Consider the following 100,302-nt stretch of genomic DNA (forward strand, 5'->3'; position numbering starts at 1 on the left):
TGTGACAGCTATAAATTCACCTTCATTTACATTTAAGTTAAAGTCCCTCAATGCGTGAGTTTGAACCATTTCAGTTTGGTATACTTTACTTATATTTTTCATTTGTAACATGATTTTTTCCTTAACTTGGCGCTGGTTGGGAGCGTTTTTAATTTAGTAAAAGCGTATCTGCTTGATTAAATTGGTTGTAGCTAGAAATTATTATTTCGTCATTTTCATTTAAGCCGGTTAAAACCTCTACAGCATTAATGCTGGTGGCACCTACGGTTATAGGTACACGCCTTGCAACGTTGTCGTCTATTTTATAAGCAACAATGCCACCTTGTTGCATAAAGGCTCCTCGCTGCACTTGCAGCACATTTTGGCGATTGTCGAGCAAAATGCGAGCAGTCAAACGTTGATTTTGACGAATATTATTGCTGTTGCCTGCAAAACGAACCCGTGTGGTTACTTCACGATTATTAACTTCAGGCGATATAGCTGATAGCACGCCCATTATTGTTTCGTTTCCTAATTTAAGCTCTACGTCCATCCCTAACCCTAGTTCGTTTGCATAACTTTCTGGCACCTGTAATTGCGCTTCAAAATGACTTAAATCAACCAGTGTCATTAAAGGCTGACTTTGTGTAACCGCTGCTTTTTGTTGCACAAGCAAATTACCAACAATACCTGTAACTGTTGCTCTAATTGACAGCTCACTTACTTTTCTATGTAAATCATCAACAATAAGCTGCTGGCGTTCTACATCACTTTTAGCGGCTTGCAATTCAAATGCGAGTGTATCTTTAGCAAGCGCTACTTCTTGTTGTGCGTGTTTATAAGTAAGTTGTGCTCGTGATAAGTCATCTATTGCTTTTTCAAGGTCTATTTGACTAATTAAATGCTTTTTAATTGATAGCTTTGCGCGGCGATTTTCTCTTTGTGCTGCGTTTAATTCTACACTGGCCATATCGAGTGTTTTTGTAAGAGTTAAAGTATCTCTTCTTGATTGTAAGTGTTGCCTCTTAAGTTCACCTTCTAATCGTTGCAGAACAGATTGTTGTTGTTTTAATTCATTAGTAAGTTCAGGGCTATGAAGTAAAGCGAGCTCGTCGCCTTTGGTAACGGTATCGCCGGCTTTAACGTGCAAGCTAACAAAGCCTCGCTCTGGGCTGTAAATACTTGGCGCGTTGGCGGCAACGATTTTTCCACTTGCGGCTACGTCACGGACAAGCGTTTTAATTTCTACTTTTGCTATTTGCACCCTTTCTCTACTAAATGAGCTGGTTGCATCAGAGCCTGACATAACGCCATAAACAGCAGAAATAATAAGTAATAACGCAGCGATAATTAAAAGAAGACGTTTTTTATAGTTTGCAGGTTTATTAACTTGTATGTCTTGAGCACTGGTGTCTTTAATCATTATTGAACCTTAGCTAAATGAATTTATATTTTTTTCAAACATGACATAAAGTGATGCTGCAAAAATAGCGGCCATAGGCGAGAGTAAAAACAAGCTTAAAGTGAACATAATTCTTCCAAATAATAATGACTAAATTACACTATACGATTAGCATGCCAAAAGTTAAGTTATTGATATTAAATAGCTTGATAATTTATTTTTTAAAATGATACGTCCGCGGACACTTTATGTGTCCGCTGCGGACACCTTAAAAGCAATATATAAAGAGTAAGTAATTTGTTACGGGTACTTGGTAACCAATAACGTAGGCGCTTCAGTGAAATCAAAAATGTAAGCGTGTTTAAAGGTAAGCTTCTCAGGCGATTAAATAGAAGGATGAGATTCAAGTCTTGCCTGATAAAGTTTTCTTCTGTTTGCGAATAATTAATCAAGGTATTTAGTCATTAAATGATAATTATTAAGCTGAATGAGTAATAAAGAACATAATTCTGCCTTTATTTACCCCTTTTATAATACGTTAATGAAAGGGGATAATATTATTTGCATAATCCGAGCACTTTATTAAAACCCTTTACTTGAATATTTATTCACTAATGCTGAGGTTTACGTTTACGTAAACTGTGTTTTTATTTATGGCTATTTTTACAAAATGTTAAACTTGACACCAGTGTCATGAAAAAATAACGGTGAAAACACCGCTAAATGTTAATAAAAATGATAAAAAAGAAATCTTGCTATGAAGTGAGAAATATTCAAGAATGTGAATATGTATTCAAATTACTGTTGACTCTATTTAATATAGAGGCTAGTTTTGACCGGCTGTTAGCAAATCGTCGAGCAGTTCATTAACGCTAACAGTGCAGCAAGGGGAGGGGTCTATGTTATACGACTCGAAATTAGAGAAAGAAAATTGTGGCTTTGGCTTAATTGCCCAAGTTAATGGTCAGGCTAGTCACCGGCTTATTCGTACTGCTATTACAGGGTTGGATCGTATGCAACACCGCGGCGGTATATCTGCTGATGGTAAAACAGGCGATGGCTGTGGTTTACTTTTGCAAAAGCCAGATAGTTTTTTCCGTGCTATTGCAAGTGAGCATAATTGGCACCTTGGTAAAAACTATGCAGTTGGCATGATCTTTTTAAATTCAGATCCTGTTTTAGCACAAACTGCAAAGCAAGTTCTTAGCGAAGAATTAGAAAAAGAAACGCTAAATATTCTAGGTTGGCGCGAAGTGCCTACCGATCCATCAATGCTAGGTCCAATTGCGGTGCAACAGCTACCTGGTTTTGAACAAATTTTTGTAAGCGCGCCCGAAGGTTGGCGTTCAAAAGACTTAGAGCGTCGCTTATACGTAGCGCGCCGTCGTGCTGAAAAACGTTTAGCAGACGATGAATCATTTTATATTGCAAGTTTATCCGGGTTAGTGACTATCTATAAAGGCCTTATGATGCCTGCTGATTTGCCTAATTTTTATTTAGACTTAGCTGACATCCGTATGACCAGCGCAATCTGTGTTTTTCATCAGCGCTTTTCAACAAACACACAGCCTCGTTGGCCACTAGCTCAACCTTTTCGCTATTTAGCGCATAATGGTGAAATTAACACCATCGAAGGTAATCGTCAGTGGGCTCGTGCTCGTTCGTACAAATTTTCGTCGCCACTTATTCCAGATTTACAAAGCGCGGCGCCATTTGTTAATGAAACTGGCTCAGATTCGTCAAGCCTCGATAACATGTTAGAGCTATTTTTAGCGGGTGGCATGGATTTATTCCGTGCAATGCGCATGCTTGTGCCACCGGCATGGCAAAAAAACCGTGCCATGGACGACGATTTACGTGCTTTTTATGATTTTAACTCCATGCATATGGAACCCTGGGATGGCCCAGCGGGTATTGTTATGTCAGATGGTCGTTTTGCAGCCTGTAACTTAGACCGAAATGGTCTGCGTCCTGCGCGTTATGTAATCACACAAGATGGTTTTATTACCCTGGCTTCTGAAGTAGGTATTTGGGATTACACAGCCGATGAAGTGGTTGAAAAAGGCCGGGTTGGTCCAGGTGAATTACTCGTCATAGATACCAAGTTGGGTAAAATTTGGCATTCAGATGAAATAGATCAAGATTTAAAGTCTCGCCATCCTTATAAGTCGTGGCTTGAAGAAAATGTTAAGCGTTTAACCCCTTTTGAAGAGTTAAAAGAGCAAGATGCAGGCAACCGTTCATTTGACGACGAAACGTTAGCTAAATATCAAAAAATGTTTGGTTACACCAACGAAGAGTTGGATAGCGTTATTCGTGTAATGGGTGAAAACGGGCAAGAAGCAACCGGTTCTATGGGTGATGACACGCCTTTTGCAGTATTGAGCGAAGGGCATCGTTCACTTTATGATTATTTTCGTCAAAAATTTGCACAAGTCACTAATCCGCCAATTGATCCCCTGCGCGAAAATCATGTGATGTCTTTGGCTACGTGTATTGGTAGCGAGCAAAATGTGTTTAACGAAACAACAGGCCACGCTAAGCGCTTACAGTTTGATACTCCAATTTTGATGTATGCAGACATGCAGCAGCTACTTAACGCAGATGAAGCGCACTACAGCTATTGTAAAATTGATATTACTTACACTGTTGAGGAAGGCTTAGAAAACGCAGTTAAACGCATTTGCGATAAAGCAAAAGAAAAAGCAGCTGCCGGCTCAATCATGCTTATTTTAACTGACCGTAATTTTGATGATGTAAACCTACCTATCCCTGCTGCTATGGCCGTAGGTGCTGTACAAAAGTGTTTAGTTGATAACAACTTACGTTGTGAATCAAACATCATAATTGAAACAGGAAGTGTAAGAGACCCGCATCAGTTCGCTGTGCTGCTTGGTTTTGGGGCAACCGCTATTTACCCATACCTAGCGTATGAGTCGTTAGTTGCGATGAGCGACAGCAAAGTCATTGATAAATCTTATTGCGAGGTAACCCTTGCTTATCGTAAAGCGGTAAACAAAGGTTTATACAAAATAATGTCTAAAATGGGTATTAGTACAGTCGCTTCTTACCGTTGCTCAATGTTATTTGAGGCAGTGGGTTTATCTGATGCGGTTGTTGATATGTGTTTTAAAGGTGTGGCTAGCCGCATCAAAGGTGCATGTTTTACAGACTTTGATGACGACCAACAAAGCCTACATAAGCTAGCACTAAGCAAGCGTAAGTTACTTAGTCACGGCGGTTTATTTAAATATGTACATGGTGGTGAATACCATGCCTATAACCCAGATGTAATTCAAACGCTGCAAGTAGCAGTTCGCTCTGGTGAATATAAAGATTACAACGAGTATGCAAAGCTTGTTAACAATCGCCCGATTTCAACTTTGCGCGACATGCTGGCACTTAAATTACCAGAAAATGGGATTAGCATTGATGATGTAGAGCCTGCAGAAGCACTTTACAAACGCTTTGATTCAGCTGCAATGAGTATTGGTGCGTTATCGCCTGAGGCTCATGAAGCGCTAGCAATTGCAATGAATCGCTTAGGTGGCTGTTCAAATTCAGGTGAAGGTGGTGAAGATAAACTTCGTTACGGAACAGAGAAAAATTCACGTATTAAGCAAGTGGCTTCAGGTCGATTTGGTGTTACACCGCATTATTTACGTAGCGCAGATGTAATACAAATAAAAGTCGCGCAAGGTGCAAAACCTGGTGAAGGTGGACAACTTCCAGGTGAAAAAGTAACACCTTACATTGCTAAACTTCGCTATTCGGTACCTGGCGTGACGTTAATATCACCGCCACCACATCACGATATTTACTCAATTGAAGATTTAGCTCAGCTAATTTTTGATTTAAAACAAGTTAATCCAAAAGCACTTGTATCAGTAAAACTCGTTTCGGAACCTGGTGTTGGCACTATCGCAACGGGTGTAGCTAAAGCGTATGCCGATTTAATTACTATATCGGGCTATGACGGTGGCACAGGCGCAAGCCCGCTTACATCTGTAAAATATGCAGGCAGCCCATGGGAATTAGGCCTAGCTGAAACCCAGCAAGCTCTTGTTGAAAATGGTCTTCGCCATCGCATTCGTTTACAAACTGATGGTGGTTTAAAAACAGGTTTAGATATTATTAAAGCCGCTATTTTGGGTGCTGAAAGCTTTGGTTTTGGTACAGGGCCAATGGTGGCGTTAGGGTGTAAATACTTACGTATTTGTCATTTAAATAACTGCGCGACCGGTGTTGCAACGCAAGACGAAACACTTCGTCAAAAGCATTACCACGGCTTACCTGAAATGGCGATGAACTACTTTAAGTTTATTGCACAAGAAGCGCGTGAAATCATGGCAAGCTTAGGGGTTGCAAACTTAACTGATTTAATTGGTCGTCTTGACTTACTTGAAGCAATTGAAGGCAAAACAGCTAAACAGAAAAAGATAGATTTATCTGCTGTTATTGCACAGCCAAATAATCCAACAGGCGAAACACTGTTTTGTAGCGCACCCAATAGTTCACACTATCTAGGTGAGCTGAACGAGAGCCTATTAGGAAAGGCGCAAGAAGCGATAGATGCTTCAAGTGGGATTTCATTAGTAAGCCGAATTTGTAATACAGACAGATCAGTTGGCGCAATGTTATCAGGCTATATTGCTGATAAACACGGTAACCAAGGTATGGCCGCCGATCCTGTTGCCATTGAGCTACATGGAACGGCGGGTCAATCGTTTGGTGTTTGGAATGCAGGTGGCCTTGAAATAACCCTCGTTGGTGACGCTAATGACTACGTTGGTAAAGGCATGGCTGGTGGTAAGCTGATAGTACGTCCACCTGTGGGCTCATCATTTGAAAGTCATAAAGCAACGATCATTGGTAACACGTGTCTATACGGTGCAACGGGTGGTAAATTGTTTGCTGCAGGGTGCGCAGGCGAGCGCTTCGCGGTACGCAACTCAGGCGTTCAAGCCGTTGTTGAAGGCGTTGGAGATAACGGCTGTGAATACATGACCGGTGGTGTAGTGTGTGTGCTTGGTAATGTTGGCGTTAACTTTGGGGCAGGGATGACGGGTGGTTTTGCATATGTGTTAGATGAGCGTAACGACTTTGAAAAACGCATAAACCCAGAGCTTGTCGAAGTTGTGACATTAGAAGCATTAACGTCACATCAAGAGCATTTACGTGGCTTAATCGCTGAGCATTTAGAGCTAACTGGCTCATGCCGAGCGGAAAGTATCTTAGCTAATTTTGAGCTCTACTTACCTATGTTTAAATTAGTAAAACCTAAATCAAGTGACGTAAAAAGTTTACTCGGGCACCGCGCTCGCAGTAGTGCCGAACTACGTGTTCAGGCGCAATAAGGGGGCAGTATGAGCGAAAATGTATATCAATTTATAGACGTGCAGCGTGTAGACCCACGCAAAAAACCAATTTCGTCACGCAAAAAATCATTTGTAGAAATTTACGAACCCTTTTCAGAAAATCAGGTTAACTCTCAAGCGGATCGTTGCTTGGATTGTGGTAACCCATACTGTGAATGGAAGTGTCCGGTACATAACTACATCCCACAGTGGCTAAAATTAATACGCACAGGGCGTATATTAGAAGCCGCAGAGCTTTCTCATCGAACAAATAGCTTACCTGAAGTGTGTGGGCGAGTTTGTCCGCAAGACCGTTTGTGTGAAGGCTCATGTACGCTTGATGAAGAGTTTGGTGCCGTAACGATAGGTAATATTGAAAAATATATTACCGATACGGCGTTTAAAATGGGTTGGAAGCCAGACATGTCTTACGTGACATGGACGGATAAAAAAGTGGCTATTATTGGTGCAGGCCCAGCGGGTTTAGGTTGTGCAGATATTTTAGTTCGAAATGGTGTTAAACCTGTCGTGTTCGATCGTCACCCAGAAATTGGTGGGCTACTCACATTTGGTATTCCATCTTTCAAACTTGAAAAAGAAGTAATGCAAAAACGCCGTGAGATTTTCACTGAAATGGGCGTAGAGTTTAAGCTGAATGTTGAAGTAGGTGTTGATATCACTATGGATGATATTTTAGCTGACTATGATGCAGTATTTTTGGGCGTGGGTACATATCAAAGCATGCGCGCAGGGCTTGAAAATGAAGATGCGCCGGGTGTTCACGATGCGTTGCCGTTTTTAATCGGTAATACTAATCGTGTTATGGGCTACGATGAAACGAATCAAGCCTATATTGATATGGCAAACCAGAAGGTAGTTGTATTAGGTGGTGGCGATACTGCCATGGACTGTGTGAGAACCTCTATACGACAGGGTGCCGCAAAGGTAACGTGTGCGTACCGCCGTGATGAAGAAAATATGCCGGGCTCTAAGCGTGAAGTTAAAAATGCCAAAGAGGAAGGGGTTATATTTACATATAATGTCCAACCGAAAGGTATTGTTCTAGACGATAATGGCCATGTTGCAGGCGTAAAAATGGTTAAAACTAAACTGGGTGAGCCTGATGGGAATGGTCGTAGCCGCGCAGAAGAGGTAGCCGGTTCAGAGCATATAATTGACGCAACGCAAGTGATCATGGCGTTTGGTTTTAAGCCACACAAAATGGACTGGTTAGAAAAGTATGATGTAGAAATAAATCACTGGGGCGGTATTAATGCACCAGAGCAAGGCGAATTCACACATCAAACAACTAACCCTAAAATATTTGCCGGAGGCGATATAGTGCGTGGTACGGATTTAGTAGTAACTGCTATTTTTGAAGGCCGCAATGCAGCTGAAGGCATTATGGATTATTTAAAAGTTTAACTTAATTAGCCCAGTAATCCATCATCCAAAAGCAAGCCATGTGGCTTGCTTTTTTGTGCCTTTAACTAATTAATATCAATCCGCAATAATACTTAATCATTTTGCGGGGCTAAAGGTGTTGCTAATTGCGTTAAAAAATCTTATTTACGACTGCATGGATGCAGAAGGTAGAGCTATGCAGGAACAAGCGCTGAGAACAGATAAATAGCGAATTTATTGCCAAGTATCAACACTTTTCCCTAGCCTCTAAATAGATCACTTAATTAAGCAAATTGGTATAAGTATCACTTATTTTTAACTTTAACTATTTTAGTTATCGATAATAATTTGGTCGTGTGAACAAAATATACTAATGCGTAGTTTTAAAATTCATAAAGTTATAATTCGCTTAAAAGGTACCAGTATTAATTTTTCATGAGTAATACTTTAATCTTGATTTAACTGCTGAAAAAGGAGAGTATTGAATGTTACTAAGAAAAATTAGTAGCAGCCTTGCTGAAAATTAATTCAATAATAAAAGAAAAATCGCGCTTGCTATGCATGAATATTCAAACAACCCAGAAAGAAAACTGATAGTTAGGTTTTTTTCATCAATAGGCTTTATTGCTACTTTAGTGATGGCTTGCATAGCCTATACCAACAGCGATTATTTCTTATTTTTTACCTTACTGTGTTCCTCATTTATTTATGCGTGGGCATTGAGTATTTATAAATCGGTAGAAAAATCAGCCAGTGCAATACTTTATAACTTATATGCATTGATGATTTACCTGGTTTTAACTGGAGGCGCGCAGGGAACTGGCCCTATTTGGATTTTTATCGTTTCGCCAGTTACGTTTTCAATTAGAGGTTTAAGACGCGGTATTTTTGATATTTTATTATTTTTACTCGCTGTAGTTTTGGCCTTTTATTGCGCTCATACTTTCAGCTTTTATGACTACCAACCGAGTCAGTTCCCTTATCGAATTTTGTTCTCATTTATTATTGTTGCAATGTTGAGTGGTTTTTATGAAAACTCAAGGGAAAAATATAATCAAAAAATATTAGCACTAAGTAAAAAAAATGAATTGTTAGCGACGATTGATCCTCTAACGGGTTTACCTAACCGGCGCTACACCATGAATAAGTTAAAAGAATTTAAATTAGCTCTCACCAAAGAGCAAACACCGTTTGTACTTATTTTGTGCGATGTAGACAACTTTAAAAAAGTTAACGATGAATACGGGCATAGCTTTGGTGATGAAGCCCTTATTCACCTAGCAAATATTTTAAACCAACATATTCCAAATAATGCCGTAGCATCTCGCTGGGGCGGGGAAGAATTTTTGATTGCCATTCCGCATGTATTTAATGCAAAGGGTGAAGAAATCGCAAATAAAATTCATGCTGCGTTAAAACAATTTCCGGTTGATACATCTTCTCAGAGCTTGAGCTTGACGATAAGTATGGGGGTTGTTCAATCCCGTGAAAGTGATTCTATAGATATCGATATCAAGCGCGCAGATGAATTGCTTTATAAAGCAAAAGAGCAAGGTAAAAACAGAACTTGCTCCGAGTAGCTTTATTGCTATTCCATTGAGAATGAATCAAGCGTTGGCTTTACCTTAGCAATTCGCCTTTTTAAACTCATATAACAAAATACATTACACAGTATTTGAGCCAGCAAAACACATGTACAACTAACAATGAAATTATTTAAGTTATCATTTTGGTTACTAGTTAAATTGTAAATGCTTAAAGTTATTTGAGTAAGCAAGGTAATATTTAAAAAAACCATCAAGTGTTGTTTAAATTGTGTGTGTTTATAGCGGCTAAATAGGGTTAGCACTATACTAATTAAAACTAGCAGCCAGCTTATAATCATAAAAGTTAAAGCAGAATCACTTAACATAAAACGCCTTATTTAAAATTGAAATCATGTTATGCAGTTAATTAGCTTTAATTTAAACATGCGCTTTTATTAACTCTTTTGCGTTCGCTTTTGCTGTTTTACTTATATTGTCACCGCCAAGTAATCTTGCTATTTCGTCGACCCTACCGTCTTTTGTTAGTGCCAACATGTTGGTAAATGTTTCACCTTTAGCAATTTCTTTTGCTACAAAAAATTGCTGATGTGCACTACTTGCAACCTGCGGTAAATGGGTTACACAAATCACCTGAGTCGACTTACCAAGTTGCCTTAATAGTTTGCCAACTGCAGAGGCAGTAGGCCCAGAAATGCCTACGTCTACCTCATCAAATATTAATGTTGGTGTTGTTACTTTTTGGGCAATAATCACCTGAATAGCTAGGCTAATACGTGAAAGCTCACCACCAGATGCTACCTTAGCTAGAGGTTGAAGGGGCTGTCCAGGGTTGGTCGACACTAAAAACGAAACACTATCATGGCCCAAAATGTTGGGTGCTCGTTCTGGCTCTTCAATAAGTGAAATCTCAAATACACCATTTTCCATGGATAGATTTGCCATGCTTTCACTTATTAAGGTGTTTAAGGTGTTAGCATACCCTCTGCGACTAATACTTAGCGCTTCACTTGCTTGCTTGTAGTTAAGTAATGCATCGTTTATTTCAGAGTCAAGTTGCTCCAACCGCGAACTATTATTACTAATAGACTCTAGCTCTTGTGAAATTGACTGATGAAATTCAACTAATACCTGCGGTTTTATATGGTGCTTGCGGGCTAAATCCATTGCGCCACTTAACCTGTTTTCTATTTCAGTTAAACGCGCAGGGTCTAAATCAACCTGTTCTGTATAGTTACGGATTTCTCTGCTAGCTTCTTCAACCTGAACAGCCGCTTCTTCTAACATTGTAGCGACACTGGCTAAGCTTTCATCATATTGCGCTAAATCTGCAAATTGCTGTGCACTGTGCTGTAATACAGAACACGCACTTTGCTCTTCGCCTTCATACAGGTATTGGAGCTCTTTTTGACATGACTCTAAAATTGTTTGGCTGTTACTTAACTTGTAATGCTCAGCCTCAACTTGTTCAAACTCACCTGCTTGTAAGTTAAAGTCGTCAAGCTCTGCCACTTGGTATTCTAGCAGTTGCTTTTGTGCTGCTTGTTGCTGTTGTTGCTGTTCTAAATGTTTAAATTCTTTTTGAAGGCTAGCAAATTGTTTATAACTTTCACTAACTTTGGTAACCAGCGCTTGGTGGCCAGCATATGCATCAAGAAGATGTAATTGATGTTCTGCTTTTAAAAGGTGTTGATGGGCGTGTTGTCCATGTATAGAGATTAAGTACTGACCAAGTTCTTTAAGCTGAGATGCAGTCACTGAGCTTCCGTTAATATAACTTTTGCTCCTGCCGTTCTTGCATACCACACGTCTGAGTAAGCAATCGTTATCAGTACTAGTTAGAAAGTGTTGTTCCAAAAATGCTTGAGCTAGCGGGAGTGCGCTTATATCAAATTGAGCGCATACCTCGGCTTTGTCTGCAGAAGGTCTTACCGCAGAGGCTTCAGCGCGCTCTCCAAGACATAATGAAAGTGCATCAATAGCAATAGATTTACCAGCGCCTGTTTCACCGGTAATGGCAGTCATGCCATTTTGCCACTCAGTGCTTAAGTTACTAACTATCGCAAAATTTTTAATTTCTAAACCAACTAACATACTGTTTATCCATCCAGTTAATTAACTGGTAATTTATACAGTGTTTAGCTTTTTTGCAAATTAATTTTTGATTATTTAGGCCATATTAGCAAGTTGATTGAGCTGGTTGTTCGAGTCTTGACTTTCTGGGGTGTATTCATTTTCTGTATTATCAAGGGGTTGTGGTGTGTCATTCGTTTTTATTAATTCGATAAGGTTTGGTAATGCCTCTGAGTAAAACGTTTTGTTATACGAAATACCTTGCTGCGGAAGTTCAGACACAAAGTACTGGATGTTTTCCTCCAAACTTTGGCCATTGCCAATTTGGTTAGCTTTGGTTAATTCGTTAGATAGTGTATTGATTAATAGGTCAGATACATCTTCAAGGGTTTGTAAATTCTCGTCCGTGTGTTTTTGAACGACAAAAAAGTTAGACACTATTGCTTGAATTCGCGGTGCGTATTTAGGACGAAGAATTTTCACCTCTACTAATTCATTTAATTTTGACTTTAGGCGTCCGCCAACTTGCGACACTCGTTCATTAAATTGTTTTTTTTGAGCTTCGATTGCTTTGCGTCGATTGCTTTCTATTTTTAAGTAGGTTGCTAAAAGGGTAATTAACAGTAGCAAAGCAAAAAATACGACATATGTCATTGCTATTTGTTCCTAAAAATTGGTGTATTGTTGTTATAAGCTGCATTTTGCGCTAAAGATAAACCTTTAGCAATAAAATTAGTATAAACGGCTGCCCCAATTTAATTTTGTACGTAAAACGTTGTAGTAAGAGTAGTTTTTTGGATGAATTAACCGCAATTTTTTATCCGCTTTTTTTATTACCACTTCGTCACCGGGTAAAACGGCGAGCACAACGTGGCTGTCGCAACTGACTTGCAAACTGTCTGTATTGTCTAAGCTAAGTTTTAGCCTTACTTCGTTATCGGCGTCGACAACTAAAGGTCGACTTGATAGCGTGTGTGGAAACATAGGCACTAAAGATATTGCATTTAATTCAGGCGTTAATATTGGACCGCCACCAGAAAGCGAGTAAGCAGTTGAGCCCGTTGGTGTAGATACAATTAATCCATCAGAGCGCTGAGAGAATACAAAGTCGCTATTAATAAATGCCTCAAACTCAATCATGTGGGCCACTTTATCGGCATGCAATACAGCTTCGTTTACCGCTAAATTTGCACTTTTCAATTCATTGTGGCGATAGACTTCTACTTCCAATAAAAAGCGGTTTTCTTCTATAAACTGGCCACTCAGAACATGTTCGAGGCTAGCTTCAAAGCCTTCAGGATCTAAGTCGGTTAAAAAGCCGAGGTTTCCTCGGTTAACGCCAATTACAGCAATGTTGAAACGAGCAAGTACACGCGCTGCTCCCAACATATTACCATCACCACCCACAACGATTGCAAGGTCAGCGTGTTCGCCCAAATCGACTAGTTTAACAAGGTTTTCTTTGGGCACATCGACTAATTGCCCACCAGTTCGCTTTTCAACAATAACTTCAAAACCAAGTGCCAGTAAAAATGTATGCAAGCGCTGCAGCGTTGCAGCAGCTTTCGGATGATTTGGTTTGCCAATAAGGCCAATAGTTTTGAAAGGAGAATCCATAGTCTGCACACAATAAGTTTTAATAATTGTAGAGTAACTCAAAAGCAAAGTGTTTGAAAATACAGATTTTAACTAAATGAGTTTGATTCAATTTAGTTTAATTTTTTTTGTTTTATATTGCTTAACAAAAGCACGTATGACTTGAAATAACATTAAATGCCCCGATATTAGTTTCATGCAACAAGATGTAGATAACATGAAACTAAACCCGCGCGATCAGCAAATATTCTCAGCTGTAATGAACATGTACTGTAATGGTGAGGGGTTGCCCGTTCCATCAACAAAAATTGCTAAGCTAAAAAGCATGGCTGTGTGTTCAGCAACCGTTCGTAATGCAATGGCCCGTCTTGAAAAAGTGGGTTTATTGTATTCACCTCATACTTCTGCAGGACGTGTCCCTACAGATGAAGGGTTTAATTATTGGTTTGATGAGTTTTTTCCGTTATCAGATATTGCTAACTACTGGCAGCCAGAACAAGCCCAGCTAGTTGAATTAGCACATGGCTTGAGTCAAAAATACCAAGTGTGTTGTTGTGTTGGTTTACCGCAAGTGAGCTCACAGCATGTATTTAGAGTCGAGGTACTTGATTTTGATTCTACTGATTGGCTTATTTTACTGATCGATCGAGCAGGGCAAAGTCATAATATTTGTATTGATAAGCCACATGATGCCTCAGATACGGTTCGGTACCAATTTGCAACATGGTTAAATACAGTGTTTAGCCAACAAACATTGATGGAAGGCTTGTACAGAATGCAAGCAATGGCAAACACCGCGCCTAAAAACTGTCACGACTCGCTCACTCAGTGGACACGACAGCTAAGTCAAAAATTAGGCTCAGACAACAGTATCGTTGTAGGTGAAAACTACCTCTATAAAAAAATAAATTGTGAAAAGAGTTTAAATATTGGGGTGTCGTTTTTGAACTTTGTTGAAGACGCGCTGGCATTTAAAAATGGTGTATCGGTGATCAGCGGTAAGAAGCTTCCGTTTAGTGAGTGTAATGATTTAATAACCATCAGCGTCCCGTACTTTCAAAATCAAGAATACCAAAGCCGCTTTTGTATCATTTGCCCAAAATCAGCGCAAATAGAACAAATAATCCAAGAATTTAAATTAATTGAGACATCAAACTCTTGAATCTTTTTATTCAATCCCCATAATTACCGCAGTTGAAAAGAATTGGAGCACGTATTTTATGTCTGAGCAGACACAAAACCCTGAGCAAGAAGTAGAACTAAACGAAGAAGTAGCTCAAATGGAAGCTGACGTTGAAGCAGCGGTAGAAGCTGCAGAGCAACACGAAGCAGATCAAGAGCAAAGCCCTGAAGCTGAAATTGCGATGCTTTACGCAGAGCTAGAAGCTGCTAAGCAAACTATTGCAGATCAAAAAGACGGTGTTATACGTGCCGCTGCCGACGTTGATAACATTCGACGTCGTGCTGCACAAGATGTAGAAAAAGCACACAAATTTGCATTAGAAAAGTTTGCAAACGAATTACTACCTGTAATTGATAACCTTGAGCGCGCTATTGAGTTTTCTGATAAAGAAAACGAAACGTTAAAGCCGCTGCTTGAAGGTATTGATATGACGGTTAAAAGCTTTAACGATGCTGTTGCTAAATTTGGCGTTGAAATTGTTAACCCACAAGGCGAGCAATTTAACCCAGAGTTCCATCAAGCAATGTCAATTCAGCCAAGCAACGATGTAACACCTAATACTGTATTGGCAGTAATGCAAAAAGGCTACACATTAAATGGACGTTTATTACGCCCAGCTATGGTAATGGTTTCAAAAGCAGCTGATGCTTAATTTAGCTCTTTATAAAATTTAAAAAATGCCTCAAATAGAGGCATTTTTTTTGTCTTTTTTATAATGAATTATCTGCACTAATATAGTCAGTAGCACTGCGCTAAACATGAGGCTCGAAAATGGCACCGAGCTTTGAGCATGCATAACAGCAAGAATAGGACCCACCAAGGCACCGCTGCCAAACCTAAGCGTACCAATCACGGCAGTCGCTGTGCCGGTGTTTTTTTCAAATTTCATGAGTATTAACGAATCGGCATTACTGGCAGTTACGCCTAAACTCATCATTAATGGTGCGATTGCAGCGACTATATAATAAAGCGATAAATGCAAAATACTAAAAGTTAAAAGGCATAGCCCTGATATAAAACCGCACACCAAGCCAATATATAACATTTTGCGTGAACCGATACGGGGCACAATGCGTGTATTTAAAAAGTTACCAAACATCAATGCCATTACGTTAAAGGCAAATAGTACCCCAAACACTTGCTCCGACACTTTGTATAAGTCTAAATAAATAAAAGGCACTGAGGTTAAAAAGCAAAAAAAGCCAAACGAGACAAACATTGAGCTTAAAATATCTGCGCGTGCATCGGTATTACTCAAAACAGTTTTATAACTGTCAAAAAACAGTGCTAAGCCTTTCTTTTCGCTGGTATGAATAGGTATATCAATTAAATATATTTGCACAGACACAAGGATTATAAAGCTATAAGCCGCTAATACTAAAAATATGGTAGACCAAACCGAAAATCCTAAAATAAATGAGCCCACAGATGGTGCTATTAATGGTGCAACCATCATGATCATCGATACATACGACATGCCTTTTGCCGTGTTTTGCTGATAAATATGCCTTATTATCCCTGGCACAACCACCGTAGCTGCAGCGCCAGTAAAGGCTTGTACTGCTCTTAGTGCCCAAAAAGTATGGATCTCTGTTGTAAATGCTAACGCGGTAGAGGTTAACCCAAATAACGTTAAACCAATTTTAGCCAGTTTTCGACGGCCAATTTGATCCGCTATTGGGCCAAAAAACAACATGCCTAACGAGTAACCCGCTAAATAAATGCTGAGCGATATTTGTACGTTTGGCATACTTGTTTGTAAATTATTCGCAATGACTAACATTGCGGGTAAGTACATATCAATTGCAAGGGGGGTAATAGCAACAATACTGGCTAATAAAGGCAATAAAATACGGGTATTAAAAGACGTAGACGAGGCGCCCATACATAAACTCAAGGTAACTAAAACAAGGGCTATAGTTTAGCAGGGCATTGTATATGTATAAACTTAGTTTAGCTGGTAGGTTACTTACTTCATCGCAAAGCACTTCACTTAAACCAATGATTTTAAACTGGCACTGTGTTTGCTATCCTAATTGCAGTATAAATGACTTAAGGTAATACAATGAAAAAATTGGTATTGGCACTAATAGCAACGGCTGTTTTAGCTGGGTGTAAAACATCGCCAACAGGGCGTACTCAAATAGCGCTTTATTCAGATCAGCAAATGAGTGAAATGGGTACGGCGAGTTTTGCTGACATGAAAAAAAATCAGCCAATTAATAAAGATCCAAAAACCAATACATATGTAAATTGTATTGCTAATAAAGTAATTGCCGTTCTACCTAATGAGTATGCGTCTCAAAACTGGGAAGTGGTCGTGTTTGAAGATGACTCAGCAAATGCCTTTGCTTTGCCTGGCGGTTATATTGGTGTCCACACTGGGTTGCTTAAAATAGCGACTAATCAAGATCAAGTAGCTACCGTTTTAGGGCATGAAGTAGGGCACGTAATTGCAGAACACTCTAATGAACGTGTGTCACAAAGTTCATTGTTAAGCACGGGAATGCAATTGGGGAGTGTTGCGCTAGAAATGGGTAACGTGCAATACCGCAATGAAATTATGCAAGGGCTGGGCTTGGGCGCTCAATATGGTGTGGTTTTACCGTTTAGCCGCTCACATGAATCAGAGGCCGACACCATAGGTTTAGAACTTATGGCGCAAGCAGGGTTTAATCCTAAAGAGTCTGTAACGCTTTGGCAAAATATGAGCCAAGCGGGAAGTGGTGCAACGCCGGAATTTTTGTCTACTCACCCAGCACCAACGAGCCGTATTGCAAATTTGCAGTCGCAAATGACAAAAGCATTAAGTAAGCAAAATAGTGCAAACTCTCAAGGGAAAAGGCCACAGTGTACACTTTAGTTAAGTTAATAACTGTATGAAGTAGTGGATTATAGTGTTGATGCGCTAATAAAATAAAACCCCTGAAAGTATGTTACTTTCAGGGGTTTTATTTTATCGGTTATATGCAGTTATTCAGCGGCGAGTGCTTCTTTAAATACAGTTTTAAAGCGCTCAAAATCTTCTATCTGCGGCAAGTGCCCTAAATTATCAAGCTCATATAATTTAGCATTAGGAATAAGCGATGCGGCGTTCTTGCCTAACTCATCGTAACGGCCAAGCTCATAGGTCACACCGTCTTTCTTCCAATTACGGCCAGGTCCTGTTCTATCGCGGGTGCCAATAATCAACTTAACTGGCATAGTAAGGTCTTTAAATTCTGTAATTACCGGTTGGGTGAAAATCATATCGTACGTTTTAGCGTTAACCCACGCTATTTGCTCTTTATCGGGTCCTTGTATTTGCCCTGTAATAAAGTGTGTTAATGCTGAATATGTGGCGTTCCACTTACCATTATAATAATTTTTTGCTGATATTTTTTTACACCTTCGGGTGTTTTGTTAAGCTCATTTTTATAGAAAAAGTTGGTATCTTTATATTCAACATAGTGCAAGTAGTTTTCAAGCCCTATTGGATTAAGCAAAATCAGCTTGGTTGTTGTGTTGGGATACATTAATGCAAAGCGACTTGCCAACATACCGCCCATAGAGTGCCCAAGAACTATCGAACTTTGTATGTTTAGTGAGCTCATTAATGCTTGCGTATGGTGTGCAAGTGCTGCAAAAGAGTACTGATAATCAGTGGGTTTAGATGATTTACCAAAGCCAATTTGATCAGGGATTAACACGCCAAAGCCTAGTGATTGTAAGTACTGCGCTGTAGTCGTCCAATAATCGGCATTAAAGTTTTTACCGTGCATAAGCGTTACTATAGGCATATTTTCTTTGGCAGGCTTTAGGTAAATATACGCCATTTTAAGAGACTGCTTTTGTGATTCAATATTAAAGTAATTAACCTCAAAGTCATACTGATAACTGCTTAAAAGTGCATCGTAAGAAAGAGACTCTGTATTTACTTCATTACTTGCAAACGTATTATTCGTTAATGCTAATAAGGCTGCAAAACCCATAACTTTAATTGGCGACATTTTGTTACTCCGTTAAAGGACAAGCGCTAGGTTTAAAAGAAGTACGACATTAGCTAAGTATTGAAAGGAGTACAATTAAATAGTTTTATAGTATAGAAAAAGGAGCGCTTAATAGAGCTCCTTTTTATGCAATTTTAACGCAGTGTGATTGCTTAAAATGTCCACTCTACATGAATTTGCGGAACGGTTTCTGTCACTTCAGTACCTAGCTTGTTGTGCCAGTATTGAAGCTCCATGCCTAGTAATAGTGTGTTTTCTTGCATTTTAAGGGCATGACCCATGTCCCACACTAAAATAGGTTGCGCGAGTATCCATGCTTCTACATCGTTACCAAATTCATCTTCTCGTTCAGCAATATACTCGGCGTGGCCTTTAAAGCTAAATTTTTGTGAGCCAACGGTAAAAGGGTACTCAAAAGCTACATCAAACATCCAGCTATTTGTTTCTATGGGGGCACCGCCTTTAGCGACACCTTCACTGTCGTCAATGTAAGCTGTTACAATTGTTTGAAAAAAGTTAAACCCAGGTACATCCCAGCTTAACTTAACGCCCGGTAAATATTTCATTACTTTAGCATCGCCAGCTACGTTAATTCCGCCGGTAAGGCCAACATCTAATAACGCACCAGTGTCAATTTTTTTACCGCTGATCGCCGATAAGCTGACGGTTGAATACCACTCGCCGTAAAAATCACTGTCTTGATAGCCGTCAGTTGTATTGTCTTTACTGTAATCGATAAAAAAGAAGTTATCGCCGTAATCGTAACCTGATGCATGCTGAACAGAGTAAACAGTCGTATCAGACTTTTGCTCAGTAAAAGGGTTTTTTTGCTCACCATTGTTAATGTGTAATGCTGTGCTGCTCCAATTAGCGGCAAAAGCAGAAGACGATAACGCAATAGATGTAAGGGAAACAAAGGGAAGTAATTTATTTAATTTCATAATCTGTATTTAACTATAATTTTAGTGACACGCGAAGGCGCGCATTATAGCAAACGTGATTAATATGTAGAGTAATATGTTGCAGCTTGTTTTTAAGCTGCAACAGGGGGAGACTTTTAAGCTTTATTACGACGTAAACAAATTATTGCAATAGCGGTAAATGCTAAAATGAAACAGTAATAAGACGATGTAGAGACTTCCCATGGGCTAATTTTAAACGTAGCGCCAAGTAATAGTGCTTGTGCTCCGTAAGGTAATGACCCTTGAGTTACACAGGCAAAAATATCAAGTAGGCTTGCAGAGCGTTTGCCACTAATTTGGCCATCGTCAGCTAACTTTTTAGCAATAGGTCCCGCCACAATAATTGAAACGGTATTATTGGCAATACAAACGTTACTTGTCATCACAAGGGCTGCAATACCAAGCTGGTCAGCTACTTTGCGGTGCCATTTTGCAATAACTTTGGTAATGGCTTGAATTTTTTGAGCAATAAAATCAAGTCCACCATTGATGCGAATAAACTCAGAAAGACCACCAATAAACATAGAGAGTAAAAATATCTCCTGCATGTCGGTAAAGCCTTGATAAATGTCTTTTACAAAGCTTGAACCTTCGTAGCTACCGGTAAAGCCCATTAATGCAGCAAATATAATGCCGCTAAATAACACAACAAATACATTTAACCCTGCCACAGCTAAAACCAAAATAAAGGCATAAGGGAGTACTAACCAAATGTCGTAATCTTGTGTCTCAACCACTTGTGCTGCTGGAGTAAGGTAAAATAATAAACCTATAGTAAGAACCGCAGCGGGTACCGCTATTTTGAGGTTTTCTTTAAATTTATCTTTCATTTCACAGCCTTGAGTACGCGTAGCTGCAATTGTGGTATCTGAAATAATTGACAAGTTATCGCCAAACATAGCACCAGATACAATAGTACCGGCCATAAGCGCAGGGTCTATACCTGTTTTAATCGATACCGCATAAGCAATTGGGCCAATAGCACCAATAGTACCCATTGATGTGCCCATGGCAGTCGATACAACTGCGGCTATTAAAAATAAGCCAGGGAGTAGTAAAGCGGGCGGTATTAGTGATAAACCGGCATTAACAACTGCGTCAACACCACCTGTTGCACTTGCTACCGCAGAAAATGCACCAGCAAGCAGGTAAATTAAACACATAGTAATAATGTTGTTATGCCCAGCCCCTTTTATAAAGGTTTCGACACACTGATTGACAGAGCCTTTATTAAGTATAAAGGCAAGCATGATGGCGGGTAATATTGCCACCGGTGCTGGAAGTTGATAAAAAGCATAATCAACCCCTTGAGATTGCAGGTATAAACCTGAACCTAAAAATAGGGCTACAAACGTTAATAGGGGTAGTAAAGAAAGTATTGCTTTATTTTTATTAAATGATGGCTGCATCATAATCCTCGAAACCAATTAATTACCACAGCCAAAAATTCCTCTTTTAGCTGAATTTAGCAAGTCTAACTAGGTTGTTAAAAGCTAACAAATAGTAGAGCAATGCAGCGCCCGCAAGCCAAAGACCAAATCGACGCGAAAGAGAAGTTTAAATGTATAGATGGCTAAAGTAAACTGGTATTGTTATTATTATTTTATTAAAGGCTTGACTGACTATTACATGACTTTTAGATAAAATCTACTAAGTAAGTTACTTTCAGTGATTGATGTTAATTCAGCAATATATACACTCAACATACATAAAACGATCGGTTTACGGTTTAAACAAAAATAGATTAAGGCATAGTGATGATTCGAATAGGTGTTTTTGGTGCTAACGGCAGAATGGGTTTAGCTTTATTGGAAGCCGCAACTATAAAAGAGCAAACACAACTAACAGGTGCCTATGTTCGCAGTGGGTCATCGCTAATTGGAGTTAATGTAAACCAAGTAAATAGTGCTGCCGATAAAAACGTCTGTTTTAGCGACGAAAACACACTCGAAAGTGTTGATGTTTTAATTGATTTTACCCTGCCAGAGGGTATGCGTAACCACTTAAAGCATGCAGTTGAACAATCCCTTCCATTAGTTATTGGAACTACAGGCTTAACGACCGATGACATGGCATTATTAGAAAATGCTGCTAAACATATACCTATTGTGTTTGCTCGTAACTACAGTGTTGGCGTAAATGTGTTATTAAATTTAGTTAAAACGGCAGCCACAAAGTTTGGTGACGATTTAGATATTGAAATATTTGAAGCGCATCACCGTCATAAAATCGATGCGCCATCGGGCACCGCACTGGCAATTGGTGAGTCAATTGCAGATGCAAAAGGGTGGAACCACGAAGAGGTTGCTGTGTATGATCGAAGCCAAGTTGAAACTGAAAAATCTCAAAACGAAATTGGTTATTCAGTCCTAAGAGGAGGCGACATAGTAGGTGAACATACCGCATACTTTGCCACAATGGGGGAAAGGCTTGAATTAACGCACAAAGCAAGTTCAAGAATGACCTTTGCACTAGGTGCTGTAAGAGCTGCAGGCTGGTTGCAAAATAAACCACCAGGACTTTATGACATGCAAGATGTGCTCGATTTAAAGTAGTTTAGTATCTATTTTGGGTGTTTGGGTCTGATTTTAGCTAAAAGCACTTATTTATTATGATTTACCAAATAATGTTAGACCTAAAACACAACATCATGTAGTATACAGCCAATTTGCCAAAAATTACTAAATGCGTGTTTCCAATTATACCCAAGTGGCTAGTAAAATCAGGGGTTCAGTGGGAATGATAAGAGTTTTAGGCAAGAAAAAATGTTGAAGATTTAGCGGTTATATCGGCCTCATTTAAGACTGCGTAAAACAATTTAATCTCATACAAAATCTGGTTTTTACGATCCCTCTGGGTATTGGCGGGGTGTTAGGCAATTTGCTTACTCCCGTTTTTTACTGTTAGGAGGTTTAACTTGACTAAATCCGCTCTGTTAGTCCTAGAAGACGGCACAGTGTTTCGCGGTACTGCAATCGGCGCTGACGGCATGTCAGTCGGTGAAGTGGTATTCAATACGTCTATGACTGGTTATCAAGAAATTTTGACTGACCCTTCGTACGCGGAACAAATCGTAACTTTGACGTACCCACATATCGGTAATACGGGTACCAACAGCGAAGACGAAGAAGCGAATCAAATTTGGGCTAAAGGCCTAGTGATCCGTGATTTGCCACTGCTAGCAAGTAACTTTCGTAACGAGCAATCGTTAGATGATTACTTGAAAGAACGTAATATCTTAGGTATTGCGGACATCGACACCCGAAAGCTAACACGCATTTTGCGCGATAAAGGCGCTCAAAATGGCTGTATTATTGCAGGTGACGAACTAGACGAACAAAAAGCGCTTCAAGCTGCGCAAGCCTTCCCAGGCTTAAAAGGCATGGATTTAGCAAAAGTTGTCTCAACCAAGGAAAATTTTGAGTGGCGCGAATCAAGCTGGACATTAGGCGAGGGATTTAAAACCTTAGATACCGCCGATGAAAAGTTTCATGTTGTAGCCTACGACTTCGGTGTTAAGCGTAATATATTACGTATGCTTGTTGACCGTGGTTGTAAACTTACCGTAGTACCTGCACAAACCAGTGCTGCTGATGTACTTGCATTAAACCCCGATGGTATTTTCTTATCTAATGGCCCTGGCGATCCTGAGCCGTGTACCTATGCTATTGATGCTATCAAATCATTTTTAGAAACCGACACCCCCATTTTTGGTATTTGTTTGGGTCATCAGTTATTAGCGCTTGCGTCGGGTGCTAAAACAGAAAAAATGAAATTTGGCCACCATGGTGGTAACCACCCAGTTAAAGATCTTGACCGCGATGTTGTGATGATTACAGCACAAAATCATGGTTTTGCTGCTCAAGAATCAAGCTTGCCAAGCACGCTTCGTGCAACACACAAGTCATTGTTTGACGGCACGCTGCAAGGTATTCATCGTACAGATAAGCCCGCATTTAGTTTTCAGGGTCACCCTGAGGCAAGTCCAGGTCCGCACGATGCAGCCCCATTATTTGATCACTTCATCGATTTGATGCAAGCGCGTAAACACTAATTTAACTGGAGTAATAATGCCAAAACGTACCGATATAAAAAGCATTCTTATCTTAGGCGCAGGCCCAATTGTTATTGGTCAAGCTTGTGAATTTGACTACTCTGGTGCACAAGCGTGTAAAGCACTCAGAGAAGAAGGCTATAGAGTTATACTCGTTAACTCAAACCCAGCAACGATTATGACCGACCCAGAAATGGCGGATGCAACATACATCGAACCAATTCATTGGGAAGTAGTAGAAAAAATCATCGAAAAAGAAAAGCCAGATGCAGTCCTGCCCACAATGGGTGGTCAAACAGCATTAAACTGTGCACTTGATTTAGACAAGCACGGTGTATTGGCTAAGCATGGCGTTGAGCTAATTGGTGCAACGGCTGATGCAATAGACAAAGCCGAAAACCGTGAACGCTTTGACACTGCAATGAAAAACATTGGTCTTGAATGTCCTCGCGCTGAAATTGCTCATTCAATGGAAGAAGCTAAAGATACAATGAGCCGCATAGGCTTACCGTGTATCATTCGTCCTTCTTTCACCATGGGTGGCACCGGTGGCGGTGTTGCTTACAACATGGAAGAGTTTGAAGAAATATGTGAGCGCGGTTTAGATTTATCGCCTACTAACGAATTACTAATTGATGAATCACTGATTGGTTGGAAAGAGTACGAAACAGAAGTTGTTCGTGACAAAAAAGACAACTGTATCATTGTGTGTACTATTGAAAACTTTGACCCTATGGGCGTGCATACAGGCGACTCAATCACAGTTGCGCCAGCACAAACATTAACCGACAAAGAATACCAAATTATGCGTAATGCCTCAATGGCAGTACTGCGTGAAATAGGTGTTGAAACCGGTGGTTCTAACGTACAGTTTGGTATAAATCCAAAAGACGGCCGTATGGTCATCATTGAAATGAACCCACGTGTATCTCGCTCATCTGCACTAGCCTCTAAAGCAACGGGTTTCCCAATTGCTAAAATTGCAGCAAAACTGGCTGTAGGTTACACGCTTGACGAACTTCAAAATGATATTACGGGCGGAAAAACACCAGCGTCTTTTGAACCGTCAATCGATTACGTTGTTACCAAAATACCTCGTTTTAACTTTGAAAAATTTGCCGGTGCTAACGACCGTTTAACCACGCAAATGAAATCAGTGGGCGAAGTAATGGCAATTGGTCGTAACCAGCAAGAGTCATTACATAAAGCATTACGTGGCCTTGAAGTAGGCGCAACAGGTTTTAACCCAATAGTTGCCCTTGACGACCCGAAAGCGAAAGAAAAAATCATCCGTGAATTACGTGAGCCAGGTGCTGAGCGTATTTGGTACATTGCCGATGCAATGCGCCACGGTATGAGCGTTGAAGATGTTTATGAGCTAACTAAAGTTAACCGCTGGTTCTTAGTTCAAATTGAAGACATTTTAAAAGATGAGGCAAAAATTGCTGAAGGCGGAATGGCTGGTCTTAATGCAGATTTTTTACGCAAGCTTAAACGTAAAGGGTTTGCTGATCCACGCATTGCTGAAATTGCAGGTGTATCTGAAGCCGAAATTCGTAAAAAACGTCATCAACTAAACATTGTGCCAGTGTACAAACGTGTAGATACGTGTGCAGCAGAATTTAGCTCAGACACTGCTTACATGTATTCATCGTACGATGAAGAGTGTGAAGCAAACCCAACAGACAAAGATAAAATCATGGTTATTGGTGGCGGTCCTAACCGTATCGGCCAAGGTATTGAATTTGATTACTGTTGTGTACATGCAGCGCTTGCACTTCGTGACGACGGCTACGAGACCATCATGGTTAACTGTAACCCTGAAACGGTTTCTACCGATTACGATACGTCTGATCGACTTTATTTTGAACCAATTACCCTTGAAGACGTACTTGAAATTGTACGTGTTGAAAAACCAAAGGGTGTTATTGTTCAGTACGGTGGGCAAACGCCACTTAAATTAGCGCGTGAGCTTGAGGCGAATGGTGTGCCAGTGATTGGTACTTCGCCAGATGCAATTGACCGTGCAGAAGACCGTGAGCGTTTTCAGCAACTTGTTGAGCGTTTAGATTTACTGCAGCCGGAAAACGCAACGGTTACATCAACTGAAGAAGCTATTTTAAAATCAGCTGAAATTGGTTTCCCGCTGGTTGTTCGCCCATCATACGTATTAGGTGGCCGTGCAATGGAAATTGTATACGACGAAGACGATTTACGTCGTTACATGACTGAAGCAGTTCAAGCCTCAAACGAAGCGCCTGTTCTGTTAGACCATTTCCTAGATAACGCTATAGAAGTTGACGTTGATGCAATTTGTGACGGCGAGCAAGTAATCATTGGCGGTATTATGGAGCACATTGAGCAAGCCGGTGTTCACTCTGGTGACTCTGCCTGTTCATTACCAGCACATTCTTTATCGCAAGAAGTGCAAGACGTTATGCGCAAGCAAGTAACCGATATGGCACTTGAACTAGGTGTTGTGGGCTTGATGAATACACAGTTTGCAGTAAAAGATGACAAAGTGTATTTAATTGAAGTTAACCCTCGTGCTGCACGTACGGTGCCATTTGTATCTAAAGCTACCGGCGTTGCGCTTGCAAAAGTAGCTGCACGTTGTATGGCGGGTCAATCTTTAGCAAGCCAAGGCATTACTAAAGAAATTATCCCACCTTATTACAGCGTTAAAGAAGTGGTTTTACCATTTGCTAAGTTCCAAGGTGTAGACCCTATACGTGGCCCAGAAATGCGCTCAACAGGTGAAGTAATGGGTGTTGGTGATACTTTCGCCGAAGCATTCGCAAAAGCACAATTAGGTGCAAGCAATACTTTACCACGCGGTGGTCGCGCGTTATTATCTGTTCGTAATAGCGATAAGCCACGTATTGTTGAATTAGCTAAAATCATGACTGAGTTAGGTTTTGAATTAGATGCAACAGGTGGTACAGCCAAAGCGCTTGAAGAAGCGGGTATTAACGTTCGCCGCGTAAACAAAGTTTACGAAGGTCGTCCACATATTCTTGATTACATTAAGAATAAAGAATACAGCTATATCGTTAATACCACCGAAGGTCGCCAAGCGATCGAAGATTCGAAGGTGTTACGTCGTGGTGCATTGCAAAATAAAACCAACTATACGACTACCTTGAACGCGGCATTCGCTAACTGTACTGCTAACAAAGCAGATGACCGCAGTAAAGTGGCGTCAGTTCAAGAGCTACACCTGCGATTGAACTAAGGAAATGTACCAAGGCCTAATTAGGCCTTGGTGTTAAGTGAGAAAATATGCAAACAATTCCGATGACAGTTCGTGGCGCAGATTTACTGCGTAAAGAGCTTAACGAATTAAAAACAGTTACCCGTCCTAAAATTATCGCTGATATCGCTGATGCGCGTGAACACGGTGACTTAAAAGAAAACGCTGAGTACCACGCTGCGCGTGAGCAACAGGGTTTTTGTGAAGGTCGAATTCAAGAAATTGAAGCTAAACTTTCAAATGTTCAAATAATCGACGTAACTAAAATGCCTAACACAGGTAAGGTTATTTTTGGTACCACAGTAACTATTGTTAATGTAGAAACTGATGCCGAAGTTAAATACCAAATAGTTGGCGATGATGAGGCAGATATTAAAAATAACTTAATTTCTGTTAACTCACCTATAGCCCGTGGTTTGATTGGTAAGCAAATGGATGATGCAGTTACCATTAAAACACCAAAGGGCGACGTTGAATACGAAATCATTGAAGTTGAGTACCTTTAATATATCCTCACTTTAGCGTTACATAAAAACCGATGTTAATACATCGGTTTTTTTATGCCTTTAATAATCTCGACTTTGTCTACTTTATTGGGTACGTTAGGTTGACTACATCCTAATAATTGAGAGTACTGATGTCCTTAATTAATTTTCCTGAGCCACTTAAGCCGAATGATAATATTGCAATTTGTGCGTTTTCGTCAGGAGTTGATAAACACTTTCAAACACGATTAGATACGGTGCTAAATGGTTTAAAAGCGCAAGGGTATAAAGTCATCGAAGGTGACAGTGTAAGGCAAAATATCAGCGCTAAAGAGCGAGCTTTAGAGCTAATGCAATTTCTCATTGACGATAATATTGCTGCAATAATGCCGCCATGGGGTGGAGAGCTTGCCCTAGACGTTTTGCAATATATTGACTTTAACATAGTGAAAACGGCTAAACCCAAGTGGTTAGTGGGGTTCTCTGATGTTAGTACATTAGCGTGTGTGCTCACTTCTCGTTGTGGTTGGGCAACTCTTCATACTGCTAACTTAATGCAGCTACATCCACATGAAACTGAGTACAATTGTATAAATACTTTTCACACTTTAGGGCTCACTAAAGGCGATCAATTTGAACAAGTCCCTTCAACATCATACCAAACTAAATTAATTGATTATGCAAGCGAACCGAATGCGTTGTTCGAACTTACTGAGCCTTCGCAATGGCAATGTTTAAATTACAAAGATGCACGTAAATTAGAAATAACGGGCCGACTTTTTGGTGGTTGCTTAGATACGCTCAGTTTACTGCTTGGCTCTCCATACCTTGATTTACATCGCTTTAAACAAGAGTATGCACCCGAAGGCCTTGTGCTCTTCCTTGAAAATGCAGAGTTAAGTCCAACAGCCGTAGCGCGTAGTCTCATTGCATTAAAATTAAATGGCGTACTCACTGATGTAAACGGTATTATACTTGGCCGCAGTGCCGTTATTAATAGCCCACACAAGCAGATTGATTATTACCAAGCAATACAATTAGCACTTGGTAAATGTATATTCCCAGTTCTGTTTGATGCCGATATAGGGCATATAGCACCTAACCTTAACTTAATTAATGGGGCACGCTGTACAATTAATGCAGAGATAAATGAAGGCAAAGTGATTGAGGCATCGCTAAGCACTAAGCTGTGTTAATTATAACGTCGCTCTTATGGATGGCTAATTATATAAAAAGTAATGGATAAATTAAGCTCTTTAATTTACCTTACTTAATCATTAGCTTTTATACGTATTGTGTATTTGAAAAGGAATCGTTAAGTTGAAAATTACGGACGCTCATTATAAAAATGGCTTTGCTTTTATTGCCGTTGTTATGTTTATCGCTTTTTTTATAATTTGGTATGTAAACAAAGAAATTGAAGCTGCTTTTTTGCTTTTATTTTTTGCATGCTTATCGTTTAGGTATCGATTTACCGATGAATATAAAGCTAAACATTCCCCACATAATCTTATCAAGAGAAGCGCCGACACAATAAAAATCTCAAAGCCAAAGTGGAGTCACTTTAAGTTTTTATCTGGTCAAGAGTCGATCGAAGTTAAGCGAATTTCTATTGTTAATATAAGTGATAATTGGTTATCAATAATTATTGACGGAAACGGTAAAGGTTACGATTTTCAGCTTTTAGGCTCAAAAGAAGAAATAGATCAACAATTCAACTCACTGCTAAATTCAGATGAAAAAGAGAACATTGATATCAACTATGTGTAATTTATTGAGCGATGTGTGCAGCCGAGCGGGCGAAGCAATAACCGAGCGATGCTTTCGCCTTTACTCGCGTTATTTAGTCCAAAAGGGTTAACTACCCTAGAGCAATCTAAATGGCGCCGCATGTTTGGCTATTATGCTGCATTATTACTTATTTATGATAATTAACAGCATAGATCCTGCCTTAGTTAAACCCCAAATAAATTGCTCTAACTTAAATCGCTAAAAATCTATGCGCACTAGTTTTAGTGGGCTTGAGTAACGTTTATTTGATGACGATTGCCCAGAAAAATGAGAATCTAATTAAAGTCGCTTTCAAAAATAAGTTAATAAGCCCTGCTGCACCTAAATAACAACAGGATAACAATGAAAATAGATGATATTAGAGTGTTTGTTCCGTGTAAAAACTATCAACAATCGTGTGCATTTTATCAGGCGCTAGGCTTTAATGTTGAGCCGGCGTCAGCTGATTTAAGTATTGCCACATCAGGTGAATGCTGCATCTTTTTACAGCGTTACTACAACCAAGAATTTGCTGAAAATTTAATGCTTCAAGTGTGCGTATTAAACATAAACGAAGCTTTTAACACTATTAGTAAGTTAACTCACTTTGATATTCGCTTTGAAGGAATAAAACAAGAGCCGTGGGGTAAAGTAATTTATTTATGGGGACCTTCGGGCGAGCTTTTGCACATAACTGAATTTAATTAAAAAGGAATAATAATGAAAAAAAGTACATTTTTTGTCATGTTGATGGTTTTTTTACTGGCCTCATGTAGTGCGCTTGTCAGTAATCACTCTAATAAAAATACGCGTTCTAGCAGTTTGGTTGACTTTCTATATCCAAACGAGGATAGCCGTGCTGCGTATAAACCAGAAATTCCGGTGTTAAAATTACCCGTTACAGTGGGTATTTCATTTGTGCCGTCTAAAGAGTGGCGAGCAAACGGTATTGAAAGTCAAAATGAGGTAGCGTTGCTCGAAAAAGTAAAAAAGTCGTTTTTACAATATGATTACATTGACCGCATAGAAGTGATTCCAAGTACATACCTCAAAGGTGGAGAAGGGTTTTCAGCGCTTGAACAAGTAGGCCGACTATACGATGTAGATGTAATGGCATTGGTCTCTTACGATCAAGTAACGCAAACCTATGAAAATAACGCCGCATTATTGTATTGGACCATTGTAGGTATGTATGTGATTCCAGGTAATGAAAATACTATTCAAACCTTTGTCGACACTGCTGTTTTTGATATAAAAAGTAAAAAAATGCTTTTTAGAGCACCCGGTATCAGCAAACTTGAAAAAAGAACCACCGCTATTGGTATTGACGAAACGCTCAATGAAAAGTCACTTGAGGGGTTTAATTTAGCGGTTACCGATATGAGCCTAAATTTAGATGCAGAATTAGCCCGCTTTAAAACACGGGTAAAAGAAGAAAAAATTGCAAAAATAGAAAATAAAGATGGCTCGAGCAGCGCAGGAGCGTTTAGTGTGTTTTTTCTGCTTTTAACATCGCTACTTGTTTTAAAGCGCAGGAACATAAACAGCTAAATATCTACGCAACTAAGTCGTTAAATACTTAAATTTAAAACGCCGCATTATTCAATTTTTGCGGCATTTTTTATGATACCTAGCTTAATTTTTCATTAAAAAACGCTAAGGTACGCTGCCAAGCAAGTTCTGCTTTTTGCTCATCATAGCGCCCAGTAGAGTCGTTATGAAAACCATGATTAGCACCTTCGTACATGTGCATAGTGTACTCAACATTGTTAGCTTTTAGGCTTTTTTCATAATCAGGCCATGTAGCGTTAACACGTTTATCAAGCTCACCTAATTGAATCATTAAAGGCGCTTTTATATTTTTGTGAAGAGACTCACTGGCAGGAGTGCCATAAAAAGGCACCCCAGCGCTGAGTAAATCACTGTCAACGGCTGCTAAGTAATTAACAATATAACCCCCAAAACAAAAGCCTACGGCGCCTAATTTACCGTTGCTGCTAGGGTGCGCTTTTAAAAACTGAGCGGCGGCGACAAAGTCGTTCTGAATTTTAGCTCTATCCATGGTGCGTTGCATTGCACGGCCTTCATCGTCATTGCCCGGGTAACCACCAAGCGGGAAGAGTGCATCGGGTGCAAAGGCAATAAACCCTTTTTTGGCTAAGCGCCTTGCTACATCTTTTATGTAAGGGTTTAAACCACGGTTTTCGTGAATAACTAAAACAACAGGAAGCTTACCCTCAATTTTGCTGGGAACGGCTAAGTAACCTTTGCCTTTACCATACCCATTTGGCGAATCAAATTCTTCGTAGGTGGCTTTAATATCGTCATCGTTAAACGAGACTTGCTCTGCAAGTGCGTAGTTAGGTAAAAGTGCGCTGGTGAGCACACTCATTGAAATCCCAAGTGCTGCAAGGCCACCAAGTTTTTTCATAAATGTGCGACGGTCCATTAAACCGTGGGCATATTCGTCGTACCAATCAAACGCTTCTTGAGGAATGTGTTCAGAGTGGGGTAAATTCATGGTTTCCCTTAATTGTTATGATTTTTGAATATTAAAATACATTAACGTATCTGGAACGAAAAACGTGCAATAATTTTATATATAATTACTTTTAGCACTATTTATTTGCTATTAGCAGAGAGAGCATGATCAATTCCCATCATAAAATCTAATCCTACAAAGGCGAACGCCACAACAATTGCACCCAATAGCATTAAATTACGATTGTTTTTTCTGTATCCAACAATAGTTAGTACTGTAAATATGATAAATAAAATAAGTTGAAGTGTAGCCATGGTTAATCCCTTAAAAAAGTAAACTGGGAGATAAAATACCAGTTAAAATGGAGAGTTAGTAAATAATTGAAGGTTATTTTTAAACTATAAATAAAAAGCTCGGCATTGTGCCGAGCTTTTTTGGTTGGGGGTTTACTTAATTAGCTATTGGTCGTTGTTGGTTGGCCATCGACAATAGGGTGTTTACCACGCCACTTACGAATCATTCGTTTTGTGTCCTCAAGCGCGACATACTGACACGGTATAAGAATAAGCGTAATCACGGTGGCAAATAGCACACCAAAGGCAAGCGATACTGCCATAGGTATTACAATTTGTGCCTGCAAACTCGTTTCCATAATAATCGGTAACACGCCAATAAAGGTGGTTACTGAAGTAAGCAATATAGCTCTGAAACGACGCGCACCCGCTTGCATAACAGCTTCTTTTATAGGGACGCCTTCAGCACGCGCCTTATTTACAAAATCAACCATAACAAGGGAGTCGTTTACTACAATACCGGCTACTGCAATGATGCCAAACATTGAAAGGCCGCTCATGGTCATTCCTAGTACCATGTGTCCGAACATTGCCCCGACCACGCCAAATGGGATGACCGACATAATAATCAACGGTTGTGAGTATGAGCGAAGCGGAATGGCTAATAATGCAAATATAATCATTAGTGAAATTGCAAAGTCGCGCAACTGTTCATCAGCGCTTTCCATTTCCTCTTGCACTCGACCAGCTACATTACTGGTAACACCTGGGTAATTTTGTAAAAGGGTTGGTAAATACTCGTCAGTGATTTCTTTTACAATGGCAAAAGGTTCAACTTTATCAGTATTAATGGCTGCCCATACATTGACTGTTCTGTTTGCGTTTTCACGACGAATTCTGTTTACACCATCTACAATGCTGATTTGTGCCACTTCACTTAACGGCACCTCAACACCTGTTGGCGTGATAATACGTGTGCTGTGTATATTACTGATAGAGTTCCGTTCGTTTTCAGGGTAGCGGATCATCACTCTGATCTCTTCCCCTTCGCGTAAAATACGTTGTGCCTCTAATCCGTAGTAACTAAAGCTAACTTGCGATGCCACATCTGCAAGGGTTAATCCCATGCTGTATGCAAGTGGTTTTAAATCAAGTTGTACTTCATCCGTAGCGCTTTGTAGTGAGTCGTTAACATCGCCTACACCTTCCATGCTTTGTAATTTAGTTTTTAATAACGCGGCAACTTCTTTTAGTTTGTCGGTATCTTTGCCTTGCAGTCTAAAACTTACGTCGCCGTCATCTCGTCCGCCGCCAAATAAGTTGTCTTCAATAGTTAGCGTTTTAACGCCCGGCAGTGGTGGCATTTTTTCACGCCATAATGAGCTAAGAGTGAAGGTATCAATAGGGCGTTTATCAGGTTCAATAAGAACAGCCATTAATTGTGCCGTTGTACGGCCACGAAGGCTTATCGATAGGTCACGAATCATTTTTTGACCGTATTGTGCTTCAAGTTCTTCATCTACACTAAGAAGTACGGCTTCAATTTTTTTAGCTGTTTCAAGTGTTGCTTGCTCTGACGATTCAAGATTCATTTCTACAACAACACGCGGAAAATCATGTTGTATTTTAGGGTTTGGTACAAATTTAACTAAACCGCCTGCAAACATGCCTGCGCTCATAATTAAAATACATATAAACCCAACAATGACGGTATAGCGGTAATGAATACAGTGCCCTATAAACGGCGTGTAGTAGTTTTGAACAAACGATTTAAGACCTTTATCAACAACCATACGCACCTTATGCAATGGATTTTTAGGGTTAGGTTTACGTGGGTTCATTGCAGCAATATGAGCCGGTAATATTAGCTTTGATTCAATTAACGAAAAAATCAAACACAAAATAATAACGACACCAATCGCTTTAGAAAACGCAGCACCAGGGCCTGATGCCATAGCTTGAGGTAAAAAAGCAGCAATGGTGGTGAGTACGCCAAATGTAGCAGGCATTGCAACACGTTTAACACCGCGGATTACGTTATCGAGAGAGTGGCCGTGTTTTTCTATTTCAGCACTGGCCGATTCGCCCACGACAATTGCATCGTCCACCACAATACCGAGTACAATAATAAAGGCAAACAGCGACACCATGTTGATGGTGATGTCTAAAAAGCCGATTGGCATGAACAAAAAGGCCCCCAAAAAAGACACTGGTAACCCCATCATCACCCAAAATGCTAATCTAAGCGGTAAAAACAATGCCAATACCAGCATAACTAAAACACCACCCCATACCATGTTGTCGATCATCATATCGAGACGACCTTGCAGGTAGTAGGTTAAATCAACCATAGGGGAAAGCTTTACGCCTTGTGGTAATTTAGATTCTTTTTCGGCCATGTATTTTTTAAGTACTTTGGCAACGTCGGTAATGTCTTGATCTTTAGATGCTGCAATATCAAACATTAACGAGTTTTTACCATTGTACTTTGAATATAATAATCCCTCTTCAAAACCATCGTTAATGGTGGCTACATCGCCTAAATATATTTGTGCGCCATCAGCCAGGGTAATTAGAGGTAACTGTTCAAATTCATTGCCTTTATATGCTTGTTTTTCAACACGCATAGAAATATACCCATTGTCTGAACGAATTTGACCTGCCGACATATTAGTTGAGAAGTTTCTTACTGCGTTTGATACATCTCTGAACGTGAGGCCGTATTCACGCAGCTTGTCGGGGCTAATCTCAATGCCTATTTCATAATTTAAGCCGCTAAAAAAGCTGACTAAATTCACGCCTGGTAAAGCAAGTAGTTCATCTTCTATATCTCGGCCGAGTTCTTTTAGTTGTGCATAGGTCATATCTCCATATAGCGCAATGAACATTACTTCTTGTTGAAACTTATCACGCTGAATTATTGGCCTTTCCATACCCGCAGGAAATGAGTTAATAGAATCTACTTGGGCTTTTATTTCGTCTAAGGCTTCTTGAAGGTCGTATTTTTCTTCAATTTCAATCCATGCCTGTGCATAACCACGATTAGAGTAAGTTATAAAGCGTTTAATACCCTCTAACCCCTCTAGGTTTTCTTCAATTTTTATTGTAATGCCTTCTTCAACCTCTTGCGGTGCGGCTCCAGGGTAAACGGCTTGAACACTTACCCAGTTACTTTCAAATTGCGGAAATGCTTGCTTACGAATTGTTAAGGCTGTTAATAAACCGCCAACCAGAATAAAAATCATGATTAAATTTGCTGCAACAGGGTTGCGAGCAAACCAGGCAATTAGGCCTTTTTCAGAGGTACTCATAAGGTGTCCTCTTTAAGCGCAAGCTGTGTTACTTCGCCTTGTTCGTCATCTTCATCTGTTTTAACAGCCATTCCTTCGCTTGGGTATTCTAGTGCTGAGGTAATCAACTGTTCGCCTAGTTGCAATCCTTGGTCGGCTATTACCATGCCATCTTGTTCACGTATAATATTAAGTGTTTTAAAGCTTAAGGTATTGTTCGCGTTTAAAATGGCAATTTGTTTATCTTTAACAAGGTGATGCGGGACAATAATTGCGTTATCAAGGGGGCGCCCTTCAATGGTTGCATTAATGTATGAACCAAAACGCAGTGGTTTAGTGTTATCTGCGTATGGGGTTGGCAGTTGCGCAACTAAATAACTCATACGACTAACTTGATCTATTACGCCTTCGCTACGCACAACTTCGGCTTTCCATGACGTTTGCTTGCCAGCAAATTCTGCATTAAGGGTCACGGTGGCACCAATGCCGCCATTGGCCAGGTATTGCATTTCGCTATCGGCTACAGGTAAACGCACTTCTGCAATCGATGTTGCACTTAATGCGCCAAAGCTACTGCCCGGATTTACTACAGAGCCTAAGCTTATTGTACGTGCATTAATAATGGCGTCGTACGGGGCTTTAATATAAGTGCGTTCTAGGTTGCGCTTTGCACGTTTAACACTGGCTTGTGCAGAGCGGTAACGCGCTAGCTTTTCGGCTAATTGTGGTTTACGTAAATAAAGCTCTGAAGCAGTAGAGTCACTCGAGTCTGATTTAATACGTTCCCATTCAGCTTTTGCTACATGTGCTTGGGCGCGTTCTATTTCAAGGGCTGAACTTGCTTGAGCAAGGCCTGCTTGAGCTTCAATAAAGTCGGCTTCGTAATCATTTGGATCAATTCGTGCTAATATGTCGCCTTGTTTTACAAATGCACCTTCAACAAATTCATCTGCTACGGAAATAACTTGGCCACTGACTTGTGCAATTAGCTCGGTACGGTCTTTAGGTTTTACAACCCCGTACGATTTTACGTCGAGTGTTATTGCGTCAATGTTGACTGTTTGCGCAGCAACCAGTGGGCGAGTATCTTGCTCTGGTTTTTCTTCAGGCGGCGTTTTCATATTTGAAAAGCCAATTGCCAGTGCAATTCCGGCAGCTAAAACTGCGATTGGAAGAACAATTTGTTTTTTAGTAGCCACAAGGCATTCCTTCATAAAAGTGGTGATAGGGCAATAATACGCAATAAAGTGTTTACAAGGCGTTTGAAGATGTAACAAAGCATTACATATGTGTATTACAAATAAATATTTGACTCTAAAAATGAGTCGATACTGTTAAATATGTGGTTAATTTAAACTGAGGGTGTTATGAAAACAGAGCCAATGGCGTGTCGATTAGGCTGCGGAGCATGTTGTATTGCGCCAAGTATTAGCTCGCCAATACCGGGTATGCCAAATGGCAAAAAGGCCGGAGAACGTTGTATTCAGCTAGATGAGAACAATTTATGTAAGTTATTTGGTGATGAGTCTCGACCAAAAGTATGCAGTGATTTTACTGCCACAGTGGATGTGTGTGGGTCAACTAATGCAGAGGCTCTAGCGCTTATCACCGAGCTTGAACAATTAACTTAGCTTGTGTGTTCAATACACACATAGTTACATTTATCTAAAAATATATTGCGCGATTCCGTGACTGTTAGAAGCAAAAAGTGAAATATTCACAAAGAGGGTAAGAGGCGCTTCGCTTTTAGCGCAAAGACTATTTGAATAAGTCTTAACTAACCTGTCAGATTTAATTTTTTTATTGTGATCAAATCTGACAGTCGCATACGTGCCACTTGTGGACACTAATAACCTTAGTCACTTGTTAGGTTACGATTTCTGTAACAATTTCTGTTTTCACTGAATTAGCAATGAAGCATTGTTCATGTGATTGATGGTGCATTTTTTCAAGTTGCTCCATCGATGGTTTTTTATCACCCGAAAACTGAACATGTGGTCTAAGTGTGACTTTAGTCATTGAAATTTTACCGTCGCTATCTTTCTCCATAATACCTACAGCGTCGTCTACATATGAATCTACAACATATCTTTTTTTTGCTGCTATTGATAAAAAGAACAACATGTGGCAACTAGAAAGTGAAGCAACAAATGCTTCTTCAGGGTCTACATTTTCTTCAACGGAATAAGGTAAAGGGACGACGTGAGGTGAAGAAGAAGCTTGAACGGTTATACCTCCATCAAAAATCCATTCATGTCCTCGGCTATATTTGTTATCAACATAACTTTCATTGTTATCAACATAACTTTCATTGCTATCTCTAACCCAATTGATTTTGGCAAAATACTCTGACATTTGAACTCCGTTTATGAAAGTAGCCTAACGCTTTTTGGGTCTGGTTTACACACTTGTTAAGTGCCGTTACTACTGTTTTAAGGTTATCATTTCTTTTGCTACAAGTGCAGCAGAAGGCAAAAACATTGTTGAGATAATACGTTGATCTGCGATCACTGCGTGTTTATCTTTTAGTGTTTTCTTATTTTGAGCGATAGCACCATTCTTATTAAGCTGACTTTCAATAAGAAAAGGCAACAGTGTACCTTGCTTTGCCCATGACTTAGATGTTTCAGTGGAGTTAGGAAATCCAGCTACTTTTTTCCCTTTCACCAAAAATTCCCCGTTAGATAATGTCACGTTTGCAATACCTGCAGAGCCATGGCCACCAACACCTACAATACCTCCTGACTCATACACACTACTGATAATAGAATGAATTTTTTTGTTATCTGCAACGTCAAACATTACACCGTAGCCACCACCAATGAATACGCCCCAATAGTCGTTAGGATCAATTTGAGAAGGCGTGAATGAACTGTTCGCTTTTTCTAAGAAACCTTCATGTTTAATGGTGTAACTACTTATGCCTAGTGGATCCATCATAAACTTAACTTCTCCACCCTTAGGCGATACAAAGTCAACTTCAAAGCCATGACTAAAAAAAATGTGATAAGGAGGCGCAAATTCCCATAAATTATTTCTTGCATCATGCTTTTCAGGATCTCCCATATCTACCATATTAGAAACTACGATTAGCACTTTCTTGGTAGGTTCTGCTAGAGCATTTGTGGCAAGCAAGGCAGCAGTTAGTAAAATAGTGGTTAAAAATCTCATTGTCTTCCTTTTCAAATAAGTAAAATTAATATTTAGACGATACAAGTGAACAAAGGGTTTAAATACTGAATCTGCCTAGGCACTTGTTAAGCTTATTTTTCTGCAATGTTGAACTTTTGTTTGTTTTCACACACCCAACTATTGAGAAGTAATTTTAGAGAGTCAAGATTTTCACCCAAAGCTTGATCTACCAACTCGAACTCTTCTTTTAAGTGTTCTCTTTGCTCGTGACGCCCAGACTCCAAATATTTTTCCCAATACGTTTTTCCACTTTCAATATCGTCGCAAAGAAAGTAGGAAAAAGCTAGGGCCTTACAAGTGTGCTCATTAAACCTTGGTTCACTGTTTGTTAATTTGGCCCAATACCTACTATGGGCTACTTGATAATTAATGAAATCGAAAGGTTCAGATAATGAAGAGACTTCAGGCAAGTATTTCTTAATAAGTTCTATAAAAGCTTTTGATCTCTCTTTTACACTAACGTAGTCAAAATCAATATAGCCTTCTGGATGATCAATTCGATCACCAAATGTTAAGTGAAAATTATCTATTTTTTGGTATAACGGAAAATACCATTTCCAAATATACGCTCCATTTCTAGTCTTTTCGTATACAAACCCACGAAGTATTTTATTTGTCTCCGTTAGATAAAAATATCCGTCAACAACAGACAATTGACAAATTTCTTTTATAACGTCTTTTTCAATCTTTCCTAGTTTCATGGGTATTATGATTTGCCCTTTTTGAGCTTAACATGTTTATAGCGAGCGAATCGCGCGTTCTTCTACCACAGCGTCGCTCGCTTTTCTGAATTACTCATTTGTAACAAACTTCTTAACTATTTGCCAGAACTACCAAAATATAGTATTTCTGGTTTTTACTTAAGAGCAAAAATGAACGATTAGGTCGTTTTTGTGACTATGCAAGCAATATACTTTGACGAAATTAAAAAGTAACTGTTAACGACCGCTTATCGCTGTGTGTCAGATGAAGTCTAAATCTATTCCATTAAACTCTAAGATAAGATATGAGCTAGTGCAGATTAATTAAAAGCATTGGCTGATTACGTTTATCTCATTTACTCCTCATTCGCTTCTCTTTGTGCGTTTTTTAGATTTGCGTTATATAAAACGCGCTACTTTTGTTGGTTGAAGTTCATAAAGTGAATAATTCACAAAGAGGGTAAGAGGCGCTGCGCTTTTAGAGGAAAGACTAATTAAAAGCATTGGCTGATTTCGTTTTCTCATTTACTTCTCATTCATTTCTCTTTGTGCAATTTATTTTGGCTTATTCAGAATTTAAAACGAATGCGTTTGGCTTGATGGCTGAAGCTCATAAAGTGAATAATTAATAAAGAGGTAAGAGGCGCTACGCTTTTAGAGGGAAGATTAATTTAAAGCATTGGCTGATTACGTTTATCTCATTTACTCCTCATTTGCTTCTCTTTGTGCGTTTTTTAGCTTTGCGTTATATAAAACGCGCTACTTTTATTGGTTGAGGCCCATAAAGTGAATAATTCACAAAGAGGGTAAGAGGCGCTGCGCTTTTAGAGGGAAGACTAATTAAAAGCATTGGCTGATTTCGTTTTCTCATTTACTTCACATTCATTTCTCTTTGTGCAATTTATTTTGGCTTATTCAGAATTTAAAACGAATGCGTTTGGCTTGATGGGTGAAGCCATTAAATTGATCGATTCACAAAGAGGGTAAGAGGCGCTGCGCTTTTAGAGGAAAGATTAATTTAAAGCATTGGCTGATTTACGTTTATCTCATTTACTCCTCATTTATTCCTCATTAGCTTCTCTTTGTGCAATATTGTTTGCCTAAAAGTCGTCTTTATATAAACCAATTCAGCGTTTACAAACTAAGGTAAACATTAAGTTTGTAAACGCTGAATTTAATGTCTACCAATTATACGTTGCACTTAAGGTATATTGCTCGCCGCGCCCGGGTGTGCCGGGTATTTCTTCAAACGATTCATCCCATACATTGTCTGCAGCTAACGTAATAAATAAATTATTGATTACAGTTGGCGTAATTTTTAGCGACAATTGCGTAAATAACGCGGTGTCTTTACCATTGCGTAGTGCGTTTTCGTGCTGTTTTCGCCACTCGTTATCAACCCTCATTTCTATTAGGTCGTTTGGTGTCCAAATTGCACCTAAGGTCACACGGTGATCAGGAAAGTTTAAGGCGTAAAAGCTGGCGTCGATATCTGCATCACCATAGTTTTCTGACTTATTTAAGTAGGTGTAGCTTGCAATGAGCTCGGTTGTATCAAAGTACTTAGTTGCAAAAAACTCAACGCCGGTGGCGTCTATGTCAACCGGATTAGCAAAGCGGGCAGAGCTAGAGTCAAAACTAAAAGTCCAATCGGTTAGGTTGTTATCCTCACGGTAGAAAACCGCTGAATTAAGTTGCCAGCTTTGTCCTTGCATTAAATAACCAAGCTCTATGTTTTTAGTCGTTTCGCGCTCGAGGTTGTAATTACTTCTAAATAACCCGCCTTGCTCACTGCCACCAATAGCAGTGTAACCAGCAACTTGGCTTGCTTGTGCGTAGGATACGTAAAGTGTTTGTTCAGAGCTGTCACTGTTTTGAGTGTTTAGTGAAATATCGCCAATGAGCGATAACTCAGAGTCATCTCGGTTTGTGTCGTCAAAAGCCGCACCTAGGCGAAGAGTTAATAACTGATTTTGTTTAAGGTCGATTTTATACTCAGGTAATACGCTCAGTTTGTAATAAGTGCGAGATGTGAAATTATTTTCAAGGGTTGTCGACTCTATTTCGTCTTCAATGTACTGCGCTGAATAATTTACTGCAAACGCGGTGTTTTGTGCATGGCTTCCTGATATTGCAATCGATTTTACTTTAGTTTCATGAAAGGCTTCAAAGGCGCTTGGATTCTCACGAGAAAATATATAATGGTCGTTGTGTTTTCTGTAATAGGCCGAGACCTCAAAATGGCTATTGTCTGCGTAATTTTGCTGGTGGTTAAGCATGAGTAAGCGGGTTTCTAGTTCTTCTGTTTCGTTTACGCCAAATGGTGTGTACATGTTTGGCCAGCCAAAAAACTTGTCTTGTGAGCCATACATTATATCGGTTTGCGAATCCGCACCTATTAACTGTATGCGCGCAGAGGCGCGGTTAAAATCGTGATCGCCGTTCTCTATTGAACCGTCACTTTGTGAATGAGAATATTCGCCCTCAAAGCCCAGTTGCCAATTTTTAGCATCATCAATTTCTGTGCTTATTCCTGCGTAAATACTGTGTAAGTTAAAGTTGTTTGTACCTGTACCAACAGATACATTGCCGCCAGTTGTGATAGGTTTAAAACCAAACGAAATCGATCCCACTGAGCTGTTCATACCGTTTAAGGCATTGTCGGCTCCGGTTAAAATGTAGGGACCCGTTAGCATTTGCGGTGCAATAGGAAGCTCCGCAACATAATGACCTGTTTGAGGATCTAGTAGGGTAGCACTGCCGACTCTAAACCCTGTGTTTTCGAAAATACCGCCACGAATTGTTACATCAGCTTGCGCTTCTGCCATATTACGTGACTGTAAATCAACGCGTGGGTCGTATTCTAAATTAGAAACGGGGGAGTCAAAGGTGCCAACAGGTAGTTTATTGGCCGTGGCCGATGCCTCAACGGTTATTTGTTCTATTGCTGTTTCACTGTTGGTTGAAGCTTGCGCATAAGTAAAAGGTGTAACGCTGCACAGCAGTGCAGAAAATATAAAATGCTCAGTGCGATTCATGGTGTATCTCATAATGTGTTAGGGCACTTATAAAAACTATATAAAGCGGGTGGGCTAGCTTAATTTAGTCAGTGCAATTTTGTGCGCTATTGTACAGTAATTATAAAAATCTGCATTTGATAATCATTTGTATAATTAACGCGTTACAATACACATGTATTTTAATTAACTTTATTGAGTTAGATAAAACGATGACACTTCAGCAACACAATACACTTTATTTTGCCGGCGGCTGCTTATGGGGCGTGCAAGAGTTTATGAAGCATTTACCGGGCGTTATAACAACCGAAGCAGGGCGTGCTAATGGCGCAAGTAATAGCACACAAGGGGCATACGATGGCTATACTGAGTGTGTAAAAGTAATGTTTGACTCAAGTGTTTCACTCAATCAACTGTTTGACTATTTTTTTGAAATTATTGACCCTTACAGTGTTAATAAGCAAGGGGTAGATGAAGGCCCTAAATACCGTACAGGCATTTACAGCAAAAACCAAAATCATCTAGATGCAGCAAGCAATTATATAAATAAGCGCAGCGATGCCGAAAAAATTGTAGTAGAGGTAGAGCAGTTAACTAATTACGTTCCAAGCGATCCAGAGCATCAAGACCGTTTAACTAATCACCCCGATGATTATTGCCATATACCGCTTGAGTTATTGCATAAGTATAAATTGTAAATTTAACGCGGTGTTTTTGTAGACATGCAGCTTGCTAACGTGATGAGCGCTGCTCGTAATTACTTTAGTTTGTAAGCCCAAAAATTAACACCCACAAAAAGCTCACGTAATGTGAGCTTTTTAAAAACTAACTTTAAGATTAATGCTGCTTTTGCGGCGGGAAGTTGCTTAAAATATTTGCGACTGTTTTTTTAATTGACGCTTCGCGTTGCTCTGGCGATTGTTTTTTCTTTAAACGGCCTTCTTTAGCACCGCGCCAAATTAATTGATTAGATGCGCTGTCTACAATATCGATAACCAATGTACCCACTTCGTATTCACGCGCATTTGTATCACGTTGAAAACCAGTACCCCAGTAACCCCAACGGTTACTGTAACCCGTGTTAAACGTATCTACTTCTAATTCTTTATCTACCGATGCATGGTAGTTAACTAGTACGTCAGCTTGAGCTGGGTCTACTAATGTCATACCAAGCGTGTTTGTAAGCTCATTATTTACCGCAGTACGCACACGTTTTTCCATTAAGCCATTAATTTGATAATTTGTGGTGTCTTTAGTTAAGCTCGCGTTTTCTACCCACGCAAATGTTTTAAAATTACTAAAGTTAGCTGATTTATCGTAATCCCAATCTGGGGTTTGAGTACAGGCAGTAAGTAGTGCTAGTGCTGCAACAATAAGTATATTTTTCATTACGTTTGCTCCAATAAAATGCATTACCTTAAAATAACACACCTTATATAAATGTGTATTATTAAAAGGTTCTAAAAATTAGTTTAGTGTGATGAATATGAATGACTAATTAATGTTAATTCGTTACTCAAAAAAGTTAATGTTCTACTTCTATCCAATCTTTTTCATCTACCCAGTTTTGTGCGCCATCTTTTACTGAACGAATCGGCACAATGTAGTCACAACTTATTTGTGGCTTAACCGAGGCAAATATAGGCACAAAGCCAAAGCTCAGTGCGGTTTCTATAATTGCTTTTTGGTTTTGCGGGTCAATGTCGGCCGCTTCATCAATATAAATAGGTATACGGTACAGGTTTTGTTCCTGATCGCTTAATAAGTAACGAATAAACAACATGCCACACAATAACTTAATAGTAATACGTGTGCCATTTGAGCCGGCTGAGTCTATTTTTTCAAAGTGTTCGGTTTCGCCTGCGCGGTTTACCACTTCAAAACGAATATCAAATAAATCAGTTAAGGTGAGGCCTGCTTTGTCTGAAGCAAGTTTTATTAAATGATCTTTTGCTTCGTTTACTGCGCTTTCGCTGTAAGGTTCTTGGCTTAGTAAATCAAGCGTGTCGCCTTGCTCAAACTGATGCGAGGTGCTGATAATGGTATCAATACTATCAACCAGCATTTTGCGAGGTATTACGTTAATTTTAAACGCTTGCAGGTTTGAAATGCGGTGCTGGCTAATGCCTTTATTAAAGCTATTCATCTCGCGGCGAAGGCGATCTAAATCTTCCCGCAAGCCTTTAATTGTTGCTGCCACTTCGGTAAGCGCTACGCGTCCTTGGCGCTCAACGGCATCGCGTTCGTTATCAAGGTTGTGAAATGCGCTAATTAGTTTTTGGTACTTAGTAAATTCGTCGTTTTCGTTATCGAACTTAGTAATGCCTGCGTTATATACATGCAAATAGGTATTACGCACGTTTATGTCAAAATTGCGCAGCTCTTGGCAGTCTTTATTAAAGTGATGTACTAGGTCGCTTAAGTTATCAAAGTCGACTGTTATATCAATCATGTATGGGGTTACTTTACCGCTGTATAAATCGAGAGTGTGATCAATTCGCTCGCTTTTAACTTGGCGTAGGCGCTCGGTTTGGCGATTAATTTGCTCTTGCTTTGATTTAATTAACGAGCGTCTGTCTGCAATTGAGCCACTATTTTTTTGAATGTCTTGCAGGTAGTCGTCGACTTGTTCGCGCTCTGCTAATAATTGCTCTTTTAGCATGGCTTGCGCTTCAACCGACTGCTGCATTACCTCAAATTGCTCTAAGCGTTTTAGGGCGCTCTCTGCGCTCATTAGCTCATCGTAGAGTGCGTCTTTTTCTTTTTGTTTATCTGCAACATTAGCAGCCACTTCGCGCTGTTGTTTAAACTCTTTTAAGGCGTGTTCAAGTGCACTCAACTGCGCTGTTAATTGTTCTTTGTTTTCGCCGCTTTGCATGTGTACTGGCGAGAGTTTTTTAAGTTTAATACTTGCACCTGGCAAAGTAAGCACACCGCCTTTAACGTTTTCACTTAATAGCGATAAAAAATCCCCAAAGGCGTCTTCATCGTCAATGGTTATATCGCCATTACTGGTGGTTGCAAACGAGAGAAGATCGGGGTTTAAAATGCGCGATATTTCTTCTACTTCTTTAAGTGATAGGTCTTCGCGCATACGGGTAAACAAATTAAACTCAAGGTTTTTAAGCTGCAGTTTTAAACTTTTGATTTGTTTTTGCGTTTCGCTAATGCGGTAATCAAGGGTGTGCAGGCTTTGGCCTTGAGCGCTGGTTATAGAGTGCGAAAGCGACTCGTAATCGTGCTTAAGCTGGCCAAGGCTGGTTTTAAGGGTGGCTTTATTTACCAGTTCAAACTCGCTTTTAAGGGCGCTGTAATCTAAAAACCATTGCTCAATTTGAGTTTGTTTGCGTTCTATATCGCGCGATTGCTGTACGTATAGGCTTTGCTTTTGTTCAAACTCGTGTTTTTCGTGTTCTATGTCTTCAAGTGCAACACCGAGTTCATTTAGTTGATCTTCTTGATAGGTATCAAAGTCTATCAATGCTTGATCAATTTTAGGTGCGTAGGCTGCTAACTTACCTTTAAGTACGGTTTGATTTTCAAGCATTGATTCAAGCGCACTTATTGGCTCTTGCATTGATTCAAGGGCTTTTAATTCGCGTTTAGCGCGGTTTACTTTATCAAACGAGCGACGCCATACTTCGTAAAAATCGACCTTAGAGTTAGACATATGGCGTTCAAACACACGCAGCATAAAGCGTTTAACATCGCTTGCGCCTAATTTGTGTAAGTTAAGAATACGCCTAAAAATTTCTTTATAAATAGCTGAGTCTTGCACATTATTAAGCGGGATCATTTTTAAATTAATGTCGCCGTCAAAGGGTGTTGCGCCGCCGGTAAGTAGGGCGTTTAGCTCTTGTGCTTTTAGTTCTATAGGGTTGTAATTAAGCGACTTTAAATGATTAAACAGCTTGGTAAACTTAATTATAGTATTACCTTGTGTGTACTGCGCTAAATCAAGCTTACCCTGATAACAAAAGTACTGATGCGCGTAACCGGCTATTTTACCAAGGCCCGCTACACCAATAACTACCGAGCCATGAGGGAGGTTAGCTTCTAGTAAAATGTACGACTGATCCGATGAAAAATAAAACTTACGGGTTTCATCTAAATCGTGCCCGTCCCATTCGGTAAGGCGTAAATCGTTGATAAGCGGAAATTGCAGGGCGTTAATAACCGAGCTTTTACCGGTATTGTTTGGCGCACAAATAGAGCTGCTTTTATCAAGCGGGATCACACACTTTGCATAACCTGCGGTATTAAGTAGGGCGAGTTTACTCAGTCCGTATAAGTTTTTCATTCCTCGTCCTCCGTAATGTAGGTTTCTTCGTTTACTTCCATTAATGCATCAATGTAGCGGTGAATTGGCGCTTGTAGCATAAAGCCGCCTTCTACTTCGCGGGCGAGGCCTAAACGTACCATGCGCAGGTAAACGTCTTTACGTAAATCTGAGCCCGAAAATATCTCCAGCTGATCAAACAAGTGCTTGTTAATTTGCACTAGTGTTTGCATCAGTTCTAAATCGTTTACTTCATCAAACAGGGCGCGCATTGGGTCTTTACCCGTGTTGGCGTAGTGTTCAATTAAAATGTAAATAGTAAGCGCAACAGCACGGGATATTTTCCCCATGTTTGGTGTACTTTCGTCGCTGGCAAAATAGTAAAAGCCACGGCTATCGTGTTTTAGGTCATGACCTAATGCGGTAAATAGTGCGCTGTAAGATTCAATGTGTTGGTCAAGCTCTTGCCACATTACGTTGTCTTGTTCACAAATGTGGTAACCCGCCGTTAATTTTTTATTTATTGCTTGCAGGTGAGTTAGTTCGTCTAGGTTTATATGTGTCATGGTAATTACTTATCTGCCTTAGTATTAGGCTGAACGGCTAAATCTGGTGCCTGAGAATTAAATGGATAAAGTGAAAAGTGCTGTCCGGCAATTTTAACACGCGCTTTTTCATCGCTTTGGCTAATGTTAATGTCGTTATCGCTGATTAGTTTTTGATATAAAAATAGCATTTCGTCGGCGTCTAGCTCGGGATAGCTTTCATCTAAAAATTGCAGCAATGGCTGAGGCTTTTTACGTTTTTTGTTAAAGCGTTTTGCAAAGCTTGTTTTTACATCGTTGTAGTCAGGTATGTTAGGCGTTATAAAAGCCGGTACGTCTTGTTGCTCTGGGAGCTGGTATTCTTCGTGTTCAAATTCCACCAAGCTTGCCATATAGGCAACTATGTGGCGCTGCTGGCCAAGCGAATAGCGCTGAGAGTCGCTCACAAAATTTGGCTGTACAGCACTTAGCATATTGTCTACGCCATTTTTACGTACAAGGCCGAGCACTTTTGCTGCCTGGCGAGTAACTAAATTATTACGGCGCAGCTCTTCGCGCAGTGGCATGAGCATATCGGCGCTTTTACGTAAGCTTTCACGCCCTATTAGGTGCATTTCGAGTATGCGAGTTCGTAATTGCTCTAGCATGCGTTTGTCGGTATATGCTTTACCTGAGCGCTCAATGTATTCTATTTGCTTACTAATTTGCTGCTCTATTATTGTAAAGCAGGCATGAAAATCGCCCCTAATATCGACCATTTCAAGCATTGGCTCTATGTATTCGTCAAAGGCTTCTATTACTGCCTTGTAGCGTTTTTGCAGCGATTGCACGCCATGGTCAGATTTAGCGTGCTCTACTATATTTAATATGGCGTTTTCGTTGTGTGAAAAAAGCTTCATTATTTTACGTACCCGATCATCCATAATGCGGCTGTAGCGGCGTAAATCGTCAAAGTCTTCAACGTTTCCTGCGTTATCTAATTTATTACCTAAGCGGGCTAAATCATCAACTAATACGCTAATTTCTTGTGCTAAACCTAAGTGCTCTTCTTGCAGTAAAAAAGTTGCAAAGTCAGCAATGGCACGGTTAATTTCAAGCTGCGACGATTTAGCGAGTGGAATTAAAATATCTTGATTGAGCAAGCGATTGGTTTCTTTGTATATGCGCTCGTTTGACCACGTGGGCTGTTTTTGTTTTATGGCATTTTGCACGTCTTTTAGGCTAAAGTCGGCCATTTTAAAACGTTTAAATAATAACTCTAAAACCCCCCAATGTTCGCTAAGGGTATTTAGTCGCTTTTTAGCTGGGATCATAAGGCGTTACAACATCCTAGTAATTTATTATTGAGAATTTAGAAGCGTCTCATTATTACGTATTCTAATTAATCTAGCCTGTATATAGTATTCGTTTTTAAGACTATTTAATAATAGTTTTTGCATAGCCGCAGTGCTAACATTCGCGCCGAAAATAGGCACGTTGAGAGGGACTTTACGTGTGTTCTTTAAAACAATATCAAAGGTTATTTAATACCCATGGTTTCCACGATTATTCTAACCCTGATAGCGATCGGATTCTTATTGATCGTTATAGAAGATATCATCCATGTAAATAAAGCTAAAACCACGCTTTTTTTTGGCACGCTTTGCTGGATCCTCCTGTTTATTTTCCCCCTGCATGGGCAAAGCCCAGAGCAAGTGCAAGAACTCCTTAACGAAAATATTTTAGAGATAGCATCGCTGTGGTTGTTTTTAATGGCCGCCATGACCTTTGTTGCTTATTTAAACTCAAAAGGGTTTATCGAAAATATTGTGCACAGAGTGATGCCAACAAGTATTAGCGAACGCAAGCTGATGTTCTTGGTTGGGGTATTTGCATTTTTGTTTTCGTCGGTTTCAGACAACGTAACAGCCACGTTAATATCGCTCGCGGTGGTTATGTCGTTAAAACTGCCGCCTAAAAAACTCATAAAATATGCCACGCTCATTGTATTTGGTGTTAACTCCGGCGGTGTATCGTTAATTACCGGTGACGTTACCACCTTAATGATATTTTTAGATGGAAAAGTAACCATTGCTAACTTATTACTGCTTATTGCACCTGCATTTATCAGTGTTATGTTGTTAGCGGCAATGTTAAGTATTGGCATGAAAGGGGAAGTGACCTTTTCTAAGTCAGGGAAAAAACGCATAGAAAAAACCGATATCACTATTGCAGTTATTTTTGTATCTACAGTTATCAGCATACTCGCGTTGAGTGTTATTTACAGTGTACCGCCTTTATTAACTTTCTTATGTGGTTTATCAATTATGTTTTTAGTGGCGCAATTTTTAATGCGCAAAAAAGACATAAACAAAAATATTATCGACTACGTACGCGACATAGAATACGACACCTTACTGTTTTTCGTTGGGGTTTTATTATTGGTAGGCGCATTAAAAGAGATAGGCATGCTAAGTAAGTTTACCGATCTATATACGGTTATGGCTCCACAGTACGCTAACTACTTAATGGGTATTTTATCGGCTGGGGTAGATAACGTGCCGCTTACCGCTGCTTTACTAAAAGCCAATATAGTAATGAGTCAGCAAGATTGGTTGTCGTTTACTTATGCAACCGGTGTTGGCGGGTCAATGCTTATTATTGGATCGGCTGCGGGTATTATTGCCATGAGTAAAGTAAAAGAGCTAACTTTTATGAGTTACTTACGTTTATCGCTGTATTTGTTAGTAAGTTATACCGTTGGCTACGCGGGCGCGTATTACATGGGCGGATTTGTTTAAGTTTTGCTTAAGTAACCGCATTAAAACGCTTGACAGCTAGACGGCTAAACGTTAACTTTCAAACCCCGCTTAAAAGTGGGGTTTTGTTTTATTAGCCATTGGTTAATACAACATTCAGAAGAGGTGCGATACTTAGGTATTTAATGGTAGGTGACGAACGCCCATAACCATTAAAGAGGGAAGTACTCGCCGAGAAAACCAACGTTACGTCGATGTTGTTTTTCGGTTTATGGGGCTGAATCCTCAAAACTGTCACCAATCTAGGTGGAGAGCTTCTGGCAGTGGATTTACCTTCAAGCATTCACTTGCCAAGTTCTTCTTGTTTTATCGCGGTTTGGATACCGCAAAAGGAGACTAAATGACTACCCAATCAGTGCCGCAAACAGTATCGGGCGTTAAATCAGATTATATCGTTGCCAAGTTTGGTGGAACCAGTGTGGCTAATTTTGATGCGATGAATCGTTGTAGCGAAATTATTGTTGCCGACAAAAGTGTTCGTATTGTTGCTGTGAGCGCCAGTGCCGGCGTGACTAACCACTTAGTTGCACTGTGTAAAAGTGATATTACTAGCGAACAACGCCAAGAAAATATTGACGGTGTACTTGCTATTCAACAAGCCATTTTAGATGAATTATCACTTGATGCCGATTTAGCCGTAGGCTTTAACGAAACATTAAAAGCATTTCAAGCACTCGCTCAGCAACAACTGACTACTGCACAACAACACGATGAACTGTTGAGCTTTGGTGAACGTTTATCGTCGTATTTATTTGCGCAAGTGCTGCGTTTAAAAGGCTTAAATGCCGATCGTTTTGATGTACGCCAAGTCCTTAAAACAGACAGCCAGTTTGGAAAAGCAACACCCAATGTAAGCGCAACAGCACAAGCTGCAAAAGAATATTTAATTCCTCTATTAGATGAACAAGTTATTGTAACGCAAGGTTTTGTTGGTAGTGACGAATTTGGTCAAACAACAACCCTTGGCCGTGGTGGGTCTGACTACAGTGCCGCTTTACTTGCAGAGGCAATAAACGCTAAAAGTGTACATATTTGGACGGATGTAGTGGGGATTTTTAGCACCGACCCGCGTTTATGTGTAAAAGCGTCGCCTATTGCCCGTTTGAGCTTTGATGAAGCCGCTGAAATGGCTACCTTTGGGGCTAAGGTATTGCACCCAGCGACCATTTTGCCAGCCAGTCGTAGTCATATTAATGTATTTGTTGGTTCAAGCCGCGAACCTGAACGCGGTGGTACGTGGATAGAGCGTGAAAAATCGCAGCAACCAGGTATACGCGCTGTAACGCAACGTAAAAACCAAATTTTGCTCACACTTAAAAGCCCTGAAATGTTACTGGCTAGCGGCTTTTTAGCCCGTGTATTTACTATTTTAAGCGAGTTTAATATATCGGTTGATTTAGTAACCACCTCTGAGATCAGTGTGGCAATAACGCTTGATAACGCGCCTAACGCATCACGCCCAGAGCTCGACCAAGCGTGTTTAGATAAGCTTGCTGAATTTTGCCATGTATCGGTTGAGAACAACTTAACGCTGGTGGCGCTTATTGGTTCAGAAATTCAACTTCGCCAACACGAAATGAACTTAATGCAGGTATTAAGCGACTTTAATATTCGATTAATTTGTCACGGTGCAAGTAAGCACAACTTGTGCTTTTTAGTTGAGCAAAGTGAATCTGATAACGTGGTACAGGCAATCCATAGCCGGTTATTAGAGGCTTAAATAGTAAGCAACTGATCGGTTAATAAAAAGCATCGCCAGTCGGTGCTTTTTTTATGCACTAAGGTTAAATCAAAAGCTTCTGTTTGCGTGCTAACAACTTGGCTGTTTGAAGCAAGGTTTGCTACCTCAAGTTCGGTAAACACATTGGGACTAAGTAATTTCGCAATAGGGCGGCTAGTTGCTTTAGCTAATGATTCTTTCAATGTCCATATTCTAAAAAAGGTGTTGGCCTGGCTTTGCGTATTAGGTTGCGACGTGATTAACGTCACTTCGTCTGAGTGGTAAAAATGTTTGGCTAGTTTTTCAAATGGGCGCGTTAGGCTTATTTTTTCAAGGTCGAAGCCAAAAGTGTTATTTTTTGAATTTAAAGCAACCCCAACAAAACCATGAGAATGCGATATGCACGTATTAATAACGCACTCGTTAATATGTAACTCTAACTTAGCCGAAGTGTGGTTAAAGTTTGTAGTAATTGTGTTTAGCGCCACATTTGCAAATTCAGGGAAGGCGGTTTTCACAAGCATTTTTAAAAGTAAGCGGCTTGCTAAATATTCTTGTTTAGCTGTTGGGTTTTTACGGCGATTAATAACGCTTAATTCAAACTCGCTAAGTAAACGAGGTAAGTCGTAATCAGCTACATTAAGTGTATTGGCGTTAAATAACAAAACGGTATTTGCGCTTTGGGGTAAATTGGCAAAATTAGTTGGCGTTATAGTTAATGCGTTATTAAAAAAATGTGCGGTCATATAGGCCCATAAATAAGAAAGTCGTTGTTATTGTGAGCAATTAACGCGACTAATAAAGCCTGAATACAATTTTATTACTCAGCCGGCATTAAATATGGTTTAATTCACAACAATCAAAATAATAACAGATTTGTAGATGTATGGCACAAATGCGTGATGGGTTTCAAAGCCGACTTGGTTTTGTTTTAGCCGCTGCTGGCGCGGCAGTGGGTTTGGGTAATATTTGGGGGTTTCCTACACAAGCTGCTAACCATGGCGGTGGTGCGTTTTTACTCGTCTATTTTCTGGTCATCTTTTTGTTGGCACTTCCGGCGCTTTATACTGAGCTTTATTTAGGCCATAACGCACAAGCAAACCCGGTAAAAGCACTGGGTGACGCGTGGCAAGATAGTAATCGTAAAATAGGTGCAGCTGCGGGCTATATTGGCCTTGCGGGTGCCGTAGTGATGCTGAGCTTTTATTCAATTGTGGCAGGCTGGATGTTGTCGTACGCAATTGAGCCTGTGACAACCTTTGTTGGTTTACACAGTGTGAGCGAATTTTTGCACAGTGACTCAGTCGCGCGTAATTTTGTGTTTACACCATTAATGCTTATTTTAACGGCCTGCATTATTTTAAAAGGGGTTAAATCGGGTATTGAAACGTGGTCGCGCCGACTCATGCCAATGCTATTAGTGTTACTTGTGGCGCTTATTGCCTACATAGCCACTTTGGATGGTGCAAGCGAAGGCTTTGCAGCCTATTTAATGCCTAATTTTAGCCAAATACTCGATCCAAATTTAATTATAGCGGCTATGGGGCAAGCATTTTTTTCGCTCTCGTTGGGTGTGGGTTGTATGATGATTTACGGCTCGTATTTACAACCTGATGCTAATTTACCAAAGCTCACTGCAAGTGTTGCATTACTTGACACGAGCGTTGCGTTTTTAGCTGGCTTACTCATTATTCCGGCTATTTATGTTGCACAACATAACGGCGTTGAGGTATTTAGTGGCGGTAAATTAATTGGTGAAGGACAGCTTATATTTGCCATTTTACCAGAGCTATTTAATACCATGGGAGAAATAGGGTTACTGGTTGGTTTATTGTTTTTTGTATTAATGTCGATAGCCTCAGTGACGTCTACTATTTCATCAACTGAAATTCCAGTTGCATTTCTAGTGGAAAACCACAACGTTAACCGCACTAAAGCTACGTGGTTAGTGAGCTTAGTGGTTTTAATATGTGCAAGTGCAATTATATTAAACTTCGATTGGTTATTTGGTTTAGTTATTATGCTGTTTACGCAATATCAGCTCCCGCTGATGGGGTTGTTTTACTTCATAACGGTTGGTTGGATGTTCAAACGGGGTAATAAGTTACACCAAGCTAGCACGGGCGCGCATTTTTGGTTTGCCCAGTATATCCGCTTTGTATGCCCAATATTAATGACCTTGGTATTTGCAAACGTCGCCTTTGGTTAATAACTTAATGCAATGAGACTAAAAAGCCTCCGTCGGGGGCTTTTTGCATTTTAAAATGCTGGTCGTGATGCTTAAAATATTGATACAACTTATTTACGCCAAGCTGCTTTTTTGTAATGTTGAATATTCGATGGAGGTAGGTACCCACATCCACTGTTTCGGAGAGTCCAGTTTTTGCGTGTTGTGTGTTTTCAACGGCTTCTTTTACAAGTGCTAAATGGTAAGTATCAGCAGAGGCAATACTTTTACTTTTTACTTTAGGTATTGTATTTTTTTTACCTAAAATATAAAAGTCATCAAAATAGTGTTTAGCACTGGCTGTATTATTACCAAACCCGATTACCTTTTTACCATTTCGTCTTAAAAAGTGTACTAAAGCCGCAAAGTCAGAATCAGAAGAGGCGATTGCAAAAGTGTCAATCGGGGAGACATACAAAGACTCCATAACCCCAACAGTTAACGCAATATCGGCCGCATTACTTTTAGCTTTTACGAGTTTTTCTTGGTACACCATTTCTATTGCATGACGCGAACAAATATTTACCCAAGGTTTTAGTTGTACTGCTCCAAAGTTGCCGTACGCTTTTTTAACCTCAATATGTTCAAACTTAGCCATTATTTGATCTATAAATTTATGGCTTATATTTTCTGCATCTATGAATAACGCTGTTTTTTCCATTTAAACACCTGCTAAAAGCCATCAAATTTAATTAATAGATACCATCGCGCAGCATATTTTGGCAAGTGTAAATGGCTATAAATGTTAAATAACCTGAGTTCAGGTTAATTATTAAAAACTGCGTTGCTTAGCGGTTTATTTAGTTCTACCTCAAGGGCATTGGTAATAGTAGTGTTTGCTATTTCGGTGAGTGCTTCTTGAGTAAAAAAGCCCTGATGCCCGGTGATCAGCACATTTTTAAAACCGACTAAACGAGAAAATATATCGTCTTGGTTAATTTCGTCGCTGTGGTTTTTAAAAAACAGTTCGGATTCTTGTTCGTAAACATCAAGCCCTAAGTAGCCAAGCCTTTGTGTTTTAAGTGCTTGTATGCACGCTTTACTGTTTAATAATGCCCCGCGTGAAGTGTTGATAAGCATAACGCCAGGCTTCATTTTATCAAAAGCACGCTCATCGATTAAGTGATGTGTTTGCTCGTTGAGTGGGCAATGCAGTGAAATAATATCGCTTTGGGTTAGTAACGTGTTTAGGTCGGTAATGGTGTAGTTACCCGGCATTGCATTTGGGTCGCATACCAACACCTTTGCGCCAAACCCATTGAGTATATTACAAAGCGCTAAGCCAATTTTTCCGCACCCAATAATACCCACTGTTTTGTTGTGTAAGTTAAAACCAAGTAACCCGTTTAAATCAAAGTTGTCTTCGCGCACGCGGTTGTAGGCTTTGTGTGTTTTTCGACTCAGTGTAAGCATAAGCGCAATACAGTGTTCAGCAACGGCCTCGGGGCTATATGCAGGTACACGTAATACATTGATGTTATGTGCTTTGGCCGCACCTAAATCAACATTATTAAAACCGGCACAGCGCAGTAGTATGGTCTTTACACCTTGTGCTGCCAATAGTTTTATAACCTCAGCGTTAACCGTATCGTTTACAAACACACATACTGCATTGAAGTTGTTTGCTAAAACCGCAGTTTGCTCGTTAAGCGATTGATCAAAATAGGTCATTGCTAAGCTACTATGAGGTGCAATACTGTGTTCAAAAAAAGGTTTTTCATACTTTTGCGCGCTAAAAAAAGCAATGTTCATGATGAGGCTCCAGCAATTTGGTGCGTTTAAAATAGTGAATCTGCTTAAATTAAACTACGTTACTGCCATGTGCTCAAGTAGCGATTGCTTTTTTATTATTTAATTTAGCTGCTTGCAGCAGGTTTGTTTCAATAACGTGTTTGAGTGTGTCGGGCTTTGTACGCGGTGCATAACGAGCAACTAGTTGCCCTTGTGAGTTAATTAAAAATTTTGTGAAATTCCATTTAACTGCCCGGTTTTGTGAAATACCGCGTGTATGGCATTTTAAATAGCCAAATAAAGGGTGGGCGTCTGGGCCATTGACCATGACTTTGCCAAATACTTCAAACGATACGCCAAACTGCATTTGGTAAAAATCTTTTATAGCTAAATTATCAAGCGGTTCGTTCTGTCCAAACTGATTACATGGGAATGCAAGTACCGTAAAGCCACGGTGCTTGTACTCTTGGTAAAGCTTTTCGAGGGCATTTAATTGCATTGAAAAACTACATTTACTGGCCGTATTGACAATGAGTACGGTTTTGCCTTTTAACTGGCTTAAAGAAAAATTATCACTGTTATAAAGTGGTGCATTAAATTGATAAATACTATCCATAGGTTACCTACTTAATTTCCAATGGGTGGAAATTTTACAAAGACTTTCATTCGCTTTTTTGTTGGTCGGTTGACATAATCGGGACCTAGTTTCTAAGTTAGCAGTTAAATAGGTCATTTTTATGTCAATGAGAGTCGCATTTATAGGTTTAGGCGTAATGGGTTACCCCATGGCGGGGCATTTAGCCAATAAAGGTCATAACGTATGTGTATTTAATCGAACACAATCCAAGGCGCAAAGTTGGACTGAACAATACAAAGGAAGCTTTGCACACACCCCACGCGAAGCGGCTCAAGGCGCTGATATTGTATTTATGTGTGTTGGTAACGATGATGATTTACGTTCTGTAGTTTATGGCGACGACGGTGTTTTAGCGGGTATGTTGCCGCACACTATATTGGTTGATCACACAACAACCTCTGCGGAAGTGGCCCGAGAAGTGGCTGCAAAAGCGGCGCTGCAAAATATCGACTTTATTGATGCCCCCGTATCTGGCGGCCAAGCTGGCGCTGAAAATGGCATTTTAACGGTCATGGCTGGTGGCAATGAAGCCGTATTTGCAAAAGTACAGCCTGTAATGGCGGCGTTTAGCCGTTTTAGCCAATTGTTAGGCGGCGTAGGCTCAGGCCAGCTTTGTAAAATGGTTAATCAAATTTGTATTGCAGGTGTTGTACAAGGCTTAGCTGAAGGCTTACATTTTGCCAAGCAAGCGGGGCTTGATGGCGAAAAAGTTATTGAAACCATTTCTAAAGGCGCAGCCGGTTCGTGGCAAATGGAAAACCGTTACAAAACAATGTGGGCAGGTGAGTACGAGTTTGGTTTTGCGGTAGATTGGATGCGTAAAGATTTAGGTATTGCGCTTGATGAAGCTAAAAACAATGGCGCAACATTGCCACTGACGGCAACGGTCGATCAATATTACGCCGACGTACAAGCGCTTGGCGGTGGCCGATACGACACATCAAGCTTACTTGCACGAATAGAAGCGCTGCATAAAAAGTAACTCTGTAGACGCGAAGCTTGCTTGCGTAACGGGCATAGCCTGTAAAGTAATTTATTCACAAAGAGGATAAGAGGCGCTGCGCTTTTAGAGGAAGTGATCAGGCAAAGCGATTTTTGGCTTATGTTTTATCATTTACTCCTCATTATCTTCCCTTTGTGGGTTGTGTTTTATTTGAGCAATTAAAAGCTGCGCTTTTCACGTGAGCAAGCTCTACGTCTACCGCGCTAGTGTAGATGAGGGGTTACTTGTAGACGCTAAGCTTGCTTGCGTGACGGGCAAGCCCGTAAACTGATTAATTCACAAAGAGGATATGAGGCGCTGCGCTTTTAGAGGAAGTGATTAGGCAAAGTTATTATTGGCTTATGTTTTATCATTTACTCCTCATTATCTTCTCTTTGAGGATTATGTTTTATTTTAGCAATTAAAAGCTGAGCTTTTCACGTGAGCAAACTCAACGTCTACCGCGAAGGTGTAGATGTGGTTTTACTTGTAGACGCGAAGCTTGCTTGCGTGATGGGCGAAGCCCATAATAATTCAAACAAAAAAACGCGACGCTTTAGTAATTGAAACGTCGCGTTTTTATATGCGCTATACAAATAAACTTAAAGCAAATTACATGCTCTGCGCGTAGTTATAAAGCGCCTTTAAAATGGTGAGGTTCTTTTCGCTGTCGTCGTGCTCATGGGCCAAGTTTTCAAGGGTGATCATAAAATCTTGTGCGCTAATTGAGGGTTGATCTTCCCCGTGCATTAACTTGTTTTGGCAATACTGGCGCCATTGATCAAGCTCTTGCTGGTTTAGTGTTTCCGGCCAGTTTCGTGCACGGTATCTAAACAGTAATGTATTGAACTTTTTATCTTCAAAATCTAAATTTAAGCCTGCTAGTTCATCTGGCTTAGCATCGCGAATAATCGCAAATTTAGCTTTGTCGGCATGGCTTGTAAAGCCATTATAAAGTAAGTAATCAACGTTAGTGGTTGCGCTGTAATCGCCTTGTTCGTTAAACACTTCAGTTACTTTATCACGAAGCTCGGTATTGGCTTTTAAAACAGCTAAATTAGCAAGGCACTGCTCGCGGTCAATTCCTAAACGGGCTGCATTTTCAGGCAATAACGTTTTAGCAGGCGCTAAAATAGGGCACTTATTTAAATGCACCAGCTTTAAACCAACAGGTAAATCGCCTTCGGCTAAATCAACGCGTTTGGTGTATAGTCGTTTACGTAATTCTTCTACGTTTAAATCAAGTAACACTTGCGGGCTTTGGGTTAAATCAAAACAAATAACGGCGTTTTTATTTACCGGATGAAAGCTCATAGGTGCCACCCACGTTGTACACCCTTGCGTTGCAGGAATACGCGATGAGGTATGCACCAGCGGCGTCATGTTAAATACATCCACTAAATCGCCAAGCGCTTTTTTATTACGCAGCCTAAAAAAGAAGTTATACAGCTTTGGTTGTTTTTCTTTTATTAGCTTAGCAAGTGCGATAGTGGCTGTCACATCGCTTAGCGCATCGTGCGCAGCAGCGTGTTCAATACCGTTGGCTACTGTTAAATGTTCTAACTTAAAGCTTGGGCTGCCGTCTTCTTTTAGCGGCCATTCAATGCCCTCAGGGCGTAGCGCATAGCATGCACGTACTAAATCAATAATATCCCAGCGGCTGTTATTGTTTTTATATTCGCGCTCGTACGGGTCGTAAAAGTTACGGTAAAAGCTATAACGGCTTACTTCGTCATCAAACCGAATACTGTTATAACCCGCCACACAGGTATTTGGCGCACTAAATTCAGCATGAATTTTTGCAATAAACTCAGCTTCAACCAAGCCTTTTTTCATCGCCACTTGTGGCGTAATACCGGTAATTAAACACGCCTCAGGGTGGGGCAAGTAATCTGCTTGCGGCTTACAATATTCAATAAGCGGCTCGCCAATTATATTTAAATCAAGATCGGTACGAATACCCGCAAATTGGCTCGGCTTATCTTTTTGAGGGCTTGCCCCCCACGTCTCATAATCGTGCCAGTAAATAGTTGCTTGATTTTGCTCTTGATATGCCATGGTAAAACCCTGAGTAGTTAACCTAAAAACGCCTAAATGCGCGCCAAGTTACTAAATTTATGAATTATTTAGATTATGGCATATGGGCGAGAGAGTTTATAGGTACCTTAATTTAAACTTTAGTAAATTTAACTATTAACGCTGGAAGTCATATTTAATATCGCTTAAGGTAATTTTTAAAATAAACTTACGTAAAAAATAAGATGAGAATACTCTTTACCGCAATCATTTTTTATTCGCTTTTTATCCCACACGTTGTAATGGCCAGTACAGCTAAGGTTCAAATAAATGGCTCTGATGTAGAATACGAATTAGCTGGTAAAGGTAAACATACTATTTTACTTGAAGCGGGCGGCTCTGCTGGTTTAAGTGACTGGGATCCGGTTTTTGAATCACTTACCAAGCACGCGAAAGTTATACGGTATTCTCGTATTGGTAATGGTGGCTCTGCGCAAATAAAGAAAAACTACAGCTCTGAAGAATATGCAGCTGAGGCTGTGTTATTACTTAAAGCACTTAAAGTAGATGAGCCTGTTGTGTATGTTGCGCACTCTTATGGTGCTTATATTGCGCGTGTATTTGCTGCAACATACCCTAATCAGATTAAAGCGTTGATGTTAATTGAGCCTGCATCAGAGCATGATGTAGATATTATGCGCGCGATTGATTTACCACGCGCTGAAAAAGAAATTGCAGCAATAAAGCTTGATGACATGAAAAATGGAATGTCGAATCAGTATTTAGATTTTTGGGCAAAACGCCCGCTACCTGATTATCCGCAAATTGCTGATATACCCGTGACTGTTATCGCCTCAGTTAAAAAGTATAAAAACCCATCTATATTATTTTTTACCGACAAAGCGCGGGAAAGGTGGGGCGACTTACATTCAAAGTGGGCTAATGCATTTCCTCAAGGTGAAATAGTAATAACAAATAAAAGTTATCACTATCCACAAAGTGATGAGCCAGAAATGGTTGTAACCCAGATAGTTAAGTTACTTGAACGCACTCAATAAGTTTAAATTTTTGGTTGTTTTGATAGATGTCAATCTGCGAAATTAATGGTCGGCATTCGACTAAAGTCTATAAGTTAATTATCTTCACTTATTGGTTTTGTTTTTATCGTTTGTCGGTTTGATGGTAATTCTCTAAAGTTCAGTTGTCGGCAACAAGCACGACTTAACCAAACAGGATTATGACCATGAAAACTTTTATCAAAACTATCGCTCTTAGCTCACTACTTACTTGTTCAGCTGCTGCAATGGCTGATCAAAGTGATTACAAATTAATGGTTATTGAAACTGCAACAGCGCCACAGCCACTTGAGCAATCATTTAATAGCTGCGCACTTAATGTTAAGTCTAAAAATTATGCACAAGCTGAAGAAGTTTGTACTAAAGCAATTGCGCTTTTAAAGGATGCAGACGCACCACGTTTTAAAGTACGCCAGCTTACATCATTCGCATTAAGTAACCGTGGTGTAGCGCGTTTAAAATCAAATAACGAAACAGCTGCACTTGCAGACTTTTATGAAGCTAACCAAATGTCTAACAGCACTATGGTATCGCACAACTTAAATCGCGCAAAAGAAGAGCTTTCTTTATAATTTGCTTTAGCAAGCGCCAAATTTAAAAAAAGCCCCAGCTAGGTTTAACCTGCTGGGGCTTTTTTGTATTGGTATCATTATAGTTTTTATTGTTTTAATCCTATTTTTATAACCACAGCGTTATTTTTAGTCATAGTTTATAAAATGTAATTTACTAAATAATCCAGATATTTTTAAGGTTATTAGACTAAAGTCTATAGGTTAATTTTATTCACTTATTGAGTTTGTTTTTATCGTTTGTGAGGTTTGAGCTTTTACTCTAAAGTTCAGTTGTCGGCAACAAGCACGACTCACTTAATTAGGAAAGGCAAACCATGAAACGTACACTTTTAAAAACCATCGCTCTTGGCTCATTATTAACTTGCTCTGCAGCTGTAATGGCTGATTCAAGTGATTACAAATTAATGGTTATTGAAGCGCAAACTGCGCCGCAGCCGCTTGAGCAATCGTTTAACAGCTGCGCACTTAATGTTAAGTCAAAAAACTACGCACAGGCTGAAGCAATTTGTACTAAAGCTATCGCATTGTTAAAAGATGCTGATGCACCTCGATTTAAAGTACGCCAGTTGACTTCATTCGCGTTAAGCAACCGCGGTATAGCGCGTTTAAAAGCGAACAACGAAACAGCTGGTCTTGCTGATTTATACGAAGCTAAATCAATGTCTAATAGCACAATGGTGTCGCATAATTTAACACGTGCTAAAGAAGAGCTTTCTTTATAATAAGTATTACCATAGTGAAAAAGCCGATGTTGGAGTAATCTTGCATCGGCTTTTTTGTGTTTATTGCTTTTTAAAATGCTCATCATCTATTCATAATTGCGGGTTAATAATACGTTTAATTATTTAACTCAAAAATATGCCCTATTTTGAAACCCATAAAAATATTACTGCTCACCTTAGTCATTACTATATTAACCCTAGTACTCGCCGTGTTTGCTTTACCTGAAAAAATCACGAATCCCGTATCAGGGGCAACACCCAACGATTGGAATCATGCTACTTTTTGGTATGAGCCATGGGGTAAGTCGGGGGTTCATAAAGGTATTGATATATTTGGTAAGAAAAATACGCATGTTGTTGCACCCGTTAACGGGCTTGTTGTGTTTAGTGGAGAACTTAAAAGAGGCGGTAAGGTGGTTGTTATACTTGGGGCTAAATGGCGTATTCATTATTTAGCACATTTAAATAGCTACACTGTAAGTAAAGGTGACATTGTAAAGCTAAATGAGAATATTGGCTTACTGGGTAGAACAGGAAATGCAGTCGGTAAGCCACCTCATGTTCATTATTCAATTGTGTCTTTATTTCCATTACCTTGGCTTGCAACAAATGAAAGCCAAGGTTGGAAAAGAATGTTTTATATCAACCCACACACAAAACTGGTTAAGCGTTAATGGGCAGTGGCAAGTCACCGCGCTAAATGTTAGCTATTGAATAGCAACGGCAAGCTGGTGGTAAAGGCCAATACCTACTATTACATTGAACGGAAAAGTAACACCCAGCGAGCTAAGCATGGCAAGGCCTATATCTGCTTTGGGAATAGCGGCTTTTATTGCAGCAGGGGCTGCAATGTATGAGGCACTGGCTACTAAGCTACCCAATATAACCACTGACCCAAGTTCTAATCCTAATAAAGTACCTACACCTACACCTAGTGTGCCCAAACATAACGGTGTAATGATAGCAAAAGTGGCTAATTTCCAATGTTGCCATGGGAAAGGGCGAAGTGTTTGTGCAGCTACTAATCCCATTTCTAGTAAAAATAAGGCAAGGACTACTTTAAAACTGCTTGTTAATAAGCTGGTAACTTGGCTGCCTTGTGATGTGCCGTACATCATGCCAATAATTACACCACCGACCAATAAAATAACACTTTTGTTAGTAAGGGTTTCGTGCCAAAGCGCTTTTAATGAGAGTGTACTTGTTTGGCCTGGGTCTTTATCAAGCTTGCGATAAAGTAATAAGCCAACAATAATAGCGGGAAGCTCTAGCATAACTAAATAGAGTGTTACTTCAGCGCCTACGGCTAAATTTGCAGATTCGGCATACGCTAACGCAACCGCAAAAGTACCGGCACTTACCGAGCCATAATGCGCTGCAATACTGGCGCTATTGGCCACCGATAATTTAATAACGTATTTTAAAATGGGATATAACAGTAGCGGAATAAGTGCGCCTAAAAGCATAACTGTGCCCATTTCTGGTAGTAGCTGCCAACTTAAATTACCATGAAGTACCATGCCGCCTTTTAAACCAATAGTTAGCATGAGTAATAAGCTTAGCGTTTCGTACGTGGCTTTAGGAATGGTTAAATCAGAGCGTAATATTCCTGCTACTAATCCTAAAATAAAAAACATAACAACTATATCAGGCACACCTTTTTCCTTTTAAATATGAAATTAAGTAGCGCTATTGTATTTAAAACTTTGTATAGTAAATAATAAAATAAATACCAGTTAGGTATAGGTAATTATCTATAGGTGGGCGTTGTGGATTTACGACATATTTCATTTAGGTTGCTCGAAGTATTTATGAGCGTAGTAAAAACAGGTTCAATTAGTGAAACCGCGAGGCGCTTGCACTTAACTCAGCCCACTGTTTCGCTGCAAATAAAGCGCTTACAAGAAACCATAGGCGAGCCATTAATACATATGCAGCAACAAAAACTGCATGTAACAGAGGCTGGGTTAGCGCTTTTTAAAACCTGCCAGCAAGTATTTGGGCATTTTGAAGACTACCAAGACTTTTTAACAGAGCTCAATGGCGGAGAGCGCGGTAGGTGTAAAATAGCCATGGTCAACACCGCGCAGTACATTTTGCCCAAATTGTTGGGGCCTTATAGTAATTTGCACCCGCATGTAGAGCTTCCTCTTGAGATAGGCAACCGTGCAGAAGTGCTTGATCGATTTGAGCGAGGTGAAGACGATATTTATGTTTTCAGTCACCCTCCATCGCTTGAACATGCGCAAGCTGCACGTTTTTTACATAATCCGCTTGAGTTTATTGTGCCGGTTAATCACCCTCTTGCCAGTGTAAAGTCAGTAAAGCTTAGGGATTTAATGCAATACCGATTTTTATTACGCGAAAATGGCTCGGCAACACGCATGTTATTTGAAAGCGAGCTACAAAGTCGTGGTTTAGTACTCAGCGATTCGGTACAAATGGCCAGTAATGAAGCAATTAGAGTTGCGGTATCGTCGGGCATGGGAATCGCTGTTTTATCTCGCCACGTGCTTGCAAAAGACGATGCAAACTTTAAGGTATTAACAGTTACCGACACTCATTTGGCAAGCCATTGGTATTTTGTTATGCGAACCGACAGGCATATATCGCATGCGGCGCGAAACTTTTTAAAATTTGCACAGCAGCATTTAGAGCAATATCTTGGCTCAAAGTGGGTGAGAAACGAGTTAGATAAATTACGGATTTAAAATGAGCGCAATAACACAAAAACAAATCGACATTATTGAAAAGGGGCCATGGTTTGCTAGCCGATGTGAGCACTTAAAACAGTTTTTGTTAGCTAATGGCAAATGCGTAAGCCTTAATGCGCATGAGTCATTATTTTTACGTGGTGACCCACACGACGGAATATACGTTGTTTTAAGAGGCATTATGCGAATAAGTGGCGTAAATAGTAATGGAAAAGAGGCCGTATTGAGTTTCATTGATGCGTCACTATGGTTTGGTGAAGTAACATTATTTGATAAAGGCTTAAGAACCCATGACGTTTACGCGCAAACTAATGCAGAGCTATATTTCGTTCCACAACGCTCACTGGAGCAGTTATTAGGTAAACACCCTGAGTATTGGCAGGAGTTTGGTTTACTATTGGCACAAAAATTACGCCTTATGTTTTCTTCAATGGAAGATCATGCATTGCACAGTGCAGAGCAAAAGGTATGTAACAGATTATTAATGCTGGGTGAGCAAACCAATTTTTCAGCGCCATTGGCATTGTCTCAACAACAATTAGCGGATATGACCTATTTAACACGGCAAACCATAAATCAAATACTACAAAAGCTGGTTAAAATAAATGCCATAAGTTTGGGGTATCAGTGCATTACTGTGTTGGATATACGTAAACTACAGGCGCTTGCTAGTTAACTTGAGCGGTGAACAACAAGCCTATAACAAACCGTTTTTTTAGCGCTAACTGCGTTGAATTAAAAATTACTAGCCAGATAAAAACACACCCTAAATAGTTTAACTAGAGTGTTGGATGCCTAGCTTTACCTTACCCAAATACCAAATAGGTCGCTGAAAATTCAACCATAAAAGATCAATAAACCCTAGCTTTAGACTAGTTTATTTGTGCTCTTTGTTGGAACTAAAATTGCTACAAGTAATACTTTGCGGCAATAGATTTAAGCTAGTGATGATAATTCCCCTTATAAATCAACATAGTAGCTATATGAGTGACACTAATACGGCATTAAAAAGTAACCGTGCGGCAATTGATGTCCCTATTCAACAGACCACCAAAGAAGAGAAATCGTTAAATGGGCCAAAGGTTACTAATAACTTTTTACAAAATGCCCAAGAGGCATTGGTATACCAGCGTTTAGGTATCGATAAAGACAAAATAGCCGAGATAAAAGCATTAATAGAAGCGTTATCTGAGCAGTTACAAAAGCAAGGCGCTGACAGTGATTCAATTAATAAAAAAATGGATGAACTACAACAAATGCTTGAACAGGAGTATCAAAAAGGGCGCGAAAGAATGGATAGTCAACCAGAGTAGGAAAAGGGACGTATTATTTCAGCGTTGGTTTAGTTTTGTAAGTGTCGGGTAGGTGACATTGTTGCTACACTTTTATTTGTTATGTTCAGTTTTTAGTTAAAACTTTATAGAGGAATACACAATGCAAACACTTCAGCAACAACTGGGCAAATATGGTTTATACCACCGCTCTAAACGCAATGTTTTAACTCACTTTTTTGGTATTCCGCTTATTGTATTTGCGGTGCTGTGCTTATTAGCGCGTATTCAGTTACCCCTTGGCAGCTTACTTATTGATGGTGCACAGCTTTTTGTTTTTGCAAGCGTGGTGTATTACTTAATGTTAAGTGTGTCGCTTGGCTTAATAATGGGCGTTTTGTTTACTTTATTACTTTTAGCGGCGCAACCAATAGCGGCAATGGCTTTTTGGCCTTGGTTAAGCATTGGCGTGGGGGTATTTGTTTTTGGTTGGGTGCTGCAGTTTATTGGGCATTATTATGAAGGTAAAAAGCCTGCGTTTGTTGATGATTTAATAGGCTTAATTATTGGCCCATTGTACGTAACCGTTGAATTATTATTTTTAATGGGATTTTACAAACAGCTTGAAAACGAAGTAAATGCGATAGCTGGACCAACAAAAGCGTAATAAAGTAAAGAGGTGCAAATGGATTTTAATAATAAAACAGTGTGGATCACCGGCGCATCGTCAGGTATTGGTAAAGAGCTTGCCGTTCAATTTGCAAAGTTAGGCGCACGCATTATTTTATCTGCCCGCAATGTTGAAAAGCTCACTGAGGTAAAAGCAACGCTTGAAGGTGATGGACATCTAATTATACCGCTTGATTTAGCAAACCCAGAGCAAGTGCTTAGCTCGGTGAATTCACAAATTAATGACATTCCCGCTATAGATATTTTAATAAATAATGGCGGGGTATCTCAGCGGAGTTTATTTTTAGAAAACGACTTTAATGTATACCGCCAGCTGATGGAGGTTAATTATTTTGGTTTAATAGCACTGACAAAAGCAATATTACCCTCAATGGTTGCCAGAAAAAGCGGTTCAATAGTGGCTATTAGTAGTGTGGCAGGAAAAGTTGGCTCAAAGTTTAGAACGGGTTATTCAGGCTCTAAATATGCGGTTGTAGGATTTATGGATTGCCTGCGGGCGGAAGTAGCTGAACACAATATTCATTGCTTAACTATTTGCCCAGGCTCGATAAAAACAGCAATTGCGCATAACTCGTTAAACGAGCAGGGCGTCGCACAAAATAAACCTGAAGAATCAATTGAAAACGGTATGGCAGTATCCTGTGCTGCTGCAAAAATGATAAAAGCAATTGCCAACAAAAAAGACGAAGTTATTGTAGGGCAAGGGTTAAGTGGTTGGGCACCAACAATAAAACGGTTTTTCCCTACTTTATTTAATCGGTTAACGGCTAAAACTAACTACAGATAAAAGTACTGTTTACTATTAATTAAGCCAATAACAGGTTGTAGTTTTGTTAATATTGAAAAGGTAGACTGTATTAAAATTAAATGAATAAGGTAAGGATACTCGTGAAATTTGCATGGCTAAGCCTTTTTTTTGGTGTATTAATTTGGTCTGGCATTAACCCTAAAGATCAATTCACTTGGTTACTTGAAGTTATTCCCGCAGTGATTGGATTAGCACTTATAGCAAGCACGTACAAATACTTTAAATTAACCTCTTTATTGTACTTTTTTATTTTAGTGCATTGTATTGTGCTGATGGTGGGTGGTCATTATACCTACGCAGAAGTACCTTTATTTGATAATTTATTTGGCAGCGAGCGAAATAACTATGACAAAGTAGGGCACTTTTTTCAGGGGTTTGTGCCTGCTTTGCTAGCGCGAGAAATACTGCTACGCAAGCAAGTTGTGAATGGCCGAGGTTGGTTAACTTTATTTGTTATATCTGTCAGTTTGGCGTTTAGTGCGTTTTACGAATTAATAGAATGGTGGGTGGCAGTACTGACCGGTGAAAACGCTGAGGCTTTTTTAGGGACGCAAGGGTATGTGTGGGATACACAGTCTGATATGGCATTAGCGTTATTTGGTGCTATTTGCTCGTTACTGCTGCTTTCAAAACTACACGATACGCAGTTAAAGTATGTAAAAAACTATTAAACACTGTACTGGATAGTTAAAAATGACTCAACAACCTCACAACTACTCAATTAGTACAGACAAGTCTAAGCTTAACTTTAACGTTATTTATAACTTTATTGCTAATAGCTACTGGGCAAAAGGCATACCTAAAAGTGTGATGCAAAAAGCGATTGATAATTCAATGTGCTTTGGCGTGTATAGCCCTAATAACGAGCAAGTTGGTTTTGCACGGGTAGTTACCGACAACGCTACTTTTGCTTACTTGGCAGATGTATTTATTACCCCGCACCTACAAGGGTGTGGCCTCAGCAAGTTACTTATTAAGACAATAGTAGAACACCCTGAACTACAAGGCCTCAGGCGTTTTTTATTAGCCACATCGGATGCGCATGGCTTGTATGCGCAATATGGGTTTGAACCGATAGACAACCCCGCACTGCTAATGCAAATTAATCCTGCAAATGTGTATGATGAAAATAAAGAGGCCAATTAAGCGAGGGGAAGAGCAATGTTTATTTTAACCTCCTTACAGGCCCCAAACTCTTAAGGCTGCCGTATGAATTTCATTTAAAAGTAATACGCCTGCAATACTACCAAAAAGCACCCACTTTTTAGATTTTTCAACTTCCTTGGAGCGTCTGTAAGTAACATAGCCAATAAAGGTTACTAGTACACTAACGGCTATTAATGATAATTGATTCTCTTGGTTAAACCTAAAGTTCCCCTCAATTATATGATGAGAGAAAAATGAAATAACCCAAAGCGTGAACAAAACAGTAAGACCAATTACATAATTAATAATCTTAAATGTATTAATTGAAGTACCACAAACAGGACAAACATAATTTTGTTGCCTAGCGTTGGGTGTTTTAATCCTTACGGTAATTGTTGAATTACATTTTTTACAAACTAACAGAGGCATAAACTCGATTCCATTTAGGGCTTATAATAAGACTGTAGAATAACTCCAACAGCCAAACTAAATTTAAAAAAGTTGCTGTAATTAACTCTAAGTTTTTTTAACGCATTAGCTAATGCTATTTGGAACCCATAAAACAGGCTAACTTTCTTTAAAAAGGGTAATTCTACAGCCTCAACGCCCGCATAAGCAGCTATTAATAATGGGCTAAAATTATTGAGCGCTGCGACAATAGTCTATTGTTAATTGTCCGAGCGAGTTTACGAGCCTTGGTGCTCTTGCTAAGGCTACTTTGCCAAATATTCTAATATTTCTTGGTTTGGATTTTTAGATAGAGTAGCAAAACTTAAGGAATTAATACTTCCATACTTTTTGGCTGCATCGTGGCTTAATTTGGTATCTTTGCTTGCCCCAAGATCCAACAATTTTTTAACTGCAATAGGATCAGAGTACAAAATTGCAGCATGTAAAGCTGTAAAACCGATACTATCTCTTTGCTCAATGTCAGCCCCACAATTAACCATTATACTCAGAACATAATGAAATTTTGTATTTAAAATCTCGCGGCCTGCTACAACTGCACCTAATAGTGAATTAGGCTCAGCATCATTTTCTGGTATGTCAGGACAAGACTCTAACCATAACTCACTTAATGAGCCTTTTATTGTGCCTTTCTGGCCAATGTAATGTAGATGATATCCGAATTCTTGATCAAGGAATGAGTAAATGAGAACACCCAAAACACTTACAGGGAACAAGACAATAATAATGAGTTTTTTCACTTCACTTTCCTTGTTTAACAGCTTATTTATGCGAAATTCGACAAGGCAGATTTGTACGCATTTCTAGCCCCAGGGCTTAAATAAATGTCCATACCTTGGAACAGTTCAAATAGCTCAGCACCATATTTAAGTTTGAACTCTTCACTGCTAGAAAAAAGCTCTAGCTCGTTAGCGACGGTTAACTCGCAAAACAATTTCACCATTGCATTGTCTAGTGTGAATGTTGAACCAGTAAACCTGTCTTTAAATTGGATTTCTAGCACTTTGCCAAATTGAGGGAATACATAGTCTCGGTCGCATGAGCAATACAAATAAACCAATGCTTCTTCATCATTACCAATAATCCGCGCTATTTCTTGGCGCTGGCTTAACGACACCATATTTTCATCGAAACCCGCTGTTCCATACGCGGCATGGAAGAGGCCTGCGATTTTAAGTAATTCGCTACTACCCCAGTTAATTAGAACTTTCTCAGTACCTTTTAGGTGTGCTTCCAATGAGCCATTGAGGTGGTGAAAATCACCCGCACCAAGCTCTTGCAGCATTCCAAATTTATCCATAAATATCAATTTCCTTTAGGCCGCATAATGAGACTGTAGAATAACTCCAACAGCCAATTTCAATTAAAAAACGAGCTCCTGTAATTAACTCTAAGCGCTTTTAAAGCATTAGGTAATGCATTTGGAACCCATAAAACACGCCGATTTTCTTTAAAAAGAGTAATTCTACATCCTCAACACCCGCTTAAGCGGCGAAAATTGCTTTTCATTTTTGTCCGCTTGAAGCGTTTCTTATATGCAACATTTTCCACGGAACTTGATTGTCTTTTCTGTGAAATAAAGAGCCGTCATGGTACTGAATCCAACCGAGGTCATAGTAAAAATCAGTATCATCATAACGCCCAAGTACAAACCATTGGTCCATTCTTAAAATCACTCCCTGAGTATGCTTCACTACTTTAATCAACTCTATTTCAGTTTCCACAGGTAACGCAGTTACATGCTCATAAATAGGGCATTGGTCAAAGCCATTATTTTGTATTAGTTCGCTTCCCAAATCGCTATTACGCTCATTAAAGCATAAAAATAGGTCTTTTGTTGTCGTTGCTTGGCCCAAAAACTGCGGAACGTATGACTTCTTGGTCACATCAATTGTGGTCGTGCAAGCAGTTAAAAATAAAATGGTAAATAACAGAAGATGTTTCATTGCACATAACAACTTTATCAAAGGACACTTTCCTCTTTTTATGAGGAATGTATGTCCTATTATTTATATTTAATATTAATAACAAATCCTGTAACACATTGCGAGTATTAAACTTTAAGTCGGATATAGTTGACCATAGCACTTTTAACAACAGGCAAAAAAGAGGAAAGTGTCTTCAATTTCTGACTTAGGAGGATAAACGCCATCGCTTTAGCAAATGCAGTAATTAAAGATTTAAAATAAAAACCAAAAGCTTTTTTAAACCATTTTACCACCTCTAAAAAATGGCAACGATAATATAAGTAACCACTTTAAATACAATTGTTTGTGTAAGACTATTATAAAGGTAGGTTTTTTTGCGGGTCGGAGCTGTAAAACAAAGAAGTAATTAATTATTTACTAAACGCGTCTACCTGCTTTTGAAACGGGTAGACACGTTTAATGCGAATTCACTTGGCTTTTTTAGCCTCAAGCGCTTCTATTTCACTCCAGATTTTTTCGGCTTCTTCGCTTAACATGGCGTAGCTTTTAATGTCGCCTTTACGCTGAGCTTGCATGCCTTGCTCTAATTTGGCGTCGTACTCTTTACGTAATTTTTTTGTTGGGTCTGATTTGAATATCGAAAACATGGGACTCGCTTAATTTTATAAAAGTGATTGCATTACCATACGCTACAAAGCGATAAAAAGTTCTTTTAGCAGTAAGGCGTTTACCTTATTAAATTAAAACAAGGTAAACGAATTATTTGCTATGCTGCGGTTACTAAACGGCTTTATAGCTCAGGCTCTAGGCGTTTAATACCTTGGCCATCTAAGCCTAAATAAATGTAACCATCAGCACCTTGGGCTAAACTTCTTACGCGGCCAATGCCTTCTAATATTTTTTCTTGGCTTTTTAACGTGTTTTTTTCAAGAGTAAGTGCACTTAAAAACGAAAACTTCATCGATGATAAAAGCACTTTACCTTTTAATTTAGGGTACTTGTCGCTGGTGACAAATAGCATGTCTGATGGCGCAATAGATGGTGTCCATTGTGATGTTGGCGATTGCATACCTTCTTTTGTTTGCAGGTCTGTAAATGACGTGCCGCTGTAATTTACGCCATAGCTAACTACTGGCCATCCGTAGTTTAATCCTGGTTTTATTAAATTAAGTTCGTCACCGCCTCGGGGGCCATGTTCGTGAGCCCAAAGTACATTATTTTTTGTATCAAACCACATGCCTTGCGGGTTTCGATGTCCGTAAGACCATACGGCATGTTTAGCATCGGCTTGTTTAACAAAGGGGTTATCAGTTGGAATACGGCCATCTTGATGAAGGCGATAAATTTTACCTCCATCGCGAGTAAGATCTTGCGGGTTGATGTCGCGAGAACCACGATCTCCTATTGAAAAATAAACATAGCCTTGTTTGTCAAACACAATACGGCTGCCGTAGTGTTGACCTTTTGTACTATTATGCTCACCTTTGTATAAAACGTGTGGCTCTAGTAGTTGAGTGTGATCATCGCTTAATTTTGCGCGCATTAATGCAGTGTTACTACCACTGCCTTTGCCTTCAGCGCTTGAGTAAGTAAGGTAAAGCCATTGGTTGTTTTTATCATCGGTATGCAGTGCTAAATCAAGTAAACCGCCTTGGCCGTTAGCATCTATATCGGGCAATCCCTTTACTTGGGTAAGCGTTGAGGTGTTTTTTCGTAACAAAAAAAGTTGGCCACTTCGCTCGGTAATTAATAAATCACCGTTTGGTAATGCCTCTATTGCCCAAGGAATAGTCACACCCTCAGCAACGCTTATTGTTTTTACATTTAGTGGCAAACTCGACAGCGCTTTAAAATCTACTGCACTGACTGGCATAGCAGAAAGCGAAAATAAAGCAGCCGTTAGTGCGGTGCTTTTAGCAGAATGTGTATATTTTTTTGATTTTATGTTGACCATGATATTTCCAAAATTAATCAAATTAGGGTTACGTTAGCACGAGCAGTAAAAATTTGCTAAGCGTTGCGATAAGTGGGAAATGCTATTATTTTTCAGTTAGTTACCTATGTGAGGTGCAAGTTTTTAAAATAAGTAAGCTCAATTAGTAAAGTCTGTTTTTACTTTTAATGTAAGTTTACAAATACGTTTATTAATTTTGTTTAGTTTGTTTTTCATTCGAATTTTTTTAACTAAATTGTGGAAGAAATACGCTAATGGGTTGAAAACTTGAATTTTCAGCGTACACTTGTGCGCTGAAGTTTGAGCTTACACTTGTATGCTCAAATAAGTAAGGTTCTGATTTGTGCTAACCCTCCAGTTTGTACAAACTATTGAGCAATAGACCAATATAGAGATTTTATTAGAATGTTGACGCAGGCATTAAATCAATTTTCAACGTGGTTTTTACACCATCAAACGTTTGCAGGCTACATAGAGCCAATAATGCAAGTGTTTAAACCTGCTTGGCGTGCAGGGCAATATAGAGCACAGCTGATTAGTTCAGAATCATTGAATGGTGAATTTTTGAGTTTAAAGCTCAAACCAAGTAGGCAATGGCCTGCGCATACCGCAGGGCAACACATCAGCTTAACCATTGAAATGAATGGACGATTATTAACGCGCGTTTTTACAGTTGCTTCAGGTGTTAAATATTTCAAAGATACGGGATTGTTACGCTTGTTAATTAAAACAAGCAAACAAGGACGATTTACCGGGCTATTAAACAACAAAGCTAAAGCGGGTACATGGTGCAATATATCGGCTGCATCGGGTGAGTTTGTATTTAAAAATACACATACTCCCGCCACATTGATAGCTGGTGGGTCTGGTATAACGCCGATGCTAGCAATGCTTGACGATTACTTAGCGCAAACAACCAAAGCAGTAAATTTGGTGTATTACGCAAAATCAGGCGAGCACCAATGTGTTGATGAGTTGCGCGAATTGGCCACACAATTTAGTCATTTTTCATTTTTATTGTTAACACGTGAGCAGTCGAGCGACATTACCAGCAATATTAAACAGTGGGACAATCCCGATATATATTGCTGTGGGCCACTAGGTTTTATGCAAACAGTGCAAGAGTTTGCTAAAAAACATGATCTTAATTACTACCAAGAAGCGTTTGGCTTAGCGTTACCCCAAGTAAACAATGAAGATCAGTTTACTGTAAAAGTGAACAGCCAAGCTCACATTGTTGAAGGCAATGATGTACTTCTTAGCCAGTTTGAAGCTAAAAAATTACCGGTAAAACGTGGCTGCGGAATTGGTATTTGCCATCAGTGCCAATGTATTAAAAAATCAGGAATTGTACGTAATTTAAAAACAGGTGAAATGTCAGACAACGGCGAGCAATTAATCCAGCTTTGTATAAGCCAACCTGTGAGTGACTTGGAGTTACAATTATGAAAAATATAAACTTTGACCAGCTTGCAAGCGATTTAGATACCATAAAAATGAATACGCTTGCCAAAGTAGGGCAAAAAGATGCTGACTACATTCGCTCTGTCGTTCGAAAGCAAAGGCTATGTGAGTGGAGCGGGCGAATATTATTAATGCTTGGATTTATTCAGCCTTTACTATGGGTTGCAGGTGTTTTGTTACTGGCCTTGGCTAAAATACTCGATAATATGGAAATTGGCCATAATGTTATGCATGGGCAATACGACTGGATGAACGACAAACAGCTTAATTCTCAGCAATATGAATGGGATATAGCCTGCGATGGTCAAAGTTGGCATCGGGTTCACAATTTTGAGCACCATACATACACTAACATTATTGGCAAAGACCGTGATTTTGGTTATGGACTGCTGCGCTTAAGTGATGATTTCAAATGGCGCTTTAAAAATGTGTGGCAGTTTTTTACTTATATAAATTTAAGTGTGATGTTTCAGTGGGGCGTGTCGTACCATGAACTAGCAGCAGAGCGCGTTTTCATGGGTAAAAAGAAAGAAAACCGTGAAGGGCAAGTGTCGCATACCACATTAAAACAGCGCTTTCTTAGCAAAGGCGCTAGGCAGTTAATTAAAGATTATGTGATATTTCCGTTATTAGCAGGGCCTTTATTTTTGTGGGTGATAGCGGGTAATTTATTAGCAAATTTACTGCGTAATTTATGGACTTCGACAATTATATTTTGCGGCCACTTTACTGAAGACACCGAAACATTTAAAGCGCAAGACTGTGTAAATGAAACACAAGGCGAGTGGTATTATCGCCAAGTATTGGGCTCGTCTAATATTAAAGGATCAAATTGGTTTCATATTTTAACAGGGCATTTGAGTTGCCAAATTGAGCACCATTTATTTCCTGATATGCCGTCGTCGCGATATCAAGAGGTGGCACCTCAGGTACAGGCCGTTATGCAAAAGCACGGTATTGATTACCATACCGGCGGGTTTTTTAAACAGTACGGCTCGGTGTTAAAGCGAATTATTAGATACTCGTTTAAATAGCGGTAGGGCTACGTAAAGCGCGTTAAAGATTTAAAACATAAACCGGCCTGTGTTAGCGTACATGCCGGTTTTTTGTTGTTGTGATTAATTAACATACAGTTCGTTTGGTTTTTTCTTATTGTTAATTAAAAATCCGTTACTTTAGCTATGGTTAATTGATGCGTGATTGTCATACAATGGAGAAAAATAGACCACACAAGAGAGATTAAAATGGCCGCATTTGGTACTGTGTTTATGCCGCAGATGATTCAAGCTCGTTTTTCAGATAATCAATGGAGCGAAACCTCAGTTGTTCCATGCGATAAGCTTGAGTTTCATGCTGGTGCGCACGTTCTTCATTATTCAAGCACCTGTTTTGAGGGCTTAAAAGCATTTCGTCATGACGATGGGTCTGTTTATATTTTTAGAATGGATGCAAACATAGCCCGTATGCAGCAAAGTTCTGCACTTTTAAGCTTACCAAGTTTTGATGGCGATATGCTTAAAACGATGATTATTGATATTGTACGCCAATATGCAGATGAAACTCCATTACCGCCTGGCTCTATGTATATTCGTCCAACACATATAGGCACAGAAGCGGCAATTGGTAAGGCGGCAGCACCTTCAATGAGCTCGTTGTTATACACTTTACTTTCGCCCGTTGGTGATTATTTTGCCGGTGGTGCAACGGCACTACGTGTTTTACTTGAAGAAGATGGTATGCGCTGTGCACCTCATATGGGCATGGTTAAAAGTGGCGGTAACTACGCCAGTGCGCTTGGTCCAATTAGTGCAGCTCGCAAGCAGTATCAAGCAGACCAAATATTATTTTGCCCAGGTGGGGACGTACAAGAAACCGGTGCTGCAAACTTTATTTTGATTGATGGCAACGAAATTATAACCAAAGCGCTCGACTCCACCTTTTTACACGGTGTAACGCGTAATAGTATTTTAACGATTGCTAAAGATTTAGGCATGACGGTTAGCGAACGTAATTTTACAGTCACTGAGCTTTTAGAGCGTGCTGCAAAGCCAGGTACAGAGGCTGCGCTTTCTGGTACTGCTGCGGTATTAACGGCTGTGGGTACTTTTATTCATAACGATAAAGAATATAAAGTAGGCACAGGGGAGCCTGGGCCAACAACCGCGCGTCTGCGCCAAGCATTGAACGACATTCAATGGGGTAAAGCAGAAGATAAACATGGTTGGTTAACTAAAGTGGTTTAGCGTTTAATACTCAATTAAGCGAATTGATATAAAGTAACCAAAAAGCCACCTAATTAAGGTGGCTTTTTGGTGCTGGTAACGTTATTAAAATTTTATTTTTCCGGTGAGTATATCTTTAAACATAACCCAGTCTCCCCATAAGCTATAAAAAGGGTGCTTAAACGTGGCTGGGCGGTTTTTTTCAAAAAAGAAATGCCCAACCCACGCAAAGCCATAGCCAATAATGGGTAGCAGCCACAATAGCGCAAATTTTTGACTTAATAATGTGGTAATAATAACCATAAGTACTAATAGGCTACCTATGAAATGCAAACGGCGGCAGGTTACGTTGCGATGCTCCTTTAAATAATAAGGGTAAAAAGCTTTAAAACTGTTGAAACTAGGCTCATTTTTTTCCATAAATCACGCTTTATTTTTATTGTATGTTTTTACTATTAAAGCGTAAGTTTACACTTGTTTACAGCGATAAATGGCACTTAACGCATCTTAATAGACATAAGCTTAAAAAACTCATAAGTTATTACTAATACTTAATAAATAAAAAGAACACAAAATATGTTACTTAAACGTACCCTTGCCTGTGCTGTATTCTTAGCACTGAGTGGCTGTTCAGAGCCCACCAATACGTCGGATCAAAAAGAAGTAAAATTATCTATGAATAAAGCTAACTCAGTAGTGTATCCCGAGACCAAAACAGGGGATGTAGTTGATACCTATTTTGGAGAAAACGTTGCCGATCCTTACCGTTGGTTAGAAGATGATATGAGTGAAGAAACAGCTGATTGGGTCAACGCTCAAAATACGGCCACTTTTTCATACTTAGAACAAATTCCTTATAGAAATAAGCTCAAGGAACGCCTTGAAAAACTGATGAATTACGAAAAAATAGGTGCGCCATTTGAAGAGGGCGGTTACACCTACTTTTACAAAAACGACGGCTTGCAAAATCAGTTTGTTTTATACCGTAGCAAAGGCGATGATGCCCCTGAGGTATTTTTAGATCCTAATAAATTTAGTGACGATGGCACAACGTCTATGTCGGGTTTGTCGTTTTCTGAAGATGGCAGTTTATTAGCGTATCAAGTATCTGAAGGTGGTAGTGATTGGCGTAAAATTATCGTTATTAATACAACGACTAAAGAGCAAGTAGAGCAAGCTTTAGTTGATGTGAAATTTAGTGGTATTGATTGGCTAGGTAATGAAGGATTTTACTACTCTAGCTACGACAAGCCAAAAGGCAGTGAGCTGTCGGCTAAAACGGATCAACATAAAGTGTATTACCATGCTTTAGGTACATCGCAGAATGACGACCGCGTTGTATTTGGTGACAGCGAGGCGCAAAAGCATCGTTACGTTGGCGCCGATGTGACACATGATGGCAAGTACTTGCTAATTTCGGCCAGTGTTTCAACGTCTGGAAACAAACTTTTTATAAAAGACTTAAGTAAAGAAAACAGTGATTTTATTACTGTTGTAGGTAACGCAGACTCAGATACTTCTGTGATTGATAACGACGGCGATACGCTCTACTTGGTTACAAATTTAAACGCACCAAACAAGAAAGTGGTTACGGTAAACGCAAATGACCCGGCGCCTGAAAATTGGGTCGATTTTATTCCAGAGACCGATAACGTACTTAACCTAAGCAAAGGTGGGAATACTTTTTTTGCTAATTACATGGTGGATGCAATTTCGCAGGTTAAGCAATACAACAAGCAAGGTGATTTAATCCGTGAAATTAGTTTACCAGGCGTAGGGACTGCACGTGGTTTTCGCGGTAAAAAAGATCAAACAACGCTTTATTACTCGTTTACTAACTATAAAACCCCAGGGACTACTTTTTCGTTTGATGTAAGCAGTGGCGAGTCAAAGGTCTATCGTGAATCGGCAATCGATTTCAATAGTAACGATTACACCTCTGAGCAAGTTTTTTACACCTCAAAAGATGGTACTAAAGTGCCGATGATCATCACTTACAAAACGGGTATAAAATTAGATGGTTCAAACCCGACTATTTTATACGGTTACGGTGGTTTTAATGTAAGTTTGACGCCAAGTTTTAGCCCCGTTAACGCGCTTTGGCTGGAGCAAGGTGGAGTGTATGCCGTTGCAAATATTCGCGGTGGTGGTGAATATGGGAAAGATTGGCACAATGCTGGTACAAAAATGCAAAAGCAAAATGTGTTTGATGACTTTATTGCAGCAGCAGAGTACTTACAAGATAAAAAGTACACGTCTAAAAAACGTTTAGCACTGCGGGGTGGTTCAAACGGTGGTTTATTAGTCGGTGCGGTTATGACACAGCGCCCTGATTTATTTCAAGTTGCATTACCGGCCGTAGGCGTACTTGATATGCTTCGTTACCATACATTTACAGCGGGCGCTGGTTGGGCATACGATTACGGTACTAGTGAGCAAAGTAAAGAAATGTTTGAATATATTAAAGCTTACTCGCCACTTCACAATGTTAAAGCAGGCGTTGAATATCCAGCCACTATGGTAACAACCGGTGATCATGATGATCGTGTGGTGCCATCACACTCATTTAAATTTGCCGCTGAATTACAATCTAAGCAGGCCGGTGACAACCCTACGCTGATCCGCATTGAAACTAATGCAGGCCATGGTGCAGGTACACCAACCAGTAAGGTTATAGATTTATACGCAGATATGTTTGGTTTTACGTTATATAACATGGGCGTTAAAGAGTTATAAAACGCGCATACGTTTAAAAAATAAATAAGCCGAGTAAATTTACTCGGCTTATTTGTTTATGTTGGGCTCCTCAAAAGCCCTCATGCTTGACTACTGCACTGGCAAAAATAATCGCTGATAGGTTTTATATGCGTATTCATCACTCATGCCACTTAAGTAGTCACAAATAATGCGCATACCTTGGTTGTGCTTTTGCGCTTCAATATACTGTGCTTGTGTGGTTTCGGGTAATAAACGAAGCGGATCGCTTGCAAACGCTGTAAACAATTCAATGAGTAAGTTTTGCCCTTTAAACTCAATTTGTTGCATTTCAGGGTCGCGAATTAAGCGTTGAAATACAAAGTGCTTGAGTATTTGTAGCACGTTTTCATACTCTGGGTGGAGCTTGGCAGTGTGTTTTAAAATAGGGCATTCAAATGCCTCGTGTTGTATGTCTAAATGAATATGAATGATGAAGGTGTTCACCAGCTCACCTATGGCGTCTTTTCGTTCAAAATCATTTTTTGAAAAAAGTCGAGATGTTAACGTTTCAAGTAAGCTATTTAGCCAGTCAAAATTAAGCGCTTGCAAGTGAGGTAATGCATGCGTTTGCCAGTCATCTAATGTTAAAACATGGGTTGCAATGGCGTCTTCTAAATCGTGCACGGCGTAAGCTATATCGTCGGCATGTTCCATTATGGCGCTGTCGAGTGATTTATATAGCGTTTTGGCACGGTGTTTATCTATTCTTGCGTAGGTGTTTAATAGTGTTTTGTCGTTTTGGCTTAATGGTTCAACAATCCAGTTAAATATGTGTGCGTCGTCTTGGTATAACCCTTTTGCTGGGCGCCAATCATCGGCTTTAATAAACGCACGTGTGTTATGAGTATCAGGTATGGTGTGCCACAACTCGTTTATAAACGCTGGGTATTTAATAAACCCCAGTAATGTGCGGCGTGTAAGGTTCATACCATACCCATTACTGTATGGCTCTAGCTTGGCAACAATGCGTAAGGTTTGTGCATTTCCCTCAAAGCCACCATGGTTTCGCATCATATAATTGAGGGCAATTTCACCCCCATGGCCAAAGGGTGGGTGGCCAATATCGTGAGCTAGGCAAAGTGTTTCGAGTAAACCGGTTGATGGGAAATGGCTAAAATCACTGTGCTGTGCTTTTAAATGCCTTAAAATACCGGTGCCAATTTGTGACACCTCTAACGAATGGGTAAGGCGGGTACGATAAAAATCGTTTAGGCCAATCCCCATAATTTGTGTTTTAGCTTGTAAGCGCCTAAACGCAGCGGCATGAATGATTCTTGAGCGGTCAACCTGCCAAGGTGAACGGTTGTCGTTAGGTCTGTGTTTATATTGCTCTATTATTCTACTTTGCCAAACTTTGTCCATACTGCTAAACCACTATTTAACCTGTTTAGTGCTTAGTATACCCATGCACTTATAAATTGCGAATGAACATATTTTTGTAATTCGCGTTTATATAGTGGCTTAGGTATAATGAAGGTTCGTATGTGTGTGTAGTTACCATACATAAATAGTTGTTTGAATGAGACAATACATGCTTAAGATTATCTTTCAGTTTTTGTTAGCCATCCTTTTTATATGGGCGCTTGCGTACCCGTTTGTACAAAGTGATGAAACCGATAGCGTAGATCAAACCACCAGTGAACAAGCTAAAAAAGTGAAGAAAAAAGAAAAGCCGTTACACAATGTCACGTTGCCTAAATTTTCTGAATTTACCGATGTAAAAGAGAAAAAACGCGCATTTTTTGATTTTATTCGCCCTCATGTTGAGGCTGAAAATAAAAAAATATTACAACAACGTGCCAAGCTAGAAATAGCCCGTATGATGCTTGAAAACAACCTATCGCTTGAAGAGAAACAAAACAAAGATATTGTAAAAATCCTTAAACAATATGGCTTACCTGAAACGGTTAACACACTTGTGCTAACTCAGGCTTTGCGACGTGTTGATATTATTCCTAAAGAAATGGCATTAATGCAAGCTGCAAATGAGTCAGCTTGGGGGACCTCTCGGTTTGCGCGAATTGGTCTGAATTTTTTTGGTCAGTGGTGTTACTCAAAAGGTTGCGGCATGGTGCCAAAGCGTCGTAACACTGGCGCAGCACACGAAGTCGCTGCATTTCAATCGGTGCGTGCTGCAGTAAGCTCTTATTTCAGAAATATAAATACCCACGGCGCTTACAAAGAGTTACGAGGCATACGTGAAAACCTGCGTCGTGAAAAAAAACCAGTATTAGCAACCAAGTTAACCCATGGTTTAATGTCTTACTCTGAGCGAGGTGAGGCATATATAGAAGAATTAAATACGATGATCAGACAAAACAGAGCTTACTTTGATGAATAAATACATGACAGGTTGTTTTTACGCGAGTTTACTTTTTTTGTTGGGCTTAAGTGCATTTAGCGCCAATGCCAGAGAGTTTGTAATGTCGTACGATGGTTTTTATGACCGTTTAAAAGTAGTTAATAAAGGGGATTTTCAATATGCTCGCGTTAACTTTTATATAAGCGATATTGCAACTAACGAGGCATGTGCAATAAAAAACGGAACCATTTTAACAGAAAATAACGAGTACCCACTTAACTTTACGGACAGTGCGCAGCTGTTGCTACCTTTTGATAAACAACTTGATTCAGATAAAGCCGTTATTGTTATAGAGCCACAAAACCTTGAACATGATTGTCAGTTAAAGCTACAAATAGAAGCTAACGAGTTTGACGATTTAGCCTTTTCAAAACATGCGTTATATACCATTAATGATGAGTTGGATGAATTGCTAACTGATTTGTCTGGTTTTTTTGTTAGTAAATTAATGTGGTTTTTATTACCTGAACAAAAGGGCGTGGCTGTTACCTTTAAAAATCCAATAAACATTAAAGATGAAAACGTGACGTGTAAGGAATCGATTTGTTACTTTGATGTTGACGATAATTGGGAAGAGGATGAGCAGTCATTCGGTGATATTAGTAATGTACTAAAAGTAACCCCATGGATTGCAAAGTAACAGTAAACGTTGCAATGAAATATTAAAAAAGCGGCATTAGCCGCTTTTTTAAATTTTAAGAGGAGCAGAGGAGTCGCGCTGCATTAGCGTAGGCTCAAAAAAACGGTTTATTTCGATATTTTTGGTTTGGTATACATCTTTTAGAACAAGCTTTGCGGCCATTTCACCCATTTTAGCAACCGGGTTATCAATTGTTGTTAGTGTAGGGTAGAGGTAGTTTGCAAATATTACATTATCAAAACCAACAATTGATAAATCGTTAGGCAAATGGTAGCCGTGTTCACGGGCATACTTCATCGCACCCGACGCCATTTCGTCGTTGGCACATACTAAGGCGGTAAAACTTAGGTTTTTATTCATCAGATGCTCAAGCGCTGAGCTTCCACCGGTTTCGTTAAAGTCACCTTCAAAAAAGAGCGATGGGTCAAAAGTGATATTGGCTTCTTCAAGGGCTTGTTTATGACCTGCCAAACGATTTGCAGCATCGGCTTTAAACTGAGGGCCTGCAATATAAGCAATTTCGGTATGGCCTTGTTCTAGTACTGATTTAGTTGCTAAATATCCGCCTAGTTTGTTATCTAGGCTAATGCAGTTGTTTTTGAGTTCTTGCACGTAGCGGCTCATTAAATAAACCGGTGTTGTGCCTTTACTGAGCGATATTAAGTAGTCATCAGTCACTGCTTCAACATGCAAAATTATGGCGTCGCAGCGTCTGCTAATTAAAAAGTCGATGCCTTCTTTTTCTTTGTCTTCTTCACTGTGGCCGGTTGTGATAATAACGTGTTTACCGGCAGCTCTTAGCTCAGACTCAATCCCCGCCATCATTTGAGCGAAGAAAGGACCGTGTAATTCAGATACTAAAATACCCACACTATTAGTGCAATTTGATGCCAAGGATTGGGCTATTGAGTTAGGTTTGTAACCCAATGTTTGCATTGCATCGAGTACTTTTTTAGTTGTTTTATCGCTTACTTTTGTATTTTTGTTCATTACCCGAGAAACGGTAGCTAACGATACACCTGCAAGCTCTGATACTTGATAAATTGTTGCCATGTTACTTATTGACTCGCTTTCACCCTTAACTTATTCAGCTAAATCATACCTTAGTGTTGTTAACTGTAGTTAGCTTTGATTGAATATTTTCGACAACCTGATTGGTTAACGTGTATTTTTTCATTGTATAAGCTACAAAGAGTGAGCCAAGGGCTGGTAGCACAGTAAACGACAGTAAAATTCCTTGCTGAGTACTTATTGTTTGCGTGACATCAGCCTGATAACTGTAAAACGATAGTAACCAACCAGCAATAGCCCCACCAACAGCTACACCCATCTTAATAAAAAATATAACACCCGAGTAGACGAGGCCTGTAATTCGTAAACCCGTTACCTTGTGGCCATAATCAATGGTGTCAGCCATTTTTGCCCAAAGGAGTGGGGTTGCCATGTCTAAAAAGAACTTCCATAAAATAAAAGCAGCAAACGCCAAAACGAGTTGATCGCTACTAATAAAGTAGCTAAATCCACAAATAGTTGCAGCGATAAGTTGTAAACTTATGTAGGCCTTTATTTTGCAAAAACGCGCCGCTAATGGCTGTGCAACAGCGCAACCTACCATGCTGGCAACCACGCCTAGGGTCATGAATAGGGTAATTAAATCTTCTCTGCCTAGGTAATATTTTACGTAATAAACCGCCAAAGTTAGCCTAAGCACTTGACCGGTTAGTAAGAAAAATGCCGCAATGCACAAGGTACGCCATTGATCGTTTTTTATGAGCGCTTGAATGCTTTTAGCAAAAGGAATGTTTTGTTCCTTGGGTTGCTGAATACGTTCTTTGGTACCTAAAAAGCAAAGTAAAAATAGCACAAGGCCTAAAACACTCATGGCGGTCATGGTTAACTGATAACCTTTAGCGCTATCGCCCTGGCCAAAGTATTCAACCATTGGCATGGTGCACCCAGCAACAATTACCCCACCGAGCATACCAAATACAAAACGGTACGATTGAATAGTGACACGCTCTTTTGAGTCTGCGGTTAACACCCCGCCTAGTGCACAATACGGGATGTTGATAGCCGTGTAAGCGACCATCAGAAGTGTGTAGGTACTGAAGGCGTATATTATTTTGTCAGTGCCTTCTAAGTCTGGTGTAGTAAACGCTAAGATACTAATAATGGCAAAAGGTAACGCAAGCCATAATAGGTAAGGGCGAAAATGCCCCCAGCGAGTATGTGTTTTGTCAGCTAGGTTGCCCATTAAGGGATCGGTTACCGCGTCAAAAATGCGAACAGCTAAAAACATAGTGCCTACAACAGCGGGGGATAAGCCCACCACGTCAGTGTAGTAAAGCATTAGGAACATCATAACCGTTTGGAAAATAATGTTGCTAGCGGTGTCGCCTAATCCGTAGGCTATTTTTTCTTTTACACTAACCATGGTTGCTTTATCTCGCTTTATGTTTTTTTAATTGCGTTAATAAATACGTTTTATTATCTATTTGAGATTAATGCTTTGTAGGCTAGGCCACTATTTTTTATAGTACGTTGCTGTGTGCTGTAATCTACGTAAACAATGCCAAATCTTTTTAAGTAGCCTTCCGCCCATTCAAAATTATCCATTAGACTCCAGGCAAAATAGCCGTCAATTCTTACACCTTGCTCTGTTGCATTGTGAACAGCGTTTAAGTGACTGTTGTAGTAGTCTAATCGATCTACATCATTGATTTCACCATTATTATAACTGTCGGGCATCGCTGCGCCATTTTCAGTAATAAAAATAGGTGGCAGGGCATAGGTATTATTAAGTGTGACTAATAACTCGGTGAACGACTCAGGATAAATCTCCCAGCCCATATCGGTTAGCGGCCCAGTGGGTTTTATTGGCTCGTAAATTTCAGTTGGATGGGCTTTATAGAATTGGCGGGTATAAAAGTTAATACCCAAGTAATCAATAGATTGAGAAATAATTGCCATGTCACCATCGTGAATATCTGGCAGATGTTCACAAGGGAGTTGTTCAATAATAGCAGGGTATGCACCATCCATAATGGGCTTCATGTACCACTGGTTAAGGTAATCATCTGCAAACGCTGTTGCTGCAATGTCATCAGCGTTTTCAGAGATGCTGTAACAGGGTGTAAAATTAAGGACAATACCGTTTAAAGTCGTCGGTGAATTTTGTTTTAACACGGTCATGGCAAGGCCATGAGCTAATAATAAATGGTGCGCGGCTTTGCGTCCGTATTGCTTACCCACTTTACCGGGAGCATGAATGCCAATTTCGTACCCTAAAAAAGCACTGCAAAAGGGTTCGTTTAAGGTAGCGTATGAATGCACCCGGTCACCAAATGCAAAGGTAATTAAATCAACATAGTGAGCAAACGCATAAGCGGTTTCACGATTTAACCATCCGCCTTCGTCTTCAAGGTGTTGAGGTAAATCCCAGTGGTATAAAGTGACAAACGCTTTGATATTGCGCTTTTTTAGTTCATCTAATATGTCAGTGTAAAATTTTACGCCTTCAGGGTTAAGCTCACCATTTTTTGTGATAACGCGAGGCCAAGAGATAGAAAGCCTGTAAGCATCGACTCCTAATGATTGGATTAAATCAATGTCTTGTTTCCAATTATTGTAATGATCACATGCAACATGCCCATTAGAGTTATCAGCTATTTTACCTGGAGTATCGCAAAAGGTATCCCATATACATGGCAGCCGGTGTGTTGACCCGCCTTCTATCTGGAAAGACGCTGTTGCTACACCGTAAATAAACTCTTTTGTTAATAGAGGTGAACAAGTTGGTAAAGATATTTTAGTCATTAGTTACAAACCTTTTAAAACCTTAATTGCACTTTTCGCGCCGATATTTACTGCCCCGTAGCTGACTCTGGACTTGATAAAAAAATAAAAATTGTTGAATTATGTTACATGTTCGTATTTAATTAGCTGTGAAAGCGCTTACATTTTTAAGATTAATGTTAATTAACCTTCAGGTCAACTCTTTAATAGCATGGCTTAGCCGCCAATTTATTAAAAATCCATAGAAGGTTAACGATAATAATAAATTGCGGAGAGCACATGGCTAGTTCAGCACCACTGACATCACACACACAATCGCAAAACACAGGCGGTAATAATTATGGGTTTGCACTCACATCGTTAACAACACTATTTTTTATGTGGGGTTTTATTACCTGCCTAAATGATATTTTAATCCCGCACTTAAAAGCGGTATTCGATTTAACATATGTGCAGGCTATGCTTGTACAGTTTTGTTTTTTTGGCGCTTACTTTTTAGTATCTATTCCCAGCGGTCACATACTTAAAAAGCTAGGTTACAAGCAGGGTATTGTTGTTGGATTACTTATCGCTGCAGTAGGTTGTGTATTATTCTACCCTGCGGCTCAAATGCACAATTATCCTGTATTTTTATTAGCGCTATTTGTGCTAGCAAGCGGAATTACGTTATTGCAAGTATCTGCCAATCCGTATGTAAGCTTGTTGGGACCTGAAAAAACAGCGTCTTCTCGTCTAACATTAACGCAAGCATTTAATGCGCTTGGTACTACTGTTGCGCCATCATTTGGGGCATTACTTATACTAGGCTCTGCCTCAGATGCTTTTTTAACACCTGCGCAAAATGCAGAGTCGGTTCAACTTCCTTACTTAATCCTTGCTGCAATGTTAATTGCGTTAGCGGGTATTTTTGCATGGCTCAAACTACCAGACATCATGAGCGAGCAAAAAGAAGCGGCTGAAAACTCAGATACTATTGAAGGAAGTGCTTGGCAATATCGCCACCTTGTATTGGGTGCGGTAGGCATATTTATGTATGTTGGCGCAGAGGTTGCTATTGGCAGCTTTCTGGTGAGCTTTTTAGCACAAGAGAATATAGCTGGATTAAAAGAGCATGTAGCAGCGCATTACATCACTTATTATTTTGGTGGTGCCATGGTGGGACGTTTCATTGGTGCCGCCGTTATGCAAAAACTACCTGCAGGCAAAGTGCTTGGCTTTAACGGCACAATGGCTATTATTTTAGTGATTATTGCTATGAGCACATCGGGACAATTAGCCATGTGGTCAATTTTATTAGTTGGTTTATTTAATTCAATTATGTTTCCTACTATTTTTAGCTTAGCGCTAAATGGCTTAGGTAAACACACTGCTCAAGGGTCTGGTATTTTATGTTTAGCAATTGTAGGTGGTGCTATTGTTCCGCTAATACAAGGTGCATTTGCAGATTACATGGGTGTTCAACTTTCGTATTTTTTACCGGTTTTATGTTACATATTCATCGTATTTTATGGCTTAAGCGGTAGTAAACCCGTTCAAGCTAAGGAGACTTTATAATGAACACACGTTTTACGCTTAATAAAATTGCATTAGCAACACTTATTGCATCAGTAACAACTATAACGGCATGTTCTAATGATAATGGTACAGAGGTTAATACCAATAAAGAGCAGACAAGTGCAGAGCAAATATGGCCAAAGCTTAATATAGCTGTAAAAAAAGAGGCTGAGATTGAATCGCAAATAGCCAGCTATCTAAAATCAATGACGCTAGAGCAAAAAGTTGCGCAAATGATTCAGCCTGAAATACGTGATATTACCGTAGAAGACATGCGTAAATATGGTTTTGGCTCTTACCTAAACGGTGGGGGGGCTTTTCCAAATGGTGATAAACATGCTACACCACAAGATTGGGTAGCGCTTGCTGAGAAAATGTATCAGGCGTCTGTTGATGACTCTTTAGATGGCAGCAAAATTCCGACGATGTGGGGCACCGATGCAGTGCACGGTCATAATAACGTGATTGGTGCTACGTTATTTCCCCATAATATTGGCCTCGGAGCGGCGAATAACCCAGAACTTATTGAAAAAATAGCCTCAGTAACTGCGGTAGAAGTAATGGCTACCGGTATTGATTGGGTATTTGCGCCAACAGTTGCAGTTGTTCGAGATGATCGTTGGGGCAGAACCTATGAAGGGTATTCTGAAGATCCCGCTATAGTGCGTGAATACTCAGCAGCTATTGTAAATGGCTTGCAAGGTAAAGCCGATGAAGACTTTTTAAGTGATAAACGTGTCATTAGTACTGTTAAACACTTTTTAGGTGATGGCGGCACTGTTGATGGTGACGATCAAGGTAACAACATTGACAGTGAACAATCGTTATTTGACATACACGCCCAAGGTTACGTAGGTGGTTTATCGGCTGGTAGTCAGTCAGTCATGGCGTCATTTAACAGTTGGAACGGCGTTAAAAATCACGGTAATAAATATTTACTAACCGATGTATTAAAAACACGTATGGGATTTGACGGTTTTGTAGTTGGTGATTGGAATGGTCACGGACAAATCAAAGGCTGTAGTAACGAAAGCTGCCCACAAGCTATTAATGCCGGACTAGATATATTTATGGTGCCAACTGGCGCTTGGAAACCACTATACGAAAATACCATTGCCCAAGTTAACTCTGGTGAGATTAGCATGGCACGTATTGACGACGCTGTAGCACGTGTACTGCGCGTTAAGCTGCGTGCGGGCTTATTTGACAAACCAAGCCCAGCTAACCGCTTATATTCAGGAAAAACAGAATTAATTGGCGCACAACAACACCGTGAAGTAGCACGACAATCAGTTCGTGAGTCACTGGTATTGCTTAAAAATAAAAATGACTTATTGCCGCTTGCGCCAAATCAACATGTACTGATCACCGGCGACGGTGCGGATAATATCGGTAAACAGTCTGGTGGGTGGAGTATTACTTGGCAGGGGACTAACAATAAAAATGCTGATTTTCCGGGAGCTACATCAATTTATAAAGGCTTAGAAGCGCAAGTTACGGCAGCTGGTGGTAAAGTAACTCTCAGTGATGATGGCGCGTTTGAGCAGCGCCCAGATGTAGCCATTGTTGTATTTGGTGAAGAGCCTTACGCGGAAGGCCATGGTGACAGAGATAACCTTGAATTTGAGCGCGGCAATAAAAAATCGTTAGCGTTGCTCAAATCATTAAAAGCACAAGGAATAAAAGTTGTTTCTGTGTTTATATCTGGTCGCCCAATGTGGGTAAATAGTGAACTTAATGCATCTGATGCGTTTGTAGCCGCATGGTTACCTGGTACTGAAGGTGGCGGTGTTGCTGATGTACTACTAAAAGGAGCCGACGGCAGTATTAAACACAATTTTAAAGGCAAGCTGTCTTTTTCATGGCCTAAAACGGCAGTTCAAACAACTGTAAATAAGGGAGACGATGATTACTCGCCATTACTACCTTATGGCTTTGGTTTAACCTATGGTGATAAAAATGTACTTGCCGATAATTTAGATGAAAACTCGCAATTAGATAATTCATCACTAACGAGTATGGATATTTTAGTGGGGGCACCGGTAGCACCCTGGCGTTTATTGCTCAAATCTGGTGATGAACTGTTAGATGTGTCGAGCAGCACCCATGAATTTGGCGCTATAAAATATCGAACAGAAGATAAGGTTGTGCAAGAAGATGCTCGCCAGTTTAACTTTAACGGAAGCGAAAAAGCGAGTGCTGAAATAGTAACGAGTTTTGCTGAAGATACCATTACTTATGTTGAAGCAAATGGTGTTATTAGTTTTGATATAAAGCTTAATCAACCGCTTGGCAATGAACTTTCACTTGCGATGTGTTCGGGTGAATGTGGTGAGAGTATTAACTTCTCTAACGTGGTAGATACTAGTTTACTAAGCAAATGGCAGTCAGTATCGATTGACCTTAAATGCTTTGCTGATAAAGGCGTAAACTTTGCAAGCTTAACAAGTCCATTTAGTTTGCACAGTTCCGGTGAAGCGTCAGTATCGGTATCAGATATTCAATTTGTACCAAACAAAGCAGATGAAGCAACGCTTAAATGTGAATAAGAGTGTGCCAAATTAATTAGAAATAAATTGTTGTGTGTAGTAAAGCCCTTCATCGAAGGGCTTTTTTATGATTCAAATACACCAATAAATATACTTTTATTGGTAATTAACCTTGTAAAAGTAGGCTTTTTTCATCGTAGGTAACTACTTTGTCGCGGCCTGTTTCTTTAGCTAGGTACAGTCTTTTATCGGCGGTGGCTAATAATTCTTTTATAGTCAGCTCATCGTTTATGGCGCTACTTACGCCTGCACTCACCGATAAATTTATATCGTGTCCCTCGTAATAAAATGGATAACAGCTTATGCTTTCGCGTAGTTCTTCAGCATTATTTCTGGCATCACTTAATGAGCAGTCTGGTAACAGTATGGCAAACTCTTCGCCACCGATTCGGGCTGATATTTCTTCATTCAAAAATTGTGATTTCACATGCTGCGCTATCCACTTTATGGCCTGATCGCCAGCTTCGTGCCCATAGGTGTCGTTAACGCGTTTGAAAAAATCAATATCGAGCAAAATAAGTGACACGCTTTTGTTTTGGTAAAGTGGCAAACTTAACGCGTTTTTTCCTTTTGTAAAAAAACCACGGCGGTTAAATAGCTGACTTAACACGTCGGTATTAGCAATGCTGGCAAGCGTATGTTCTGTATTAGATGCTAATAAATAAGGGAGTAACAATGCACTGCAAGTGGCCAAAATTAAATGACTACTTAAAATGAGCTCTAAAGGTTCTAAGTAGGTTGTAGCGCTTACGCTCAAAATAGGTAAGGAAAGCAGTGCTGTTTGAACAAACATAAGTAAACTATGGATTAAAAAGCAGGTAATTAAGGCTTTTTTTTGCAAGGTTGCAACAAAGTCCATAGTACTAATGGTGTAAGCAGAAAATAAATATAAGCCGGCAATAATAAAGCTAGTTAACATTTGAGCTGCAGAGTATGGGTAAACCGACAATAAAACCACCGCAGTAAATAACAGAAGGTAGTAAATTGGGCGTAAGTTTAATGATTTGCTGTATTTGTATTTATGCAGTCCAAGAATAATTAAAAATGGGCTGAGTATTATAAAAATATTCGCTAAATAGCCAGTAATAAAGGGAAAGTTAATTACTAGTTTCAAACAAGCCAATAATTCAGCAAATGAAAATGCGATGCACGCAAAACCAAAAATTAAAAAAGAAGATTGTTTTTTATAACTGTGGACTGATAAAAAAAATAACCCTATTAGTAAGTTAAGTACAAAAGAGAGACCAATAACGGTGGGCAGGTGTAGCATTGTTTTTCTCTTTTTAATTGGGTAAGTTTACTAAAGTAGGCTTAAGTATTAGGTATTAAGTTTAAAAGGTCAACATGGGTAAATAGTAGTAGTTACCCATGTTGTTATTGGACTGAGTATACGTTGAGGATAATTAACACCAGCTAAACCAAATTATCTAAGGCCGATTTAACGGTTTCATAATGAAAACGATAGTTATGCTTTTGCGCTTTAGTGGGTAGGACAAATTGCCCCGTAGTAAGTAAATCAGACATTTCGCCCATTAATACCTTTAAAACAAATGCAGGCATGGGCATAAAAGCGGGGCGAGATAACGCATTACCCAAGCGTTTACTAAATTCTGCATTGCTAACTGGGTTTGGTGCAACGGCATTAATTGGGCCCGAAATTTCAGGGTGTTTCATTATGTATAAAATAAGTTGTGTCATGTCGTCTATATGAATCCACGACATGCCTTGCTCGCCATCACCTATTGGTCCACCTAAGCACAATTTAAATGCAGGGAGCATTTTACTCAACGCACCGCCTTTTTTAGCTAACACAATGCCGGTTCGTAATAGGCACACTCGTGTTTTTTCAGACTGTGCTTTTAATGCTACGTTTTCCCAATCTTTACACAGTTGATGGCTAAATTCGTCGTGGGGATCAGTAAAGGTTTCATCAATACGCTTATTGCTTTGTCTGCCGTAATAGCCAATAGCGCTGCCTGATATGAACGTATGAGGTGGAGTGGTACTTGTTGCAATAGCATGGCTAATTTGCTGCGTTATATTAATGCGGCTATCGCGTATGATTTGTTTTTGTTTATCGCTCCAACGTTTATTAACTATGGGCTCACCTGCTAAATTAATAACAACATCTACGGTATTAAAATCAACATCGCTTATGTTAGTGACAGCCTTAACTTTATGACCCAATAAAACATATGCTTTTGTGGTATTGCGGCTTAGTACAGTAACCGTGTTGTGGTGCTCTAAAAAAGGGCATAAATGCTGGCCAATTAGCCCAGTGGCACCTGTAACAAAAATATGCATGTTGAATCCTTAAATTATAATTGTAGCAAGTGTTTTAAATTATGCTCACTAGCACTTAGCTTTCGAACTTTATACGAACGACTAAGGGTTATGATCACTTCGTAATTATTTCATTTCATTAGGTTTTGCCTTACACTGTGTGAATATAAATAATAAAAGGATTAATAAATTGGCTGGTTTGACAGGTGTAAATAAAAGCTTAATTGTTTTTGCTGCTTTAGTGGTGGTATTAGCAGGAATAAAAGCTGCAAGCGTAATTATTATTCCGTTTATATTAGCTGCATTCATTGCCATTATATGTAATCCACTGATTAAATTTTTTGCACGTTACAAAATCCCAAAAGGCATAGCAGTGATGCTTGTAGTACTCATTATTGTTGGTCTGGGAGTCAGTTTAGGTGGCTTAGTTGGTCAATCAATTAACGATTTTTCTCAGCAGCTACCTGAATATAAAGCGCAACTTAAAGAAGAGTTTATCTGGCTGGTCGACCTAGCCTCGCAATACAATATTTTAATTAATAAAGAACAACTTATTTCGATGTTCGATCCAGGTAAAATGGTTGATGTTGCAACGAACATGCTGACAGGACTTGGTGGAGTAATGGCAAACATGTTTTTGATAATCTTAACGGTTATTTTTATGCTGTTTGAAGGCCCACTTCTTAGTAACAAAATACATATGGCTCTTGAAGATCCCGACAGTAAAATGAAGCAAATTGACCGCTTTTTAGAATCTATCAATTCTTACTTGGCTATAAAAACACTCGTTAGTTTAGCTACCGGTATTATTGTATCTATTTATTTGTGGGTGCTTAATGTTGACTACTTTATATTGTGGGGCGTTTTAGCATTTATGTTTAATTACATTCCGAATATTGGGTCAATTATTGCTGCTGTGCCTGCAGTTTTACTTGCTTTAATAACTCAAGGACCTCTAATTGCAGGTATGGTAGCGGCGGGCTATTTAACAATAAACACGGTGATGGGTAACATTGTAGAGCCCAAATTTTTAGGTAAAGGACTTGGCCTATCAACCCTTGTTGTATTTTTATCTTTAATATTTTGGGGGTGGCTACTTGGTACTGTGGGTATGCTTTTGTCTGTCCCATTAACCATGATTGTTAAAATAGGTCTTGAAACCAGCATAGAGGGCAAGTGGGTCGCCACATTATTGGGCAGTGGTGAAGATAACGCGATACGTTAACTTCTGTCATTTATTACCACTATGCCCCATTTAAAATTCTATATAGCACTTAATGCGTCATCAACAGCGTTAAGTGCTCCCTCTAAATAACCGGCTTCTTTGTTTGCAAATTCACTTCCGACTAAATGAATATTTAACTCATTTAGCTCAGGTGTTAATTCACTACAATTAAACTCTGGGTGTTGCGAAGGTTGTGTTTTATCGTCGTTATTGGCAACAAATTCATCCTCAGCCCAATCTTTTATAAAACATTGTGTAGGGCTTTTAGCCGCCTCGCCGTAAAAATAGGTTAGTTGGCTAATACAGGCTTCTACTAATTGTGTTTTGGTAACTTTACTGCGAGTTGAATAAGGTATGCCGATAAAGCCAAATAAAGCAGCATGCTTGTTGTTATCTGCACTCGCGTCATGGATTTCAACCATAGGTCCTACTCGGCTAAAACATTGCCCAGATAGATTGCGTTCTCGCCAAAAAGCGTGATCAAAAGTGGCCACAAATTTAGCCTGTCCCGCCATCCAAGTAGGCGTTGTATTCAAACGATTAATGAGCCTTTGACTTGCCCAGAGCTCGGGCGTTAAATGTTGAGTGATCATGCGTGGAGGCAGGGCAGTGATCACAGTTTTTGCGTTGTAGTGCACTGTTTGGCCATTATTATTTATTTTTAAATGCCAGCCTTTATGTGTTTTTGTGAGTTCAGTGACTGAGTGATTTAACAACACCGATTTTGCGGGTAATTGTTTGTAAAGTTTATTTATCAGCGTGGTCATGCCGTGTTTCAGCCTAAACAGTTGCATATCGCCAGCGCCTGGAATTTGTTGAGCAGTTTGATTTGGTGCTTGGTATAGCACGTCGCCTTGGTTGTACTGTTCATACAGTGTTAAATTGAGTGATTTAGCTAATGACTGAATTTTAGGTTGGTGAGGGAAAATCCAGGTAGGGCCAAGGTCAAAGCCCGTATTGCTAGCGCTCAATGAGCCTTCGCAATAAATCCGGCCACCCAACTGGGCTTTGGCTTCAACTAATAAAAACGCAATATTACGTTGATGCAATTTAGTGGCGGCGTAAAGCCCTGCAAGCCCGCCTCCAATAATTAGTATAGGTTTAGTCATAAGCTACTCATTAATTGGATCAATCTACTGATAGGTAGTTTGTTTTGTAGCTTAAATAATGTCAAGCGTGTAATTATAACTTCATTGTTAATTAAATTTGCGTTAAAGAGGTTGCTTTAATGATTCAGTAAATTGGTTAACTAACTGAATTTCACAGTGTTTGTAGCTTATAGCGGCTGCTTTTGCGTTAGGAAGTTGTAATATGTATCGCCATTGGCAGGCGCTTTCAATGTACTTTTCGTTGTTTTTTATACTACGCATAAATAGTTGAAGTACCTGCGTATTGCCTGTGGCTTCTTCAGATTGTACTAGTTCATATTTACGCTTTTGTACCCATGTTCCTTGTTCTTGTTTGGCTTTATCTAATTGGGTATCAAGACATTGGATGTAGCGCTTCGACTCATTCATCGTTGGCTTGTCGGGTAATTGGCAAGCATCGTTAGCATTCACATTGACGCTTATTAAAAGTATCAAAAGAGCAAATAAAGTTGTATGGGTACTATTTTTTGTCATTGTAATTAAACTCTAATATAAATTGTGCTCCGCCTAATTTATCAGCTTCGGTTATGGTCAAAGTACCATGATACGAAGTGACTAAATCTGACACGATGGCCATTCCAACGCCATGTCCATTTTGATAAGTATCCAGGCGTGTGCCGCGTTTAAGTAATGATTCACGCTTATCCTCTGGAACACCTGGGCCATCATCGCTTATACCTATACATAACGTTTTAATTTGCACTACTTGGACGGTCACTTGTGAACGACAGGCTTTACAAGCATTGTCGATTAAATTGCCTAACAGCTCCATTAAATCAGTTTGGTCACCTAAAAAGTAGTCTTTATCAGAGACTATACAATCAAAAATAATGTCTTTGTCGCGATACACTTTAGCCATTGCACTGAGTATTGAGTCAATAACAGGTTTTATGGGTGTTTGTTTCTTCCATGTGTCTGACGCGCCAGTGGCGGCTCGTTTTAATTGATGTTCGATCATCACATTTATACGGTCTAACTGTTCTTGGGCGTCTGCATCATTTGCAAGCGGGCTTGATTTAAGCACGGCAAGCGGCGTTTTAAGAGCATGTGCTAAATCGCTGAGCGATGCTCTGTAGCGTTCTTTTTGCCGTTGCTGGGATTCAAGTAACAGGTTTAAATCGGCTTTTATAGTTTGTAATTCTATTGGGTAAAGCCCTTTGATTTCTTGAATATCGCCAGACTCAATGGCTTTTATTTCTTTATCTAAGCGCTGAAGTGGGCGTGCACTCCAAATAAAACCAACTGCCATTAAAGCTGTAATGGCTATCCCCATTACAAACATCCACTCAACTAAGGTTTGTTTAAAACCGTCCATTAAACGAAGTAGAGCGTCGTTGCGTTTTACTAAAATAAAGCGAGCTTGTTCAGATTGATCAATATTATTTAAAATAACTGTTAAGCTTAGCTGCCAATAAACAGTATTTTTATATTCAACACGCCTAAAATCGGCGGCACCTGCTTTTGTTTCTATTTGTTGGGGGACAAAGTCTACATTAACCGCTGACTCTGAATGCCAAATTGACTCATCATCTCGGTAAATCATCGCGTAAGTATCAGAGTTTAATCTGTTAAGCTCGGGCGCTAATATGGTGCTTGGCATAATTATGCCATGCTCAGTGAAGTCTACTTCAGAAATGAGAGAGTAAAGTTGTGCTTCTAGCGTTTTTTCTGTGGCTTCGACGAGGGATGCGTAATACGCTTTACCAATTGAGTAAAATAAAATTGGTAGTGCCACCAATAAAACAAAGACAAGGATAAATCCTTGCCTTATTTTTAGTGATACTTGCGGTCCTACCACTGGCTTTTAAGCCTGTAACCACGGCCACGCAACGTTTCAACTGGGTTTAATACACCCTCTGGATCTAACTTTTTACGCAGACGTAATACAAATACTTCAATTACGTTTGAGTCAAGATCGAAATCTTGATCGTAAATATGCTCGGTAAGTTCAGACTTAGAAATCACTTTTTGTGGGTTAACCATAAGGTATTCAAGTACTTTGTACTCGTATGCCGTTAAGCTTAGCTCTATGTCGTCTACCCATACTTGTTGCGAACGCGTATGAATTTTTATAGGGCCTGCTGTCATTTCTGGATTGGCTTTACCGGCACTGCGGCGAATAAGTGCATTACAACGCGCAATTAATTCTTCAACATGAAAAGGTTTTGTCAGATAGTCGTCTGCACCGGCGTCTAGCCCTTCAACTTTATCTTGCCAACGGTCGCGTGCTGTTAAAATTAAAATTGGAATTGTTACACCTTGCGCACGGGCTTTATTAATTAACTCGATACCGTCTATTTTGGGTAAGCCTAAATCAACAACAGCCATATCTAAAGGGTATTCAGTGATGTGGAATAAACCCGCTTCACCATCGTGGCATAAGTCTACGCTGTAACGCTCTTTTTCTAGTGCATTACGTAAGTTGTCTGCTAAATGTAGATCGTCTTCAATAACTAAGATTCGCATTTTTAATCCTTTTTCACTTCGCCGGTTTTTTTATTTATATGTAAATCAACGACGTGGCCGTCAGATTTGAGTATTCGCACGGTATAAAACTCTGGTTTTTCAGTTATTTTTAGCGTTTTACCGCCTATGGTTTCTTTTGCAAGTATTACTGCTTTCTTTTTATCCACCAGTTGATGAATCTTTTTGGTGGGCGTAGCCGAAGCTTGACTGCTGGCAGCAAAGCTAACACAAGCAATAAAAATGAGGCTTAATAATACGCGCATAACAGAAACTCCTAGACCAGATAACCCTAGTTTAATTAACTAAGTTACTAAAATTCAAGTAAAAACGTTAAATCCGTAATTACATTGGTAATTTTAATTAAAAACGTGTGAACAAATCCTGAATTACAGGTTAGCTCGTAACAGCACGCTGTTATTTATGCTGGAAACACTTTTTTAAATGGTTTAACAATTGTATTGACGTATACGCCTCCTGAAACATAAGGATCATCAGTTGCCCATTCGCGTGCAGCTTCTAACGAATCAAATTCTGCAATAATAACTGAGCCTGTAAAACCAGCATCCTGAGGGTCTTCATTATCAATAGCGGGGAAAGGGCCTGCAGTAAGTAGTCGGTTTTGTGCATCAAGCTCTTTTAGACGTTCTAAGTGCGCTGGGCGAGCTGCTTTTCTTAATTCAAGACTGTTTTCAACGTCAGTTGAATAAATCATGTACAACATAATGGATTCTCGTAAAAGTTGTTAAATTTTATTATGTAAATACTACCACAGCGTCGAAAATTGGCGAATCAAAAGCGTATACACTTAGGTTTACAGTTGGATTTTATTTTTAACGTTATTTGCTTGAAAACCGCTGTGTAACACTGGTAGAGTCGCTCAGATACTCAAAATAATAAAAAGGTTTTATACATGAGCGATAATAGAGAGCGATTTAGCTCCCGTCTCGGATTTATACTGGCAGCTGCTGGTTCAGCTGTTGGTATTGGTAATTTAGTGGGTTTTCCAGTTTCTGCGACTAAGAATGGTGGCGGCGCATTTTTATTAATTTATGCTCTATTTGTCGTTTTTATTTGTTTACCGGTTATGATGGCTGAAATGGCCATGGGCCGTAACGCTCAAAAAGATCCGCTTGGCTCATACACGTTACTAGCAAATAACGATAAAAAATGGAAGTTTGCAGGCTTTTTAGCCGTATTAACACCCTTTATGATTGCCGTTTTTTATATGGTAATTACAGTTTGGATTTTTGGATACCTAATACAAGCAGGTATGGGTAACTTAAATGCATTAGCTGACCCAAGCCACTTTGGCACGTTTATAAATAGCTACACCGTGTTCGCTTATATGGCAGTAGTGGTTGTTATTGTTAACCTAATTTTACTAGGCGGTGTTAAACAAGGCATAGAGAAAGCAGCCAAAGTATTAATGCCTGCACTTTTAGTCATGTTACTTGCGTTGGTTGCATACGTTTTAACGCTTGATAACGCATTGGCAGGTGTTGAGTATTACGTTATTCCTGATTTTTCAAAAATGAGTGCAAGCGTACTCAATGGCGCATTGAGCCAAGCGTTTTTCTCTTTATCGTTGGGTATGGGTATTTTAATGACTTATGCGTCTTATATCTCGAAGAAAGACGATATTGTAAGCAGTGCAAAAATGGTGGCAATAACAGACTCATTGGTTGCGTTTGTTGCAGGCCTTATGGTTTTACCCGCTATATTTAGTTTTGACCCAAACACAAATCCAGAATCGTTATCAGACTCGTCGGTATCAATGATTTTTGTTTTCCTACCTAAGATATTATTAGCATTACAAAATGATATTGGTTATGTAGGGGCATCGACTGTAGCGTTTGCATTCTTTTTGTTAGTATTTTTTGCAGCAATCACTTCATTGGTTTCTATTGTAGAGGTGCCTACTGCATCATTAAGTGATCGTAAAGGTATCAGCCGTAAGAAGGCATTGGGTATTTTAACCCTCAGCACAGGCGTGTTAACAATTATATGCACAATGTCGTTTGGTATGGTTGATAGTTTAACGTCGTTTACCAGCTATGGCGGTGCCAGTAAGAGCTTTTTTGATATTGTAATTGATGTATTTTATGACACTATATTACCTTTAAATGGCTTAATGGTGTGTTTGTTTGTAATGTACCGCTGGAAAAAGGCGCGTTTAACTCAGGAGCTTAGCCAAGGTTCTCCCAGCTACGAAGGTAGCATGATGGAAAAGTATGTGAACTTTTCACTATCAACGTTTATCCCGTTTATTTTAGCCGTGATATTTATAAACACGGTTGCGACTAAATTCTTTGGTTTAAAGTTATTTGGCTTTTAAAATGTAAAGTACAAAAATTAGCCGCGCTCGTCGCGGCTTTTTTTTGCCTAGCATTTAGCTTAAAGCACCTGAGTCTAGATAACTCCCAACACCCAGAGTAAACATCCATATTCCCCATAGGCTATGCTCAATAACACACACAAACGTTGAGCGGCTTTGTGCATAAGTATACGAAAATAACAATCCACCTAAAAAAGCCAAGCCTACTGCAATCAAGTTAGCATAAACAATATGTGCTAATGCAAACACGGTGGCACTGACAATTATACGCAAACCTTTGTTAGGCATAATGTGTTTATAACGATGAAAAAAGTAGGTTCTAAATATTAGCTCTTGAGGAATAACCGATAATACAGGGTATAGCAGTAATAAAAGTAGCCAATCATTAAAAGAGTTACGAGGCAGGGAAAACCAGTTTTCTTGATGGATGATCCCGTAAAACATACCTGAGAAAAGGGCGCCTAAAAAAAAGAAGCTAAACAGACGCTTTTTTACAGCAGAGAACTGTCCAAGGCTGGTAAGCCTAAAACGCTTAAAGTGAGGATCGCTTAATAAAAGCATACCGCACACGCTCATTAAAATAATAAGGGCAGGGAAAAGCCAATTGGCTAAATAATGACGTAAGCTAAAGCCTAGTATTGGTAGTAGGATAAATATAAGGGTAAATTCTAGCCAACGGTATTGATTAGCGTTCAAGGTCGTCTCAGGTTGTTTTTTTTACAAACTAACAAGCTAAGACGACACTTTTATGACGAGAACTATTTTACGGCTTCGTCATCATCGGGAAGGTATTTATAAAGCGTAATAATTGTGGCAAAAATACTAACGAAAGTAATGGCCATTAAGCCAAATACCTTAAAATTCACCCAAAAATCGAGTGAAAAGTTATACGCTATATAAATATTTAGCGCAGCAATACCGGCGGTAATAGCGACCCACATTAAGTTTAATTTATCCCACAATGGTTCGGGTACAGTTATTTTTTTATTCGTGTCGTTGGCGTTTTCTAAAATGGCACTTAGGGCTTTTTTCACTAAGTTTTTATTTAAAATATAACGACTTACAAGCAGCATAATGCTAAAACCAGCGTATATGATAGTGGCTTTCCATTTTACAAATTGCTCATCGTGAAAAACCAGCGTTAAGGTGCCAAATACGGCAGCAATAGAAAAAAATATCCACTGGCGGGTCG

The 100,302-nt window shown here is 39.6% G+C and carries 87 protein-coding genes, 2 pseudogenes and 1 riboswitch; of the genes and pseudogenes, 41 read left to right on the plus strand and 48 right to left on the minus strand.

Translation table 11 applies throughout. The features are described from left to right. Both ATS71_RS18940 and ATS71_RS07830 read right to left on the minus strand, forming a co-directional pair. A pseudogene (locus tag ATS71_RS18940) lies at positions 1 to 111 on the minus strand (ABC transporter ATP-binding protein); the annotation flags it as partial. A 37-nt stretch (positions 112 to 148) separates the two neighbouring features. Next, positions 149 to 1,402 carry an efflux RND transporter periplasmic adaptor subunit gene (locus tag ATS71_RS07830; protein ID WP_058404315.1) on the minus strand — a complete coding sequence of 418 codons (1,254 nt, stop codon included), beginning with the start codon at positions 1,400 to 1,402 and terminating at the stop codon, positions 149 to 151. Between the two features lie 878 nt (positions 1,403 to 2,280). Between ATS71_RS07830 and gltB the strand changes: the two genes are divergently transcribed. The 3 genes from gltB (at position 2,281) to ATS71_RS07845 (ending at position 9,722) form a co-directional block, all read left to right on the plus strand. After that, entirely contained in the window at positions 2,281 to 6,738 is a 4,458-nt protein-coding gene (gene gltB / locus ATS71_RS07835; protein ID WP_058404316.1) for a glutamate synthase large subunit, read from the plus strand. 9 nt (positions 6,739 to 6,747) lie between these two features. Beyond that, complete coding sequence (locus ATS71_RS07840; protein ID WP_058404317.1) at positions 6,748 to 8,163, plus strand: FAD-dependent oxidoreductase; 1,416 nt, start codon at positions 6,748 to 6,750, stop codon at positions 8,161 to 8,163. Between the two features lie 536 nt (positions 8,164 to 8,699). Beyond that, positions 8,700 to 9,722, plus strand: coding sequence for a GGDEF domain-containing protein (locus ATS71_RS07845; protein ID WP_235591442.1), 1,023 nt, complete (start codon positions 8,700 to 8,702; stop codon positions 9,720 to 9,722). 384 nt (positions 9,723 to 10,106) lie between these two features. Here the strand turns inward: ATS71_RS07845 and recN are convergent, their stop codons facing one another. From recN to nadK, 3 genes are all read right to left on the minus strand, one after another. Beyond that, positions 10,107 to 11,780, minus strand: coding sequence for a DNA repair protein RecN (recN, locus tag ATS71_RS07855; protein ID WP_058404319.1), 1,674 nt, complete (start codon positions 11,778 to 11,780; stop codon positions 10,107 to 10,109). Between the two features lie 75 nt (positions 11,781 to 11,855). Further along, positions 11,856 to 12,413 carry a hypothetical protein gene (locus tag ATS71_RS07860; RefSeq protein ID WP_058404320.1) on the minus strand — a complete coding sequence of 186 codons (558 nt, stop codon included), beginning with the start codon at positions 12,411 to 12,413 and terminating at the stop codon, positions 11,856 to 11,858. A gap of 78 nt (positions 12,414 to 12,491) precedes the next feature. After that, a complete protein-coding gene (gene nadK / locus ATS71_RS07865) occupies positions 12,492 to 13,376 on the minus strand; it encodes an NAD(+) kinase (protein WP_058404321.1) in 885 nt (294 codons plus the stop codon). 175 nt (positions 13,377 to 13,551) lie between these two features. Here nadK and ATS71_RS07870 point away from each other — a divergent pair, with 175 nt between their 5' ends. Together ATS71_RS07870 and grpE are read left to right on the plus strand one after the other, a co-directional pair. Then, positions 13,552 to 14,517 carry an HrcA family transcriptional regulator gene (locus tag ATS71_RS07870; RefSeq protein WP_058404322.1) on the plus strand — a complete coding sequence of 322 codons (966 nt, stop codon included), beginning with the start codon at positions 13,552 to 13,554 and terminating at the stop codon, positions 14,515 to 14,517. Positions 14,518 to 14,575: 58 nt separating this feature from the next. Further along, the gene (grpE, locus tag ATS71_RS07875) at positions 14,576 to 15,190 is read left to right on the plus strand and encodes a nucleotide exchange factor GrpE (protein WP_058404323.1); all 615 of its coding nucleotides are present in this window, start codon (positions 14,576 to 14,578) and stop codon (positions 15,188 to 15,190) included. A 30-nt stretch (positions 15,191 to 15,220) separates the two neighbouring features. Here the strand turns inward: grpE and ATS71_RS07880 are convergent, their stop codons facing one another. Next, positions 15,221 to 16,423: a multidrug effflux MFS transporter gene (locus ATS71_RS07880; RefSeq protein WP_058404324.1), complete on the minus strand. Its 1,203-nt coding sequence runs from the start codon at positions 16,421 to 16,423 to the stop codon at positions 15,221 to 15,223. Positions 16,424 to 16,603: 180 nt separating this feature from the next. On the opposite strand from ATS71_RS07880, the gene ATS71_RS07885 reads away from it, so the two are divergent. Continuing rightward, positions 16,604 to 17,401: a M48 family metallopeptidase gene (locus ATS71_RS07885; protein WP_058404325.1), complete on the plus strand. Its 798-nt coding sequence runs from the start codon at positions 16,604 to 16,606 to the stop codon at positions 17,399 to 17,401. Positions 17,402 to 17,511: 110 nt separating this feature from the next. Here the strand turns inward: ATS71_RS07885 and ATS71_RS07890 are convergent. The 3 genes and pseudogenes from ATS71_RS07890 to ATS71_RS07900 form a co-directional block, all read right to left on the minus strand. Then, positions 17,512 to 18,527: pseudogene (locus ATS71_RS07890) on the minus strand (alpha/beta fold hydrolase). Between the two features lie 152 nt (positions 18,528 to 18,679). Then, positions 18,680 to 19,468, minus strand: coding sequence for a hypothetical protein (locus tag ATS71_RS07895; protein ID WP_058404326.1), 789 nt, complete (start codon positions 19,466 to 19,468; stop codon positions 18,680 to 18,682). Positions 19,469 to 19,584: 116 nt separating this feature from the next. Further along, a complete protein-coding gene (locus ATS71_RS07900) occupies positions 19,585 to 20,898 on the minus strand; it encodes a Na+/H+ antiporter NhaC family protein (protein WP_058404327.1) in 1,314 nt (437 codons plus the stop codon). A 348-nt stretch (positions 20,899 to 21,246) separates the two neighbouring features. Here ATS71_RS07900 and dapB point away from each other — a divergent pair, with 348 nt between their 5' ends. The 8 genes from dapB to rhlP all read left to right on the plus strand — a co-directional run bounded on the left by dapB (position 21,247) and on the right by rhlP (position 30,602). After that, positions 21,247 to 22,044 carry a 4-hydroxy-tetrahydrodipicolinate reductase gene (gene dapB / locus ATS71_RS07905; protein WP_058404328.1) on the plus strand — a complete coding sequence of 266 codons (798 nt, stop codon included), beginning with the start codon at positions 21,247 to 21,249 and terminating at the stop codon, positions 22,042 to 22,044. 362 nt (positions 22,045 to 22,406) lie between these two features. Next, positions 22,407 to 23,543: a glutamine-hydrolyzing carbamoyl-phosphate synthase small subunit gene (carA, locus tag ATS71_RS07910; RefSeq protein ID WP_006792431.1), complete on the plus strand. Its 1,137-nt coding sequence runs from the start codon at positions 22,407 to 22,409 to the stop codon at positions 23,541 to 23,543. A 16-nt stretch (positions 23,544 to 23,559) separates the two neighbouring features. Next, positions 23,560 to 26,778 (plus strand): carbamoyl-phosphate synthase large subunit, encoded by a 3,219-nt coding sequence (carB, locus tag ATS71_RS07915; RefSeq protein ID WP_058404329.1) that lies wholly within the window; start codon positions 23,560 to 23,562, stop codon positions 26,776 to 26,778. A gap of 47 nt (positions 26,779 to 26,825) precedes the next feature. Then, on the plus strand, positions 26,826 to 27,302 hold the full coding sequence (gene greA, locus ATS71_RS07920; RefSeq protein WP_006792433.1) for a transcription elongation factor GreA: 477 nt from the start codon (positions 26,826 to 26,828) through the stop codon (positions 27,300 to 27,302). A gap of 131 nt (positions 27,303 to 27,433) precedes the next feature. After that, the gene (locus tag ATS71_RS07925) at positions 27,434 to 28,477 is read left to right on the plus strand and encodes a S66 family peptidase (protein WP_058404330.1); all 1,044 of its coding nucleotides are present in this window, start codon (positions 27,434 to 27,436) and stop codon (positions 28,475 to 28,477) included. A 124-nt stretch (positions 28,478 to 28,601) separates the two neighbouring features. After that, the gene (locus ATS71_RS07930; protein ID WP_058404331.1) at positions 28,602 to 29,051 is read left to right on the plus strand and encodes a hypothetical protein; all 450 of its coding nucleotides are present in this window, start codon (positions 28,602 to 28,604) and stop codon (positions 29,049 to 29,051) included. 363 nt (positions 29,052 to 29,414) lie between these two features. Continuing rightward, positions 29,415 to 29,759, plus strand: coding sequence for a hypothetical protein (locus tag ATS71_RS07935; RefSeq protein ID WP_058404332.1), 345 nt, complete (start codon positions 29,415 to 29,417; stop codon positions 29,757 to 29,759). A gap of 12 nt (positions 29,760 to 29,771) precedes the next feature. Further along, positions 29,772 to 30,602, plus strand: a complete 831-nt coding sequence (rhlP, locus tag ATS71_RS07940) for a rhombotarget lipoprotein (protein WP_058404333.1) — start codon at positions 29,772 to 29,774, stop codon at positions 30,600 to 30,602. 79 nt (positions 30,603 to 30,681) lie between these two features. Here the strand turns inward: rhlP and ATS71_RS07945 are convergent, their stop codons facing one another. The 4 genes from ATS71_RS07945 to ATS71_RS07955 form a co-directional block, all read right to left on the minus strand. After that, entirely contained in the window at positions 30,682 to 31,572 is an 891-nt protein-coding gene (locus tag ATS71_RS07945; protein WP_058404334.1) for a dienelactone hydrolase family protein, read from the minus strand. A gap of 101 nt (positions 31,573 to 31,673) precedes the next feature. Next, complete coding sequence (locus ATS71_RS18695; protein ID WP_201020863.1) at positions 31,674 to 31,847, minus strand: hypothetical protein; 174 nt, start codon at positions 31,845 to 31,847, stop codon at positions 31,674 to 31,676. A gap of 140 nt (positions 31,848 to 31,987) precedes the next feature. Then, the gene (locus tag ATS71_RS07950) at positions 31,988 to 35,137 is read right to left on the minus strand and encodes an efflux RND transporter permease subunit (protein WP_058404335.1); all 3,150 of its coding nucleotides are present in this window, start codon (positions 35,135 to 35,137) and stop codon (positions 31,988 to 31,990) included. Further along, positions 35,134 to 36,315, minus strand: coding sequence for an efflux RND transporter periplasmic adaptor subunit (locus ATS71_RS07955; protein ID WP_058404336.1), 1,182 nt, complete (start codon positions 36,313 to 36,315; stop codon positions 35,134 to 35,136). Before ATS71_RS07955 ends, ATS71_RS07950 begins: the two co-directional genes overlap by 4 nt. A gap of 168 nt (positions 36,316 to 36,483) precedes the next feature. Between ATS71_RS07955 and ATS71_RS07960 the strand changes: the two genes are divergently transcribed. Further along, on the plus strand, positions 36,484 to 36,747 hold the full coding sequence (locus ATS71_RS07960; RefSeq protein WP_058404337.1) for a YkgJ family cysteine cluster protein: 264 nt from the start codon (positions 36,484 to 36,486) through the stop codon (positions 36,745 to 36,747). A gap of 235 nt (positions 36,748 to 36,982) precedes the next feature. Here ATS71_RS07960 and ATS71_RS07965 read toward each other — a convergent pair whose 3' ends face one another. From ATS71_RS07965 to ATS71_RS07980, 4 genes are all read right to left on the minus strand, one after another. Next, positions 36,983 to 37,471, minus strand: a complete 489-nt coding sequence (locus ATS71_RS07965; protein WP_058404338.1) for an OsmC family protein — start codon at positions 37,469 to 37,471, stop codon at positions 36,983 to 36,985. 69 nt (positions 37,472 to 37,540) lie between these two features. After that, complete coding sequence (locus tag ATS71_RS07970) at positions 37,541 to 38,287, minus strand: type 1 glutamine amidotransferase domain-containing protein (protein WP_058404339.1); 747 nt, start codon at positions 38,285 to 38,287, stop codon at positions 37,541 to 37,543. A gap of 92 nt (positions 38,288 to 38,379) precedes the next feature. Next, positions 38,380 to 39,009, minus strand: a complete 630-nt coding sequence (locus tag ATS71_RS07975) for a hypothetical protein (RefSeq protein ID WP_058404340.1) — start codon at positions 39,007 to 39,009, stop codon at positions 38,380 to 38,382. A 1,181-nt stretch (positions 39,010 to 40,190) separates the two neighbouring features. Then, on the minus strand, positions 40,191 to 42,047 hold the full coding sequence (locus tag ATS71_RS07980) for a TonB-dependent receptor plug domain-containing protein (RefSeq protein WP_058404341.1): 1,857 nt from the start codon (positions 42,045 to 42,047) through the stop codon (positions 40,191 to 40,193). Positions 42,048 to 42,238: 191 nt separating this feature from the next. Between ATS71_RS07980 and ATS71_RS07985 the strand changes: the two genes are divergently transcribed. Further along, positions 42,239 to 42,724 (plus strand): peptide-methionine (S)-S-oxide reductase, encoded by a 486-nt coding sequence (locus tag ATS71_RS07985; RefSeq protein ID WP_058404473.1) that lies wholly within the window; start codon positions 42,239 to 42,241, stop codon positions 42,722 to 42,724. A gap of 139 nt (positions 42,725 to 42,863) precedes the next feature. Here the strand turns inward: ATS71_RS07985 and ATS71_RS07990 are convergent, their stop codons facing one another. From ATS71_RS07990 to ATS71_RS08005, 4 genes are all read right to left on the minus strand, one after another. Continuing rightward, on the minus strand, positions 42,864 to 43,415 hold the full coding sequence (locus ATS71_RS07990) for a DUF4136 domain-containing protein (protein WP_058404474.1): 552 nt from the start codon (positions 43,413 to 43,415) through the stop codon (positions 42,864 to 42,866). A gap of 136 nt (positions 43,416 to 43,551) precedes the next feature. Beyond that, complete coding sequence (locus ATS71_RS07995; protein ID WP_058404342.1) at positions 43,552 to 46,326, minus strand: hypothetical protein; 2,775 nt, start codon at positions 46,324 to 46,326, stop codon at positions 43,552 to 43,554. After that, on the minus strand, positions 46,323 to 46,871 hold the full coding sequence (locus tag ATS71_RS08000; protein WP_058404343.1) for a condensin complex protein MksE: 549 nt from the start codon (positions 46,869 to 46,871) through the stop codon (positions 46,323 to 46,325). Before ATS71_RS08000 ends, ATS71_RS07995 begins: the two co-directional genes overlap by 4 nt. A 5-nt stretch (positions 46,872 to 46,876) precedes the next feature. Continuing rightward, positions 46,877 to 48,163, minus strand: coding sequence for a hypothetical protein (locus ATS71_RS08005; protein WP_058404344.1), 1,287 nt, complete (start codon positions 48,161 to 48,163; stop codon positions 46,877 to 46,879). A 219-nt stretch (positions 48,164 to 48,382) separates the two neighbouring features. Here ATS71_RS08005 and nhaD point away from each other — a divergent pair, with 219 nt between their 5' ends. Further along, positions 48,383 to 49,630 (plus strand): sodium:proton antiporter NhaD, encoded by a 1,248-nt coding sequence (gene nhaD / locus ATS71_RS08010; protein WP_058404345.1) that lies wholly within the window; start codon positions 48,383 to 48,385, stop codon positions 49,628 to 49,630. A gap of 110 nt (positions 49,631 to 49,740) precedes the next feature. Beyond that, a riboswitch (Lysine riboswitch) is annotated at positions 49,741 to 49,913 on the plus strand. A gap of 75 nt (positions 49,914 to 49,988) precedes the next feature. Continuing rightward, on the plus strand, positions 49,989 to 51,368 hold the full coding sequence (gene lysC, locus ATS71_RS08015) for a lysine-sensitive aspartokinase 3 (protein WP_058404346.1): 1,380 nt from the start codon (positions 49,989 to 49,991) through the stop codon (positions 51,366 to 51,368). Here the strand turns inward: lysC and ATS71_RS08020 are convergent. After that, entirely contained in the window at positions 51,365 to 52,114 is a 750-nt protein-coding gene (locus ATS71_RS08020) for a 4'-phosphopantetheinyl transferase family protein (RefSeq protein WP_058404347.1), read from the minus strand. The two genes, lysC and ATS71_RS08020, sit on opposite strands and share 4 nt — an antisense overlap. Positions 52,115 to 52,254: 140 nt before the next feature. On the opposite strand from ATS71_RS08020, the gene ATS71_RS08025 reads away from it, so the two are divergent. Continuing rightward, positions 52,255 to 53,577 (plus strand): sodium-dependent transporter, encoded by a 1,323-nt coding sequence (locus tag ATS71_RS08025; RefSeq protein ID WP_058404348.1) that lies wholly within the window; start codon positions 52,255 to 52,257, stop codon positions 53,575 to 53,577. Positions 53,578 to 53,581: 4 nt separating this feature from the next. On the opposite strand, the gene ATS71_RS08030 is transcribed toward ATS71_RS08025, so the two are convergent. The 3 genes from ATS71_RS08030 to ATS71_RS08040 all read right to left on the minus strand — a co-directional run bounded on the left by ATS71_RS08030 (position 53,582) and on the right by ATS71_RS08040 (position 55,942). Beyond that, on the minus strand, positions 53,582 to 54,256 hold the full coding sequence (locus ATS71_RS08030; protein WP_058404349.1) for an NYN domain-containing protein: 675 nt from the start codon (positions 54,254 to 54,256) through the stop codon (positions 53,582 to 53,584). 104 nt (positions 54,257 to 54,360) lie between these two features. Beyond that, a complete protein-coding gene (locus ATS71_RS08035) occupies positions 54,361 to 55,347 on the minus strand; it encodes a 2-hydroxyacid dehydrogenase (protein WP_058404350.1) in 987 nt (328 codons plus the stop codon). Between the two features lie 73 nt (positions 55,348 to 55,420). Beyond that, the gene (locus ATS71_RS08040; protein WP_058404351.1) at positions 55,421 to 55,942 is read right to left on the minus strand and encodes a glutathione peroxidase; all 522 of its coding nucleotides are present in this window, start codon (positions 55,940 to 55,942) and stop codon (positions 55,421 to 55,423) included. A gap of 121 nt (positions 55,943 to 56,063) precedes the next feature. Between ATS71_RS08040 and ATS71_RS08045 the strand changes: the two genes are divergently transcribed. Beyond that, positions 56,064 to 56,945, plus strand: coding sequence for an NAD(P)-dependent oxidoreductase (locus ATS71_RS08045; protein ID WP_058404352.1), 882 nt, complete (start codon positions 56,064 to 56,066; stop codon positions 56,943 to 56,945). Between the two features lie 612 nt (positions 56,946 to 57,557). Here ATS71_RS08045 and sbcB read toward each other — a convergent pair. Next, entirely contained in the window at positions 57,558 to 59,003 is a 1,446-nt protein-coding gene (gene sbcB / locus ATS71_RS08050; RefSeq protein ID WP_058404353.1) for an exodeoxyribonuclease I, read from the minus strand. 203 nt (positions 59,004 to 59,206) lie between these two features. On the opposite strand from sbcB, the gene ATS71_RS08055 reads away from it, so the two are divergent. From ATS71_RS08055 to ATS71_RS08070, 4 genes are all read left to right on the plus strand, one after another. Continuing rightward, positions 59,207 to 60,019: an alpha/beta fold hydrolase gene (locus tag ATS71_RS08055; RefSeq protein WP_058404354.1), complete on the plus strand. Its 813-nt coding sequence runs from the start codon at positions 59,207 to 59,209 to the stop codon at positions 60,017 to 60,019. Between the two features lie 185 nt (positions 60,020 to 60,204). Beyond that, positions 60,205 to 60,609 carry a hypothetical protein gene (locus ATS71_RS08060; protein WP_058404355.1) on the plus strand — a complete coding sequence of 135 codons (405 nt, stop codon included), beginning with the start codon at positions 60,205 to 60,207 and terminating at the stop codon, positions 60,607 to 60,609. Between the two features lie 314 nt (positions 60,610 to 60,923). Continuing rightward, the gene (locus ATS71_RS08065; RefSeq protein ID WP_058404356.1) at positions 60,924 to 61,331 is read left to right on the plus strand and encodes a hypothetical protein; all 408 of its coding nucleotides are present in this window, start codon (positions 60,924 to 60,926) and stop codon (positions 61,329 to 61,331) included. Positions 61,332 to 61,477: 146 nt separating this feature from the next. Then, a complete protein-coding gene (locus ATS71_RS08070) occupies positions 61,478 to 62,005 on the plus strand; it encodes a M23 family metallopeptidase (protein WP_058404357.1) in 528 nt (175 codons plus the stop codon). A gap of 33 nt (positions 62,006 to 62,038) precedes the next feature. Here ATS71_RS08070 and ATS71_RS08075 read toward each other — a convergent pair whose 3' ends face one another. Further along, positions 62,039 to 62,986 (minus strand): sodium-dependent bicarbonate transport family permease, encoded by a 948-nt coding sequence (locus ATS71_RS08075; RefSeq protein WP_058404358.1) that lies wholly within the window; start codon positions 62,984 to 62,986, stop codon positions 62,039 to 62,041. 114 nt (positions 62,987 to 63,100) lie between these two features. Between ATS71_RS08075 and ATS71_RS08080 the strand changes: the two genes are divergently transcribed. The 7 genes from ATS71_RS08080 to ATS71_RS08110 all read left to right on the plus strand — a co-directional run bounded on the left by ATS71_RS08080 (position 63,101) and on the right by ATS71_RS08110 (position 67,960). Beyond that, positions 63,101 to 64,042 (plus strand): LysR family transcriptional regulator, encoded by a 942-nt coding sequence (locus tag ATS71_RS08080; protein ID WP_058404359.1) that lies wholly within the window; start codon positions 63,101 to 63,103, stop codon positions 64,040 to 64,042. Position 64,043: 1 nt separating this feature from the next. Continuing rightward, a complete protein-coding gene (locus ATS71_RS08085; RefSeq protein WP_082653606.1) occupies positions 64,044 to 64,721 on the plus strand; it encodes a Crp/Fnr family transcriptional regulator in 678 nt (225 codons plus the stop codon). Between the two features lie 307 nt (positions 64,722 to 65,028). Further along, complete coding sequence (locus ATS71_RS08090; RefSeq protein WP_235591443.1) at positions 65,029 to 65,358, plus strand: hypothetical protein; 330 nt, start codon at positions 65,029 to 65,031, stop codon at positions 65,356 to 65,358. Between the two features lie 121 nt (positions 65,359 to 65,479). After that, entirely contained in the window at positions 65,480 to 65,983 is a 504-nt protein-coding gene (locus ATS71_RS08095) for an Mpo1 family 2-hydroxy fatty acid dioxygenase (protein ID WP_058404361.1), read from the plus strand. Positions 65,984 to 66,001: 18 nt separating this feature from the next. Continuing rightward, positions 66,002 to 66,793: an SDR family oxidoreductase gene (locus ATS71_RS08100; RefSeq protein ID WP_058404362.1), complete on the plus strand. Its 792-nt coding sequence runs from the start codon at positions 66,002 to 66,004 to the stop codon at positions 66,791 to 66,793. Between the two features lie 101 nt (positions 66,794 to 66,894). After that, the gene (locus ATS71_RS08105; RefSeq protein ID WP_058404363.1) at positions 66,895 to 67,485 is read left to right on the plus strand and encodes a DUF2238 domain-containing protein; all 591 of its coding nucleotides are present in this window, start codon (positions 66,895 to 66,897) and stop codon (positions 67,483 to 67,485) included. Positions 67,486 to 67,507: 22 nt separating this feature from the next. Then, positions 67,508 to 67,960: a GNAT family N-acetyltransferase gene (locus ATS71_RS08110; protein ID WP_058404364.1), complete on the plus strand. Its 453-nt coding sequence runs from the start codon at positions 67,508 to 67,510 to the stop codon at positions 67,958 to 67,960. Between the two features lie 33 nt (positions 67,961 to 67,993). On the opposite strand, the gene ATS71_RS08115 is transcribed toward ATS71_RS08110, so the two are convergent. The 6 genes from ATS71_RS08115 to ATS71_RS08140 all read right to left on the minus strand — a co-directional run bounded on the left by ATS71_RS08115 (position 67,994) and on the right by ATS71_RS08140 (position 72,310). Further along, entirely contained in the window at positions 67,994 to 68,389 is a 396-nt protein-coding gene (locus tag ATS71_RS08115) for a hypothetical protein (protein WP_058404365.1), read from the minus strand. A gap of 284 nt (positions 68,390 to 68,673) precedes the next feature. Next, positions 68,674 to 69,168 (minus strand): ankyrin repeat domain-containing protein, encoded by a 495-nt coding sequence (locus ATS71_RS08120; RefSeq protein WP_058404366.1) that lies wholly within the window; start codon positions 69,166 to 69,168, stop codon positions 68,674 to 68,676. A 26-nt stretch (positions 69,169 to 69,194) separates the two neighbouring features. After that, complete coding sequence (locus ATS71_RS08125; protein ID WP_058404367.1) at positions 69,195 to 69,728, minus strand: DUF6817 domain-containing protein; 534 nt, start codon at positions 69,726 to 69,728, stop codon at positions 69,195 to 69,197. Between the two features lie 205 nt (positions 69,729 to 69,933). After that, positions 69,934 to 70,374, minus strand: coding sequence for a hypothetical protein (locus ATS71_RS08130; protein ID WP_058404368.1), 441 nt, complete (start codon positions 70,372 to 70,374; stop codon positions 69,934 to 69,936). A 449-nt stretch (positions 70,375 to 70,823) separates the two neighbouring features. Beyond that, positions 70,824 to 71,003 (minus strand): DUF6435 family protein, encoded by a 180-nt coding sequence (locus ATS71_RS08135; protein WP_010557371.1) that lies wholly within the window; start codon positions 71,001 to 71,003, stop codon positions 70,824 to 70,826. A 143-nt stretch (positions 71,004 to 71,146) separates the two neighbouring features. Next, complete coding sequence (locus ATS71_RS08140; protein ID WP_058404369.1) at positions 71,147 to 72,310, minus strand: PQQ-dependent sugar dehydrogenase; 1,164 nt, start codon at positions 72,308 to 72,310, stop codon at positions 71,147 to 71,149. A 405-nt stretch (positions 72,311 to 72,715) separates the two neighbouring features. On the opposite strand from ATS71_RS08140, the gene ATS71_RS08145 reads away from it, so the two are divergent. The 3 genes from ATS71_RS08145 (at position 72,716) to ATS71_RS08155 (ending at position 76,017) form a co-directional block, all read left to right on the plus strand. After that, the gene (locus tag ATS71_RS08145; RefSeq protein ID WP_058404370.1) at positions 72,716 to 73,759 is read left to right on the plus strand and encodes a ferredoxin reductase; all 1,044 of its coding nucleotides are present in this window, start codon (positions 72,716 to 72,718) and stop codon (positions 73,757 to 73,759) included. Continuing rightward, entirely contained in the window at positions 73,756 to 74,808 is a 1,053-nt protein-coding gene (locus tag ATS71_RS08150; RefSeq protein WP_058404371.1) for a fatty acid desaturase family protein, read from the plus strand. Before ATS71_RS08145 ends, ATS71_RS08150 begins: the two co-directional genes overlap by 4 nt. 204 nt (positions 74,809 to 75,012) lie before the next feature. Continuing rightward, entirely contained in the window at positions 75,013 to 76,017 is a 1,005-nt protein-coding gene (locus ATS71_RS08155; protein ID WP_268801450.1) for a branched-chain amino acid aminotransferase, read from the plus strand. An 84-nt stretch (positions 76,018 to 76,101) separates the two neighbouring features. Here ATS71_RS08155 and ATS71_RS08160 read toward each other — a convergent pair whose 3' ends face one another. Next, positions 76,102 to 76,416, minus strand: coding sequence for a DUF962 domain-containing protein (locus tag ATS71_RS08160; RefSeq protein WP_058404373.1), 315 nt, complete (start codon positions 76,414 to 76,416; stop codon positions 76,102 to 76,104). A gap of 156 nt (positions 76,417 to 76,572) precedes the next feature. Here ATS71_RS08160 and ATS71_RS08165 point away from each other — a divergent pair, with 156 nt between their 5' ends. Then, positions 76,573 to 78,732, plus strand: a complete 2,160-nt coding sequence (locus tag ATS71_RS08165; protein ID WP_058404374.1) for a prolyl oligopeptidase family serine peptidase — start codon at positions 76,573 to 76,575, stop codon at positions 78,730 to 78,732. A gap of 90 nt (positions 78,733 to 78,822) precedes the next feature. Here the strand turns inward: ATS71_RS08165 and ATS71_RS08170 are convergent, their stop codons facing one another. Then, positions 78,823 to 80,115 carry an anti-phage deoxyguanosine triphosphatase gene (locus ATS71_RS08170; RefSeq protein ID WP_058404375.1) on the minus strand — a complete coding sequence of 431 codons (1,293 nt, stop codon included), beginning with the start codon at positions 80,113 to 80,115 and terminating at the stop codon, positions 78,823 to 78,825. Between the two features lie 169 nt (positions 80,116 to 80,284). Here ATS71_RS08170 and ATS71_RS08175 point away from each other — a divergent pair, with 169 nt between their 5' ends. Continuing rightward, positions 80,285 to 81,094, plus strand: coding sequence for a glucosaminidase domain-containing protein (locus ATS71_RS08175; protein WP_058404376.1), 810 nt, complete (start codon positions 80,285 to 80,287; stop codon positions 81,092 to 81,094). After that, on the plus strand, positions 81,087 to 81,755 hold the full coding sequence (locus tag ATS71_RS08180) for a DUF2987 domain-containing protein (RefSeq protein ID WP_058404377.1): 669 nt from the start codon (positions 81,087 to 81,089) through the stop codon (positions 81,753 to 81,755). The genes ATS71_RS08175 and ATS71_RS08180 overlap by 8 nt, the downstream gene beginning before the upstream one ends. Before the next feature lie 48 nt (positions 81,756 to 81,803). Here the strand turns inward: ATS71_RS08180 and ATS71_RS08185 are convergent, their stop codons facing one another. From ATS71_RS08185 to ATS71_RS08195, 3 genes are read right to left on the minus strand one after another with little or no spacing between them, the layout of a single operon-like run. Next, a complete protein-coding gene (locus ATS71_RS08185; RefSeq protein ID WP_058404378.1) occupies positions 81,804 to 82,808 on the minus strand; it encodes a LacI family DNA-binding transcriptional regulator in 1,005 nt (334 codons plus the stop codon). Between the two features lie 43 nt (positions 82,809 to 82,851). Then, positions 82,852 to 84,189 (minus strand): glycoside-pentoside-hexuronide (GPH):cation symporter, encoded by a 1,338-nt coding sequence (locus ATS71_RS08190; protein WP_058404379.1) that lies wholly within the window; start codon positions 84,187 to 84,189, stop codon positions 82,852 to 82,854. Positions 84,190 to 84,242: 53 nt separating this feature from the next. Then, positions 84,243 to 85,571, minus strand: coding sequence for a GH1 family beta-glucosidase (locus tag ATS71_RS08195; RefSeq protein ID WP_058404380.1), 1,329 nt, complete (start codon positions 85,569 to 85,571; stop codon positions 84,243 to 84,245). A 258-nt stretch (positions 85,572 to 85,829) separates the two neighbouring features. Here ATS71_RS08195 and ATS71_RS08200 point away from each other — a divergent pair, with 258 nt between their 5' ends. Further along, positions 85,830 to 87,104 carry a sugar MFS transporter gene (locus ATS71_RS08200; RefSeq protein WP_058404381.1) on the plus strand — a complete coding sequence of 425 codons (1,275 nt, stop codon included), beginning with the start codon at positions 85,830 to 85,832 and terminating at the stop codon, positions 87,102 to 87,104. Further along, positions 87,104 to 89,653 (plus strand): glycoside hydrolase family 3 protein, encoded by a 2,550-nt coding sequence (locus tag ATS71_RS08205; RefSeq protein WP_058404382.1) that lies wholly within the window; start codon positions 87,104 to 87,106, stop codon positions 89,651 to 89,653. The genes ATS71_RS08200 and ATS71_RS08205 overlap by 1 nt, the downstream gene beginning before the upstream one ends. Before the next feature lie 106 nt (positions 89,654 to 89,759). Here ATS71_RS08205 and ATS71_RS08210 read toward each other — a convergent pair whose 3' ends face one another. Both ATS71_RS08210 and ATS71_RS08215 read right to left on the minus strand, forming a co-directional pair. Next, positions 89,760 to 90,923: a GGDEF domain-containing protein gene (locus tag ATS71_RS08210; protein WP_058404383.1), complete on the minus strand. Its 1,164-nt coding sequence runs from the start codon at positions 90,921 to 90,923 to the stop codon at positions 89,760 to 89,762. 143 nt (positions 90,924 to 91,066) lie between these two features. Beyond that, complete coding sequence (locus ATS71_RS08215; protein ID WP_058404384.1) at positions 91,067 to 91,957, minus strand: TIGR01777 family oxidoreductase; 891 nt, start codon at positions 91,955 to 91,957, stop codon at positions 91,067 to 91,069. A 169-nt stretch (positions 91,958 to 92,126) separates the two neighbouring features. On the opposite strand from ATS71_RS08215, the gene ATS71_RS08220 reads away from it, so the two are divergent. Next, positions 92,127 to 93,161, plus strand: a complete 1,035-nt coding sequence (locus tag ATS71_RS08220; protein WP_058404385.1) for an AI-2E family transporter — start codon at positions 92,127 to 92,129, stop codon at positions 93,159 to 93,161. Between the two features lie 38 nt (positions 93,162 to 93,199). Here ATS71_RS08220 and ATS71_RS08225 read toward each other — a convergent pair whose 3' ends face one another. The 6 genes from ATS71_RS08225 to ATS71_RS08250 all read right to left on the minus strand — a co-directional run bounded on the left by ATS71_RS08225 (position 93,200) and on the right by ATS71_RS08250 (position 97,496). Beyond that, positions 93,200 to 94,270 carry a flavin monoamine oxidase family protein gene (locus ATS71_RS08225; protein ID WP_058404386.1) on the minus strand — a complete coding sequence of 357 codons (1,071 nt, stop codon included), beginning with the start codon at positions 94,268 to 94,270 and terminating at the stop codon, positions 93,200 to 93,202. Between the two features lie 102 nt (positions 94,271 to 94,372). Then, a complete protein-coding gene (locus tag ATS71_RS08230) occupies positions 94,373 to 94,783 on the minus strand; it encodes a hypothetical protein (RefSeq protein ID WP_058404387.1) in 411 nt (136 codons plus the stop codon). Continuing rightward, on the minus strand, positions 94,770 to 96,107 hold the full coding sequence (locus ATS71_RS08235) for an ATP-binding protein (RefSeq protein WP_058404388.1): 1,338 nt from the start codon (positions 96,105 to 96,107) through the stop codon (positions 94,770 to 94,772). The genes ATS71_RS08230 and ATS71_RS08235 overlap by 14 nt, the downstream gene beginning before the upstream one ends. Continuing rightward, entirely contained in the window at positions 96,101 to 96,775 is a 675-nt protein-coding gene (locus tag ATS71_RS08240; RefSeq protein WP_058404389.1) for a response regulator transcription factor, read from the minus strand. The genes ATS71_RS08235 and ATS71_RS08240 overlap by 7 nt, the downstream gene beginning before the upstream one ends. A 2-nt stretch (positions 96,776 to 96,777) precedes the next feature. Next, positions 96,778 to 97,038, minus strand: coding sequence for a PepSY domain-containing protein (locus tag ATS71_RS08245; RefSeq protein ID WP_058404390.1), 261 nt, complete (start codon positions 97,036 to 97,038; stop codon positions 96,778 to 96,780). Positions 97,039 to 97,193: 155 nt separating this feature from the next. Beyond that, positions 97,194 to 97,496 carry a YciI family protein gene (locus ATS71_RS08250; RefSeq protein WP_058404391.1) on the minus strand — a complete coding sequence of 101 codons (303 nt, stop codon included), beginning with the start codon at positions 97,494 to 97,496 and terminating at the stop codon, positions 97,194 to 97,196. 189 nt (positions 97,497 to 97,685) lie between these two features. Between ATS71_RS08250 and ATS71_RS08255 the strand changes: the two genes are divergently transcribed. Continuing rightward, positions 97,686 to 99,110, plus strand: a complete 1,425-nt coding sequence (locus ATS71_RS08255; protein WP_058404392.1) for a sodium-dependent transporter — start codon at positions 97,686 to 97,688, stop codon at positions 99,108 to 99,110. Between the two features lie 54 nt (positions 99,111 to 99,164). Here ATS71_RS08255 and ATS71_RS08260 read toward each other — a convergent pair whose 3' ends face one another. Beyond that, the gene (locus ATS71_RS08260; RefSeq protein ID WP_058404393.1) at positions 99,165 to 99,806 is read right to left on the minus strand and encodes a CPBP family intramembrane glutamic endopeptidase; all 642 of its coding nucleotides are present in this window, start codon (positions 99,804 to 99,806) and stop codon (positions 99,165 to 99,167) included. 62 nt (positions 99,807 to 99,868) lie between these two features. Further along, positions 99,869 to 100,302, minus strand: a 434-nt coding sequence (locus ATS71_RS08265; protein WP_235591444.1) for an inner membrane-spanning protein YciB, incomplete at its 5' end; no start/stop codon positions are given.

Source organism: Pseudoalteromonas sp. H71 (genome assembly GCF_001468485.1).
In the GTDB taxonomy this organism is placed as follows: domain Bacteria; phylum Pseudomonadota; class Gammaproteobacteria; order Enterobacterales; family Alteromonadaceae; genus Pseudoalteromonas.

What these genes read in the sequence shown, in the direction of transcription:
- ATS71_RS08000 (WP_058404343.1), bottom strand. Translation starts at nt 46,871, where the DNA reads ATGACACATATAAACCTAGACGAACTAACTCACCTGCAAGCAATAAAT.
- gltB (WP_058404316.1), top strand. Translation starts at nt 2,281, where the DNA reads ATGTTATACGACTCGAAATTAGAGAAAGAAAATTGTGGCTTTGGCTTA.
- ATS71_RS08190 (WP_058404379.1), bottom strand. Translation starts at nt 84,189, where the DNA reads ATGGTTAGTGTAAAAGAAAAAATAGCCTACGGATTAGGCGACACCGCT.
- ATS71_RS08090 (WP_235591443.1), top strand. Translation starts at nt 65,029, where the DNA reads ATGAGTGACACTAATACGGCATTAAAAAGTAACCGTGCGGCAATTGAT.
- ATS71_RS08125 (WP_058404367.1), bottom strand. Translation starts at nt 69,728, where the DNA reads ATGGATAAATTTGGAATGCTGCAAGAGCTTGGTGCGGGTGATTTTCAC.
- ATS71_RS07950 (WP_058404335.1), bottom strand. Translation starts at nt 35,137, where the DNA reads ATGAGTACCTCTGAAAAAGGCCTAATTGCCTGGTTTGCTCGCAACCCT.
- ATS71_RS08055 (WP_058404354.1), top strand. Translation starts at nt 59,207, where the DNA reads ATGAGAATACTCTTTACCGCAATCATTTTTTATTCGCTTTTTATCCCA.
- ATS71_RS07985 (WP_058404473.1), top strand. Translation starts at nt 42,239, where the DNA reads ATGACACTTCAGCAACACAATACACTTTATTTTGCCGGCGGCTGCTTA.
- ATS71_RS08020 (WP_058404347.1), bottom strand. Translation starts at nt 52,114, where the DNA reads ATGACCGCACATTTTTTTAATAACGCATTAACTATAACGCCAACTAAT.
- ATS71_RS08060 (WP_058404355.1), top strand. Translation starts at nt 60,205, where the DNA reads ATGAAAACTTTTATCAAAACTATCGCTCTTAGCTCACTACTTACTTGT.
- dapB (WP_058404328.1), top strand. Translation starts at nt 21,247, where the DNA reads ATGATTCGAATAGGTGTTTTTGGTGCTAACGGCAGAATGGGTTTAGCT.
- ATS71_RS08100 (WP_058404362.1), top strand. Translation starts at nt 66,002, where the DNA reads ATGGATTTTAATAATAAAACAGTGTGGATCACCGGCGCATCGTCAGGT.
- ATS71_RS07970 (WP_058404339.1), bottom strand. Translation starts at nt 38,287, where the DNA reads ATGAGATTTTTAACCACTATTTTACTAACTGCTGCCTTGCTTGCCACA.
- ATS71_RS08005 (WP_058404344.1), bottom strand. Translation starts at nt 48,163, where the DNA reads ATGATCCCAGCTAAAAAGCGACTAAATACCCTTAGCGAACATTGGGGG.
- ATS71_RS08115 (WP_058404365.1), bottom strand. Translation starts at nt 68,389, where the DNA reads ATGCCTCTGTTAGTTTGTAAAAAATGTAATTCAACAATTACCGTAAGG.
- ATS71_RS07840 (WP_058404317.1), top strand. Translation starts at nt 6,748, where the DNA reads ATGAGCGAAAATGTATATCAATTTATAGACGTGCAGCGTGTAGACCCA.
- ATS71_RS08175 (WP_058404376.1), top strand. Translation starts at nt 80,285, where the DNA reads ATGCTTAAGATTATCTTTCAGTTTTTGTTAGCCATCCTTTTTATATGG.
- ATS71_RS07925 (WP_058404330.1), top strand. Translation starts at nt 27,434, where the DNA reads ATGTCCTTAATTAATTTTCCTGAGCCACTTAAGCCGAATGATAATATT.
- ATS71_RS08025 (WP_058404348.1), top strand. Translation starts at nt 52,255, where the DNA reads ATGGCACAAATGCGTGATGGGTTTCAAAGCCGACTTGGTTTTGTTTTA.
- ATS71_RS07935 (WP_058404332.1), top strand. Translation starts at nt 29,415, where the DNA reads ATGAAAATAGATGATATTAGAGTGTTTGTTCCGTGTAAAAACTATCAA.
- ATS71_RS07975 (WP_058404340.1), bottom strand. Translation starts at nt 39,009, where the DNA reads ATGAAACTAGGAAAGATTGAAAAAGACGTTATAAAAGAAATTTGTCAA.
- ATS71_RS08180 (WP_058404377.1), top strand. Translation starts at nt 81,087, where the DNA reads ATGAATAAATACATGACAGGTTGTTTTTACGCGAGTTTACTTTTTTTG.
- rhlP (WP_058404333.1), top strand. Translation starts at nt 29,772, where the DNA reads ATGAAAAAAAGTACATTTTTTGTCATGTTGATGGTTTTTTTACTGGCC.
- ATS71_RS08225 (WP_058404386.1), bottom strand. Translation starts at nt 94,270, where the DNA reads ATGACTAAACCTATACTAATTATTGGAGGCGGGCTTGCAGGGCTTTAC.
- ATS71_RS08255 (WP_058404392.1), top strand. Translation starts at nt 97,686, where the DNA reads ATGAGCGATAATAGAGAGCGATTTAGCTCCCGTCTCGGATTTATACTG.
- ATS71_RS07895 (WP_058404326.1), bottom strand. Translation starts at nt 19,468, where the DNA reads ATGAAATTAAATAAATTACTTCCCTTTGTTTCCCTTACATCTATTGCG.
- ATS71_RS07945 (WP_058404334.1), bottom strand. Translation starts at nt 31,572, where the DNA reads ATGAATTTACCCCACTCTGAACACATTCCTCAAGAAGCGTTTGATTGG.
- ATS71_RS07880 (WP_058404324.1), bottom strand. Translation starts at nt 16,423, where the DNA reads ATGGGCGCCTCGTCTACGTCTTTTAATACCCGTATTTTATTGCCTTTA.
- ATS71_RS08230 (WP_058404387.1), bottom strand. Translation starts at nt 94,783, where the DNA reads ATGACAAAAAATAGTACCCATACAACTTTATTTGCTCTTTTGATACTT.
- ATS71_RS08045 (WP_058404352.1), top strand. Translation starts at nt 56,064, where the DNA reads ATGTCAATGAGAGTCGCATTTATAGGTTTAGGCGTAATGGGTTACCCC.
- ATS71_RS08195 (WP_058404380.1), bottom strand. Translation starts at nt 85,571, where the DNA reads ATGACTAAAATATCTTTACCAACTTGTTCACCTCTATTAACAAAAGAG.
- ATS71_RS08135 (WP_010557371.1), bottom strand. Translation starts at nt 71,003, where the DNA reads ATGTTTTCGATATTCAAATCAGACCCAACAAAAAAATTACGTAAAGAG.
- ATS71_RS08145 (WP_058404370.1), top strand. Translation starts at nt 72,716, where the DNA reads ATGTTGACGCAGGCATTAAATCAATTTTCAACGTGGTTTTTACACCAT.
- ATS71_RS07980 (WP_058404341.1), bottom strand. Translation starts at nt 42,047, where the DNA reads ATGAATCGCACTGAGCATTTTATATTTTCTGCACTGCTGTGCAGCGTT.
- ATS71_RS08095 (WP_058404361.1), top strand. Translation starts at nt 65,480, where the DNA reads ATGCAAACACTTCAGCAACAACTGGGCAAATATGGTTTATACCACCGC.
- sbcB (WP_058404353.1), bottom strand. Translation starts at nt 59,003, where the DNA reads ATGGCATATCAAGAGCAAAATCAAGCAACTATTTACTGGCACGATTAT.
- ATS71_RS07995 (WP_058404342.1), bottom strand. Translation starts at nt 46,326, where the DNA reads ATGAAAAACTTATACGGACTGAGTAAACTCGCCCTACTTAATACCGCA.
- ATS71_RS08085 (WP_082653606.1), top strand. Translation starts at nt 64,044, where the DNA reads ATGAGCGCAATAACACAAAAACAAATCGACATTATTGAAAAGGGGCCA.
- greA (WP_006792433.1), top strand. Translation starts at nt 26,826, where the DNA reads ATGCAAACAATTCCGATGACAGTTCGTGGCGCAGATTTACTGCGTAAA.
- ATS71_RS08215 (WP_058404384.1), bottom strand. Translation starts at nt 91,957, where the DNA reads ATGCATATTTTTGTTACAGGTGCCACTGGGCTAATTGGCCAGCATTTA.
- ATS71_RS08110 (WP_058404364.1), top strand. Translation starts at nt 67,508, where the DNA reads ATGACTCAACAACCTCACAACTACTCAATTAGTACAGACAAGTCTAAG.
- carB (WP_058404329.1), top strand. Translation starts at nt 23,560, where the DNA reads ATGCCAAAACGTACCGATATAAAAAGCATTCTTATCTTAGGCGCAGGC.
- ATS71_RS08250 (WP_058404391.1), bottom strand. Translation starts at nt 97,496, where the DNA reads ATGTTGTACATGATTTATTCAACTGACGTTGAAAACAGTCTTGAATTA.
- ATS71_RS08210 (WP_058404383.1), bottom strand. Translation starts at nt 90,923, where the DNA reads ATGCTACACCTGCCCACCGTTATTGGTCTCTCTTTTGTACTTAACTTA.
- ATS71_RS07885 (WP_058404325.1), top strand. Translation starts at nt 16,604, where the DNA reads ATGAAAAAATTGGTATTGGCACTAATAGCAACGGCTGTTTTAGCTGGG.
- ATS71_RS08200 (WP_058404381.1), top strand. Translation starts at nt 85,830, where the DNA reads ATGGCTAGTTCAGCACCACTGACATCACACACACAATCGCAAAACACA.
- ATS71_RS07830 (WP_058404315.1), bottom strand. Translation starts at nt 1,402, where the DNA reads ATGATTAAAGACACCAGTGCTCAAGACATACAAGTTAATAAACCTGCA.
- ATS71_RS07990 (WP_058404474.1), bottom strand. Translation starts at nt 43,415, where the DNA reads ATGAAAAATATACTTATTGTTGCAGCACTAGCACTACTTACTGCCTGT.
- ATS71_RS08140 (WP_058404369.1), bottom strand. Translation starts at nt 72,310, where the DNA reads ATGGTCAACATAAAATCAAAAAAATATACACATTCTGCTAAAAGCACC.
- ATS71_RS07960 (WP_058404337.1), top strand. Translation starts at nt 36,484, where the DNA reads ATGAAAACAGAGCCAATGGCGTGTCGATTAGGCTGCGGAGCATGTTGT.
- ATS71_RS07965 (WP_058404338.1), bottom strand. Translation starts at nt 37,471, where the DNA reads ATGTCAGAGTATTTTGCCAAAATCAATTGGGTTAGAGATAGCAATGAA.
- nhaD (WP_058404345.1), top strand. Translation starts at nt 48,383, where the DNA reads ATGGTTTCCACGATTATTCTAACCCTGATAGCGATCGGATTCTTATTG.
- ATS71_RS08130 (WP_058404368.1), bottom strand. Translation starts at nt 70,374, where the DNA reads ATGAAACATCTTCTGTTATTTACCATTTTATTTTTAACTGCTTGCACG.
- grpE (WP_058404323.1), top strand. Translation starts at nt 14,576, where the DNA reads ATGTCTGAGCAGACACAAAACCCTGAGCAAGAAGTAGAACTAAACGAA.
- ATS71_RS18695 (WP_201020863.1), bottom strand. Translation starts at nt 31,847, where the DNA reads ATGGCTACACTTCAACTTATTTTATTTATCATATTTACAGTACTAACT.
- recN (WP_058404319.1), bottom strand. Translation starts at nt 11,780, where the DNA reads ATGTTAGTTGGTTTAGAAATTAAAAATTTTGCGATAGTTAGTAACTTA.
- ATS71_RS07870 (WP_058404322.1), top strand. Translation starts at nt 13,552, where the DNA reads ATGCAACAAGATGTAGATAACATGAAACTAAACCCGCGCGATCAGCAA.
- ATS71_RS08040 (WP_058404351.1), bottom strand. Translation starts at nt 55,942, where the DNA reads ATGGATAGTATTTATCAATTTAATGCACCACTTTATAACAGTGATAAT.
- ATS71_RS08065 (WP_058404356.1), top strand. Translation starts at nt 60,924, where the DNA reads ATGAAACGTACACTTTTAAAAACCATCGCTCTTGGCTCATTATTAACT.
- nadK (WP_058404321.1), bottom strand. Translation starts at nt 13,376, where the DNA reads ATGGATTCTCCTTTCAAAACTATTGGCCTTATTGGCAAACCAAATCAT.
- ATS71_RS07900 (WP_058404327.1), bottom strand. Translation starts at nt 20,898, where the DNA reads ATGCAGCCATCATTTAATAAAAATAAAGCAATACTTTCTTTACTACCC.
- ATS71_RS07860 (WP_058404320.1), bottom strand. Translation starts at nt 12,413, where the DNA reads ATGACATATGTCGTATTTTTTGCTTTGCTACTGTTAATTACCCTTTTA.
- ATS71_RS08185 (WP_058404378.1), bottom strand. Translation starts at nt 82,808, where the DNA reads ATGGCAACAATTTATCAAGTATCAGAGCTTGCAGGTGTATCGTTAGCT.
- ATS71_RS08170 (WP_058404375.1), bottom strand. Translation starts at nt 80,115, where the DNA reads ATGGACAAAGTTTGGCAAAGTAGAATAATAGAGCAATATAAACACAGA.
- ATS71_RS08150 (WP_058404371.1), top strand. Translation starts at nt 73,756, where the DNA reads ATGAAAAATATAAACTTTGACCAGCTTGCAAGCGATTTAGATACCATA.
- ATS71_RS07845 (WP_235591442.1), top strand. Translation starts at nt 8,700, where the DNA reads ATGCATGAATATTCAAACAACCCAGAAAGAAAACTGATAGTTAGGTTT.
- ATS71_RS08165 (WP_058404374.1), top strand. Translation starts at nt 76,573, where the DNA reads ATGTTACTTAAACGTACCCTTGCCTGTGCTGTATTCTTAGCACTGAGT.
- ATS71_RS08030 (WP_058404349.1), bottom strand. Translation starts at nt 54,256, where the DNA reads ATGGAAAAAACAGCGTTATTCATAGATGCAGAAAATATAAGCCATAAA.
- ATS71_RS08205 (WP_058404382.1), top strand. Translation starts at nt 87,104, where the DNA reads ATGAACACACGTTTTACGCTTAATAAAATTGCATTAGCAACACTTATT.
- lysC (WP_058404346.1), top strand. Translation starts at nt 49,989, where the DNA reads ATGACTACCCAATCAGTGCCGCAAACAGTATCGGGCGTTAAATCAGAT.
- ATS71_RS08160 (WP_058404373.1), bottom strand. Translation starts at nt 76,416, where the DNA reads ATGGAAAAAAATGAGCCTAGTTTCAACAGTTTTAAAGCTTTTTACCCT.
- ATS71_RS08245 (WP_058404390.1), bottom strand. Translation starts at nt 97,038, where the DNA reads ATGCGCGTATTATTAAGCCTCATTTTTATTGCTTGTGTTAGCTTTGCT.
- ATS71_RS08035 (WP_058404350.1), bottom strand. Translation starts at nt 55,347, where the DNA reads ATGAACATTGCTTTTTTTAGCGCGCAAAAGTATGAAAAACCTTTTTTT.
- ATS71_RS08240 (WP_058404389.1), bottom strand. Translation starts at nt 96,775, where the DNA reads ATGCGAATCTTAGTTATTGAAGACGATCTACATTTAGCAGACAACTTA.